96 protein-coding genes and 7 pseudogenes (2 of these 103 running past the window's edge) are annotated in these 115,343 nt (G+C 57.2%); 71 read left to right on the forward strand and 32 right to left on the reverse strand.

All coding sequences use genetic code 11. From position 1 onward, the window contains the following. From tssC to ACA071_RS15760, 4 genes are all read right to left on the reverse strand, one after another. Positions 1-1,066: the 5' portion of a type VI secretion system contractile sheath large subunit gene (gene tssC, locus ACA071_RS15745; RefSeq protein ID WP_059404744.1), read on the reverse strand. It extends 437 nt beyond the left edge of the window; the window shows 1,066 of its 1,503 coding nt (coding positions 1-1,066); it begins with the start codon at positions 1,064-1,066; its stop codon lies off the left edge, out of view. 10 nt (positions 1,067-1,076) lie between these two features. Beyond that, positions 1,077-1,610 carry a type VI secretion system contractile sheath small subunit gene (gene tssB, locus ACA071_RS15750; RefSeq protein WP_497645199.1) on the reverse strand — a complete coding sequence of 178 codons (534 nt, stop codon included), beginning with the start codon at positions 1,608-1,610 and terminating at the stop codon, positions 1,077-1,079. A 67-nt stretch (positions 1,611-1,677) separates the two neighbouring features. Then, positions 1,678-2,427 (reverse strand): hypothetical protein, encoded by a 750-nt coding sequence (locus ACA071_RS15755; RefSeq protein ID WP_497645200.1) that lies wholly within the window; start codon positions 2,425-2,427, stop codon positions 1,678-1,680. Between the two features lie 683 nt (positions 2,428-3,110). Continuing rightward, the gene (locus tag ACA071_RS15760; protein WP_497645201.1) at positions 3,111-3,305 is read right to left on the reverse strand and encodes a hypothetical protein; all 195 of its coding nucleotides are present in this window, start codon (positions 3,303-3,305) and stop codon (positions 3,111-3,113) included. Between ACA071_RS15760 and ACA071_RS15765 the strand changes: the two are divergent. Next, positions 3,283-3,662, forward strand: a pseudogene (locus tag ACA071_RS15765) (M48 family metallopeptidase); the annotation flags it as partial. The gene ACA071_RS15760 and the pseudogene ACA071_RS15765 sit on opposite strands and share 23 nt — an antisense overlap. 52 nt (positions 3,663-3,714) lie before the next feature. On the opposite strand, the gene ACA071_RS15770 reads toward ACA071_RS15765, so the two are convergent. From ACA071_RS15770 to ACA071_RS15800, 7 genes are all read right to left on the reverse strand, one after another. Further along, positions 3,715-3,894, reverse strand: a complete 180-nt coding sequence (locus ACA071_RS15770; RefSeq protein ID WP_497645202.1) for a DUF7957 family protein — start codon at positions 3,892-3,894, stop codon at positions 3,715-3,717. Positions 3,895-3,961: 67 nt separating this feature from the next. Beyond that, positions 3,962-4,870: an immunity protein Tsi6 family protein gene (locus tag ACA071_RS15775; RefSeq protein WP_497645203.1), complete on the reverse strand. Its 909-nt coding sequence runs from the start codon at positions 4,868-4,870 to the stop codon at positions 3,962-3,964. A gap of 61 nt (positions 4,871-4,931) precedes the next feature. Further along, a complete protein-coding gene (locus tag ACA071_RS15780; protein WP_497645204.1) occupies positions 4,932-5,195 on the reverse strand; it encodes a hypothetical protein in 264 nt (87 codons plus the stop codon). 103 nt (positions 5,196-5,298) lie between these two features. After that, positions 5,299-6,414, reverse strand: coding sequence for an ADP-ribosylarginine hydrolase Tri1 (gene tri1 / locus ACA071_RS15785; protein ID WP_497645205.1), 1,116 nt, complete (start codon positions 6,412-6,414; stop codon positions 5,299-5,301). A 505-nt stretch (positions 6,415-6,919) separates the two neighbouring features. Next, a complete protein-coding gene (locus tag ACA071_RS15790) occupies positions 6,920-7,234 on the reverse strand; it encodes a hypothetical protein (protein ID WP_497645206.1) in 315 nt (104 codons plus the stop codon). 224 nt (positions 7,235-7,458) lie between these two features. Beyond that, positions 7,459-7,788 carry a hypothetical protein gene (locus tag ACA071_RS15795; RefSeq protein ID WP_497645207.1) on the reverse strand — a complete coding sequence of 110 codons (330 nt, stop codon included), beginning with the start codon at positions 7,786-7,788 and terminating at the stop codon, positions 7,459-7,461. A gap of 8 nt (positions 7,789-7,796) precedes the next feature. Next, entirely contained in the window at positions 7,797-9,257 is a 1,461-nt protein-coding gene (locus ACA071_RS15800) for a DUF6861 domain-containing protein (RefSeq protein WP_497645208.1), read from the reverse strand. A 702-nt stretch (positions 9,258-9,959) separates the two neighbouring features. On the opposite strand from ACA071_RS15800, the gene ACA071_RS15805 reads away from it, so the two are divergent. The 19 genes and pseudogenes from ACA071_RS15805 to ACA071_RS15895 all read left to right on the forward strand — a co-directional run bounded on the left by ACA071_RS15805 (position 9,960) and on the right by ACA071_RS15895 (position 33,180). Continuing rightward, the gene (locus tag ACA071_RS15805) at positions 9,960-11,810 is read left to right on the forward strand and encodes a type VI secretion system Vgr family protein (protein ID WP_497645209.1); all 1,851 of its coding nucleotides are present in this window, start codon (positions 9,960-9,962) and stop codon (positions 11,808-11,810) included. 11 nt (positions 11,811-11,821) lie between these two features. Then, a complete protein-coding gene (locus ACA071_RS15810) occupies positions 11,822-12,406 on the forward strand; it encodes a hypothetical protein (protein WP_169374132.1) in 585 nt (194 codons plus the stop codon). Positions 12,407-12,443: 37 nt separating this feature from the next. Then, a complete protein-coding gene (locus ACA071_RS15815) occupies positions 12,444-12,905 on the forward strand; it encodes a DcrB-related protein (RefSeq protein WP_169374133.1) in 462 nt (153 codons plus the stop codon). A gap of 3 nt (positions 12,906-12,908) precedes the next feature. Then, a complete protein-coding gene (locus ACA071_RS15820; protein ID WP_497645210.1) occupies positions 12,909-17,111 on the forward strand; it encodes an RHS repeat-associated core domain-containing protein in 4,203 nt (1,400 codons plus the stop codon). Then, on the forward strand, positions 17,104-17,664 hold the full coding sequence (locus ACA071_RS15825) for an imm11 family protein (protein ID WP_497645211.1): 561 nt from the start codon (positions 17,104-17,106) through the stop codon (positions 17,662-17,664). The genes ACA071_RS15820 and ACA071_RS15825 overlap by 8 nt, the downstream gene beginning before the upstream one ends. A 288-nt stretch (positions 17,665-17,952) precedes the next feature. Further along, a pseudogene (locus ACA071_RS15830) lies at positions 17,953-20,427 on the forward strand (RHS repeat-associated core domain-containing protein); the annotation flags it as partial. A 17-nt stretch (positions 20,428-20,444) separates the two neighbouring features. Further along, complete coding sequence (locus ACA071_RS15835) at positions 20,445-21,068, forward strand: hypothetical protein (protein ID WP_497645212.1); 624 nt, start codon at positions 20,445-20,447, stop codon at positions 21,066-21,068. A 743-nt stretch (positions 21,069-21,811) separates the two neighbouring features. Further along, positions 21,812-23,253: pseudogene (locus tag ACA071_RS15840) on the forward strand (RHS repeat-associated core domain-containing protein). 7 nt (positions 23,254-23,260) lie between these two features. Next, complete coding sequence (locus ACA071_RS15845) at positions 23,261-23,872, forward strand: hypothetical protein (RefSeq protein WP_497645213.1); 612 nt, start codon at positions 23,261-23,263, stop codon at positions 23,870-23,872. 270 nt (positions 23,873-24,142) lie between these two features. Continuing rightward, positions 24,143-26,086: pseudogene (locus ACA071_RS15850) on the forward strand (RHS repeat-associated core domain-containing protein); the annotation flags it as partial. Positions 26,087-26,501: 415 nt separating this feature from the next. Then, entirely contained in the window at positions 26,502-26,774 is a 273-nt protein-coding gene (locus ACA071_RS15855; RefSeq protein ID WP_497645214.1) for a hypothetical protein, read from the forward strand. Positions 26,775-27,089: 315 nt separating this feature from the next. Beyond that, positions 27,090-27,518, forward strand: coding sequence for a hypothetical protein (locus tag ACA071_RS15860; protein ID WP_497645215.1), 429 nt, complete (start codon positions 27,090-27,092; stop codon positions 27,516-27,518). 148 nt (positions 27,519-27,666) lie between these two features. Then, positions 27,667-28,593 (forward strand): annotated as a pseudogene (locus ACA071_RS15865) (RHS repeat domain-containing protein); the annotation flags it as partial. Between the two features lie 12 nt (positions 28,594-28,605). Beyond that, entirely contained in the window at positions 28,606-28,956 is a 351-nt protein-coding gene (locus tag ACA071_RS15870; protein WP_497645216.1) for a hypothetical protein, read from the forward strand. 139 nt (positions 28,957-29,095) lie between these two features. Then, a pseudogene (locus tag ACA071_RS15875) lies at positions 29,096-30,454 on the forward strand (RHS repeat domain-containing protein); the annotation flags it as partial. Continuing rightward, positions 30,431-30,784, forward strand: a complete 354-nt coding sequence (locus ACA071_RS15880) for an AHH domain-containing protein (protein WP_497645318.1) — start codon at positions 30,431-30,433, stop codon at positions 30,782-30,784. The pseudogene ACA071_RS15875 and the gene ACA071_RS15880, both read left to right, overlap by 24 nt. Beyond that, positions 30,781-31,320 carry an imm11 family protein gene (locus ACA071_RS15885; RefSeq protein WP_497645217.1) on the forward strand — a complete coding sequence of 180 codons (540 nt, stop codon included), beginning with the start codon at positions 30,781-30,783 and terminating at the stop codon, positions 31,318-31,320. The genes ACA071_RS15880 and ACA071_RS15885 overlap by 4 nt, the downstream gene beginning before the upstream one ends. A gap of 197 nt (positions 31,321-31,517) precedes the next feature. After that, positions 31,518-31,823: a hypothetical protein gene (locus ACA071_RS15890; protein ID WP_497645218.1), complete on the forward strand. Its 306-nt coding sequence runs from the start codon at positions 31,518-31,520 to the stop codon at positions 31,821-31,823. A gap of 469 nt (positions 31,824-32,292) precedes the next feature. Further along, a complete protein-coding gene (locus ACA071_RS15895) occupies positions 32,293-33,180 on the forward strand; it encodes a hypothetical protein (protein WP_497645219.1) in 888 nt (295 codons plus the stop codon). Between the two features lie 289 nt (positions 33,181-33,469). Here ACA071_RS15895 and ACA071_RS15900 read toward each other — a convergent pair whose 3' ends face one another. Both ACA071_RS15900 and ACA071_RS15905 read right to left on the reverse strand, forming a co-directional pair. Continuing rightward, the gene (locus tag ACA071_RS15900; RefSeq protein ID WP_497645220.1) at positions 33,470-33,979 is read right to left on the reverse strand and encodes a cupin domain-containing protein; all 510 of its coding nucleotides are present in this window, start codon (positions 33,977-33,979) and stop codon (positions 33,470-33,472) included. Between the two features lie 292 nt (positions 33,980-34,271). Then, on the reverse strand, positions 34,272-35,249 hold the full coding sequence (locus tag ACA071_RS15905) for an NAD-dependent epimerase/dehydratase family protein (RefSeq protein WP_497645221.1): 978 nt from the start codon (positions 35,247-35,249) through the stop codon (positions 34,272-34,274). A gap of 604 nt (positions 35,250-35,853) precedes the next feature. On the opposite strand from ACA071_RS15905, the gene rfaH reads away from it, so the two are divergent. From rfaH to ACA071_RS15980, 15 genes are all read left to right on the forward strand, one after another. Then, on the forward strand, positions 35,854-36,393 hold the full coding sequence (gene rfaH / locus ACA071_RS15910) for a transcription/translation regulatory transformer protein RfaH (protein WP_497645222.1): 540 nt from the start codon (positions 35,854-35,856) through the stop codon (positions 36,391-36,393). 34 nt (positions 36,394-36,427) lie between these two features. Continuing rightward, on the forward strand, positions 36,428-37,588 hold the full coding sequence (locus ACA071_RS15915) for an outer membrane beta-barrel protein (RefSeq protein WP_497645223.1): 1,161 nt from the start codon (positions 36,428-36,430) through the stop codon (positions 37,586-37,588). Between the two features lie 12 nt (positions 37,589-37,600). Continuing rightward, complete coding sequence (locus ACA071_RS15920; RefSeq protein WP_497645224.1) at positions 37,601-38,134, forward strand: polysaccharide biosynthesis/export family protein; 534 nt, start codon at positions 37,601-37,603, stop codon at positions 38,132-38,134. Positions 38,135-38,136: 2 nt separating this feature from the next. Further along, on the forward strand, positions 38,137-40,449 hold the full coding sequence (locus tag ACA071_RS15925; RefSeq protein WP_497645225.1) for a GumC family protein: 2,313 nt from the start codon (positions 38,137-38,139) through the stop codon (positions 40,447-40,449). Between the two features lie 147 nt (positions 40,450-40,596). Next, positions 40,597-41,988: an undecaprenyl-phosphate glucose phosphotransferase gene (locus ACA071_RS15930; protein WP_497645226.1), complete on the forward strand. Its 1,392-nt coding sequence runs from the start codon at positions 40,597-40,599 to the stop codon at positions 41,986-41,988. A 69-nt stretch (positions 41,989-42,057) separates the two neighbouring features. Beyond that, complete coding sequence (locus tag ACA071_RS15935) at positions 42,058-43,398, forward strand: UDP-glucose dehydrogenase family protein (RefSeq protein WP_497645227.1); 1,341 nt, start codon at positions 42,058-42,060, stop codon at positions 43,396-43,398. A 13-nt stretch (positions 43,399-43,411) separates the two neighbouring features. Continuing rightward, positions 43,412-44,116: a WecB/TagA/CpsF family glycosyltransferase gene (locus ACA071_RS15940; protein WP_497645228.1), complete on the forward strand. Its 705-nt coding sequence runs from the start codon at positions 43,412-43,414 to the stop codon at positions 44,114-44,116. Between the two features lie 2 nt (positions 44,117-44,118). After that, entirely contained in the window at positions 44,119-45,198 is a 1,080-nt protein-coding gene (locus ACA071_RS15945) for a glycosyltransferase (protein WP_497645229.1), read from the forward strand. Continuing rightward, positions 45,195-46,307: a glycosyltransferase gene (locus tag ACA071_RS15950; protein WP_497645230.1), complete on the forward strand. Its 1,113-nt coding sequence runs from the start codon at positions 45,195-45,197 to the stop codon at positions 46,305-46,307. The genes ACA071_RS15945 and ACA071_RS15950 overlap by 4 nt, the downstream gene beginning before the upstream one ends. Then, positions 46,304-47,617 (forward strand): O-antigen ligase family protein, encoded by a 1,314-nt coding sequence (locus tag ACA071_RS15955; protein ID WP_497645231.1) that lies wholly within the window; start codon positions 46,304-46,306, stop codon positions 47,615-47,617. The genes ACA071_RS15950 and ACA071_RS15955 overlap by 4 nt, the downstream gene beginning before the upstream one ends. A gap of 17 nt (positions 47,618-47,634) precedes the next feature. Next, positions 47,635-48,588 carry a glycosyltransferase family 2 protein gene (locus tag ACA071_RS15960; protein ID WP_497645232.1) on the forward strand — a complete coding sequence of 318 codons (954 nt, stop codon included), beginning with the start codon at positions 47,635-47,637 and terminating at the stop codon, positions 48,586-48,588. A 13-nt stretch (positions 48,589-48,601) separates the two neighbouring features. Then, a complete protein-coding gene (locus ACA071_RS15965) occupies positions 48,602-50,020 on the forward strand; it encodes an oligosaccharide flippase family protein (RefSeq protein ID WP_497645233.1) in 1,419 nt (472 codons plus the stop codon). A 30-nt stretch (positions 50,021-50,050) separates the two neighbouring features. Next, positions 50,051-51,106, forward strand: a complete 1,056-nt coding sequence (galE, locus tag ACA071_RS15970; RefSeq protein ID WP_497645234.1) for a UDP-glucose 4-epimerase GalE — start codon at positions 50,051-50,053, stop codon at positions 51,104-51,106. Further along, positions 51,106-52,596 carry a family 16 glycosylhydrolase gene (locus ACA071_RS15975; protein ID WP_497645235.1) on the forward strand — a complete coding sequence of 497 codons (1,491 nt, stop codon included), beginning with the start codon at positions 51,106-51,108 and terminating at the stop codon, positions 52,594-52,596. The genes galE and ACA071_RS15975 overlap by 1 nt, the downstream gene beginning before the upstream one ends. 497 nt (positions 52,597-53,093) lie before the next feature. Beyond that, complete coding sequence (locus ACA071_RS15980; RefSeq protein ID WP_497645236.1) at positions 53,094-54,140, forward strand: acyltransferase family protein; 1,047 nt, start codon at positions 53,094-53,096, stop codon at positions 54,138-54,140. Between the two features lie 90 nt (positions 54,141-54,230). Here the strand turns inward: ACA071_RS15980 and ACA071_RS15985 are convergent, their stop codons facing one another. The 3 genes from ACA071_RS15985 to ACA071_RS15995 all read right to left on the reverse strand — a co-directional run bounded on the left by ACA071_RS15985 (position 54,231) and on the right by ACA071_RS15995 (position 57,624). Beyond that, positions 54,231-55,274 (reverse strand): alpha-xenorhabdolysin family binary toxin subunit B, encoded by a 1,044-nt coding sequence (locus ACA071_RS15985; RefSeq protein ID WP_497645237.1) that lies wholly within the window; start codon positions 55,272-55,274, stop codon positions 54,231-54,233. A 27-nt stretch (positions 55,275-55,301) separates the two neighbouring features. Beyond that, positions 55,302-56,501, reverse strand: coding sequence for an alpha-xenorhabdolysin family binary toxin subunit A (locus ACA071_RS15990; RefSeq protein WP_497645238.1), 1,200 nt, complete (start codon positions 56,499-56,501; stop codon positions 55,302-55,304). Positions 56,502-56,715: 214 nt separating this feature from the next. Then, positions 56,716-57,624 (reverse strand): helix-turn-helix domain-containing protein, encoded by a 909-nt coding sequence (locus tag ACA071_RS15995; RefSeq protein ID WP_497645239.1) that lies wholly within the window; start codon positions 57,622-57,624, stop codon positions 56,716-56,718. A 161-nt stretch (positions 57,625-57,785) separates the two neighbouring features. On the opposite strand from ACA071_RS15995, the gene ACA071_RS16000 reads away from it, so the two are divergent. From ACA071_RS16000 to ACA071_RS16045, 10 genes and pseudogenes are all read left to right on the forward strand, one after another. Next, on the forward strand, positions 57,786-59,144 hold the full coding sequence (locus ACA071_RS16000; RefSeq protein ID WP_497645240.1) for a glutamine synthetase family protein: 1,359 nt from the start codon (positions 57,786-57,788) through the stop codon (positions 59,142-59,144). A gap of 143 nt (positions 59,145-59,287) precedes the next feature. Next, positions 59,288-60,376: a polyamine ABC transporter substrate-binding protein gene (locus ACA071_RS16005; RefSeq protein WP_497645241.1), complete on the forward strand. Its 1,089-nt coding sequence runs from the start codon at positions 59,288-59,290 to the stop codon at positions 60,374-60,376. Beyond that, positions 60,373-61,674, forward strand: a complete 1,302-nt coding sequence (locus tag ACA071_RS16010) for an NAD(P)/FAD-dependent oxidoreductase (protein WP_497645242.1) — start codon at positions 60,373-60,375, stop codon at positions 61,672-61,674. The genes ACA071_RS16005 and ACA071_RS16010 overlap by 4 nt, the downstream gene beginning before the upstream one ends. A gap of 202 nt (positions 61,675-61,876) precedes the next feature. Then, positions 61,877-62,473 carry a paraquat-inducible protein A gene (locus ACA071_RS16015; RefSeq protein ID WP_497645243.1) on the forward strand — a complete coding sequence of 199 codons (597 nt, stop codon included), beginning with the start codon at positions 61,877-61,879 and terminating at the stop codon, positions 62,471-62,473. Then, entirely contained in the window at positions 62,470-63,117 is a 648-nt protein-coding gene (locus ACA071_RS16020; protein ID WP_497645244.1) for a paraquat-inducible protein A, read from the forward strand. Before ACA071_RS16015 ends, ACA071_RS16020 begins: the two co-directional genes overlap by 4 nt. Further along, on the forward strand, positions 63,098-64,753 hold the full coding sequence (locus ACA071_RS16025; RefSeq protein WP_497645245.1) for a PqiB family protein: 1,656 nt from the start codon (positions 63,098-63,100) through the stop codon (positions 64,751-64,753). Before ACA071_RS16020 ends, ACA071_RS16025 begins: the two co-directional genes overlap by 20 nt. Positions 64,754-64,769: 16 nt before the next feature. After that, positions 64,770-65,318, forward strand: coding sequence for a PqiC family protein (locus ACA071_RS16030; protein WP_497645246.1), 549 nt, complete (start codon positions 64,770-64,772; stop codon positions 65,316-65,318). Positions 65,319-65,692: 374 nt separating this feature from the next. Then, positions 65,693-66,370, forward strand: a complete 678-nt coding sequence (gene pmrG / locus ACA071_RS16035) for a lipopolysaccharide core heptose(II)-phosphate phosphatase PmrG (protein ID WP_497645247.1) — start codon at positions 65,693-65,695, stop codon at positions 66,368-66,370. Between the two features lie 159 nt (positions 66,371-66,529). Further along, positions 66,530-68,254 (forward strand): annotated as a pseudogene (arnT, locus tag ACA071_RS16040) (lipid IV(A) 4-amino-4-deoxy-L-arabinosyltransferase). Between the two features lie 77 nt (positions 68,255-68,331). After that, positions 68,332-69,834: an ArnT family glycosyltransferase gene (locus ACA071_RS16045; RefSeq protein WP_497640045.1), complete on the forward strand. Its 1,503-nt coding sequence runs from the start codon at positions 68,332-68,334 to the stop codon at positions 69,832-69,834. Positions 69,835-69,870: 36 nt separating this feature from the next. On the opposite strand, the gene ACA071_RS16050 is transcribed toward ACA071_RS16045, so the two are convergent. Then, entirely contained in the window at positions 69,871-70,716 is an 846-nt protein-coding gene (locus ACA071_RS16050) for a site-specific integrase (RefSeq protein WP_497645319.1), read from the reverse strand. Between the two features lie 467 nt (positions 70,717-71,183). On the opposite strand from ACA071_RS16050, the gene arnB reads away from it, so the two are divergent. The 9 genes from arnB to ACA071_RS16095 are packed head-to-tail and all read left to right on the forward strand — an operon-like array spanning position 71,184 to position 81,582. Next, positions 71,184-72,332 (forward strand): UDP-4-amino-4-deoxy-L-arabinose aminotransferase, encoded by a 1,149-nt coding sequence (gene arnB / locus ACA071_RS16055; protein ID WP_497640047.1) that lies wholly within the window; start codon positions 71,184-71,186, stop codon positions 72,330-72,332. Next, positions 72,329-73,348: an undecaprenyl-phosphate 4-deoxy-4-formamido-L-arabinose transferase gene (gene arnC, locus ACA071_RS16060; RefSeq protein ID WP_497640048.1), complete on the forward strand. Its 1,020-nt coding sequence runs from the start codon at positions 72,329-72,331 to the stop codon at positions 73,346-73,348. Before arnB ends, arnC begins: the two co-directional genes overlap by 4 nt. Continuing rightward, positions 73,345-75,336, forward strand: coding sequence for a bifunctional UDP-4-amino-4-deoxy-L-arabinose formyltransferase/UDP-glucuronic acid oxidase ArnA (gene arnA, locus ACA071_RS16065; RefSeq protein ID WP_497640049.1), 1,992 nt, complete (start codon positions 73,345-73,347; stop codon positions 75,334-75,336). The genes arnC and arnA overlap by 4 nt, the downstream gene beginning before the upstream one ends. Next, the gene (gene arnD / locus ACA071_RS16070) at positions 75,336-76,220 is read left to right on the forward strand and encodes a 4-deoxy-4-formamido-L-arabinose-phosphoundecaprenol deformylase (protein WP_497640050.1); all 885 of its coding nucleotides are present in this window, start codon (positions 75,336-75,338) and stop codon (positions 76,218-76,220) included. Before arnA ends, arnD begins: the two co-directional genes overlap by 1 nt. Next, entirely contained in the window at positions 76,217-77,866 is a 1,650-nt protein-coding gene (gene arnT / locus ACA071_RS16075) for a lipid IV(A) 4-amino-4-deoxy-L-arabinosyltransferase (RefSeq protein ID WP_497640051.1), read from the forward strand. The genes arnD and arnT (ACA071_RS16075) overlap by 4 nt, the downstream gene beginning before the upstream one ends. Beyond that, positions 77,863-78,207: a 4-amino-4-deoxy-L-arabinose-phosphoundecaprenol flippase subunit ArnE gene (gene arnE, locus ACA071_RS16080; RefSeq protein ID WP_497640052.1), complete on the forward strand. Its 345-nt coding sequence runs from the start codon at positions 77,863-77,865 to the stop codon at positions 78,205-78,207. Before arnT (ACA071_RS16075) ends, arnE begins: the two co-directional genes overlap by 4 nt. Then, on the forward strand, positions 78,204-78,617 hold the full coding sequence (gene arnF, locus ACA071_RS16085; RefSeq protein WP_497640054.1) for a 4-amino-4-deoxy-L-arabinose-phosphoundecaprenol flippase subunit ArnF: 414 nt from the start codon (positions 78,204-78,206) through the stop codon (positions 78,615-78,617). The genes arnE and arnF overlap by 4 nt, the downstream gene beginning before the upstream one ends. Further along, positions 78,614-79,993 (forward strand): UDP-glucose dehydrogenase family protein, encoded by a 1,380-nt coding sequence (locus tag ACA071_RS16090; RefSeq protein WP_497640055.1) that lies wholly within the window; start codon positions 78,614-78,616, stop codon positions 79,991-79,993. Before arnF ends, ACA071_RS16090 begins: the two co-directional genes overlap by 4 nt. Further along, on the forward strand, positions 79,966-81,582 hold the full coding sequence (locus tag ACA071_RS16095; protein ID WP_497640056.1) for an ArnT family glycosyltransferase: 1,617 nt from the start codon (positions 79,966-79,968) through the stop codon (positions 81,580-81,582). The genes ACA071_RS16090 and ACA071_RS16095 overlap by 28 nt, the downstream gene beginning before the upstream one ends. A gap of 147 nt (positions 81,583-81,729) precedes the next feature. Here the strand turns inward: ACA071_RS16095 and ACA071_RS16100 are convergent, their stop codons facing one another. Continuing rightward, a complete protein-coding gene (locus ACA071_RS16100; protein ID WP_497640058.1) occupies positions 81,730-82,695 on the reverse strand; it encodes a LysR family transcriptional regulator in 966 nt (321 codons plus the stop codon). Between the two features lie 296 nt (positions 82,696-82,991). Here ACA071_RS16100 and argH point away from each other — a divergent pair, with 296 nt between their 5' ends. The 9 genes from argH (at position 82,992) to ACA071_RS16145 (ending at position 92,532) form a co-directional block, all read left to right on the forward strand. Continuing rightward, positions 82,992-84,419 carry an argininosuccinate lyase gene (gene argH / locus ACA071_RS16105; protein WP_497640060.1) on the forward strand — a complete coding sequence of 476 codons (1,428 nt, stop codon included), beginning with the start codon at positions 82,992-82,994 and terminating at the stop codon, positions 84,417-84,419. Positions 84,420-84,556: 137 nt separating this feature from the next. Continuing rightward, the gene (locus tag ACA071_RS16110; protein ID WP_123408153.1) at positions 84,557-85,435 is read left to right on the forward strand and encodes an amino acid ABC transporter permease; all 879 of its coding nucleotides are present in this window, start codon (positions 84,557-84,559) and stop codon (positions 85,433-85,435) included. Between the two features lie 10 nt (positions 85,436-85,445). Further along, a complete protein-coding gene (locus tag ACA071_RS16115) occupies positions 85,446-86,210 on the forward strand; it encodes an amino acid ABC transporter ATP-binding protein (protein WP_149662007.1) in 765 nt (254 codons plus the stop codon). Positions 86,211-86,249: 39 nt separating this feature from the next. Then, positions 86,250-87,074 carry an ABC transporter substrate-binding protein gene (locus tag ACA071_RS16120; RefSeq protein WP_213939667.1) on the forward strand — a complete coding sequence of 275 codons (825 nt, stop codon included), beginning with the start codon at positions 86,250-86,252 and terminating at the stop codon, positions 87,072-87,074. A 196-nt stretch (positions 87,075-87,270) separates the two neighbouring features. Further along, positions 87,271-88,119: a polysaccharide deacetylase family protein gene (locus tag ACA071_RS16125; protein WP_497640063.1), complete on the forward strand. Its 849-nt coding sequence runs from the start codon at positions 87,271-87,273 to the stop codon at positions 88,117-88,119. After that, positions 88,112-88,999: a polysaccharide deacetylase family protein gene (locus ACA071_RS16130; protein ID WP_497640065.1), complete on the forward strand. Its 888-nt coding sequence runs from the start codon at positions 88,112-88,114 to the stop codon at positions 88,997-88,999. The genes ACA071_RS16125 and ACA071_RS16130 overlap by 8 nt, the downstream gene beginning before the upstream one ends. A 38-nt stretch (positions 89,000-89,037) precedes the next feature. After that, a complete protein-coding gene (locus ACA071_RS16135; protein WP_497645320.1) occupies positions 89,038-90,393 on the forward strand; it encodes an MmgE/PrpD family protein in 1,356 nt (451 codons plus the stop codon). 105 nt (positions 90,394-90,498) lie between these two features. Then, the gene (locus tag ACA071_RS16140) at positions 90,499-91,677 is read left to right on the forward strand and encodes an MFS transporter (RefSeq protein WP_497640066.1); all 1,179 of its coding nucleotides are present in this window, start codon (positions 90,499-90,501) and stop codon (positions 91,675-91,677) included. A 159-nt stretch (positions 91,678-91,836) separates the two neighbouring features. Beyond that, on the forward strand, positions 91,837-92,532 hold the full coding sequence (locus ACA071_RS16145) for an HPP family protein (RefSeq protein WP_497640068.1): 696 nt from the start codon (positions 91,837-91,839) through the stop codon (positions 92,530-92,532). 80 nt (positions 92,533-92,612) lie between these two features. Here the strand turns inward: ACA071_RS16145 and astA are convergent, their stop codons facing one another. The 7 genes from astA to ACA071_RS16180 all read right to left on the reverse strand — a co-directional run bounded on the left by astA (position 92,613) and on the right by ACA071_RS16180 (position 98,420). After that, positions 92,613-93,647 (reverse strand): arginine N-succinyltransferase, encoded by a 1,035-nt coding sequence (astA, locus tag ACA071_RS16150; protein WP_497640070.1) that lies wholly within the window; start codon positions 93,645-93,647, stop codon positions 92,613-92,615. Continuing rightward, positions 93,644-94,582: a citrulline utilization hydrolase CtlX gene (gene ctlX, locus ACA071_RS16155; protein ID WP_497640072.1), complete on the reverse strand. Its 939-nt coding sequence runs from the start codon at positions 94,580-94,582 to the stop codon at positions 93,644-93,646. Before ctlX ends, astA begins: the two co-directional genes overlap by 4 nt. 288 nt (positions 94,583-94,870) lie before the next feature. Continuing rightward, complete coding sequence (locus ACA071_RS16160; RefSeq protein WP_123332960.1) at positions 94,871-95,350, reverse strand: Lrp/AsnC family transcriptional regulator; 480 nt, start codon at positions 95,348-95,350, stop codon at positions 94,871-94,873. 9 nt (positions 95,351-95,359) lie between these two features. Next, on the reverse strand, positions 95,360-96,121 hold the full coding sequence (locus ACA071_RS16165) for an ABC transporter ATP-binding protein (protein WP_497640074.1): 762 nt from the start codon (positions 96,119-96,121) through the stop codon (positions 95,360-95,362). A gap of 10 nt (positions 96,122-96,131) precedes the next feature. Continuing rightward, positions 96,132-96,842, reverse strand: coding sequence for an ABC transporter permease (locus tag ACA071_RS16170; RefSeq protein ID WP_497640076.1), 711 nt, complete (start codon positions 96,840-96,842; stop codon positions 96,132-96,134). After that, positions 96,839-97,564 (reverse strand): ABC transporter permease, encoded by a 726-nt coding sequence (locus tag ACA071_RS16175; protein ID WP_497640078.1) that lies wholly within the window; start codon positions 97,562-97,564, stop codon positions 96,839-96,841. Before ACA071_RS16175 ends, ACA071_RS16170 begins: the two co-directional genes overlap by 4 nt. A 76-nt stretch (positions 97,565-97,640) precedes the next feature. Then, entirely contained in the window at positions 97,641-98,420 is a 780-nt protein-coding gene (locus ACA071_RS16180) for a transporter substrate-binding domain-containing protein (RefSeq protein WP_497640079.1), read from the reverse strand. Positions 98,421-98,868: 448 nt separating this feature from the next. Here ACA071_RS16180 and ACA071_RS16185 point away from each other — a divergent pair, with 448 nt between their 5' ends. Together ACA071_RS16185 and ACA071_RS16190 are read left to right on the forward strand one after the other, a co-directional pair. Continuing rightward, on the forward strand, positions 98,869-99,975 hold the full coding sequence (locus tag ACA071_RS16185) for an enoyl-CoA hydratase/isomerase family protein (RefSeq protein ID WP_497640081.1): 1,107 nt from the start codon (positions 98,869-98,871) through the stop codon (positions 99,973-99,975). A gap of 3 nt (positions 99,976-99,978) precedes the next feature. Continuing rightward, the gene (locus tag ACA071_RS16190) at positions 99,979-101,130 is read left to right on the forward strand and encodes an acyl-CoA dehydrogenase family protein (protein WP_497640083.1); all 1,152 of its coding nucleotides are present in this window, start codon (positions 99,979-99,981) and stop codon (positions 101,128-101,130) included. 131 nt (positions 101,131-101,261) lie between these two features. Here ACA071_RS16190 and ACA071_RS16195 read toward each other — a convergent pair whose 3' ends face one another. The 6 genes from ACA071_RS16195 to ACA071_RS16220 all read right to left on the reverse strand — a co-directional run bounded on the left by ACA071_RS16195 (position 101,262) and on the right by ACA071_RS16220 (position 108,257). Continuing rightward, entirely contained in the window at positions 101,262-102,035 is a 774-nt protein-coding gene (locus ACA071_RS16195) for an enoyl-CoA hydratase (RefSeq protein ID WP_497640085.1), read from the reverse strand. A 14-nt stretch (positions 102,036-102,049) separates the two neighbouring features. After that, positions 102,050-103,177: an acyl-CoA dehydrogenase gene (locus tag ACA071_RS16200; protein WP_429529006.1), complete on the reverse strand. Its 1,128-nt coding sequence runs from the start codon at positions 103,175-103,177 to the stop codon at positions 102,050-102,052. Between the two features lie 147 nt (positions 103,178-103,324). Further along, on the reverse strand, positions 103,325-104,518 hold the full coding sequence (locus ACA071_RS16205; protein WP_497640087.1) for an acetyl-CoA C-acyltransferase: 1,194 nt from the start codon (positions 104,516-104,518) through the stop codon (positions 103,325-103,327). 12 nt (positions 104,519-104,530) lie between these two features. Then, entirely contained in the window at positions 104,531-105,292 is a 762-nt protein-coding gene (locus ACA071_RS16210; protein ID WP_497640089.1) for an SDR family NAD(P)-dependent oxidoreductase, read from the reverse strand. A gap of 16 nt (positions 105,293-105,308) precedes the next feature. Continuing rightward, on the reverse strand, positions 105,309-106,973 hold the full coding sequence (locus ACA071_RS16215) for an AMP-binding protein (protein WP_497640090.1): 1,665 nt from the start codon (positions 106,971-106,973) through the stop codon (positions 105,309-105,311). A 267-nt stretch (positions 106,974-107,240) separates the two neighbouring features. After that, entirely contained in the window at positions 107,241-108,257 is a 1,017-nt protein-coding gene (locus ACA071_RS16220) for an AraC family transcriptional regulator (RefSeq protein ID WP_497645321.1), read from the reverse strand. Between the two features lie 278 nt (positions 108,258-108,535). Here ACA071_RS16220 and efeU point away from each other — a divergent pair, with 278 nt between their 5' ends. From efeU to efeO (ACA071_RS16240), 4 genes are read left to right on the forward strand one after another with little or no spacing between them, the layout of a single operon-like run. Beyond that, the gene (gene efeU, locus ACA071_RS16225) at positions 108,536-109,375 is read left to right on the forward strand and encodes an iron uptake transporter permease EfeU (RefSeq protein ID WP_497640092.1); all 840 of its coding nucleotides are present in this window, start codon (positions 108,536-108,538) and stop codon (positions 109,373-109,375) included. A gap of 8 nt (positions 109,376-109,383) precedes the next feature. Next, positions 109,384-110,583: an iron uptake system protein EfeO gene (gene efeO, locus ACA071_RS16230; protein WP_497640093.1), complete on the forward strand. Its 1,200-nt coding sequence runs from the start codon at positions 109,384-109,386 to the stop codon at positions 110,581-110,583. Positions 110,584-110,601: 18 nt separating this feature from the next. Further along, positions 110,602-111,897, forward strand: a complete 1,296-nt coding sequence (gene efeB / locus ACA071_RS16235; protein ID WP_497640094.1) for an iron uptake transporter deferrochelatase/peroxidase subunit — start codon at positions 110,602-110,604, stop codon at positions 111,895-111,897. 35 nt (positions 111,898-111,932) lie between these two features. Next, positions 111,933-112,757: an iron uptake system protein EfeO gene (gene efeO / locus ACA071_RS16240; protein ID WP_497640095.1), complete on the forward strand. Its 825-nt coding sequence runs from the start codon at positions 111,933-111,935 to the stop codon at positions 112,755-112,757. A 107-nt stretch (positions 112,758-112,864) separates the two neighbouring features. Here efeO (ACA071_RS16240) and pssA read toward each other — a convergent pair whose 3' ends face one another. Continuing rightward, positions 112,865-114,208, reverse strand: a complete 1,344-nt coding sequence (gene pssA / locus ACA071_RS16245; RefSeq protein WP_497640096.1) for a CDP-diacylglycerol--serine O-phosphatidyltransferase — start codon at positions 114,206-114,208, stop codon at positions 112,865-112,867. A gap of 214 nt (positions 114,209-114,422) precedes the next feature. Between pssA and ACA071_RS16250 the strand changes: the two genes are divergently transcribed. Beyond that, complete coding sequence (locus tag ACA071_RS16250) at positions 114,423-114,986, forward strand: TetR/AcrR family transcriptional regulator (RefSeq protein ID WP_497645322.1); 564 nt, start codon at positions 114,423-114,425, stop codon at positions 114,984-114,986. Between the two features lie 56 nt (positions 114,987-115,042). Then, positions 115,043-115,343, forward strand: partial view of a nuclear transport factor 2 family protein gene (locus ACA071_RS16255; RefSeq protein WP_497640097.1) — the 5' portion only. The gene runs 179 nt beyond the window's last position; the window shows 301 of its 480 coding nt (coding positions 1-301); its start codon is at positions 115,043-115,045; its stop codon lies beyond the right edge, outside the window.

A 115,343-nucleotide genomic window follows, 5' to 3' on the forward strand; every position in this document is an offset into this window, starting at 1 on the left:
GCGGAATGAAGCCAAGGTCCGACAGCTCTTTTTCACGACGGTCGGTGATGGCGATTTCGGTCGGGCACTTGAGGGCGATTTCGCCGTCATCGGTTTTGAACGTGTGCGTCGGCAGGCCTTCCACCAGACCGCCACCCTCGACACCGCGAATCGCCACGCACCAGCCGTAACGCGAGAACGCGTCGGTGACCCGAGTGCCCAGCGCGTAGGCGGCGTTCATCCACAGGTACTTGTTGTGGTCGCGGCCATCGACGCTTTCCACGAAGTTGAATTCTTCAACTGGCGTGGTATCCGGGCCATAAGGCAGGCGACCCAGCACGTGCGGCAACGTCAGACCGACATAACGCGAGTCTTCGGAGGCGCGGAACGACTTCCACTTGGCGTATTCGACGGTGTCGAAGATCTTCGCCAGGTCCCGTGGGCCGGACATGTCGGTAAACGAATCCCAGCCGAACAGCTCAGGCGAAGCCGCCGAGATAAACGGTGCATGGGCCGCGGCGGCGACATGGGAAATCTCTTCGAGCAGGTACATGTCTTCGGGGCTGCGATTGAACTCGTAATCACCCAGCAACATGCCGAACGGTGCACCACCGAAGGTGCCGTATTCTTCTTCGTAGATCTTTTTGAACAGCGCGCTCTGGTCGAATTCGGAGGCGGACTTGAGGTCGCGCACCAGGTCTTTCTTCGACGCATTGAGCAGGTGAATCTTCAGCGTGGTGCTGGTTTCGGTCTGGTCCACCTGATACTTCAGGCCACGCCACGACGCTTCCAGTTGCTGGAACTCGCGAGCATGCATGATTTCGTTCATCTGCTCGGAGAGCATCGCGTCGATTTCGGCGATGCGCGCATCGAGCACGGCAATCAGGTCCTTGCTCGGCGTCATTTCGCCTTCGAGCACCTGGCTGACCAGTTCGCCGATCAAATCACGTGTGCGGGTGCGCTCAGTCTCGGAGCGCGCCACACGGCTTTGCGAAATGATGCTGTCGAGCAGCGAGGATTGCGGGGCGAAGTTTTCCACTTCAACCAGATCGCCGTCCTGTTGAGTCACGGTTTGCTTATCGTTCATCTTCAGGCTCCTACTCTTTGCCATCGGTGGCTGGAACAGCGGCTTCACGGCCGAATTCCTTGCCCAGCGTTTTCAACTTTTCGGTGTTCTGCAACACGTCCATGAGCAGCTCTTCGAGCTTGTCGTTGCCGCCCATTTTGTTGCGCAGATCAGCCAGCTTGTTGCGCACTTCCAGCAGCTTGCGCAGCGGCTCGACCTGCTTCACCACATTCTGCGGCTCGAAGTCTTCGAGGGCGTTGAAGTTGAGCTCGACGCCCAACTGCGTGCCGTTCCTGACCAGCGTGTTGTCGACCCGATAACTCAGGCGCGGCTTGATGCCCTTGAGCACGCCGTTGAAGTTGTCGCGGTCGATGAAAATGAACTTGCGGTCTTTGAGCTTCGGCAGCGGCTCCAGCGGGTTGCCGGAGAAATCGCCCAGCACACCGACGACAAAGGGCAGCTCTTTCTTTTCCTGAGCGTCACCGATATCCACGTCGTAGGTGATATGGACCCGAGGCGCGCGAACGCGGTCGAGTTTGTGCTGGGTACTTTCCTTCTTCGCCATCGTGATCTCCTGTGCGAACAATTCGCTGCAAGTCGTTTGCGTTCCGGCCAACGGGTGGCCGGGCGCGTTACATTCCTTCGATCGTCAGCAGAAGGCGCTGACGGATTTCATCGTTCATTTCAATAATGTTTTCGTGCCCCACCAACTCTTCGAAGCTGGTATTGCCGGCGATCTGCGTGCTGCTGCGGATAACCGATTCGTCCGGCAATTGGGAGCGCACCGGTGAGCCGATGACGCAAAAGGGCAGGTCGCCAAAGTCTTTGAGGCGTTCGAAACTGAGGGGGAAGCGCAGGCCGCCAAACAGTCGACCCAAACCGGGTGACTGGCTCAAGCAGTAGAACAACACCAGGTAGTGCACGACGAAGCGGTACAGCTCGGCGCTGCTGCGATTGGGGTCTTTGATGACTGTGCGAAAGCGCGCCAGGTCGAAAGAGTTGAAGCCCACCACCCAGCGCACGGGGCTGGTGATGCGAATGGTCTGGCCGCTTTGCGAGAGCACCTTGTCGTACTCCAGCGGAAACAATTCCGGTGTCGTACCGATCAGGTTGAGAGGCACTTCCAGTTCATTGACCAGCTGAAAGGGCGCTGCCGACCCGATGCGGTCATAGAGTTCCTTGAACTCCTTGAAGTGGTGCTGGGTTTCGCGGCCGCTGCTGCGTTGCGCGCCTTGCAGGTATTCACCGAAAAACGTCTGCGGACGGATCAGCAATGCGAGGGTCGACAGATAGTCCGAAGCCTGCGCCTTGAGCGCATCGGAAATCGCCCGGGTCTGGCTTCGCAGTTTGATCAGTGCTTCAACGTCAAACGTCTGAGTCATTTGTACATCGTCCTTGAGCACTTCCCGATTACTTGCCGTCAATTGGCAGGCAATGAAGAGCGACTGATTTCTCGATTGGACACCTGATCTCAGAGCGCTTTTGCTGATGTGTTTTCATCGCAAATGCACTTTGACAGGATTGTCTGAAAGCACGGTACTGGCATAAAGATATTGAGTAGCCAGCAGTGACGTATATGGCAACGCGTACGGTAGGAAAGTTCCTACAAGAAAGGATTTTTTCTCGTTTTTGATACATGCCGCAATGATGTCTGCTTGCCATTAGACGATGGATCTGACTGACAGAAACCTCTGAAACCCAGCAGGTTCAATGGCTTGAGAAGGATTATGGATCCAATTTTTCAATAAAATTAAATTGAAAAAAGGTGAACCGGTTCACCAAATACAGGTTTATTTAGCGCTGGTAAAAATCTGAACGGAGGGAAGTGAGGCTTATTGCGCGTGGAAGTGATGGCAACGCGGAGTATTTGGAATAAGGAAAGGTTTATCTCGCCGTTCTGTTTGTAGGACGGCTTTGTGGGGTTACATAGGGCTGGCATCGCTGCATAACGCGTTCTGTGCAATGACGTCCCAAGGAACTTTCGCGGCGGCTGTGCAAATGCGCAAAAGCCTCGGGCGTCTGTTAATTGGATTTTGCTCTCGCTAAGGACAGTAGAGCGACGCATTTATTGGGCCTGTGCCTCATGAAAAGTTTGAAACTCATTGCCGTCCTCATTCTCCTGCCGCTTTGCCTTGGTTTGTTCGGGATCCGGGAACTGGAACTCAGCAATGAGGCCGGCCTGGAATTCGTCCGGACCAGCGCCGAGCTGGTCGATCTTCGTCCCCGGCTCGAAGCGCTTGTTGCCGTTCTCGTTGCGCATGCTCATGCGAGCGAGCAAGACCGCATTGCTGCTGACCCCCGATCACTTCGTTTTCGCCAACCTCAAGCAGCCGCTGCCGATCCAGCACGTCGCCGATTTCGGCCTGCGAGTGGGGCAGGGGTGCATTTGAACCTGTTGCTTGGAGACGACGTGCCCATGCCAGAACTGGCCTCGCGCTCGTTCTTTGCCCCTGATGTGAAGCTCGACAAGAAAAAACGCTGGGTCCAGTTGCAGCTGATGCAGTTCTGTCGCGACGACAAAAAACTCAAGGAGAAGGAGTTGGCGGAACTGATTGGTACGTACCTGAACGCAGGGACGGCGCGGTATTTGTTGCAGCAGCGGTTTGAGCAGGCGTAACGGAGGGGCGCTGGCAGGCGCTGAGGTTGTCAGCCATCGAGTGAGCGGCGTTCTATTTTTCGAAAGCAGTAACGCTGACAGTGCCATTGTGCAAATCGACCGAGTAGCTGAGGCCATTCCAGTTACCAGCCATCAACGCCCCATTTTTGCCGCAGTAGGGATTCATGTAGGGCTTGTCGACTTCCGTGTCATGGGGGCTTTCTTCGATTTGCCAGAGCAGTTCACCGTGCATCGACAGTGCGATGCCACATTTCGGTCATCGCTTTACCTCTAGCGTTATCAGTGAAGTCGCAATAATGCTATGTACGAGGAAGACTTTCTGGCGGCAGCCCATTAGGCAGCTGAATCTTTAAGCCCTGTGCAATCTGATCGCCAATGTAGAAGGCAATTCCCAGTGCATTGGCAAGCTCAGGGTCGTCGGCTTCAAACTCTTTGCTGGCCCAGGCACCGATAGTCAATTGGTGCAGCCTCGCTTTGTCTTTTTCAATGCCCTGCAACACGTTTTTGATGAATTGCAATTGGATTAACGAGCTTGAGTAGATCTGGAATTCTGGGCACCCGTTGTATCTCAGGGCGGTGATTGCTATCGCATTGTCGATGTAATCCAGGGCAGTTATTGGTGTTTTCAGAAGGTGGTCCCTTCCGGCTCCAGCGGTTTGATAGCTACGTGACGGCACGTAATAATCAAACATTTGAACCTGCTCTCTGGTCAAGTCATCGTCCCGATAATAATCAACGTATTTTCTATCGCTAAGGAATTGTTCCGATTGTGGTCCATGAGTCAGTAGCGAAATAATGGCTACGCATTGCATGAGCCAATAGATTTCAAACGAGGATTCAGTGCCTCGACAATAACCAAGATTTTCCCCTTGCTTGTACAAGTCAGCAGCCAGTTGGCTGGCTGTATCGCGGTTTATCGTCGTCTCTGATGTCAAACCGGCCGGTTCATTCGCTATGACGAATACCCGATAGCGCTGCAATAGGAGGGCATCCACAAGCGTCAGGTCCGGGCAGGCGGGGGGTATTAGCGTGACAAATATCTCCGCTTCACGATTGATCGGTAGCCAAGACAAGTTTCTCTCCACTTGGGAAGGTGCCTTGGCCAACTCGGTCAAGGGGGCTTCATCAACAAACTGCTCGGTGGGGGTGGGAGGAAAACCAGTCTTTTGCCTGAAAACAGCTTTCAAATGATGCAGTAGTTTTGACATGGGAAAGCCTTCAGCGGTCCAATCAACGTTATTTATCCATATACCTGCCTCTATCTACATATTAAATAGCCGACCCTCTGTTAGTTCCAGGTTTCTCAATTAGCAACTCGTCCAGTTCTCTGCGGCGGCATTTCATAGCGAAATCCACTGCGACATCGATGTCTTTTTGAAAAAGCTCGAAGCTTGCGCGATCTATTTCGTAATATTCCTCGTAGTCAACCATGCCGTTGCTAACCGGAATCGACACGTAAAAGCGGCCTGTAGTCTCTTCGACTCCCAAGGAGAACATGTGTTTACGGCTTGTGAAAGCGTCACTGAATTTCATCGTATTCTTGATTCCGATTTCCTAGCCGGCTTTTCTCGCGACAGCAGAGCTGCCGTTTTCAGGACGATCGTGTCCACCTTGTTTTCTGATTTTCAGTGTCGCTTCATCGATTTCCATAAATCACTTCGTCCATGTCGTCATGGAGTGGGGCGCTTTCGAATAACTGTTGCGCCAGGTTTTGTATATGTTCTGACCACGCTATCGTTTTGACCCATTCTTCGGGCATTCCCGTCACCCCGTACAGCGCCCCGGCTATCTGGCCGGCCGTAGCTGCCACGCTGTCGGCATCATCCGCCAGATTGGCAGCCAGCAGGATCGCATCCTTGAAGTTGTCCGTGTTCCAGACTGCCCACAGAGCTGCTTCCAGCGTATCGATGACGTAACCGGAGGAACGTATTTGATCGCGGGTTTTTTGTTTGTATTCGCCAGCGTTGATAATCAAGGGGCGGGGATACAAAGCACGAACCATTGGCGACAAGGTTTCTTCTTTGTCCGCCCCATTGAGGGCCAAGTGCAGTTGAGCGCCCAGCAGTTCGCAGCAATTTACCGCCTCTACAGCCCGGTGAGTGCAACGGCTTTGCGCCGCGCTTTCTCGCCAAGTGCCGGACAAAGAGTGGCGGCGGAAGATGGCGGTGGGTGCCAGTCTGATGATTGTTCCATTGCCAGCTGTGGAGGGGTGATCGTTGCCGTACCAGTCAACACCATGGGCCAGTAGTCCTTCCAGTGCGGTGCGAGTGGCATTGCCAATGTCAAAACATTTTCCGTTATGGCTGTTTTCGCCATTTTTATACCAGCGACAAAGCCGTTGTGTGTAATCGAGGAAATCGAAATTATTGTTTGCTACGTAAGTGTCTGCGAGGGCCAGCGCCATGCTTGTATCGTCAGTCCATTCTCCCGGTTTTAGCTTGAAGGGGCCACCTCCGACCATGTCATTAACATGCTCTCGATCACGGGGCAGAAACTCCAGCGTTGTACCCACGGCATCGCCGATCGCTAGCCCTAATAGGCAACCCTTTGCTCGGTCCAGCGCCTGTTCTTCAGTGAGGGTGCAAGGCTTGGAAGAGAGCCAGCCAGGCTTCTTGTTTGCCAACTTGGGGGCGTCCGGCTGCAACATGAAATCCATGCGTTGACGCAGTTGAGGGGATGGAGGTGGGAGGAGATGGTCGTAGCGCTCAGTGTATTTGGAGAGCGCTTCGTTTGAGCTTCTTAAATCGATCATGGGCTCTCTCCCGTTTGGTGTGCTCTCAAAGATACTTTCATTCTGGGCAACTTGGGCGTCTTCGTGAAGATTTCAGCTTCGATCAAACGTATCCCATAACACCTTTCGAATTGCGTCCAGCCGCGCGTTATCTACGACTCGTTGCTCAACGGTATCCCTATCAATATAGACGTCAGAGAATCCTGATTTGGTTCCTGCCATTGTTCTATACATGGATGTTGCTTCGCGCCACTCGTTACTGTCCGACAAAGAATCTTCAGAAAGAATTCGAATTATTGCATTTATACCAGAATCAAAATTTCTACAGCGTTCTTTGTGAAAGATTTCTTTGAGCTCAATCAGCAGTGTTATGCAATGTGAGTTTGTCATGATTTTCTATTCGCCCAAAGAGTGCTGACTTCACTTCATGTTTACTCATTTTTTCTTTGAAGAGTTTATAGGCTTCCCATGCCGTCTACCTGAATACGCACTTTCTGATTGCCGATCATTTTCCAAGGCCCGCTATTTACGGTCTGACTTTCTTCATGATTTCTTCTATCATTTTAAGCGTGTCCGAGCCACGGCCGTCGATAAGTTCAACATAAAAGTTGCTGTAAGCATCCGAAAGCTCCCGATACTTCCGAAGGTTTGACTCATCCATGATGCGATGGCCTGGTATATCCCTTGCTTCAATTTGGGTGTTGATTTCACCGCGCTCAGCTGCGGATATCAAATATTGCATTTGTTCGTACAAAGTCAGCGCTGCCGGTTCTTTTTCTTTATACGAATCAAGTTGTTTTCGCAATTCCATTGCGGTCTGTTTCAACGCTAGCATATCCATGCTAATTCCTGGTTTTCGATTTCGCCGATGAGGTTTGCTGCAGACCACTCTTGCCGATTAGGCACTAGATACTGAGCCGTCTCTCCTGTTCTCGTGATACTACCCCCGCCATGGCGGAAACAGGATTGCTTCAAACCGATCTCTCCCTGATGTGTGATTGCGGCTGCAAATTTGGCGGCCGCTAATGCTGACTGATCATCCGTGAGTGCGCGTTCGCGCTGTTGTCAGTCAGGCTTCAAACCGCTGTTCTTCTTCTCTTCCATCTGCGCCTTGAGTCGGCGCAGCGTCGGCGATTCTCCGCCGGTCAGTTCGATTTTGAACTCGGCAAATGCATGCTCGAGCTCGGCGTACTGCTGCAGCCCTTCTTCGGTGAGCAGGTAACGTCCTGGGATATCCCTCCACTCCATTGGAGCCCGAATCTGGCCACGTTCCGCCAGGATCAGCAACGGTTCCAGCTCCACGGCCAGTTTTGCGGCGGCAGGGTCTTTTGCTTTGAGCGCGTCAATGGCTGCCCGTAGCTTCTGTGTCTTTTCTTTCAGTAGTTCAATATTCATACGGGGCTCTAGTTGGAGGTCGTGCCGATCAATTTTGGCACTCCCCACTCGGCACGGTTAGGTGTCAGGTATTGGAAGGCTTCGCCAGTGCGCTGGATCGCGCCGCTCAATTCTGTCGTAGGGGCGACTTTACTGACAAATACTTCGGTTGGCTTCAAAGGCGCCATCTCGAAGATGGAATAGCGGGGTGCCTCGCTGCCCAAAGGCAAGCCGAACGAGTCGGCCAGCGTTCGCCCGGAACTGGTGGCTGCCTGCAGTTCCTCGTGGGTTGTGAAGAAAGGCGAGTAGGGGGAAACGCTCTGGCCTTCAGGCACAATCTTGATCAGGGGCGAATTGATCAACCGGACTTCTGGAATCGTCGAGCCTGATGCCACCTGGTCAAACGCTCGGGAGTAAATGGTGGTGGCGTCGGCATCCGGCGCCGCGGCTTGCAGCTTGCCCAACAGTTTCTCCCCGTCCGTAGTGTTCAGGAAGCTTTCGATTTGCTCGTTCGACAAGCCCTTGGTCTTGAAGGTCTGGACCTTCTTGATCTGGTCTTCCACGGACACGAAATCGGGATCCTGCTTGGCGTAGTACTCGCGCATAGTCTCCGGTTCAGCCTTCGCCAGTGGCGTCGGCTCCTTCACCTGCAACTCAGGCTGAGCCAGCAACTTCTGCTCATTGCGCGCCAGCCAGCCTGCCAACTGCTTGTTCGATATCTCGGCTTGCAGCTTCGCGCTGCGCGTCGCGATGCTTTCCATGCTGCCCGCGACGCCCGCTTTTATCTGGCCCCGAGTCAGGTAGGTGACGATGGCAGTGAGCAGCAACAGCACCAGTTGTTCTTGCCCGCGAGCCAGTTGTCGCGCTGCGCGTTCGATACGTTCCTGTACCAATGCGGCAGAACCACCAGTAGGGTCCAGGCCGGCAGGTTTGACGCCTTCTTCCGAATGCCAGGCTGTGGCGATGCCTTCTTGCAATGTAGACAGGCAGGCGGGTAGACCCTGGTAAAAATATTCGGCAATGGCCGACAAACCCAGGCCCATGAGAATCAGGTTGCCCACTTGCAAGCCGATACCGGCCCCGGCGGCAGCTCCGGGTGCGGCACCGATACCAAATGCGAAAGCACCCGCAGCGCCCCCGGCGATGGTGCCGACCGCGACGCTACCGCCGAGAATCATCGAAACTTCTTTGACCAGTTGCAGCAGCACAGGGAGGATCTGCTCGATTTCGATCGAGGCCCACTTGCGCTTGAGGTCCATCTGAATGATCGGGTAGGAGAGCGTCATGGCGCGAGTCACCGCATCGATCCGGTGCCCGCCCATGTAGCCATAGACTTGACTCGAACCGTTACTGACGCGCCGGGTAAAGCCGTTCCAGTTGTCGTGAGCGCTTTGCAAGCCCTCATTGACGCCCTGGTTCAGCTCGCTGAATTTCTGATCGAGATTTCGTTCGACGTCGGCCCAGCTGGGCACATTCGCTAAAAGATCCATTTACACATCACTGCCCTTGGGTGGAAGAAGCTTCCCTGTCGCTACGTTTTAAGTGTCGGATATTCGACTCTATGCGTGAGCCGCAGTACTGGCCATTAGCCGCAGTCTAGACCGCACTACGGATAATAAAATTCAATGTGGATCCCATTTTTATTATTCACGTTACGCTCGGCAATGATGTCAATGAGGCACTAGTTGCTTTTTTAATGGCACCTAATTCCCGTTGCTCGTTGATATACAGGCGTTTCTGCCGCGCTGAATGGGCTCATAAATATTTTTTAAACTTTCCTGATGGACGAGTTCGCGTCTGGAGATCGCTGTGCAAGGCCGGTTCCGGGTTGACACGGTGCAGGGTGAAGGTGTTTCCTTTGCCGCTTTCGAAGTGCCGTTATGCCGCTGAGACTGTGACCGTTCTCTCAATTTTGCGTGGTTAGTGGCACTTTCGCACTGCTCCGCGGTCGCAGTACCAGACTTTGAATCCCGTTTTCAGAAATCTTCTACGGTCTCAATAGCATGACGGGTAAAAGTTTGTAGGCAGTTTCATACAAAGTTTCGGGTGTTTAGGTCTGCCATCTCACAAGGCGGCGGGTTGTTTCCCTGATCCATGATGTTGCAATCGGGTTTTGACCCTCTTGTCAGATTCGTTATGCGCAGTGGCTGGCGAGGACGGTAGCGTTCTCCACTGCTTTCAAGGAGATACACATGTTGATGGACCTTGCCGCGATGCTTTCGCCGCAGAATCGGCGCCTGTTCAAATTCACGAACCTTGCCAATCCCGACCAGCAATTATTGCTTGAGTCCTTCAAGGGAACTGAAGGTCTGTCACGTGCCTATAACTTCGAATTGCTGCTGGTGTGCCAGGATTCGGAGGTTGAGCTCAAGTCGATGATGGGCCAGCACGTGGTGCTGGAGATCGAGCTGGCCGAGGCGGGCCCACGGTATCTGTCGGGTTACCTGACACGCTTCGCCAGTATCGGCAGCGACGGCGGCATGGCCCGCTACACCGCGACGCTGAACCCCTGGTTCTCGATGCTGAAAAACCGTTTCGACACCCGCATCTTCCAGGGCTGCACCGTCGAAGACGTAGTGACTCAGGTGTTCGCCTTATGCACCGCGTTTTCCCGACATGAATTCCGCCTGAGCAAGCCGCTCAAAAAGTACACCTACATCACCCAATACCGCGAAACCGACTTCAACTTCGTCCAGCGCCTGCTGGAAGAAGAGGGGATGTTCTACTACTTCGAGCACACTGCCGAAGGCCACGTCATGATCATCTGCGACGACTCCACCACGCTGGTGCCGTTGCCCGAGCAGCCACAGATTCGCTATCACACCGCTTCGGTCACCGAGACCGCGGACTCCATTACCCAATGGAGCGGCAACCGCCAATTGCAGTCCGGAAAGATCGCTGTCCAGACCTTCGATTACCGCCAGCCGACCAATCGCTTGCCGGTCACCATGAAGAGCCTGAACAAGCAGGGCGATGTCGAAGACTTCGAGATCTACGACTTCCCCGGCCAGTACACCCACGGCACTTACGACGAAGGCGAGGCGCTGGTCCGGTTGCGCGTTGAAGCGCTGGAGCTGAAAGGCAAAAGCTTTCAAGGCGCGAGCAACTGCCGCGCGATGAAACCCGGCTACACCTTCGAACTGCTGCAGCATTACGACCACGATCAAGGCTCGGCCGATGATCGCCAGTTTCTGCTGATGAGCGTCGAAAGCGAAGGCCACAACAACTACCTCAACGGGTACCCGGCGAGTTACTACAACACCTTCTCCTGCGTGCGCAAAAAGATCGTGTTCCGCCCTCAACTGACCACACCGCGCCCGACCATTTCCGGCCCGCAGACCGCCATCGTTGTCGGCCCGCCGGGCGAGGAAATCTTCACCGACGAACTCGGCCGCGTGAAAGTGCAGTTCCACTGGGACCGCAAAGGCGAGCACAACGACAAGAGTTCGTGCTGGGTCCGCGTGGCCCAATCCGGAGCCAGCGGCGGCTTCGGCAGCATTCTCATTCCCCGGGTCGGCGATGAAGTTGTCGTGGTCTTTCTGGACGGCAACCCTGATCGTCCGTTGATCATGGGCAGCCTCTACAACAGCCAGAACACGCCGCCGTGGTCGCTGCCGGCGAACAAGACGCAGAGCGGGTTTTTGACGCGGTCGATGAAGGGCGATGGCGGTACGGCGAACTTTTTCCGCTTTGAAGACAAGGCGGGGGCCGAGCAGGTCATCGTGCATGCCGAGCGCAACATGGACACCGAGATCGAGGTCGATGAGATCCACAGCGTCGGCAGCAATCGCACGATCACCGTCGGCGGCACGCACACCGAAACGATCAAGAAAGACACGGTGATGAATGTCCAGGAAGGCTCGTTGACGATTCAGGTCGACAACCAGTTCATTCAGGTCAATGCCAAGCGGCACATCATTCTTCAGGTGGGCAGTAGCAGTATCAAACTGACACCCGACGGAATCGAAATAAAGGGTGATGCCATCGATATTCTTGGCAAGAAGACCTATGTCCACGGTGATCGTGTCGATATCAACAAGTGAGAAACCAGACCATGGTCAGGACGAGTATTTACGACCGTATTTCCGAAAAGCGACTCGCGGCCGAGGCGCTCGCGCGCCTGCAGTTGCAGGAAGCAGTCGACGCTCCGCCCGCTGTCATCGAGCCAGAGCCGGTAGAGGTTGTCTCACTTCAGCTTGCCCGGAATGAATTGACAGTTGCAGGACTGAATCTGGTAATGCCGCAGGGGCTCAACTTCCGCGACATCAACACCACGCTGGAAAAGCATGGCCATCCCGTCACGTTCAGCGTGAAGCGTCGTCCTGCGCCTGAGGGGCTGACGCTGCAACGCTCGGTTGAGTTGTATGTGGAGAACCTGCGCAAAAACCATTCCGACGTCACTATCGTGCGCCAGAGCAATCGCCTGTTAGCGGGTAGCCCGGCGATTGCATTGGATTATGTATTTACTGCCGGGCAAGAACGTCGTCACGGCAGAGCGACCAGTGCGGTTATCAATTCGGTCGATGGAAACGAACGCCAGTGGTTCAGCATCTCGACGATGATCAATCCCGCTCACGCAGAGCTTGCCGATTGGCTGATCGATTTCGACGCCATGCTCGACGCTATTGCTGGCAACTGAACATTTCCCTTTTACGTATTTACGGAACACACCTCCGATGGACTATCAGCTTCAGGAAGGATCTATTGTACTGCCGGAAGGTTTTCAGGACCGCACGGTCAATATGTTTGTGCTCGGCAACAGCATTCCGGCTCCGCTGAACATCACGATCTCGCGCGACAACATGCTGCCGGCCGAGGATCTGAAAACGTACATCGAGCGTCAGGTGAAACTCATTGCCGCCAAACTGCGCGGTTACACCTTGCTCAGCAAGAAGGCTGCCACGTTATCCAGCGAGCATCCGCGCTCTGGCATCCAGGTGGATGCTTACTACATGAACGACGGTAGTCCGGTGTATCAACGTCAGGCGGCTTTCGAGATCGAGCAGGGTCGCATTCTCGTGTTTTCAACGACGAGCCAGGCTGATTTCAGCGCCACTCAAAATGAGAACTGGCTGCAACTGCTGACAAGCTTCCAACCACGCCAGGACACCGCGCCCACTGACATCGAACAGGAGTAACCCATGTTCGAAGCAGCGCGTTGGGGCGACGAAATTGAACACACCAGTGCTCTTGGCGGATTTCTCGCGGGCGCAGTGATTGGGCTTGCGATTGCGACCGCTGCCGCTTTCATGATTTGTACCGCGGGGCTCGGCGGCATTCTGTTGGGTGTTGCCATAGGTCTGGGTGCCAGCTTCCTCCCGATGATTGGCGAGAGCATGGGGTCTGCACGAAGTTCGCCTGCCGGAGGGATAAAGCTGGAAGGTTGCTCTACGGACGTGTTCATCAACAGCCGTAATGCGGCCCATGCGACTTTGAGTCAAGGCACGTGTGATAAACACCCGGCGCCGGTGATAGTTGCCGAAGGTTCTTCCAACGTATTCATCAACAACGTGGCGGCTTCGCGCAAGGGCGACAAACTGACTTGTGGGTCGAAGATATCGAGTGGCTCGAATAACGTGTTCATTGGTGGCGGGACAGAGCGCTATCTCGACGTAGACGAAGAGATACCGGGCTGGCTTCGCGTCACTGTCGATGTGCTGATGATCGTCGCGTCGATGGGCCGTGCGATAGGTCCGATTTTGAAGCTTGGGCTGGCACAGGGACTAAAAGCAGCCGGTCCTTGCGCATTGAAGTTTGGGGCAACCGTTGCAGGCAGCTATCTGGCCGGTCGATTTGTAATCGGGCCAGCGGTCGAGCGCGCAATCGGCGGTTTAAGCGGAAACCCAGTGGATCTTACAACCGGGCGCAAACTGTTGCTCGAATCGGGTGAAACCGACTTCAGCCTCCCGGGCCTGATGCCCATCGAATGGTCACGTTTCTATGCCAGCGACCTGACCGTCGACAGCGTGCTCGGCAGGGGTTGGGTCTTGCCTTGGGAACAAAGCCTGCGCAGAAGTGGCAGCTTCGTCTACCTCACCGATAACCAGGGGCGCAGTGTGCCCTTTGTTGATGTCGAGCCAGGCGATCGCATCTACAACCCTTATGAACAACTGCATCTGGTTCGCACCGAGGGCGGTCACTACCTGCTGCAAACCCTCGACAACATCTTCTTCTACTTCGGCGAAGTACCGGACGACAACGTCCCCGTACCGCTGCAACGCATCGAAAACGCCCTCGGCCATTTCCTGCATTTCACCCATACGGTCGAAGGCACGCTCACCGACATCAGCGCCACCGGCGGCGTACGTGTTCACCTGCACTACGACAACCCGTTGGGTCGCCTGACCGAAGTCAAACGCGTCGTCGACAACCAGGCCGTCGAAACCCTGGTGCAGTATCGTTACGACGATAATGGCCAGCTCATCGAGGTGATCAATCGCAATAACGATTCGGTCCGCCGCTTCAGCTACGCCGACGGCGTCATGGCCAGCCACAGTAATGCCCTGGGTCTGAGCTGCCATTACCGCTGGCAAACCATTGATGACCAACCCCGTGTGGTGGAGCACTGGACCAGCGACGGCGAACACTATCACTTGCGCTACGACTTCAAGCAGCGCACTTCCTGGGCCACTGACGCGCTGGGACGTGAGCTGGAAATTCACTACAACGAAGATCGTCGCGTCATCGCCAGTCGTGATGTCGGCGGTGAACGCTACGGCATCGACCTTGATGAGGCTGGCAACATGACCGGCCTGACGCTGCCCGACGGCAATCAGTTGGCGTTCAAGTACGATGACTTTTCCCGTTTGATCGAAGAAACCGACCCGCTGGGCCGCAAGATCAAATACAAGTACCACCTCAGCACCACGCTGGTCACCGAGACCACCTTCCTCGACGGCAGCACCTGGAAAGCCCGCTACGACGCCAAGGGCAACCTCATCACCGAAGTCGACGCGCTGGGCAACAAAACCGAATACCTCAACAGCGACGACGGTCTGCCGCACACCATCATCGACGCCACGCACAAGTCAAAATACCTGTGGTGGAACACCCTGGCCCAGGTCGAACGTTTCCAGGATTGCTCGGGTAAAAACACCTACTACCGTTTCGACGAACGCCATCACCTGATCGCCGTCACCGATGCCCTGAACCAGACCACCACCCTGGAACGCAAACCCGACGGCGAAGTGCTGCGCATCCAGCACCCGGACGGCAGCGCCGAGTCGTTTACCTACAACGCCCTCGGCCAGGTGCTGACGCACACCGACGGCAAAGGCCAGACCACGCGCCTGCTGCGCACCGCCCGAGGTCTGCCAAGCAGCCGCCAGGACGCCAAAGGCCAGCGCATCCGCTATGAATACGACCAGGCCATTCGCCTGACCGCGCTGGTCAACGAAAACAACGCGGCCTACCAGTTTGCTTACGATGCGTCCGATCGCCTGATCGAAGAAAAACGCATCGACAACCTGACCCGTCGATTCAGCTACAACATCGGCGGGCACCTGACGCGTGTCGACGAAATCGGCTACGGCGAACGCGCCGAACGGCCACAACGTCAGACCGAATTCGAACGCGATTCCATCGGCCGACTGCTGGCCAAACTCAACGCCGATGCCCGTCAGGATTACACCTACGACGACGCGGACCGTTTGCTGTCCATCGAACGCCTGCCCACCGCCCACGGCAAGAAGCTCGGCGTCAGCGAAGAGAAACTCGATTTCTCCTACGACCTGCTGGGCCGCCTGATCAAAGAGACCACACCGCAAGGCGCCTTGTCCTACGACTACGATCCGCTGAGCAACCTGACCACGCTGACCCTGCCCACCGGTCAACACCTGAACCACCTGTACTACGGCAGCGGCCACCTGCACCAACTCAACCTCGACGGCCAGCTCATCAGCGACCTGGAACGCGACGACCTGCACCGCGAAGTCCTGCGCACCCAAGGCCAGCTCACCAGCTGCTTCGGCTACGACGCCATGGGCCGCAAGGCCTGGCAGTTCGCCTCGACCCTGCCGGCGGAAAAACTCTCGCAACTCCACAACCCCGGCATCCAGCCCGAGCTGCTGGTGGAGCACGCCTACAACCCGATCCACCGCCGTCACCAATACGACCCCGCCGGCGAACTCACCCGTACCCTCGACAAGCTGCGTGGTGAGATCAAGTACGAGTACGAGGCCAACGGTCAGCTGCACAGCCGTGACACCGGCAAGTTGGTGGACAGTGAAGAGTTCAGGTACGACGCGGCGGCGAACCGGTTGAACTTCAACACCAGCCAGTTTGATCATGTGAGGGACAACCGGATCAAGCAGTGGCGGGATCAGGAATATACCTACGATGCGTGGGGCAACCTGATTGAAAAACGCAGTGGGATGAGCCGGCTGCAGACGTTCAGTTATGACGGTGAGAATCGGCTGGTCAAGGCCGAGACGCTGGTGAATGGCAAGCTGGAAAGCAGCGGTGCCTATCGCTATGACAGTTTGGGACGGCGTGTGGCCAAGGTGTCAGTGGTCAACGGGGTCACCGAGCAGAAGCATTTTCTGTGGCAAGGCTTGCGTATGTTGCGCGAGGAAACGCCGGGGCAAAGCAGCCTGTACCTCTACGAGCCGGGCAGTTATGCGCCGTTGGCGCGGGTGGACCAGGCGGAGGGCGGGGAGCAGAAACTCTACTACTTCCACACCGACCAGATTGGTACGCCGCTGGAGATGACGGACCGCGAGGGGCGGATTGTCTGGCAGGCGACGTACAAGGCGTGGGGCTCGGTAGAAAAACTGGAAGTGAACGAGGTCGAACAGAATCTGCGGTTTCAGGGGCAGTATTTCGACGACGAGACGGGGCTGCACTACAATACGTTTCGGTATTACGATCCGGGTGTGGGGCGGTTTGTCACTCAGGATCCTATTGGGCTTGATGGGGGATTTAATCTCTATAAATATGCTCCCAACCCATTAGGTTGGTTAGACCCATTGGGATTGCTGACTTATAACACCATGCCGGGCATATCAGGCTTTCAAAAGCATCACATTATTCCACAGCAGTTAGCAGATCATGGGGCTCTGAAGGCAGCGGGAATGAATATCCATAAAACATCAAACATTATATATCTCCCAACGCAAGCCGAATACCACCCTACGAGGACCATTCATAAAGGGTCGCATGCTCAATACTCCGCCGCAGTTGAACAAAAACTTGATCTGCTTCACGACTATGGGCAGAAAAACGGATGGTCTAAGGCTGATTATAATAAGGCTGTTAATAGTGTTATTGCTGATGAACGTAAAGGCCTGCGCACTGGCAAGACAATACTCAACAAAAATTCTGTAAGAGGGGCGGCATGTGGATAAAATTTTTATAGTAAAAATTTCTGAATCTTATCCGGAAAGTTATTGGTTCAAGTGTAAGGTAATAACTGGTCAAGACCCAATTATCTTAAAAAAAGGTGAGGAGGTTGAGGGTGAGTGGAAGGTTGAGTTTCATTTGAATAAGAGACTGAGTATCGAAAAAATCATCAATTACGATTTCTTTTTTAGTGATGGGCCTAATTTTATCAGTCCCAGGCTTCACGAGCTCATGGTTGGGGCTGAGGTGTCAGGTGTTCAATATATTGATGCGGATTTATATATCAACGGAAAGAAGTATGAAGGATACAAAGTCATCAACTTCACAAAGCGAATTCCAGCGTTTGACGAAAAAAAATCTAAAAGCGAGCCGCTTTTGAGCTATATTCCTGAAGGTCCACAAAAATATACTGAAATCGTGTTGCGAACCGATTTGGTTGTGGAATTTGATATGTTTCGTGCGGCGGAAGATTTTACAACTATGCTGGCGATAAATCGGATCAAGATATTGTTTGAGTCAAATAATGTAGTCGGGCTGCAGTTTAATGATCATGTTTAGATGCTTTTTATAGGCTGATGATTAGCAGGTTTTACAAAAGGTTCTTTAGTATTTTGTGTTCGGAGTGGTTGCGGTTTTTTCCTTAATCACTTCTTGTTCAATTTTTCTGGCTCATTAATTTAAGCTGAAACATCAAGTTGTCAGCGAGAATGCTTATTATGTTGTACAGGAGGCAGCCAAAACTTCCAATGCTCCCTCGACAACATCTTCTACTTCGGCGAACTACCGGACGACAACACCGTTGTCCCGCTGCAGCGCATTGAAAATGCTCTCGAAACCATTTTCCTCGACGGCAGCACCTGGAAAGCCCGCTACGACGCCAAGGGCAACCTCATCGCGGAAGTCGACGCCCTGGGCAACAAGACCGAATACCTCAACAGCGATGACGGCTTGCCGCACACCATCATCGACGCCACGCACAAGTCCAAATACCTGTGGTGGAACACCCTGGCCCAGGTCGAGCGCTTCCAGGATTGCTCGGGTAAAAACACCCATTACCGCTTCGACGAGCGCCACCACCTGATCGCCGTCACCGACGCCCTGAACCAGACCACCACCCTGGAACTCAAACCCGACGGCGAAGTGCTGCGCATCCAGCACCCGGACGGCAGCGCCGAGTCCTTCACCTACAACGCCGTCGGTCAGGTGCTGACGCACACCGACGGCAAAGGCCAGACCACGCGCCTGCTGCGCACCGCCCGCGGCCTGCCGAGCAGCCGTCAGGACGCCAAAGGCCAACGCATCCGCTACGAATACGACCAGGCCATCCGCCTGACCGCGCTGGTCAACGAAAACAACGCGGCCTACCAGTTTGCCTACGACGCGTCCGACCGCCTGGTTGAAGAAAAACGCATCGACAACCTGACCCGCCAGTTCAGCTACAACCTGGGCGGGCACCTGACACGGGTGGACGAAATCGGCTACGGCGAGCGGGGCGAACGGCCACAACGGCATACCGAATTCGAGCGCGACCCCATCGGCCGGCTGCTGGCTAAACTCAACGCCGATGCGCGGCAGGATTACACCTACGACGAGGCTGATCGACTGCTCAGTATAGAGCGCCTGCCCACCGCCAACGGCAAGAAACTCGGCGTCAGCGAAGAGAAACTCGATTTTGCCTACGACCTGCTCGGCCGCCTGATCAAGGAGACCACGCCGCAAGGCGCCTTGTCCTACGACTACGACCCGCTGAGCAACCTGACCACGCTGACCCTTCCCAGCGGCCAACAGCTGAACCACCTGTACTACGGCAGCGGCCACCTGCACCAGCTCAACCTCGATGGCCAGCTGATCAGCGATATGGAGCGCGACGACCTGCACCGCGAGGTGCTGCGCACCCAGGGCCAGCTCACCAGTTGCTTCGGCTACGACGCCATGGGCCGCAAGGCCTGGCAGTTCGCCTCGACCCTGCCGGCGGAAAAGCTCTCGCAAATCCACAACCCCGGCATCCAGCCGCAACTGCTGGTGGAGCACGCCTACAACCCGATCCACCGCCGTCACCAGTACGACCCGGCCGGCGAACTGACCCGCACCCTCGACAAACTGCGCGGCGAGATCACGTACGACTACGAAGCCAACGGCCAACTGCACAGCCGCGACACCGGCAAGCTGGTGGACAGCGAGGAGTTCCGCTACGACGCGGCGGCGAATCGACTGAACTTCAACACCAGCCAGTTTGATCACGTGAAGGACAACCGGATCAAGCAGTGGCGGGATCAGGAATATGCCTACGATGCGTGGGGTAACCTGATTGAAAAGCGCAGTGGCTTGAGCCGGCTGCAGACGTTCAGTTATGACGGTGAGAATCGGCTGGTCAAGGCCGAGACGCTGGTGAATGGCAAGCTGGAAAGCAGCGGTGCCTATCGCTATGACAGCCTGGGACGGCGGGTGGCCAAGGTGTCAGCGGTCAACGGGGTCACCGAGCAGAAGCATTTCCTGTGGCAAGGCTTGCGCCTGTTGCGCGAGGAAACGCCGGGGCAGAGCAGCCTGTACCTCTACGAGCCGGGCAGTTATGCACCCTTGGCGCGGGTGGATCAGGCGGAAGGCGAGGCGCAGACGCTCTACTACTTCCACACCGACCAGATTGGTACGCCGCTGGAGATGACGGACCGTGAGGGACGGATCGTCTGGCAGGCGACGTACAAGGCGTGGGGCTCGGTAGAAAAACTGGAAGTGAACGAGGTCGAACAGAATCTGCGGTTTCAGGGGCAGTATTTTGACGATGAGACGGGGCTGCACTACAACACGTTTCGGTATTACGATCCGGAGGTGGGGCGGTTTGTTACGCAGGATCCGATTGGTTTACTAGGTGGAGGAAACCTCTACCACTACGTATCTAACTCGATGGGTTGGATTGATCCTCAAGGATTGTCGAGTGCCGATTTACGTGTTGATTTGGGCATGCGCACTGGAGACATGCATGCTGCTCACCATATCATTCCCGAAGAGGTCATGAAAAAGTATCCGCAGATGTTCGACAAAGCGAAAACGATCGGGTTTATGCCCAATGGAGCCTCTAATGGTATTGAGCTACCTCGAACAAAAGAATTGGCTAAAACACTTGATGTTCCTGGTCATTGGAGTAATCACGTAGATTACACTGCTTTAGTTGAGAGCGATGTGAGTAAACTCAATACAGCATTCAGGGCGGGGCGACTGACAGACATGGATTTAGCATTAGGGCTGAAGTCCATTCAGAACAAATGGCGATCAAATATTCTTGCTAAGAATGTGCCAATTAACGCTAAAGGTCGACTTTGCTAGGTTTTAGGGAGAAAGTTATGTATGTGATTGGTTATAAAGGCGGCGAGCGCGGTTGTCCCGAAACGAGTATTTACGGTGAGTTGGTTGGTTATGATTGGAATTCAAATGACTTTGCGGATAAGAAGTTTCCTGCTGAAGGTGCAGTTTTAGATTTTTACGCGCAGCATAAAATTGTAGATACAGACTTCTTTTATTTTGGTAGTGAGTTCGTCTGCTCTGGGTCTCTACTTGGGTTGATAAGAAATCATAATTGTGGAGGTGTAGATGTTAGGGAGGTTCGAATGCACCAAGAGAGTAAAGCGTCTCCGCTGGCTGAAAAAAAATATTATTTGGTGCGAAGTAGGGAGATTCACAAGATTTTAGATATGGAGAAGTCTAAATATGAGTTGCGGCTCGACCCGGTAACTGGGAGTCCAGAAGAGGATGCTTACCATCCTGGTAGAGTTATATTTGATTTGATATGCGAGTTTGGGTTAAAGGAAAAAATTTGTGGGTTGGATTTTTTTGTTTCATCGGAAATGCTTAAGGAAGAGTATGTTTTTTCATCCGTGCTGGGCCGGAAAATCATAGATCATGGTTTTAAGGGCGTGAAGTTAACCTCTCTGTCGGAATTCATTTATGATGCGAAGTTGGAGTTTTAAAGTGGTTTTAGGCTATTAAAACCTCGTAAAAGTTGACATGGCTGCCAATTATTATGCGGCGCACTATGCCGCTGATATTGTAGGTTTGGTTTGAACGCTCCGAATGTTTATTTCATTTAGATGGGGGCTCGCCGAACTTTATTGGCTGGCTGGCTGGTAGTGCCTGTCGATAATACGAGGATGTTATGAAGGTATATAAAGGTTTTGCTGATCTGTTGGCCAATATTGATCGTTTGCCCAATGTTGGATAGCTGTTCGTCGATTCTACATAGATAGAGCGTCAGAGGAGTCTGTAAGCTCTGCAGCTTTTTATGTTGCGGAAGATGATGCATAGGAGATTCTTTTTGAAAAATCTAAGCGTACATTTGTTGAGTGTTCGACTATGCTAGATATCAAAGCTATCGCTGACAAGCGAGTATTTAAGCCAGACTTAGAAGCGTATTTGGAAACGGTATTGTACTAACTTGAGAATGATGATTCTAAAGGTTAATTGAGCCCTGAGTCGGTGGAAGTATGTCTTTCGTGGAAGTTAATTGAGCTCTTTAAAATGTGAATTTTTTAGAGTGGTTGCTTGCCTGAGCCACTCATCTATACGCTTTTATTGCGTTCAATTTTTATGATGCTGCATTGACTGAGTGACCCAGCCGCGCTTACTTAACCCATTAACTGGCACCTTTAATCACCTGTATTACGGCAGCGGCCACCTGCACCAACTCAACCTCGACGGCCAGCTCATCAGCGATATGGAACGCGATGAACTGCACCGCGAAGTCCTGCGCACCCAAGGCCACCTCACCAGCTGTTTTGGCTATGACGCGATGGGCCGCAAGGCCTGGCAGTTCGCCTCGAGCCTGCCGGCGGAAAAGCTCTCGCAACTGCACAACCCCGGCATCCAGCCCGAGCTGCTGGTGGAGCACGCCTACAACCCGATCCACCGCCGCCATCAATACGACCCCGCCGGCGAACTCACCCGCACCCTCGACAAGTTGCGCGGCGAGATCAAGTACGACTACGAAGCCAACGGCCAACTGCACAGCCGCGATACCGGCAAGTTGGTGGACAGTGAAGAGTTCCGCTACGACGCGGCGGCGAACCGGTTGAACTTCAACACCAGTCAGTTTGATCATGTGAAGGACAACCGGATCAAGCAGTGGCGGGATCAGGAGTACACCTACGATGCGTGGGGGCAACCTGATTGAAAAGCGCAGTGGCATGAGCAAGCTGCAGACGTTCAGTTATGACTGTGAGAATCGGTTGGTTAAGGCTGAGACGTTGGTCAACGGCAAGTAGCGGCGCTTATCGTTACGACAGCCTGGGGCGTCGCGTGGCCAAGGTGTCAGCGGTCAACGGCGTCACCGAACAGAAGAATTTCCTGTGGCAAGGTTTGCGCCTGTTGCGCGAGGAAAGTCCGGGGCAGAGCAGCCTGTACATTTACGAGCCGGGGAGCTATGCACCTTTAGCCAGAGTCGATCAGAGCGAAGGAGAAGAACAGAAGCTCTACTACTTTCATACCGACCAGATTGGTACGCCGCTGGAGATGACTGACCGGGAAGGGCAGATCGTCTGGCAAGCGACGTACAAGGCGTGGGGCTCGCTGGAGCGATTGGACGTCAACGACGTCGAACAGAATCTGCGGTTTCAGGGGCAGTATTTCGACGACGAGACGGGGCTGCACTACAATACGTTTCGGTATTACGATCCGGAGGTGGGGCGGTTTATAACGCAGGATCCGATTGGGTTGGACGGGGGGGTAAATATTTATCAATACGCTTTGAATCCGACTCAATGGTTGGATCCTTTGGGCCTTTCTTGCTCTTCAGACTCAAGAAAACTAGCGCAAAACCTAGGTCCAAAACCGTCCGGCGGCGGTCAGTATGATGCTCATCACATCGTAATGTCCAATTCAAAAGATGTTAGGATGATAGCGTTAAGAGAAAAAATGGAAACTCTTGGTGTTGATGTAAACAGTAGAAGAAACGGTATTTGGTTACCTAACACTGAGAAAGTTAGAGTTCCGGGAACTGTCACCACTCCGCACAAGGGTGCTGGCATACACAGTAATGCCTATAAACAGTATGTGTACGACAATCTAATTGTTTCTAAAACCAAATCCGATTTCCTCCAGGGGTTGAGTGATATTCAACAGTCCCTTGCAGGTGGTAAAAACTTCCCAACTTACAGGTAATGTTTTGATGGCTATCGGCGCTGACTACGAAATGATTTTAGCTGAGATGCGACTGCGGCTGAAATCAGGACACGTTTTGTCTGAGTTCTTAGAACTAAATAACAACCTTGAGCCATCCTCGGAAAAGTGGGCGAATTCAATTGCATGGAATTTCATTCCGTTCTATTCGGAGTTAACTGGCTACGGTTTAAATAGTTTTTTGATTGGGAGTCCAAAAAATAAAAAGAAGAAAATTCAATACATATTTTCGAATGATGCCATTGTTGAAATCAATACCTTTAACTCCCAAGGGGGGGCGGCTGATCGTAGTTTTATCAGATATGATGAATCGACGTCAGAAATGCTTACTGTAGATGAGGATAATATTCCTTATCGCTTGTCGCGAACATTAAAAAAAGAAAATCTTATAGTTAGTTCGTTCATAGTGCAGGATGATGGGCAGTATTGGGTTTACGAGTATCTCTGGGAGCTTGGGGTGATAATTGGTATTAGAGATTTCTCCTTAAACAGCGCGAAGCCCTTTGTCGATCTTACTGTTGCATATAACGAGAATGGGGAGGTTGATAGGATTTCGTATCTCTTCAATGATGAACAAGTTTTTGTTTACGAAAAAAAATGATGAAGGGTGATGAGGCTGCTAATTGGTCGGCTGACGTTTTGACAGGCTAGGTAGATGCTTTTTTGTAAGGCGCGTACTCACTGGGACGAATCTCCTTGATATGCTATTTTAAAAATTGATCTGGGGCTTGGCTGCCAACTTTGCTTCGCACACCTAGACCATCTAGCGAGGCGCACTTACTGAGCTGCCTGTCTTCGTCGAGCATTACGACGACTATTCCCGCTGCTTCGATAGAACGACGCACTCGGCCACAAAACGGAATTCCTGTAGTGGAACACCCTGGCCCAGGTCGAACGCATTCAGGACTGCTCGGGCAAAAACACCCGGTACCGCTTCGACGAACGCCATCACCTCGTCGCCGTCACCGATGCCCTGAACCAGACCACCACCCTGGAACGCAAACCCGACGGCGAAGTGCTGCGCATCTAGCACCCGGACGGCAGCGCCGAGTCCTTCACCTACAACGCCCTCGGCCAGGTCCTGACGCACACCGACGGTAAAGGCCAGACCACGCGCTTGCTACGTACCGCCCGAGGTCTGCCAAGCAGCCGCCAGGACGCCAAGGGCCAGCGCATCCGTTACGAGTACGACCAGGCCATTCGCCTGACCGCGCTGGTCAACGAAAACAACGCGGCTTACCAGTTCGCCTACGACGCGTCCGATCGTCTGATCGAAGAAAAACGCATCGACAACCTGACCCGCCAGTTCAGCTACAACCTCGGCGGGCACCTGACACGGGTCAACGAAATCGGCTACGGCGAACGCGCCGAACGTCCGCAGCGCAGTACCGAATTCGAGCGCGACCCCATCGGCCGACTGTTGGCCAAGCTCAACTCCGATGCGCGTCAGGATTACACCTACGACGACGCGGACCGTTTGCTGTCCATCGAACGCCTGCCCACCGCCAACGGCAAGAAGCTCGGCGTCAGCGAAGAGAAACTCGATTTTTCCTACGACCTGTTGGGCCGCCTGATCAAAGAGACCACGCCGCAAGGCGCCTTGTCCTACGACTACGATCCGCTGAGCAACCTGACCACGCTGACCCTGCCCACCGGTCAACACCTGAACCACCTGTACTACGGCAGCGGCCACCTGCACCAACTCAACCTTGACGGCCAGCTCATCAGCGATATGGAACGCGATGAACTGCACCGCGAGGTGTTACGCACCCAGGGCACGCTCACCAGTTGTTTTGGCTATGACGCGATGGGCCGCAAAGCCTGGCAATTCGCCTCGACGTTGCCGGCAGAGAAACTCTCGCAGATTCTCAATCCCGGCATCCAGCCTGAGCTGTTGGTAGAACACGCCTACAACCCGATTCACCGCCGTCACCAATACGATCCTGCCGGCGAACTCATCCGCACCCTCGACAAACTGCGCGGCGAGATCAAGTACGAGTACGAAGCCAACGGCCAGTTGCACAGCCGTGATACCGGCAAGTTGGTGGACAGTGAAGAGTTCCGCTACGACGCGGCGGCGAACCGGTTGAACTTCAACACCAATCAGTTCGATCACGTGAAGGACAATCGGCTCAAGCAGTGGCGGGATCAGGAATATACCTACGATGCGTGGGGCAACCTGATTGAAAAGCGTAGCGGCATGAGCCGGCTGCAGACGTTCACGTATGACTGTGAGAATCGGCTGGTCAAAGCCGAGACGTTGGTGAACGGCAAGCTGGAAAGTAGCGGCGCTTATCGTTATGACAGCCTGGGGCGTCGTGTGGCCAAGTTGTCAGCGGTCAACGGCGTCACCGAACAGAAGAATTTTCTGTGGCAAGGTTTGCGCCTGTTGCGCGAGGAAAGTCCGGGGCAGAGCAGCCTGTACATTTACGAGCCGGGGAGCTATGCACCTTTAGCCAGAGTCGATCAGAGCGAAGGAGAAGAACAGACGCTTTACTACTTCCATACCGATCAGATTGGTACGCCGCTGGAGATGACGGACCGGGAAGGGGAGATCGTCTGGCAGGCGACGTACAAGGCGTGGGGCTCGCTGGAGCGATTGGACGTCAGCGAAGTCGAACAGAATCTGCGGTTTCAGGGGCAGTATTTTGACGATGAGACGGGGCTGCACTACAACACGTTTCGGTATTACGATCCGGAGGTGGGGCGGTTTGTTACGCAGGATCCGATTGGGCTTGGTGGTGGCATAAACCTTTATAAATATGCCCGAAATCCTATCGATTGGATTGATCCTCTAGGGTTAAGCTGCGAAAGCCTTAAAGGCAATTATACTGAGGCGGACAAAGCAAAACTTCCAAGCTGGGTAGCTGAATCGTTTAGTAATGGTGAATACAAGACAATAGTAACGACTAAAGATATTTACGCTTACCGGGTTTTTGGTGGGAATGCTAAGGCGGGCGGTGGTTTTGTCTCTACCACACCAGCATCTAGCAGAATACAAGCGAAATTAGATGCTGCACTTTTAGCGGAGTGGAAAAACACAAGGCAGTTTGAAGCGAAGATACTTGTTCCTAAAGGTACTACACTCAACGTGGGCTCGGTAGCACCACAAACGACCAAGTCAGGTACAGTTTTCAAAGGCGGCGCAGATCAAATTTTAATGCCGCAAAATTGGCCTGAGAGCTGGATTGTTGGTGTCAGAAACTTAAGTTCTATATAAAGGTAAATGTATGAGTAAAGATAGCCTGCTGGATTTGCTGCGAGATATATTGGGTGAGCTAAAAAATCTAGAAAACGAGCGTGCAGAAGATTATCTTCACTCAATTATAATTAGTTATGAGAAGGTGATAGATATGTTGGTAATGGATGAGTTTCCTGAAAATTTAATTAAAAGCTCGCCAAGAGAGTATTTAGAAATTTATAGTGATTATGAAAACCCACTACTTGATAAGATGGATTTTGCACAAAAACAACTCAGCTTGTTTGTTGGTGGGCGGCCTTGATCGTCAAGATGCTCCACGGGTCGTTAAAAATGGAGAAGCGGGATTTATTCGAATGTCGGAGCAGATGAACAAAAGGCTAACTAGTTGATATATTCAAACAGTGCTTGAAAAGTTTCGTTGGGCTGCGACACCTGAGTTCAAGGGGGATTATTATGTTGAATGATTGCTTAAACCCACAATACGGTTAGCTCCATTTTGTAATGTGCTCAAGTCACCTCTCTATCTTGTAAAATTCAGGTGCTTAATTATCCGGATAGAGCAAAATCAAGTCGGTGGGGAACTGAGATCATACATTCAAGTGGTTGTGGAGGTTAAATGAGTTGTATCCAGGATTTTACAGTAATCGACAATCTCGGGTCGTATGATCGCGACGCCAATCCTCAGGGGTTAAGTGTCTGGGAATTGCTTTCAACGGGAGTTTCATGGTCGTTTTTGGGGCGCCCGTATAAAGTTGAAAGTTTAGATAAGCTCATCCCAGAACTATTGCTGGGGAGCGTTGGTATCGCTGTGGTTATTTCTCCATTTAATCTTAAAGAAAACAAGGCGCTGATTGTTAAACCTGACGGAGATGTAATGTGGAATGTCGGGACTATCGCTAAATCCATCTTTGGTGGAGGAATTTATTCTGATGTTTATTATGTGTCAGGGCAGCTGTGTTTTTTTGTTAATATAAACAATCAGGACTTTAGATTTTCGTTTGATGTGGTATCGGGAGCGATTGGAAAGTTAATTCCTTCCTATTAAATGTAAACTATATTTATATTGTGGGTGATGTTTAAGGGGTCTGTACGCAATATACTCCTCATGCTGATATTGGTCGCGATATGCCAATAGTTACAAGTTAGGTCTGCAATCTAAGTGCATCAATATTGGGGTGGAAACTAATAGAGAGCTCTCAGCGGCTGAGACGCTCGTCAACGGCAAGCTGGAAAGTACCGGCGCTTATCGTTACGACAGCCTGGGACGTCGTGTGGCCAAGGTATCAGCGGTCAACGGCGTCACCGAACAGAAGAGTTTCCTGTGGCAAGGCTTGCGCCTGTTGCGCGAGGAAAGTCCGGGGCAGAGCAGCCTGTACATTTACGAGCCGGGTAGTTATGCGCCGTTGGCGCGGGTGGATCAGGCCGAGGGTGGGGAGCAGAAGCTCTATTATTTCCATACCGATCAGATTGGTACGCCGCTGGAGATGACTGACCGGGAAGGGCAGATTGTCTGGCAGGCGACGTACAAGGCGTGGGGCTCGGTCGAAAAACTGGAAGTGAACGAGGTCGAGCAGAACCTGCGGTTTCAGGGGCAGTATTTCGACGACGAGACGGGGCTGCACTACAACACGTTTCGGTATTACGATCCGGAGGTGGGGCGGTTTGTTACGCAGGATCCGATTGGATTATTCGGAGGGGATAATCTTTACCAGTACGTACCTAATCCAAATGCTTGGATCGACTCATTGGGGCTTGCGTGTGATAAATGGGATGTAAACTCGCATCAAGGTAATAAAAGTGCTGTAAAGGGTAAAAATCTCGGATTAGACTCTCACCACGTCGGGCAAAAAAACCTGATGAAAGATTTAGTTGAAGGTTACGACCCGGCAACAGCGCCTGCAATGCTAGTTCCACGCGTGGGGCATACTGTTTCTAAAGAGGGTGTAGGTATATTGTCTAGAAGTGGCGTCAATGGGAAGACAGGGTTGCCTTTTTCTAATGCGAGCGATGTTGTCGCTCGCGACATAAGAGAGCTTAGACGTGTTTATCCAGATGTACCAAATGCTAAGCTTCAAGAGTTGATATCGCTCAATAAATCAATGTATCCAGAAATACGTTAATGAGGAATTTTTATGAAGACGGATCAAAAATTTGTAACCGCCATATTTAATGAGTTGTTTGACAAGAATCTTGAGCAGTATGTAGAGTCGATAAGTAAGCCTGTTAATAATGATAGTGATCCTTATGCAAAAGCAAGGAATGCTTTGGCTATATTGAGCGATGATGCCAAGGCTGATGTGTTCGCTTTTTTTAAAGTCGTTATCGCGGACAGTGCTTCTGTGGTATTAGGTGCGCTAGATGGGGTGCATTTTCCTGATGATATAGATGGGGATTTTGTCGTCGCTTATGACGGAGAAGAAATTCAAGGTGATCTCATGGATATTTTTATTGAAAAGGCTCAAGAGAATAATATTTATGGGTAGCTATGAAATGTAAGTGCTTAATCTTTTGTTAAAATGTTTTTGACTTGCTCTGCAGGTCAAATTTCACGTTAGTTGGCTTTGCCGACCGTCCCTCGCTCTTTTATAACTCCCCGAAAAATAAGGTGGTTGCCAACATTAACGTTTGCCCACCGCCAACGGCAAAAAAATCGGCGTCAGCGAAGAGAAACTCGATTTCTCCTACGACCTGCTGGGCCGCCTGATCAAAGAGACCACGCCGCAAGGCGCCTTGTCCTACGACTACGATCCGCTGAGCAACCTGACCACGCTGACCCTGCCGACCGGTCAGCATTTGAACCACCTGTATTACGGCAGCGGCCACCTGCACCAGCTCAACCTCGACGGCCAGCTCATCAGCGACCTGGAACGCGATGACCTGCACCGCGAAGTCCTGCGCACCCAAGGCCACCTCACCAGCTGCTTCGGCTACGACGCCATGGGCCGCAAGGCCTGGCAGTTCGCCTCGACCTTGCCGGCGGAAAAGCTCTCGCAACTGCACAACCCCGGCATCCAGCCCGAACTGCTTGTAGAACACGCCTACAACCCGATCCACCGCCGTCATCAATACGACCCCGCCGGCGAACTCATCCGCACCCTCGACAAACTGCGCGGCGAAATCAAGTACGACTACGAAGCCAACGGCCAATTGCACAGCCGTGACACCGGCAAGTTGGTGGACAGTGAGGAGTTCAGGTACGACGCGGCGGCGAACCGGTTGAACTTCAACACCAGCCAGTTTGATCACGTGAAGGACAACCGGCTCAAGCAGTGGCGGGATCAGGAATATACTTACGATGCGTGGGGCAACCTGATTGAAAAGCGCAGTGGTTTGAGCCGGCTGCAGACGTTCAGCTATGACGGTGAGAATCGGCTGGTTAAGGCTGAGACGTTGGTGAACGGCAAGCTGGTAAGTACCGGCACTTATCGTTACGACAGCCTGGGGCGCCGTGTGGCCAAGGTGTCAGAGGTCAATGGCGTCTCCGAACAGAAGCATTTCTTGTGGCAAGGCTTGCGCATGTTGCGCGAGGAAACACCAGGGCAGAGCAGCCTCTACATTTACGAGCCGGGTAGTTATGCGCCGTTGGCGCGGGTGGATCACGCGGAAGGTTAGGAGCAGAAACTCTACTATTTCCACACCGACCAGATTGGTACGCCACTGGAGATGACGGACCGGGAAGGGCGGATCGTCTGGCAGGCGACGTACAAGGCGTGGGGCTCGGTAGAAAAGCTTGAAGTCAACGCAGTCGAGCAGAATCTGCGGTTTCAGGGGCAGTATTTCGACGACGAGACGGGGCTGCACTACAACACGTTTCGGTATTACGATCCGGAGGTGGGGCGGTTTGTTACGCAGGATCCGATTGGGTTGGACGGCGGTAACAACCTCTATAAATATGCACCGAGCGCAGTCGGATGGGTCGATCCGTTAGGGCTTTGTTCCAAAGCGTTAAGTAACAATATGACTAAAGGTGGAACTCCGCGACCAAACTCCGCCGCTCATCATATTGTTGGCGATACCGCTAAGCTAGTAGCACCTGCGAGAGCGGTATTGGCAAAGCATGATATTCATGTAGATGATGCGGTTAATGGTGTATTTTTGCCTAACCGTAACAATGTTGACGCCAGCGTTTCAGGGATTTTGCATAATGGTAAGCATCCAAATTCTTACTTTGAGAGTGTCAATCAGCTCATTATTAGTCCAGATAAGGCCGGTGGTAAGCCGATGGTATTGAAACCATTGATAGAATTCGTAATACATTACTTGCGAGTCCGCGCGATGCGCAGTGGTCCGGATTATTTGGGTGATTTATGAAGTTTTATTCGATAACGCAAAATGACAAATACAAAACTCTGATTGATGCGGATCAAGTCGAAGGTCTGCAGGACTTCGCTACAAAGCTAGCGTACGGTGAGACCAGCTTGGAGTCTGATAATCAAGAGTATCGCATCGTATATAACAGCGATGGTAAAAAAAAAGCAGCTCTTTCTGATTTTTATACCTTTTTCAGACCTGTCCTAGTAGTCTCGAAAAAAGCATATGCAGAGCTTGGCTTTTTGCGGGATCTCCCTCGCGTTAAGATATCCGGCCCACGTGTTGATGACGTCGCATTATATATTACCGAATTGCTTTCAAATGTATTTGATTTTGAAAAATCCGATTATGATAAAGGAGAGGGCGGTTACGTGGTTTATAAAACTGTCTTAAAAATGCCAGAAATTTACAAGAGTGAAATATTCCGCATTTCTGAAAACCCGCAAGTATTATATGTCAGCCAAGTGTTCAAGGATGCTGTTGAATCAAATGGTCTTAAAGGACTTAATTTTAGAGAGGTTGAACGGAGTGACTGAAGAAGGTGCATAAGTAATATTTTGTAACGTTGGCAGATTTTCTGCGGATCAAAGTTTTCTTAGTAAATTAAGCGCACTATCCAAGGAATAGCCATCTCATATGTCTATGGCCTAGGCGGCTAAAAGCCGCTAGTGCGAGTCGCCGAACCTGATGGGCGAAAAGTAGTGGTACTGCCTGTCGATAATACGAGGATGTTATGAAGTTATATAAAGGTTTTGCTGATCTGTTGGCCAACATTGATTGTTTGCCCAATGTTGGATGGCTGTTCGTCGATTCTACAATAGATAGATTGTCAAAGGAGTCTGTAAGTTCTGCAGCTTTTTATGTTGCTGAAGATGATGCAGAGGAGATTCTTTTTGAAAAATCTAAGCGTACATTTGTTGAGTGTCCGACTATGCTGGATATCAAAGCTATCGCTGACAAGCGAGTAGTTAAGCCGGACTTAGAAGCATATTTGGAAGCAGCATTGTACTATCTTGAGAATGATGACTTTAAAGATTAAATGAGCCCTGATTCGGTGGGATTATGGCTTTTCGTGCAAATTATTTGAGCTCTCTAAAATGTGAATTTTTTTAGTGTGGTTGCTTGCCTCAGCCACTCATCTATACGCTTTTATTGCGTTAAATTTTTATGATGCTACATTGACTGAGTGACCCCGCCGCGCTTACTCAACCCATACCACGAATGCATCGGCACGAGCATGGGCACGTCTGCCATCATGGGCTTCGCGATGATGGGCATGCAATTTCCAGCCTCTATCGAAAGAGGCCTTGGTATAGGTGTTTCGATTTGGTATGGCACCAGCGTCAATTATGCGTACTACCTAAAAGAAGTGAAGGGGTACAACGGCTGAAATCCTTTCAAATACTGAAGGTGCAATGCGTTGTCGTTTTTACGCTTTTCATCAGCGGCGCTCGTCTCGATTGCCGTGTGTTTAAAATCAAAATCAATTTCTAGGGAAGTAATCATTTATGCAGCAATCACCCACGCTCGCTCCAATGGTGACAGGGAAGCTGATCAATACCTTCCGCCATGGCAAAGGTTTTCTGGTCTTCACGCTCTTATTCGGAATTGTCATGCTGTGCCTGGCGGGATTTGTGTTGTACCTGAGTACCATACTGCCGGTGAGTAGTCCCGGGACGAATGCAAACCATGGCTCCAGTCCGAAGTTGCTGATCTATTCTGTCAGTGGCTTGCTGGTAATCATTTCGGCAGTCCTGATTGGGATTCATTTATGGCAGAAGAAGTTACGCGGGACCCATTATGAGATTTACGAGCACGGCATTGCTGCTTTCAGCGGAGCGGATCAACAATATATGGCGTTTGCTGAAATAGAAGACCTTTATCTATTCGGCTCAGGGCAAGCTGCATTTACCGGCCTGATCACTAATTTGGCGTACCGTCGTAATGACAGTGAGTCATTTCATCGAGTGATCGAGTCGCTCAAAGGCTTTCAGGAGTTTCAGCAACTAGTGCGCGAGTTGCACGTTCGCGAGCGTCTGCCGGTTGTGATGGACAGGCTTGTGTCTGGTGGTGCGGTGACTTTCAGGTTTGTGACTACAGGGCAGGTCTGGCACAAACGGCTCTCGGGGGACTTCCTCAATGTCACCACTCAGACAATCATTGTGACAAGTGAGTTTCTTGAAGTGGAGGGACGTAAAGTCCCAATGTCGACCCTATCCTCAATCGATTTAAATACATGGAGTGAGAGGGTCACCATTAAAGATGAGGCAGGGAATCAGATACTATCAACAGTGTGCACGGGCATCCTGAGTCATGACCTGTTCCTCACGACTCTGGATGTATTGCTGGATGCCCAACGTGCAAGCAGCGGTGAGACTGTCCAAAGTCTGGCTTGAGGATCTAGAGGCGCCGACCGGCGTGTCATGCCAAAGACGACTGTTCACACCAAGAAAAACCCGGCTGATCAGGCCGGGTTTTTTGTGGGTGTTGCAGTGTAGCGATGTATTTAGGCGACGCGGTTCTGGATCAGACGATCCGAGCCATAGAGTAATACCTGATTTAACATAATATACATTACACGTAACAATATGTTTCAGGAACAGCCTGATTTCCCACCGATTGCGACGGACAACGACTGGCCTGGCACCTGCTTTAACGATTTCTGATTCAAGCTGATCTACATCATCAAGCCTGGGTCATTTTTTCTATTAGCGCCGAATGCTTGGGAAACTCATTCTTGAGTTTCTGCTCGCTACCCATTTCCATATCTGCCAAATCAAATCCGGGTGAAACGGCTTCGCTGATCAGGCCGTAACCCGTTGCGCCATCGATAAGCTGAGATGCCTTCCAGATACCTCCTGGCACCTGCAGCTGCAAACACTGACCCGCAATGATGTCGCTGCCCATCACCACAGTTTTCAACGTGCCGTCCGGGAATATCAGGCTGTACTCGATCGCATCACCCAAATGGTAGTAATGCATGATGTCGGACTGGTTCAGATGAAAGTGTCCGATGGGCGAATCCTTGGTCAGCAGGTAATAAATAGAAGTCATCCAATAACGCGGACCATCGTTAGTCTTCACCATGGCGCGGTGATCTGGTTGAAAGGTTCTGCGGAAATAACCGCCTTCCACATGTCGCTCCAGTTCAAGTGTGGCAATTAGTTCTTGGGCGTTGGGTTGGTTATGCGTCATCCTGTGTCCTCCTGTTTGGTATAAATCACAGTACCTTTTTAATAACTAAACTAAACATCTATTTAGTTGAGCTATTGTTCTGCATGGCACAAAATCTATGTTGTAATCTCCTGTTAAGTTTAATTCATGGTGTTTTTGGCGGCACTTTAAAGTTGTATTCTGACATATTCGACGCGATGCAATAGTCAGTTTAAATGTACCGAACTGTCGCCCTCCCCGCGCACGCCGACCTCCGACAGTTCGAACAACTGGAGCCACGGAACGCTCTCTAGAACGGTATCAACCGTAAGACTCATACCTGATAAAAGTGGCGATACCACCGCACAAATTGCGTCACACCGGCCTCAACCTCCACTTGCGCAGAAAAGCCGACCCAGTCTGCCAGCGCCGAAACATCAGCCCACGTCTTGATGACATCGCCAGCTTGCATGGGCACAAAGTTGCGCTGAGCTTTTATGCCCAATGCCGCTTCCAGGCAATCGACAAAATCCAGCAGCGCGACCGGCATGCCGCGCCCTATGTTGAAAATCCGGCTGGCGCCCTCGGCCTCTTTGTCCGGTACCGGCGGCTTTGGACACAGTCGGACAATACTTTCGACAATGTCGTCGACGTAAGTGAAGTCCCGCGCCATCTGACCATGATTGTAAATTTCAATCGGCCTGCCCTGGAGGATTGCCTCGGTGAACTTGAACAGTGCCATGTCCGGCCGGCCCCACGGCCCGTAAACGGTAAAAAAACGCAGCCCGCTGGCCTTCAAGCCGTAGAGATGGCAGTAGCTGTAGGCAAGCAATTCATTGGCGCGCTTAGTGGCGGCGTAAAGGGAAACCGGGTGCTCGACCGCATCATCGACACTGAATGGCAGCTTGCTGTTGGCGCCGTACACCGAACTGCTCGACGCGTAGATCAGATGCGCAGGCCGATAGTGTCGGCAGGCTTCCAGCACATTCAGAAACCCCACCAGATTCGATTGCGCATAGACATCCGGGTTATCCAGTGAGTAGCGAACACCCGCCTGAGCGGCCAGGTGTACGACTTCGGTGAAACCCTGGTTTTCGAACAGCGCCATCAAGGCCGGTTTATCGACAATATCCATCGTTTGAAAACGGAAACCTCGCAGTTCGCTCAACTGCTTGAGCCGCGCCTGTTTGAGATCCACGCTGTAGTAATCGTTGAGGTTGTCGAGGCCTGTTACTTCATGGCCTTCCAGGCACAATCGTTTGACTGTGTGATACCCGATGAAGCCCGCAGCACCAGTCACGAGAACGGTCATAGTCCCTGCTCCATCAATCCAATGGGTGATTAGTTATAGCGTTGGTCGACACACGCGGTCCAGGCTTTATAACAATGCCCAACTATGGGGATTGGTTGCTGACTTGCCAAGTCACCACGACTATAAAGAGCGTGAAAAGTTTCGACTCATCCGACGAAATGGAAATTATCTATAAAAACAATTACTTGAGTGTTCGCAAACTCACTATTGGATAAATGGCGTATTTTTTGACTGGGAACGTTTGACAGGTCGCAAAGACTGGTCGATAACTACCGAGGTCACGTTGAACAAGGCACGAGCGTTCATTTATTCGTCGCCTGTCGTTTTAGAGACAACTACTTAGTTGCCTATCGTTAAAGGTCCAATGCGCAGACCGTGCGGTAGCTTTGTCTTTAGCAAAGATAACCTGTGACTTATTCCAAATACGCTGCACTCTATAGCGTCAGGTCATAGTGTTGCGCACTCTCATGAAGCACGTTGTGATTCATTATTGATACAGCCTTGCGTTCATATAATAAAAACCAAATGTCTGCTGCTTGACACCTCATCGCCCTCATTAGAGCCCTGCCTGCATAAACTTTCGCTAATTACAGAGTTTACCAGCATGTCAGCAATCAGCTCCGAACGGCCAAATTGGTACCTTTTGCAATGCAAGCCACGCCAGGATGAGCGTGCCCACCTCAACCTGCTTCAACAGGACTACGTGATCTTCCATCCCCAGCTTGTGAGTGAACGCGTCATTCGCGGGAAACGACAGCGGGTGCTGGAATCTCTCTTCCCCGGGTATTTGTTTATCCATCTCAGCCGTAACGACAATTGGGCGCCCTTACGCTCTACCCGCGGCGTCAGTCGTATTGTCGAATTCAATCATGGTCCTGCGAGGGTGGCAGAGCACGTCATCGAGCATCTGCGTGCTCGTTGTTCTTCCGACCCATCGGAATCGAGCGCGGACGAGGCCCTGAAACCCGGCGAACATCTGCAGATCATCAGCGGCCCACTGTCGCCACTGGAGGGGGTGTTCCTTGCCTCGCAGGGCGCCGAGCGCGTGATGATCCTGCTGCAGTTTCTTAATCGGGAACAATCGGTTTGCGTGCCATTAAACGTTCTTGAACGTCAACAACCTGCCTTTCAAACACATCACTAACTACTCGCCTATGCCTTTCCTCAGGAGCTCTAACATGGCCTTGAAGTCACGTTGCCCTGTTGCACTGATTTTGGCCTCTTTCTATCCTGGAATGGCCTGGAGCATTGATCCGCAAGCGATTGATGTTTACGGGTTCGATTTCACTCCGAGCTTTCTGTTTTCCGAAAGTTATGACGATAACTTTCGCGAGTTGGAAGACAACAAGCAATCTTCCATGATCACCAAGTTGGCGCCCACTTTCGAACTCAAGGCCGAAGATCGTAATAGCGCCACACGGCTGATCTGGCAGCCGACCCGCTACATTTACCACGATGAGTCGGATGCTTCGAACACGGCACAACGCTTTCGTGCGGACAGCGTCATGGAGTTCACCGACCGACATCGCCTGAAACTCGAAGCCGAATATCGGAAATACGAACGCACGGAATCGACGGCGGTAGAAGGCGTCAATGACAAGCTCAACAACAAACGGGTGGGTGGTCTCTACACCTTTGGCGCTAAAAGCGCTGACAATCAAATCGATTTCGGTGCCAATTACGCCGAGCTTCGCTATGACAATGCCGATGGCGTCAACGACGACAAGGAACGCAATACCACCGCAGTCACCAGCACTTGGTACCACCGCATCGGCAGTAACACCCGCGGCCTGCTGGAATATGACCACACCAACTTTGATTACCTGCAAGCCAACAGCCCGCGCAGCAGTAAATCCGACGCCGTACTTGCCGGTGCCGTATGGGATTTAACGGCACGCACGACGGGCAAAGTCCGCCTCGGTTATGAGCGAAAAAACTTTGATAACAGCGAATCCAAAGACCTCAACAACCCCACCTGGCAAGTCGATTTGCAATGGAAGCCGCGAACTTACTCGACGTTTACTTTTGTCGCTCGCCAGGCGCTCGCCGAGGGCGACGATGGCGCTGATGCCGTGAAGTCGACGTTCACCCAGGTCGGTTGGCGTCATGGCTGGACCGAACGGATCACCACGGTGGCACAAGCCGGGATCGGGCGTTATGTCTACGAAGGTCAAAGCCGCACCGACGATTATCAGGACTACAACCTGGCGGTGGTGTACGCGATGCGCCGATGGCTGGATATCGAACTCGGCTATCGATATCGCGACAACGATTCTGATGCCGACAACGAAAGCTTCACCCGCAACGTGTTTCAGATCAGCTTCAACGTCAGCCTTTAAGAGGGTCTCGACATGAACACACGCACTCTTGTCTTGTTGTTCGCGCTGGTTTTTCTACCCCATACCTATGCAGCAGACCCTGGCACTCAATACAAACTGGCCGCTGGCGATGTCTTGCGCATCATCGTGTTCGGTGAGCCGGAGTTGAGCCTGAAAAAGATCCGTCTCAGCGATGCCGGCACATTTTCCTACCCTTTTCTGGGAGAGATTTCCGCCAAAGGACTCACCCCCAACCAAGTCGAAAAAATCATCGTCGACGGGCTTAAACAGGGTTACCTGATCGACCCGAAAGTCAGCCTGAGTCAGATTGAATACCGCTCTTTCTACATCAATGGCGAAGTGCAAAAGCCCGGCAGCTATCCGTTCGTGCCCGGCCTGACACTGGAGAAAGCCATCGCATTGGGCGGTGGCTTGACCGAGCGCGCCTCAATTAAACGCGTGACCATCATGCGCGGCGATGGTGGCGCGACCCTCACCGATAACGTTACGCGAAACACCACGATTGCCCCCGGCGACACCATTTCCATTGCACAAGGCTTTTTCTAATCATGGACAACAGCCCTAGCACCTACGTCGAACGTCCTCTGCAAACGCATCTGCATCAGCAGTACAGCGAAGACAAGGACACCATTGATCTTCTAAAGCTCTGGCGGGTGATCTGGCGCGCCAAATGGAGCATCGGATGGCTGGTCCTGCTGAGCAGCGTGGTAGCGGCCGTTGTGGTCTCGACCATCACCCCGCAATACATCGGCAGCACCACCCTGCTGTTCAACGATAAAACACCACCGCTGATGTCCTTCCAGCAAGTCAAGGATTCAGGCAGCAACGCCACGGATTACTTGCAGACACAGCAAGCGCTCCTGCAATCGCGGGACCTTGCCGAACGAGCGGTGAAAAAACTCGACCTTACGACCAACCCGGTTACCGACCCGCGCCAGCAGCCGACGCCTTGGTTCACACCGCGCAAATGGCTGGCCGATCTTGACCTTGATCAATGGATTCCAGGACTGGGCCTATTGATGCCGCTGAAGGATGCGCCAGATGAAGAAGACGTCTTCAATCAGGTCACGCAGAACCTCATGCTGCACACCAGCGTCAAGTTCGTCGGCAAGAGTCAATTGCTCGAAATCGAGGTCGAACTCCCGGACCCTGTTCTGGCCGCAGCGACGGCCAACGCACTGGCCCAGGGCTTTACCGACAGCCAGCTCGACACCAGCGAGAAATCCTCGCAGACCACTACTGCCTGGATGAACACACGCCTGGTCGAGTTGCGCAACAACTTGCGCGCTGCCGAGAAAAAGCTTCAGGGCTACCGGGAAGAGCAAGGTCTGGTCGATGTTGGAGGGGTTGCCACCATCAGCGCCAACGAACTGGAAATGACCGGTAATCGCATGGTTGACGCCCGTCGCAACCGCGCTGAAGCCGAGAGCGAGTACCGGCAGGCGAAGTCCCTGAGCAACGGCGATCTGAGTCGGCTCTCCAGCGTGCCTGCGGTCTTGAGTAACCCATTGGTCCAGAAATTCCAGGCGGACCGAGCCACGGCCCAAGCCAAGGTTGAGGAACTGGCGGGGCGCTATGGCCCAAAACATCCAAGCCTGATTTCCGCGCAGTCCGAATTACGCACCGCCACCACCAGCCTGCAACTGCAGGTGCAGCAGGTGGTGGCCGGTATTGAACGGCAATACCAGCTCGCCACGGCCAGTGAAGCCTCACTGCGCCAATCCTTCAACAGCAACAAGGCGCAAATCCAGGACATTGCTCGCAAAGAGTTCCAGTTGCGCGAGTTCCAGCGTGAGGTCGACAGCACCCGCGCGCTGTATGAAACCTTCGTCACCCGTTTGAAAGAAACCACGGCCACCGCCGACATGGACTCGACAAAAGTGCGCATCGTCGACCCGGCCATTGTCCCAGTCGACGCGAGCAAACCCCGTAAAACATTGATTGTCGGGATCGTCGCGTTAATCGCCGCGGTGATCGGCGTAGCGTTGGCGCTGCTCTTCGACAGTCTGAGTAATACCTTCAAATCCGACGAAACGATCGAAAGCGCGCTTAATATTCCTCTGCTCAGTGTCGTGCCGTTGGTGATGAAGAAAAGTCGCCGGCAACTGGCGCGCTTGTTCGAAGACAACGACAACCCGCGTTTTTCCGAGACCATTCGCAATCTGCGCACCTGGCTGATGTTGCAAAGCAGCGAAATGCCATCGCAGGTAGTGCTGGTGACGTCGACCGTTGCCGGTGAGGGTAAAAGCACCATTGCCAACAACCTGGCCAGTTCGCTCACTTCGCTGGAGCGTGTGCTGTTGATCGATGCTGACATGCGTAAGCCAACCCTTTCGCTGAACTTCGATTTTCCACCTGACAGCCCGGGACTGGCGAATGTCATTGCAGGCACTGCCAGGCTCGAAGACTGCATCGTTTCGGTGGGCAATCTGGACATGTTGCCGGCCGGAAAAGTCATGCCCCCTTCGATGGACCTGTTCGCCGCGCCGCGCCTGCCTTCCCCCGCCGACGCGCTTAACCCGTCACGCCAGCCTCCGCCGCAGGATCTGCTCAGTTCGCCGCGCATGGCGCGCATGCTTGAGGCGCTGAGGTCGCGTTACCGCCATATCATTATCGACTCACCACCTGCGGAGATGATCAGCGACGCGCTGTTGCTGGCCAAGCATTCGGATGCGGTGATCTATGTGGTCAAGGCCGACAGCACGCCGATCAGCCAAGTGCAGAGGGGCATTGCCATGTTGCAACAGAGCCAGGTGTCGGTATTTGGCACCGTGCTCAACCAGGTGGACCTGCGCAAGGCGCGCAAGTACGGCTACCACCATTCCCGAGCGTTCTATAACTACGACTTCGCGCCCAGGTAACACCGGGCGACCAAGTCTGCCGCTACGCCCCTTTCTGCCATCACACAACCTGCTTCACCTCTGCCGAGCTACGGAAAAGCCAGCGGGAGAGACGCCGTGTCTGCTCCATCAGCGCTGATGCATTAATTCTGCCTTGAGGTTAAGCCCATGACACCGCTCTATACCGCTCACATGGCACACCGTCGAGGCCTGACGTTCTGGGGCCAGTGGCTGTGTGCGCTGACGCTGGTCACCTCACTGCTGATGCTGCTCGTGTATTGGCGCGTCGGCAGTCTGACCAGCGAATACCGCATTCTGATTATTCTGACTGTGCTCGGTTCAGTGCCGATTTACAGCGTGATGCAGGTCTACCACAAACGTCATGGCCTGTTGGTCGGGCTCGGCAGATTGCTGGCCGGTTGGTTGATCCTGCTGGCCGTGCTGGCGGCTATTGCCTTCATCACCCAGACCAGTGCGATTTATTCGCGCCAGGTGATTATGGTCTGGGCGGTATTGGGCTTCGTGGTCCAGGCCGCGAGTTTTCTGCCCCTGCATTACTTCGCCCGACTGCACTCGCGAATGGTCTGCAACGAGCGTCGTTCGGTGATCATCGGCACCTGCCCGACCGCCCATGAGCTGGCGAAAAAACTCTCCAGACCGAACCGCGCGCTGGTACTGGGCTTCATCGCCGCCGCCGATAACAGCGGCCCGGCTCCGAGCATTTTGCCGCTGCTCGGCCACGTTCACGCGATCCGCGAGATCATCACCCGCCTGGAGGTGCGCCGCGTCTATATCGTTCTGACAATGGCCCATGCCGCGACCATCGAAGCGCTCTACATCGACCTGCTGGACATGAATGTAGACGTGGTGTGGATCCCGGATTTCGGCAGCATGGTGTTGCTCAACCATTCGATCTCGGAAATCGAGCGAATGCCGGCCATCTACCTCAATGAAAGCCTGATCAGCTCGCATCCCGCCAGCCTGTTTTGCAAGGACCTGTTCGAACGCAGCCTGGCCACGCTGGCCATTATTCTGCTCAGCCCATTGCTGTTGGTGGTGGCGGCCGCCGTCAAGCTGACCTCCGCAGGCCCTGTGCTGTTCAAGCAAAACCGCCACGGTTGCAACGGTGAAGTGATCAAGGTCTGGAAGTTTCGTTCGATGCGCGTCCACGACGACCGCGAAGTCCGCCAGGCCACCCGTGACGATGACCGCATCACGCCGCTCGGACGCTTCCTGCGCCGCAGCTCCATCGACGAATTGCCCCAGCTGTTCAATGTCTTGTTTGGCCAAATGGCCCTGGTCGGCCCGCGCCCGCATGCCGTCACCCACAATATTTATTACACCGGCAAAGTGCGCGCCTACATGGCCCGGCATCGCCTCAAACCGGGCATCACCGGGTTGGCCCAGATCACGGGGCATCGCGGGGAAACCGAGACGGTGGAAAAGATGCAGCTGCGCGTCGCTCAGGACCTCAACTACATCAACCAATGGTCGCTGTGGCTCGACATCAAAATCCTCATCAAGACCCCCTTCACCCTGTTCTCGAAAAACATCTACTGACCCCTGCCCCACCTCTGCTGCCCCCCTGCCCCACCGTTGATAACCGTCTCGACGACCTGAGGTTTGACCATGAATGTGAGCGTATTCGGTATTGGTTACGTGGGCCTTGTCCAGGGCGCCGCACTGGCACAGGTCGGGCACAACGTGCTCTGCGTCGATGTCGACGCCGCCAGGGTAGAAGCGCTGAAGGAAGGGTCGCTGCCCATCTACGAGCCGGGCCTGAAAAGCCTGGTGCGCGACAATTACCAAAGTGGCCGACTGCAATTCGGCACAGACCTGGCCGACGCAGTTCACCATGGCGATGTGCTGTTGATCGCCGTCGGTACGCCGCCCGACGAAGACGGTTCGGCAGATCTCAAATACGTGCTGAGCGTGGCGCAAACCATCGCGCTGAACATGAACCGGCACCACATCATCGTCGACAAATCCACCGTGCCGGTCGGCACGGGCGACCTGGTGCGTGCGCGCATCGAGCAAGTGCTGGCCGATAACGATCGCGGCGATCTGACGTTCGACGTGGTCTCCAACCCGGAATTTCTCAAGGAAGGCTGTGCGGTGGAAGACTGCATGCGCCCGGACCGGATCATCATCGGCACCGACAGCCCGCGTGCCGAAGCGGTGATGCGCGAGCTGTACGAACCGTTCAATCGGAACCGCGAAAAAATCATCGTCATGGACGTTCGCAGCGCCGAACTGACCAAGTACGCCGCCAACTGCATGCTGGCGACCAAGATCAGCTTCATGAACGAAATGGCCAACCTCGCCGAAAAACTGGGCGCCGACATCGAGATGGTGCGCCACGGCATCGGTTCCGACCCACGCATCGGCTATCAGTTTATCTACCCCGGCCTCGGCTACGGCGGCTCGTGTTTTCCCAAAGACGTGAAGGCGCTGATCCATGCCGCCAACAGTGTCGACATTGACGCTCGGGTGCTCAAGGCCGTAGAGGCGCGCAACCAGGAACAGAAAACCAGTCTCTACAGCAAGATTTTCAATCACTACGACGGCAACCTTCGCGGCAAGACCTTTGCCCTGTGGGGGTTGAGCTTCAAACCCAACACCGACGACATGCGCGAAGCCCCCAGCCGCGTATTGATGGAGGCGTTGTGGCGGGCCGGTGCCAGCGTCCAGGCGTACGACCCCAAAGCCATGGAAGAGGCCCAGCGCATTTATGGCTCGCGCGATGACCTGACCTTGGCGGGCACCAAGGAAGCGGCGCTGAAAAATGCCGACGCGTTGATCATCGTCACCGAGTGGCAATCGTTTCGGGCGCCGGACTTCGACCTGCTCAGTCAGCGGCTCAAGCAATCGTTGATTTTCGACGGACGCAACCTGTTCGATCCGCAGCGTTTGAGTAAACGCGGCTTCACCTACGTATCCGTGGGGCGGCAAACCCCCTCAGTCATCTGAAAGGAGCCGCGCCATGTTCAAGCTGGAATTAGTCGGGCATTACTCACCCAAGTTACTGGAGGCCAACCAGGCCTATTCCTTCATTAACTTTGCGTCCATCGGCAGCCTTTTCGAACAGACCCCGAGCACCGTCACCTATTTTTGCGACGGCATGCTGATGTCGACATTTATGTCTCGCGTGACCGGCAGGACGATCGGCCGGGTCAGCTTTGACTTCACATCTATTGCCGACCTTGTACTCAGCAGCGCTGAGCAACTGGGTAAGCGCGTGTATTTCGTTGGCGCCCGGCAAGCTGAACTGGACCTGTTCATCAGCAAGATCAAGACCCTTTATCCGCGGCTGACCATCGCCGGTTATCACAACGGTTATTTCAACGCGTCCCAGGCCGATGGCATTCGGGCCGACATTTGTCGCAGCGAAGCGAACATCTTGATCGTTGGCCTGGGCGCCGGACTGCAAGAGCAGTTCGAACAGGATGCGCTGCGTGCGGGCTTTCGCGGTGTCGCCTTCACCTGTGGCGGGTTCATTCGCCAGGAAGCCCTGGCCACGCGGCAATACTACCCAGCGCTGATCAATCGCCTGCATATGCGCGCGTTTTATCGAATGTATCGCGAGCCCCACACGATCAAACGCTACCTCATCGATTACCCCAGCAACTTTTTGCACCTGTTGACGATGCTCGCTCGGCACAAAGTCGCCATCAGCGTTGGGGAATGACCATGCACATCCTGTTTATCCTCAAGGATTTCAAGTTGGGTGGCGGCGTCGAGCGCGTTCAACAACGGTTGTCCGAGCAGTTTCTCAAGGACGGCCAGCGTGTGAGTTTTTTCGTCATGAACGCAGACATGCCCGACACGCAAGGTATTCAAAGCCTCAATGGCGGCGGCAGCGGCATCGTCGGCCTGCTCAAGTCCATCGTCCTGTTGCGCCGGCTCATTCGCCGTGACGGCGTCACCCACCTCATCGCCGCCAAGGAGCAGGCCAACCTCTGCACTTGGTTCGCCACCTTGGGCAGTGCCTGCAAAGTCATCTATAGCCGCCACGCGACACTTGATTGCACTGAACAGAAAACCGGTCCCTCAAGCCTGCGCCTGCTCTACACCTTGTACCTCTGTGGCAGCGGCCAGGTGGTGACGGTCTCCACGGCCCTGCGCCAGGCCCTCGTCGATCTAATGCCATGGGGTCAGCAGCGGATCCGTTATTGCCCCAACGCCGTCGTCACCGAACAACTGCTTCAAGCCTCACAGGCACCGCTGCTCGCCGGATTGCCCCGCGACTACTGGTTGAGCCTGGGCCGTTTGGTAGAACCCAAAGGTTTTCACCTGTTGCTCGATGCCTACGCCTTGGCTTTGCACAGCGAAGCGCTGCCGGATCTTGTGATCGTCGGCGACGGCCCTTTGCTCGAGGCACTGACCACTCAGGCAAATCGCCTGGGCATCGCCCATCGGGTGCACTTCACCGGTTTCCTGAGCAACCCCTATCCACTGCTCAGGCATGCACGCCTGTTCATTCTGAGTTCCGTGCAAGAAGGCATGCCGACCGTACTGATCGAGGCGCTGGCGCTGGGAACGCCGGTGCTGGCGTGCGACTGCGAGACCGGGCCCAGAGAACTGCTGGACAACGGCCGGCTTGGCCAACTGGTCAACGTCAACGACATACCGGCGTTGGCCGATGGAATGCTGCGAAGCCTGACCTCACGAGATCACATTGCACCCAGCGAAAAAATGGTCACTGACGCCATCCGCCAGTACACCAGCCAGTACGCGGCGCAGGCGTATTACCAGGTATGGAACCAATGAAAAAATTGCTGATTATCCTGCATGACCTCAGCGCCGGCGGGGCTGAAAAAATGATGACGCGCCTGGCCGGAGCGCTGGTGGACGCGGGCAATGACGTGACGTTGCTGATGCTGACCGGCGGCGGAATTAACGCAGCGTACCTCGACCCGCGGGTCAAAAAGGTTGAATTGCGCAGCTCACGCAGTGCCCGTGCGGTGCCAGCACTCGCGCGATTTCTTCGTGCCAATCGCTTCGACGCGCAACTGGCGGCCCTCACTCACGTCAACGTGGTGGCGATCGCCGCTGCCGCGCTGTCCGGCACGCTGGCACGGCTGCACGTCAGCGAGCGCAATGCCTTTTCCCATGATAAGCACGTTAACCCCGACTTTATGGTGCGGGTCGCGTACCTGGTGGCGCCGCTGCTGTATCGGCTCATTCCCAACCCGGTGATTTGCGTATCGCGCGGTGTCGCTCAGGACCTGGTCGATACCACCATTGCGCGCCGCCAGGACGTGACCATTGCCGACAACCCGGTGCTCGACAACGATTTCCGCGAGAAGACGCCGGGGTTGCCCAGCCACCGTTGGCTACTGGAAAAGTCCAGCGCGGTGATTGTCGCCGTGGGTCGCCTGGCGCCGCAAAAAGGCTTCGACACCTTGATTACAGCGTTCGCCGCATTGCCGGATTCCGGCGCCCGTTTGATCATTTTTGGCGAAGGCGCGCTCAGGGAGCAGTTGCTTGACCAGGCCCGCACGTTGGGCGTTGCGGATCGCTTCGACCTGCCGGGTTACACCCGTGATCCTCTGGCAGAAGTGGCCGCGGCCGATTGCTTTGTGCTGTCGTCGCGCTTCGAAGGCAGCCCCAATGCGCTGGTAGAGGCCTTGTCCACGGGCACGCCGGTGGTGGCGACCCGCTGCCCCCATGGCCCTCAGGACATCCTCATCGGCGGCCTCGTCGCACCGCTAGTCGCCGTCGACGACCCGTTCGCACTGGCACAGGCAATTGCCCTGCAACTCTCCACACCGCGAGATTTGCAGCGTCATTCCCGCCTGGATGCAGCCACCCGATTCATGAATGCCAGCGCGGTGCAGACCTACCTCACCGCGTTGCTCGGGAGCCCATCATCATGAAAACACTGGAGATTAGATATTCGACGTTACGCGATGGCTTCACCTTGTTCGGCGTGCTGTTCTACATCCAGGTGATTACGTTTGTTCTCGGTCTGGGTGGCGCATCCAGCTTCGGCGACATCAATAAAGACCTCGAAGGTAACGTCGCCAACCAGGTCTGCGGCCTCATCACATTGTTGGTGCCATTATTCTTCTTCATCCGCAACAAGGTGTTTCTCAGCAAAACCTTTTACCGCAGCAACTTCTTTCTGCTGGTGTTCATGCTCTGTGTCGTTGCATCGATCGGCTGGTCCCACGACCCGATGCTGAGCCTCAAGCGGTTTATCGCAATGCTCAGCATGGTGTTTTTTGCCGGTTTCATTGCCTATAACTACCCCCTTGAAAAAATCACCTTCATGCTCGGCTGTGCCATCGGCGTGGCGGCGTTGATCGGGTTAATACTCGCCGTGGTCATGCCTGGCGTCGCGTTCTTGTCCGGTGGTATTCGCGACGGCGCCTTCAAGGGGATTTTTGCCGAAAAGAACGCCGGCGCCCGGCTCAACGCGATCGCCATCCTGCTGTTGCTACCGATGATTCGTCAGCGCAATCACTGGGCGCTCTTCTGTTCGTTTTGCTCGCTGGTCGCCATCTTGCTCGCCCAGTCGGCAACAGGGGTGGTGCTGATTATTTCCGGCACGATCAGCTATTGGTACTTCCTCACATTGATCCGCTTGCGCATCAACCGCTCGCAGCTGATGTTCCTGGGATGCACCCTCCTCTACCTGCTGGTTTGCCTGTTTCTGTACAGCAACTTTGCGGTACTGCTGGAAATGGCCGGTCGTGACCCGTCACTGACCGACCGTACATTGATCTGGGAGCTGCTCGAGCCCTACATCGACGGACAGTTTCTCAAGGGTTACGGCTTCGGCGCCTTTTGGTCCAGCCCTGATGCCGATGCTTTCATTATCCGCTGGGGCTATATCGGCAACGCTCACAGCGGCTACATGGAGACCCTGCTCAACGGCGGTGCCATCCAACTGGCTGCGCTGGCGCTTTTGCTTGGCGAAGCGCTGCTCAAACAATACCGGGCCGTGACGGCAAACCAGTCGGCACAGTTTCGCGCCAGCGCTCTGGTGATCATCGGCTTGTTCGCCGTCACCAATTATGTGGCGTACGTGATTCCCAACTACCGCTCCGCCGAGTTTTTGGTGTTCTGCACCCTGGCCCTGTCCTTTCGGCATCACCACGCGACCTACCCCGAGTTTTCACCGGCAACCCTGCGTCAGCGTCCGTCTGGCAGGGCATTACCGCACGATTCAGCCAAGGCGTAATAAAAGGAGAAACACCCGTGCCAAACCAAGCCCCCCCTTTGCCGCATTCAGTGTGCGTCGTGATCCCGATGTACAACGGCGCCGACAGCATTGAGCAAACACTGGCGTCCCTGGTCGGGCAAACCCGGCTGCCCGATCACGTCATCGTCATCGACGATGGTTCCACCGATGACGGGCCACAACGGGTCAAAAACTTCGCGGCGCCGTTTCGCCTGACGCTGTTGCAGCAAGCCAACGAAGGCCAGGCCAGCGCCCGCAACCACGGGTTGCGGCACTCTGAAGAGACTTTTGTGGCGATGCTCGATGCCGATGACCAATGGCGTGCGCAAAAGCTGGAACTACAACTGGCCCTGTATGACGAACTCAGTCGTCAGGGACGGCCAGTGGGGCTGATCGACTGCTACGCGCAGGTCAATTACAGCGACGGTAGGCGGCAACTGGACAATCAGCGCAAGAACGGCAGGCATTTCTACGATTTCATCCACGCCAACGTGGTCAATGGTGTGTCCACCGCGCTGGTCAAGCGCGACGTGATCATGCAACTCGGAGGCTTCGACGCCAGCCTGCGTTACTCCGAAGACCGCTTCATGTGGACCCGGATCGCCGAACACTGGGAGGTCCACACGGTGCCGCAGGTGCTGCTGGAGCGCACGGTCAATGGCGGCAACATGACCGCGCAACCAAAAAAGTACTACCAGAACAAGATCAGGTTCATCGAGGTGTACCTCGCCCGCTATGGCGCGCAGCTAAGCAAGCAGCAACGGATCGATTTCGTGCTGGGCAACCACACCGACTTTCTCAATGCCTTTTCCCGTAAAGGCGAGTATGCCGACGTGATCGGCGTCTACCGGCGGATGCTGGACTATTCCTGGCAAACGCTGATCTTCGATAACGGCAAACCGACCTTGCGCTACCTCAATGCTTGCGCCCGATCATGGCGCAAGGCAACGGCGTCAACCACCGCTCATTGAACCGGTATCCGCCATGGCCAATCACCGTCTGGTTACATTGATCTGGATCTTCACCGAGAAATTCGGCCTGATTTTCCTGTCGATGATTACCTTCGTCGCGTATGCCAGGCTGCTGTCGCCCGCAGAGTTGGGTGTGGGCACGGTCATCATTGCCATCGTCGAGTTGATCGGCCTGGTGTATTCATCGGTTCTGGAGGACCCGCTGGTACGACTCGAACGGCTGGAGGACAAACACATCACTACAGCCTTCTGGGCTGCGGTACTCGTCAGCCTGGTGTCGATCATCGTCATCTCGGGCGCGGCGTTTCTGTACACACCCGACCCGGTGCTGCAATGGATGACGGCGGTGGCCTCGGTGAAAATCCTGTTCACCATGATGGCGCGGGTCTACGTGGCGCAAATGCGCCGCAGCGGTAACTTCAGGATGCTGGCGTCGCGCACGTTACTGGGCAAGGTGTGTGGCGGCGTCGGCGGCATCGCTGTTGCGCTTTGGGGATTGGGAGCCTGGGCGGTCATTGCCCAGGCACTGATCATGGAGTTCGTGTCCATCATTGTATTGATGCGCGCAGACCCGCGACGCATGGCCTTTTATATTGATGGCCCGTTCTTGCGTGAACTGTTGAGGGCCGGCGCACCAGTTGCCATCAACGCGCTGAGTTCGCAAACGCTACAGCGCGGGGTCAACGTGGTCTTGGGCATGACAGCCGGCGTGAACGCGGTCGGCATGTTCAATATGGCGATGCGCATCATCGAGCTGCCACGCACCGCGATTTATAACGGCCTGCTGAGCTACGCGCTGCCGGTGTTCGCCCGGCGCAGCGCAGAGCCGTTGCGACTGCTCGGGATCATTGGCGACTCGACTGCCGTGAGCGGCTTTCTGTTGACGCCCCTGTTCATTGGCATCGCGCTCACGGCAAACGACCTCATCCTGTTGATATTCGGCGCCACGTGGGCCGAAGCGATTCCCCTGCTGCAAGTGCTGGCCTGCACGGCGGCCATCGGCAACACCGCCATGTACGCCACCACCGCACTGGTGGCAGTCAACCGCAGCCACCTCACGATCAAGGCTGAAGTGGCAACCACGGTGCTGGCGCTGGTGCTGGTCTACGGCTTCGGCAACGTTTATGGCGGCATGGCCGCAGCCCTGGCGCTGCTGGCGCGAATGCTGATTATCACGCCGCTGCAAATCCGTGGCCTTAACACAGCCATCGGTTACAGCTGGCGGCGGTACCTCGACGCTAATTACCGCAGCGTGATCGCTTCACTGGTCATGGCCGCAACCGTCCTGTTTGTGTCACCTCAGCTGGGTTTTCAAGGCTACCTGCACTTGATCTGCAGCATCGTGGTTGGCGTGCTGAGTTATGCCGTGGCCTATAGCGTCATGCACCCGCGCTGGCCGCAAGAATTCAAATCGGTATTCACCGCCCGCTGAATTCAGTCCCTGAGACAGGAAGACCTCACCATGCGCAAAACTACGTTGATTACTGGCGGGGCCGGCTACATTGGTTCTCATACCGCCCTCGCGCTCATTAACGCCGGACACGATGTGCTGGTGCTCGACAACCTGTGCAACAGCTGTCGAGAGTGCATCGCGCGCCTTGAGCAACTGACCCAGACCCGGGTCGATTTCATCAATGGCGATATTCGCGACTCGATCCTGCTCGACGATATCTTCAGCCGCTACGACATTGACGCTGTGGTGCATTTCGCCAGCCTCAAATCCGTTGAAGAAAGCGTGCGCAAGCCGCTGGACTACTACGCCAACAACGTCGCCGGCACGCTTGACCTGTGCCGGGCAATGGCTCGCAATAACGTGTTCAAACTGGTGTTCAGCTCATCGGCCACGGTGTACGGAGAGCCCACACGAACACCGATTGCCGAAGATTTCGGCACCGGCAAACCGGTCAACCCCTACGGCCGCACCAAGCTCATGATCGAAGAGTTGCTCACCGATCTGTGCGACTCCGACCCACGCTGGAGCATCGGGTTATTGCGCTACTTCAACCCGATTGGCGCTCACGAAAGCGGGATGATCGGCGAAGATCCCAGGGGCCGCCCCAACAACCTGTTGCCGTGCCTGACGCAGGTCGCGATTGGCCGGATTCCCGAACTCACGGTTTACGGCTGCGACTATCCCACCGTGGATGGGACCTGCGTACGCGACTACATTCATGTGGTCGACCTTGCCAACGGTCATCTCAAAGCGTTGCAGGTGTTGCAGCACCACAGCGGCATCAATTTCTGGAACCTCGGCACCGGCATCGGCTACAGCGTGCTGCAGATCATCCACAGTTTCGAGGACATCACCGGCATCACCATTCCCTACCACTTCGCTCCGCGCCGCCTCGGTGACATCGCCAAATGCTGGGCCGACCCGAGCAAGGCAGGACGCGAACTGGGTTGGAGCGCGCAACGCGGCCTGGAGCAAATGATCATCGATACCTGGCGGTGGCAGTCGTGTAATCCGCAGGGGTATCAGTCTTCATTCGAAATTCCGGCGCCGATTGCGGTGAAGTGATGCCGATGTTTAAAGAATGTCTGCTGGCACTCCTGCTGTCGGTTTCGCTGGTTTGCAGCGCCGCGCCAGCGCCAGCGCCTTCCCGTCCGCCAGCCGCCGGGCTGGCGCTGTGGCTGGACGCGGCCGATGCGTCGACCATGAGTATCGATACGCAGGGCCGCCTCCAGCGCTGGAACGACAAGTCCGGCAAGACCAACCACGCCACGGTAGACGATGCAATTGCGTCCTCGCGTCCGCAGCGCGTGGCCAACGCAATGCACGGCAACGCGGTGGTGCGCTTCAATGGCGTTTCGGCGTTTCTGGGCAAAACAATCCGCGCCGGCAAAGGCTCGGTGACCCTCCTGATCGTCTCCCGTCGGTTGCCCGAGCAGAGCCCGGCAGACCCTTGGCAGCGGCTGTTCAGCTCGCGTCCAAAAAGCGCCGATAACGACAACGTGCTGCCGAACTTCGCCATCAGCCTGCGACAGGCAGACACCTACGCGCCGACCTTTTCCGTCCTCGAACTTCACGACGTGCCGATTGGTCCCTACGCGGTCGGGCGCAACGTGGTCGGCAATTCCGACAATTTCAAAGGCGATATCGCGGAAGTGCTGGTGTACGACCGCCCGTTTGCCTCCCTTGCGCAGCAACAAGAGGCGTATCAATACCTGGCGAACAAGTGGTCGGTTGCCGTTCCCCGGGAGGCCGATACCTGGACCCGGGTCGGACCGCTGGGCACTTTGCCGACACTCGGCGACGCCGGCTTGCCCCTGTCCGACCAGGCCAATGCCGGCAACTGGATATTCGATAGCAAACTGTCCGATGACTTCAATGGCGACGTTCTCGACTCCGTGCGCTGGCACGTCAACAATGCCCAGGGGAATGAATCCTTGGGTCGCAAACCGGCGCTGTTCAGGCCGGCCAATGCGTTCCTGGCCAACGGCAACCTGAACATCGTCTTTCGCAAGGAAACCTTGCCGCAAAAGTACGTCCAACTCGGTTTCAAGGACTACACCTCAGCCATGGTTCGTACCTTTGAACGCGGCTTCTACGGCTATTACGAAGCACGGGGCAAACCCATGAACTCCGCGGCCTCCAGCGCCTTCTGGCTGGCGTGGACGGGCATGGCTGACAACGCCACCGAAATCGACATCTTCGAAATCGGCGGCAAGACCAAAGACGCTGCCTCAGATCGTTCTTACAACATGAACGCCCACCTGTGGGCCACGCCGCAAAGCACCGAACATATCGCCAACGGCAGCACCTGGATAAGCCCCTGGCGCCTGGCAAGTGACTTTCATGTCTACGGCTTCGACTGGCAGCCCGACACCCTGCGCTGGTACGTCGATGGCGTGCTGGTCAGGGAGTCGAAGAACACACACTTCTTCTTCCCCATGCAGATCGTCTTTGACAGTGAGGCCATGTGGAAATGGTTCGGCGTGGTCGACGATGCTGACCTGCCCTCCACCTTCGAAGTCGACTACGTCAAGGTGTGGCAACGGAGTCGATAGACGTCATGACGTCAGGTTGGGTGGTAGATACGACCTGCTTGTCCTGAAAGCGTCAACGCCCTGAACTTTCGTTCGATCATTCAGGTCGACAAAGTTCCAGCCTCATCAGCGTGCCGGATGATTCCCGTGCGTGGCGTCTCAACCGGCTCATGGCGGCGGTTAAAAAAACAAGAATGGGTAATAACGATGAATTGTCTTATTTGTGTCGGCGTGGCGGAACGCATTCAGTGTAACGGCCCTTGGGAGGAGAGGAATTGTCCGGATTGCGGGCGCTATCGGGTTTCCGATGAGCTCCTTTTGACCTTGATGGACCAGGGCCAGATCTTCGATATAAACAAAACCAGAAACTGGCTCGATAGCCGACGCAAAGAAGGTATTACACCTTCAATTGAAATCCATGAGGCGCTACTGCTGCTATAGCGTACGCCCTGGGTCAAATTTCAATCGGCAGGGTGGTCAGTTTTCAATCAGCGCGAACACGTCTGGAGCGCATATGCATGATCAACCGCCGGCTGAAAGAACTGGACTTGCTGCGTTTCCTTGCGGCTGTCGCAGTCGTGTTTTTTCACTACGCTTTTCGCGGGTATGCAAAGGGCGACATGTCGGCAATGCCCTACCCGCTATTGGCTGAGCCTGCCAAATACGGTTATTTAGGCGTCGAACTGTTTTTCATGATCAGCGGATTCGTCATTCTGATGACCGCCTCCAGCAATAATCTCAAAGTATTTTTCATCTCCCGCGTCGTTCGCCTCTGCCCTGCTTTTTGGGTGTGCTGCACCCTCACTTTTCTAATCACTCTTGCCATCGGACAGCCAAGATTTACCGCTGATCTTTATCAATACATGATTAACATGACCTTCCTTGGCGACTTGATGGGTGTCACGCCGATAGACGGCGTTTACTGGTCACTGTTTGTAGAAATAAAATTTTACCTGATGATTTCCATTCTGTTGGGCTTCAAGAAAATAGAAAAAATAGAGACCTACCTCGTATTCTGGCTACTGATCTCTGCCACCGCAGAAGTACTCGCTTTTGAAAAGATGCGCACGATATTAATTACCGATTACGCTGCCTATTTCATAGCGGGTGCAACGTTCTACATGATATGGGCCAAGGGATTCACAAAAATACGAGCTCTGCTATTGGCGGGTGCATTGGCATTAGCCAGCTATACCGCAATCGTATGGGCCGAATTGCTCGAAACCAAATATCCAACCGAATTCAGTCCTCTGATCGTTTGCAGCATGATTACCCTGTTTTTCATGACGTTTCTCCTGATCGCCACGAACAAAACGGCAGCCATAGGGGCATTGAACTGGACTGCATTAGGCGCGCTGACCTACCCGCTTTACCTATTACATCAAATGATCGGTTTTATGATCTTTAACATTGCCTATCCGGCTGTGAATCCGCACTTACTGCTATGGGGCACCATCGCCTTGATGATAGGTGCGTCCCATATCATCCACAAAAAAATAGAAACCCCCATCGCCAGGCTAATGAAAAAATCCCTTTCATTCTCCTTCAGCCGTGTCAGAGGCTGATTAGTTCTAACGTAGGCGCTCTCCCACTTCGCCCCCAGGCCGATGCCAGTCGACCTGGGGGCGAACTCGTTTGAATCGCTGGCAGATTTCCTAGTGGATCATGATGCTGTTGTAGTCAGCCGTCAGTTTCTCCAGATGCGTGTTGTATCGATTCAGAAACCTGGATAACTCGGCCTGGGTGTAATCCATGCTTTTCAGTGTATCGAGGCTCATCGAAAACCCCAGCCACACACTCGCCACTGCAATGATTTCCTCACCGACTACTCGGCGTTGGCGGTCTATTTCCACGACAGCAGTGATATCGGATAAAGCATCCTCAGCGGTCTGTAGCTCCCTGTTCAGTCCCTCTATCGATTGAGTGAGCGCTTGGATTTCTTTGTCTAGGTTGTTCCGTGAGGTCGCAAGTTCGCTGTATTTGATGCCGTCAGAAACCACCCCCAGCACCGTTCTGACCAGTTCGATGCCCTGCTTCACCGCCTCTTTTTTCGGGTTCGCCATGTCCAGACTGTCAAGCGCTTCACCGTCGGGGATGTAGTTTTTATACATGTCCGCCAGGTTGAATTCGCGAATCACGTCCTGTGCCTTGATCAGCGTGTCTCGCTGCTGCTCACATTTCGCTTTGCTCAGACTCTGATCATTCAACGCCACCAGGATTCTGGCTTTGCGCGCCCTGGCCACCTTCAGCGGTTCATCCGCCCGCTCATCTATTTCGACTTTGTAGAGGCTGCGCACTTCGTTCTCGAGAAACCGGGAACGGTCGGTAAACTTTGCCTCGACACCTTCCAGCATCGCCTCGATGTTGCGCTTGATGTTCAAGACCTCCTCGCTGACCATTTCCCGATCTTGCGCCGTCAGATCGTTCCTGGCCAAGGCGTCGTTCAACTCGGCAAGGGCATCAAAGTAGCTCTGTCCGGAGGCGCCGTTCAATGCAGTCAGCAATACGGGAAAGGATTCGCGCATGGTTTTATCGATATTGTTCAAGTACGCGGCAACCCGCTGCGCCCTTTCCTGCAGCACGTCAGCCCGGTCCTGTCTGAAACTGGCCAGCCTCGAAACGTCGCGAATGGTTTGAATGATTTTCTTAACGTCGATGTCGGGAATAAGTTGGGTATCGATCGGTGTCACATTGTTCATGGCAGTCATCCTTTGGTCGCCAAGCAATTAATTAAAATTATTTTTGTATTCTTCCAGGGCTTCATTAAAGGTGGCCACCAGTTCACCCGCGGTGTTCTTAACGTCGCGCCACGGGTCAATCACCAGGGCGAACTCCGCGACAAATGAAGTCAGGCGCAAGGCATTGTTGATACGCCCAAACTGTTCAACCGACGCATCAATCTTGCTCAGGATGGTTTGCCACATCGTATTCAGGATATTGAGTGCCGCCTCAGCGCCGGCCATGCGAATGCCGAGATCACCAAAGCTCGACAGCGAACTTTCCATCGCGGTCTGCAAACTTTCCTTGCCACTGACGGACAACTCCAAGGCATCAACCTCTGACTTCAGTGCATTGCGCTCTTTGCGCGCAGTCTCGGCTTTGGGGCCAAATATCGAGCCTGAAATAGGCCAGAAGATCGGCAACCCGCCGGAGAACGACATACCGACGTAATAGTCGTAGTCCTTGTCCAGCTGGGTGATCCGGTCTTTTTTTGTACGAATGGTTTCTTTGGAGCTGGCGATGGATTCGAGCAAGTTGTTTCGCTCCATCAAGTCATATTTGCCCTTGACCTCGGATTGCAGTCCAAAGACGCGCTTGCCCGTCGACAGTTCGCCGCCAGCCAGCTCGATCTTGAAATTGGAAATACGGTCTTTGAGCTCTTTCGTTGCGCTTTGCTGACGTTTGATATCGACCTTCATCAGCTCGATGATTTCAGTCACGGCAGACGCCACCTCGCCATCGTCAGAGGTGTATTTGAGGCCCTCAAGATCGTTGTTGCTCAGGCCACCCAATGTGGTTCTGACCCGTTCCATAATGGGCATTTCCTTAATGACGGAAATAATTTCCCCGCCGCTGCTGACGATGTTTTTCGCCGCAGAGCTCAAGTCGATACTTTGCTGGACAATCTTGTTTTCCACCCCATCCCAACTGGCGGCATGAATCCGGATTTTCTTGAATAACACCTGAATGTCGCTTGGCTCAAGCCCGGCGATATCCACTTTGGTGTATTTCAGGTAAGACTCAACTTCCGGCAATTCGCTTGGCAGCGAAAGCCCCTTCTTCACATACTGTTTGATTTTGATGACATCTTCTTTGGTAAATACCCCAGCGCTACGCGCAACCCCCGGGTACTCCCCTGAAATCAGATGAAGTACCGCTTTGGGAAGGTCGTTACTACTTTCTGAATCTTTCAGCACAACAGCCATATCGTTTAGCCTCGGTTCATTTAGTTCGATACACCGGTTGTATCGACGAACAGAAGCTAGATGACCTGGATGCTGCGTCAAATCACCTGAATGATTGCAAAAACCCTTAGGTGCTTGATTGAGAACGGAATCTTTCTAAAGATCAAACATTCTCGAAACATTGAGCTACATATGCAGGACGCGTCCTACAGCCAAGTATTAATAGTTGTATTAGTTACACTCTGTTTCCACGCTTGAGCGTTTCACTCGGCAACTCTTTGAACAACGCATGGTAACTGCTGGAAAATCGCCCCAAATGCCAAAACGACCAGTGCATCGCCACTTCGGCAACCGTGGTCTCATTCGTTGTGCGGCTGAGTAGTTCGCGGTGTGCGCTGTTGAGCCGACGCAAGCGCAACCAATGGGTCGGTGTCATACCGGTAAAGGCCTTGAACGCATGTTGCAACTGACGCAATGACACTCCCGCGACCTGGGAAAGCTCCAGCAGGTTGAGGGTTTCCTCCGGCGCATCGGCGGCCCATTCGCCGACACGCTTCATGACCGTTCGCTCCTCGGTCCGCCGTTGCAGCCCCCCTTGATCCAGGCGCACGCACGCGTTGTCGAGGATATACAGGCAGTCTTCCAGCAGTTGCAGGGTCAATGCTTCCCGACTGGGCGGGTCCAGCGTCTGCGCCAGGCGGGTCAATGTGCCGCTTAACCAGCGACTGAACAGCGCGTTCTGCTGGCAATTGAGCGGTGACATGAACAAGCCTTCCAGCCGCGCCACATTCAAACCGTGCCTTTGGACGAACTCCGGACCAAACACCACGGCGATCTCCTGGTAGTTCTCCGGGGTGATCCAGATGTTGCGACTTTCACCATTCAACACGTACAGCGCGTTGTCACTGCGATCAAAACAGAACGCCAGCGAACCCTGCGGCGCACTGAAATTCTGCTCGACCCGGGTGTTCATGTGTTCTTCGTAAATCTCCACACCTTGCAGGTCCAGATAGCGCACCAAACCCGCGAAATGCCCGGGCGACATCTGCTGGTAATGCTGCACCCAACCCGGTGTGGCGCGGATTTGCTCGGCGACATCGGCGGTGTTGAACGCTTGGACTTGTAACGGATTGCACGCTGTCATGGGTGACCTTACGCACTCGTTTGGTGCGTTTTGGTGCTGCTTAAAGTGGATAGATGGAACCGCAAGGCTCGCCCAAGATAGTCGTCAACGCGCTTCAGGGGAAGTGTCTGTCGGATGCGACCGCCCTCCCCGGCGTTACTAAAACCAATAACGAGGTCTTTATGAATGTCCCTTTCGATCAGCTGTTCACGTGGCTGAAAGATCACAAGATTACTGAGGTCGAGTGTGTGGTCAGCGACTTGACCGGCATCGCTCGCGGCAAGATTGCACCCACCAACAAGTTCCTGCATGAGCGAGGCATGCGCCTGCCGGAAAGTGTGCTTTTGCAAACAGTAACCGGGGACTTTGTCGACGACGACGTCTACTACGACCTGCTCGACCCGGCCGATATCGACATGATTTGCAAACCCGTGGCCGACGCCGTTTATGTGATTCCATGGGCGATCGAGCCGACCGCCATCGTGATTCACGACACCTTCGACAAGTTCGGCAACCCGATCGAACTGTCGCCGCGCAACGTGTTGAAGAAAGTCCTGCAGCTGTACACCGACAAAGGCTGGAAGCCGATTGTCGCGCCGGAAATGGAGTTCTACCTGACCCAGCGTTGCGAAGACCCGGACTTGCCGCTCAAGGCGCCGCTGGGTCGTTCCGGTCGGGCGGAAAGTGGCCGGCAGTCGTTCTCCATCGACGCCGCCAACGAATTCGACCCGCTGTTCGAAGACGTCTACGACTGGTGCGAACTCCAAGGCCTGGACCTCGACACACTGATTCACGAAGACGGCCCCGCGCAGATGGAAATCAACTTCCGTCACGGCGATGCGCTGGACCTGGCGGACCAGATCACCGTGTTCAAACGCACCCTGCGCGAAGCGGCGCTCAAGCACAACGTCACCGCGACCTTCATGGCCAAGCCGATCGGCGACGAGCCAGGCAGCGCGATGCATTTGCACCAGAGCGTGGTGGATATCGCTACGGGCCAGCCGATCTTCGCCGATGCCGACGGCAAGATGAGCGAGCTGTTCCTGCATCACATCGGCGGCCTGCAAAAGTACATCCCGAAAGTGCTGCCGATGTTCGCGCCTAACGTGAACTCGTTCCGCCGCTTCCTGCCGGACACCTCGGCGCCGGTAAACGTCGAATGGGGCGAAGAAAACCGCACCGTCGGCCTGCGTGTGCCGACCTCCACTCCCGATGCCATGCGCGTGGAAAACCGTTTGCCCGGCGCCGACGCCAACCCGTATCTGGCGATTGCCGCGAGCCTGTTGTGCGGTTATCTCGGCATGGTTGAGAAGATCGAGCCGAGCGCTGCGGTGCAGGGCCGCGCCTACGAACGTCGCAATCTGCGCCTGCCGATCACCATCGAAGACGCCTTGAGCCAGATGGAAGAATGCGAAACCGTCGGGCGTTACCTGGGCAGCAAATTTGTGCGCGGGTATGTCGCGGTGAAACGCGCCGAGCATGAAAACTTCAAGCGCGTGATCAGTTCCTGGGAGCGTGAATTCCTGTTGCTCAGCGTCTGATAGTGATCGTAATGATCGTTCCCACGCTCCGCGTGGGAATGCAGCCCGGGACGCAGAGCGTCCCACTGGAACGCAGAGCGTTCCTTGAGGCATTCCCACGCAGAGCGTGGGAACGATCATCCAACTACAAAAAGAGGTGTCTAATGCGTCTATTGAAATCCGTGGTTCCGGTCGCGCTGGCGATTATGTTTAGTGCTGGTGCCCAGGCTCAGCCACAGGTCAGCGTCTACAACTGGACCGATTACATCGGCGAGACCACCCTCGCCGACTTCCAGGGCAAAACCGGGATCAAGGTGATCTACGACGTATTCGATTCCAACGAAACCCTGGAAGGCAAATTGCTCGCCGGCCGCACCGGGTATGACGTAGTGGTGCCGTCCAACCACTTCCTCGCTCGCCAGGTGAAGGCCGGGGCGTTCCTCAAACTGGACCGCTCGCAACTGCCCAACTTCAAGAACCTCGACCCGAAACTGCTCACTCTGTTGGAGAAAAACGATCCGGAGAACGCCCATTCGGTGCCGTACCTGTGGGGCACCAACGGCATCGGTTACAACGTCGACAAGGTCAAGCAAGTGCTGGGCATCGACCATATCGACTCCTGGGCCGTGCTGTTCGAACCGGAGAACATCAAGAAACTCAGCCAATGCGGCGTGTCGATGATGGATTCTGCGGACGAAGTGTTCCCGGCCGTGCTCAACTACATGGGCATGGACCCACGCAGCGAAAACCCCGAGGACTTCAAAAAGGCTGAAGCGAAGCTGATGAGCATTCGGCCATACATCACCTATTTCCACTCGTCGAAGTACGTGTCGGACCTGGCCAACGGCGACATCTGCGTGGCCTTCGGTTACTCCGGTGACGTGTTCCAGGCCGCCAATCGGGCCAAGGAAGCGAAGAACGGCGTGAACATCGCCTATGCCATCCCGAAGGAAGGCAGCAACCTGTGGTTTGACCTGTTGGCGATTCCCGCCGACGCCAGCAACCCGAAAGAAGCCCACACCTTCATCAATTACCTGCTGGACCCGCAAGTGATCGCCAAGGTCAGTGCCTCGGTGGGTTACGCCAACCCGAACCCGGCCGCCAAGCAATACATGGATGAGGCATTGGTGAACAATCCTGAGGTCTACCCTTCCCAGGCCGTCCTCGACAAACTCTACATTTCTACCACCCCGCCCCAGGCGATCATGCGTTTGATGACCCGTTCCTGGAGCAAAGTGAAGTCCAACAAATGAATCAGTACAGCAACGAACACGCCCATTCCTATTACGCCGCCACGGTGAAGAGCCTGGCGCCCTACCCCACGCTGGCCTCGGACCTTGACGCCGATGTCTGCGTGATCGGTGGCGGGTTCACGGGCGTCAATACCGCCATCGAACTGGCGCAGCGCGGACTGTCGGTGATCTTGCTGGAGGCCCGGCGCATTGGCTGGGGCGCCAGCGGGCGCAACGGTGGGCAGTTGATTCGTGGCATCGGCCATGACGTCAGCGGTTTTGCCCGCTATGTCGGTGAAGAAGGCGTGCGTTACATGGAGCGCGCCGGGGTCGAATCCGTGGCGTTGGTGGGCAATCGAATCCAGGAAAACGGCATCGACTGCGACCTGCGCTGGGGCTTTTGTGAACTGGCGAACACGGCGGCGCAGTTTGCAGCGTTCAAAGTGGAGCAAGAAGGCCTCGTCGCCCAGGGTTACGCCCATGAGACCCGGCTGATCGGGCCAGAGCAGATTCGTCAGCACGTGGTGAATTCCGGTGTCTATGCCGGTGGCTTGATCGACATGGGTTCAGGGCATCTGCACCCGCTCAACCTGGTACTGGGCGAAGCGCGGCTGGCCGAATCCCTCGGCGTGCGGATCTTCGAACAAAGTCCGGTGCTGGAGTTGATCCACGGCAGTACCGTGCAGGTTCGTTGCACCGGCGGCACGATCCGCGCCGGCAGCGTGGTGCTGGGTTGCAATGCGCATCTCGAAGAACTGGAACCGAAGCTCAGCGGTAAGGTGCTCCCAGCCGGCAGTTACATCATCGCCACCGAAGCGCTGTCGCCTGAGGTCGCCGCGCAGTTAATCCCGCAGAATCTGGCGCTGTGCGACCAGAAAGTCGGCCTGGATTACTACCGGCTCTCGGCGGACCGGCGCTTGCTGTTTGGCGGTGCCTGCCACTACTCCGGGCGCGATCCTTCGGACATTGCGGCTTATATGCGCCCGGCCATGCTCAAGGTGTTCCCGCAACTGGCGAACGTGCGCATCGACTATCAATGGGGCGGCAAGATCGGCATCTCGGCCAATCGTTTTCCGCAGGTCGGCCGCTTGAGCCAACATCCGAATGTGTTCTACGCCCAGGGTTATTCCGGCCATGGGCTGAACGTGACTCACTGGTGCGCCAAACTGCTGGGTGAAGCGATCCATGCCGGGCACAGCAAAGGCTTCGATGTCTTCAGCGCCGTGCCACACATGACTTTTCCCGGTGGCCGCGCCTTGCGTTCGCCGCTGCTGGCGCTGGGCATGTTCTGGTATCGCCTGCGCGAGATGTTCGGCTAATCCCCTCCCCCGATGACAACGCCATACTTGTAGGAGCAAGGCTTGCCCGCGATAACGATCTCAGGGACGCCATCGCGGGCAAGCCTTGCTCCTACATGAGGACAGTCCATCCCTTTGAACCGCCTTTTAATTTGCTCTATCGCAAGGCACTTCTATATTGAGAAGGTGCTCTGACTTTCCTGCCTCCTTGCGAATGCGACCCATGGCCACGACTGACCAGTTGATCATCTGCGAGCACTGCGACTGCGTGTATGAGAAAGTCACGCTCGCCAAACATCAAAAAACCCTGTGTACCCGCTGCGGCGGCGTGCTCCAGCGGTATAACGGCCTGACGCTGGAGCAGCGCCTGGCGCTGACCTTCACCGCGTTAGTGTTGTGGATTTTTGCCAATTTTTTCCCGGTCATGAGCATCAGCCTCAAAGGCCTGAAAAACAGCGCCACACTCTGGGATTCGGTGTTGGCCCTGAGCCTGGGGCCGATCACCTTCATCGCCATGGTGGCGGCGATTTCGATGATCATCGCGCCGATTATCCAACTGGTCCTGTTGATCTGGGTCCTGAGCTTCGCCCTCGCCCGTCAGCGCTCCCCCGGTTTCCGCTTCTGCATGCGCTGGCTGGAAACCCTGCGACCCTGGAGCATGCTGGAAGTCTGCCTGCTGGGGGCGATGGTCGCGGTCATCAAGCTCGCCGGGTTGCTGGATGTGCTGCCCGGTATCGGCCTGTTTGCCCTGGCCATTCTCAGTCTGATGATGATTCGCATTGCCGGGCGCGATATCCGCGAACTGTGGGATGTCCTATGACAACGCCTCCGGTCGCCAGCGAACTGGGCCTGTGCCTGTGTCACACCTGCGGATTGGCTTGTGACACGACCAACGATCCTCACGAATGCGAACGCTGTGGCGCCCCGCTGCACCGGCGCAAGGTCAACTCACTGGCCCGGACCTGGGCCTACCTGTTCGCCGCGCTGGCGTTCTATGTCCCAGCCAATCTGCTGCCGGTGATGAACACCAAAATGGTCGGCAACGGCGCCGACAGTACGATCATGAGCGGCGTGCTGGAGTTTTGGGAGCACGGTGCCTGGGACATTGCCCTGATCATTTTTATCGCCAGCATCGCGGTGCCGGGTATCAAGTTCGTCGCCCTGACGTTGCTGCTGGTGACCGTCCAGCGTGACAGCCTGTGGGCGCGCAAGGAGCGCTCAAAGTTGTTCCGCTTCGTCGAGGTTATCGGCTATTGGTCAATGCTCGACGTGATCGTGGTCGCCCTGGTCGCTTCGCTGGTGAAGTTCCAGGCCCTGGCCGATATCGAACCCCGTGCGGGCATTCTGTTTTTCGGCCTGGTGGTGGTGTTCACCATGCTCTCGGCGATGAGCTTCGATCCCCGATTGATCTGGGATAAAGAACTGAACAATGAGGAGGTCGCGGATGAAGTCGCAAGCCACTGACGGGCCGCAAGCCCCGGGACAGGCCAGTATCAAGACCCGCCGTTTCAGCGTTTCGCTGGTGTGGATCGTGCCGATCGTGGCCGTGCTGGTGGGGATTTCGCTGGTGGTGCACAGCGTCATGCAGGAAGGCCCGACGATTGTCGTGACCTTCAAGACCGGCAATGGCCTGACCGCCAACAAAACCGAGGTCAAGTACCGCAACGTGGTGATCGGGCATGTCTCGGACGTGGAGTTGAGCCACGACCAGAAAAGTGTCGATGCCACGATCAAACTCGCCAAACAGGCGGAAACCTTCACCCGCGAAGACTCGCAGTTCTGGGTGGTGCGCCCGCGTATCGGCGCAGGTGGGGTCTCGGGGATCGATACCCTGCTGTCCGGCGACTACATCGGCGCCGATATCGGTCACGCCAACAGTCGTGCGAAAAATTTTACCGGCCTGGAGAATCCGCCGCCCATTACCTACGGCGAACCGGGCAAGCGCTTCACCCTGCACTCCCAGGACCTCGGCTCGCTGGATATCGGCTCACCGGTCTACTACCGCAAGATTCCGGTCGGCCAGGTGGTGGCGTATGCGCTGGACGCCGATGGCAAAGGGGTAAACCTCGAACTGTTCATCCATGCGCCGAATGACGCCTACGTCACCGAAAACACCCGGTTCTGGAACGCCAGCGGCATTGATCTGAATATCGGCGCCAACGGATTCGCGGTGAAAACCGAATCGCTGTCCTCGCTGTTGGTGGGCGGCATCGCCTTTCTCGCCCCGCAGTACAGCCCCAACGATCAACCCGCCGCCGAAGAAAAGAGTTTTGAGCTGTTCGACGACCAGACCACCGCCCTTGCCCCGCCCAATGGCAAGGCGCAGTACCTGAGCTTGCGTTTCGACCAGGCCCTGCGCGGGCTCAAGGTCGATGCGCCGGTGGAATTCCTCGGCATGGAAATCGGCAAGGTGGTGGCGATCAATCTGGACTTCGACGAGAAGAAACGCAGCTTCCCGGTCAACGTCGGCATCGTGATCTACCCGCAACGATTGGGTCAGGCACACACCAAAATGGTCAAGGCGCTGATGCATGATCCCAATGACGAAGCGGCTGGCGTACGCCTGATGGGCACGTTTATCGAAAACGGTCTGCGCGCCCAGGCCCGCAGCGGCAACCTGCTGACCGGTCAGTTGTACATCTCGCTGGATTTCTATCCTAAAGCGGAGAAAGTCACGTTCGATCCAAGCGCGCGGCCGGTCAGCATCCCGACCATCCCCGGCAGCCTCGAACAATTGCAGGAAAAACTCGAGGCCATGGTCAACAAGATCAATCAACTGCCGGTGGAACGGATTGCCAGCAACCTCGACAGCAACCTCGTTGAGCTGCGCAAAGGCCTGGCGCAATTCAACGCCAAGACCCTGCCCGGCGTGCAGACCACGCTGGCGGACGTGAGCAAGACCCTGAATTCGGCCAGTTCGACCCTCGCCGAAGACTCGCCGCAACGCGAACAACTGACCCAGACCCTGGACGAACTCAAACGCATGTCGCGTTCCCTGCGTGAACTCTCGGATTACCTGGGGCGGCACCCGGAATCGCTGATTCGCGGGCGCCCCGACAATGCAGCGCCGGCCGACCTGCAAGGGCCACCGCGTAACTGACCACAGGAGCAACACCATGGCTTTTTCGCCGAAGATCACCCTGGTCGCCGCGTTGCTGCTGCTCGCGGCGTGTCGTAGCGACCCGATTCACTTTCACACCCTGACCCCGGCGCAACTGGCTCGGAGCAACGGCGACGAGATCAGGATCGAAGGCCTCAGCGTGCCGCCGCAGGTCGATCGGCCACAGATCGTCATTCGCCAGGGCAACAGTGGCCTGTCGATTCTCGAAACCGATTGGTGGGGAGCGAGCCTGTCGGATGAGTTGCGCAGTGCGCTGGAGGATCAACTGTCCAACGCCAACCCCCAGCGCAAAGTGTCATTGCGCGTGGATGTGCAGCGCTTCGACTCGATTCCCGGCCAATACGGCTTGATCGACGTCAAATGGCGCCTGCGGCCGCTGGGTGCCGGTGATAATGCGCTGGTGACTTGCCGCAGTACGTTGCAGACGCCTTCCGGGCCGTCTATCGAAGACTTGGTCACCGCTCAGCAAAACAACGTCAAACGCCTGGCCGCGGTGATCAGCCAAGCGGCCGCTACACAACGGGCTTGCCCGGCTTCACCTTGAAAAACGAGGCAACCCTCCCTGCCTCAGCCCAACGGCGTCAATACTGCCGTTGGATTTTTATTGACCATAATGAGCGCCGGAATCAGTTAGAAATAACATGACTCATGTATTTGATATTAGTTTTCAAATAGCCCTCCTCATACCTGCTTAGTCAACTACGCTCTGCCCACTGAAACTAAAAGGAAGCAGTTTCGTGAGCAACAGAGCACTTCTCTGCAAATTTTTCACATCCGTTTCACCGAGCTCACACGCATCGCCCCTTAGTGTATTGAGCATCGTAGAAACTTTGACTAATCAACTTAAAAAGCCGTCGACCCTATCCCGGGTCAGGCGGTGTTTTGCGCAATTTTCGAGTTATCCAAAGGGGCAAGTCCGTGTTCGAATCAGTGTCATCTGCCAGGCCATCCAGACGATGGATACCGTCCCGACTCACCAGGATTGTCAGCGTGTCAGTCTTGGTTCTGGTGGCGGCATTGGTCACGGGGTTCGTCATCTGGCATCGATCCCCCGTCAACCTCGGCAGTGCCGACCGCCAGGCTCGTGCCGAACTGATCCAGCGCTGGCACGCAGGCGAATTGGTAGTGTTGGTGCGTCACGCCGAGCGCTGCGACCGCTCAAGCAACCCATGCCTGGGGCCGGCGGACGGCATCACCCAACTCGGCAGTCAGTCGGCCACCGCCGTGGGCCAAGGCTTTATGCGCCTGGGCATGGCACAGACCGATGTCTTCACCAGCCCGGTTACTCGCACGGAGCAAACCGCGCACTACATGTTTGGCCAGGAAGCGGTAACCCAGGAATGGCTGGCCAGCTGTGGCCAAACGCTGCGCGACGATGTGATCGCGCACAAGGTTGCCCATCGCAACACGGTGCTGGTTACTCACAGCGGTTGCATCAGCGATTTCGAAGTCCAGACGGGTTTCAAGCATGCGAATACCAGCGAATACAGCAGTTCATTGTTTGCGAGCATTGGCAGCGATGGACAACTTAAAGTACTGGGCATACTGAATGACGCTGATTGGCATTCGCTGTTGAGCGATAAAACGCTGAAGTAATACTCCCCACCGCTAGAGGCCTAAAGCTCAATCACTTAGTTCACCGCTTTATGGCGCACCTATAAGAAACTTATCTGGTTTAAATTCCTTCAGGAACTGTTCAGTCAGGAAGGTTGATAGTTCTCTGGATCCACAGTGTTCCTGCGTTAAGGTCGAGTGATGACGTCACACAACAACGTGTTGCAACACCCGGCGGTAAAGATGTCACGCCGTCCCGCGCCTGCCCCGACTGCCGTTGAACGCTGGATAGTTCCCGGTCTGTTCCTGGCCTTTGTGCTGTTCTATTTGCTGCCGCTGGTGAGCCACGGTTTGTGGATCCCCGACGAAGCGCGCTACGCCCAGATCAGCCAGGAAATGCGCCTGAGCGGTGACTGGATTGCCCCGCATTTCATGGGCATTCGCTATTTCGAAAAACCCATTGCCGGCTACTGGATGATCGCCATCGGCCAGGCCGTGTTCGACGACAACCTCTTCGGCGTGCGGATCGCCTCGGCGCTGAGCACTGGACTGAGCGTGTGGCTGACGTATCTGATCGCCCGTCGCCTGTGGAATGACCCGCGTAAAAGTGGCGCCTGTGCGTTGCTCTATATGAGTTTCGGACTGATTGCCGGGCAGGCTGGTTATGCAAATCTCGATCCGCAGTTCACGTTCTGGGTCAATTTGAGCCTGGTGTCGTTGTGGTTTGCCATCGACAGCCCCTCGGGTAAACGGCGACTCGGTGCCTGGGCCGTGTTAGGTGCGGCTTGCGGCATGGGCTTCATGACCAAGGGGTTCCTCGCCTGGCTGTTACCGGTGCTGATCGCCCTGCCCTACATGTTGTGGCAACGACGTTTGGGTGAACTGCTGCGCTATGGGCCGATGGCCGTGGTAGTCGCGGCGGTGGTCTGCCTGCCGTGGGTGCTTGCCATTCACCATCAGGAACCGGACTTCTGGCGGTTTTTCTTCTGGAATGAGCATATTCGCCGGTTCGCCGCCGACGATGCGCAACACGCGCGGCCGTGGTGGTTCTATCTGCCGTTGCTGGTGGCTTCGAGCATGCCGTGGGCGGCGTTGTTGCCATCGACCTTTATCCAGGCATGGAAAAAAAGGCGTGTGCCGGCCATGGGTTTCCTGCTGTTCTGGTTGCTGTTGCCCCTGGCCTTTTTCAGCCTGAGCAGCGGCAAGTTGCCGACCTACATCATGCCGTGTCTGCTGCCGCTGTCGTTGCTGATGGGGCATGCCGTGACGGGCCTGATGGACCGGGCGCAGGACCGGGCCATTCGTTTCAACGGTGCGTTCAATGTGGTGTTGGGCAGCGTTAGCCTGATCGCCTTGATTTACATCCAGGCGACCAAGGAAATCTTCGAAAACACCGAGATGTTCAGCCTGTCCCTGGCCTACATCGTGCTGGCCGGCTGGATCATCGCCAATGCGCTGCAAGTCTCGCGGCCCTTGCAGTTCTGGGCCACGCCGGCGCTGGGGAGCTGGTTGCTCGTGGCGCTGCTGCCCGCGGCGATGCCGGCGACGATCGTCAACAGCAAGATGCCTGACCAGTTCATTGCCGAACACCAGGACGCGTTGAGCCAAACGACCACGTTGCTGAGCAATGATTTGGGCGCAGCATCGGCCTTGTCCTGGCGATTGAAGCGCCCGTAGGTTGATCTGTTCAACACCATCGGCGAGCTGAAATATGGCCTCGAAGATCCTGCAATGGCCTCGCGCAAAGTCACCAAGGACAGTGTCGGCCAATGGATGACCGACGCGCGCAAGAAAGGCTCGGTTGGCGTGGTGATGCGGGTCAACAGTGTGCAAGAGGTCGAGGAAGTGGCGTTGTTGCCGGTGGATGGCAAGCGCTATGAGCGTGGCAATCTGGAGATTTTGATCTTCCCCCAAAGCAAACCCTGAACACCGAACCCTGTGGGAGCGGGCTCGCTCGCTCCCACAGGGGCTCGCGGTGCTACTAAAAATTCGGGAAACCCTCCATGAAGTTCCACGCAAGTGACAGGGCCGCGCTGTGGCTCCTGCTGGGCGCCACTGCCCTGATGTTGTTGTTGGGTTTGGGCTCGCGGGAGTTATGGGGCGCGGAAACCCGCTGGGCCAACATTGCCCTGCAGATGCTTCAGAGCGGTGACTATTTCGATCCGTACCTCAAGGGCGGGCCGTATTACGACAAACCGCTGCCGTCCTATTGGCTGATCACCGCCACGGCGTGGTTGACCGGTGGCCTGGGAAACGGGTCGCTACGCCTGTCCTCGGTGATTGCCGCGTGGCTGAGCGTCTGGCTGGTGTACCTGCTCGGCGAGCAATTGTTTCGCAAAGGCACCGGGCTGATTGCCGGCTGGATGCTGGCGACCACTTTCTATTTCGTGTTTTGGGCGCGGGTGGCCACCGCCGATATCCTGACGGTCTGCGGTGTGCTCGCGGCGGTGTGGTGGTACTGGCGCGGGCCGGACGACACACGCCTGGGTCGCTACCTGGTGTTTTTCCTGTTGCTGTCGCTGACCTCGCTGTTCAAAGGCCTGATCGGCTTCATTCTGCCGGGCCTGTTGCTCTTGCCCCATCTGGTGCAGGACGGTCGCTGGAAACGCCATCTCAACCTGCGCCTGTGCCTGGCGCTGATGATGGCCGGCGCGTTTTACATGGCACCGTTTGTCCTGTCGCACTTCTACGGTGCGCCGACCTATGGCGAGAGTGGCCTGGGCCTGGTGCTGCGGGAAAACGTCGTGCGGTTTTTCCAGCCGTTCGACAACATCGGGCCAATTTACACCTACCTGATTTACCTGCCGGTCTACACCCTGCCCTGGGCGCCGTGCTGGTTGATTGCGTTGTGGGGAGCCATACGCCATTGGCGCAGTGCCGAACCCAATACCCGCTGGCTGATCTGGGGCCTGGGGTTGTTGTTGCTGTTTTTCACCGCCAGTGGCAGTCGGCGCAGTTACTACGTGTTGCCCTTGGTGCCATTTGCGCAATTGCTCGGGGCCTGGTGGATCACCCAGCGCAACCCAGTGAGTCGTGGCTGGAAGATCGGTTTCGGTGCGGCCACCGTGTTGTTGCTCGCAGTACTGGGCGTGCTCTATCCGTGGACCAACAGTGGTGGCGGTGTGGTTCAGTTCGGTGAGACGGTCAAGCTTGAGGCGGGCAAGCGTGCGCCTCTAAAGGAATGGCGCATGGTGATGATCGAAGTCGATAACAAAGTGCCGATGTACCTGCAAACCGGCGGTGCGCCCTTCTATTACGTGCAGGAAAACCAGAACTTCCCGCGCACGGGCGACAGCGCCGCCTTGATGACCTGGCTTAACACTACCAGCGGCCAACACTGGGACCCGCAGCGCACCATCATCGTGGCGCAATACCGCCATGGCGATGCGCTGCCGCTGAACTACCTGAGCGTCGACCACAAGATCATCACCACCACACCCACCAATGGCGAACGGATGTTCCATGGCCGGGTAGACCAGAGCGTGGCGTTTATTCCCCGGTCCTGACCAACACAGGTAAATCCCTGTGGGTCTTTGTCAGGTTTAGAGATCGAAACGATCCACCGCCCTACGCCGTTCGTTGTCATCACGCACGTCATAGTTGGCGGTGGTCTGGATGTTGCTGTGGTGCGCCAGTTTCTGGGCAATCGACAAATCGTGCTCTTCAATCACCCGAGTGATGAACGAGCGGCGGAAATCGTGGGGCATGATTTTCACCCCGACCTGGGCGCCGCGCTGTCGGGCAATGTAATAGATGGCATGTTTGGTGATGCGCTCGCGGGTAATGTGGCTGCCGCGACGGATACGGTTGAACAGGAACGGGTCGTCCTCCAGCCCCTCCCCCAGTTGCGAACGACGCAACTCCAGCCACGCCTCCAGCTTGGCGAAGGCCCACGCCGGTGCGTATTTGATCAACTGCTTGTTGCCCTTGGCCGTAACCCGCAGGCTGCGCTCGTTGAAATCGACCTGGTTCAGGTCGAGGTTCACCGACTCCGACTTGCGCATGCCCGAACCGTACAGCACCGCGATAATCGCCGCGTCCCGCAGGCCTTGCGGTCGCGGGTCGGCGGCGCAGACTTCCATCAATTCCTGAATCAGCGTGCGCTTGAGGTTGCGCCCCTGGGACAGCCGCGTGCCGGCGATGCCTTTGACCGAGCGCATCTTCAGCAAGTGTTCCTGGCTGATCAGGCTCATGCGCCAGGCTTCGTTCATGACGCCCCGTACAGCGTTCACGTACAGCGAAGAAGTATTCGGCGCGTAACCGTCGGTCCGTAAGGCGGCCACTAAGGCGATGACATCTTCAGGCTGGAGTTCGTACCAGGGAATCTCCTCGATGTTCATGTCTTCGAAGCCCAAGCGATCCGCCGCGTCTTGCAATATGTAGCGCATGGTCAGTTGGCTGGACGGCGCCAGTCGCGCCAGATACAGGGTCAACGGGTTGGCTTTTGCAGCCTTGGATTCAATAGCGGATAAGTCAATCAAACGAAAAAGCCTTGAATGAAAACGGTTCAACACAACAACTAAAAAGTTCATCTACTTACTGTAAGGAGCAGCAAACGCCGGATAAACGCGATAAGCGGTAGAAGTCTGAACTTGAGCTGTCTGAACTTCAGATAAACGATTCGCCGACCGGTTTTTCATGTCCCTTTCACATTTTCGCGCCTACTCTAATTCAAACAGGCCGCCGGTGATCAGTCAGCACAACCTGACGAGGCCGCCGCCAAAAGTCAACCTAAGTACTTCGTCATATTTATGTAGCAACTTATTGATGCGAAATGTTTTTTTGCGTCTACGCCTAGGTGTGGATCCAATCCGTTCGGCCAGAATTTTGTTGATGTGCCAGCCCAGAGGTCCTTATGAGTCAGGCTTTTCTCCCCTTTTCACGCCCCAGTATCGGCGATGAAGAAATTGCCGCCGTAGAGCAAGTATTGCGCTCAGGCTGGATCACCACCGGGCCAAAAAACCAGGCATTGGAAGAGCACTTCGCCAACTACGCCGGTTGCAAGCATGCCGTGGCATTGTCCTCGGCTACCGGGGGCATGCACATCACCTTGCTGGCGTTGGGTATCGGCCCCGGAGATGAAGTGATTACCCCGTCCCAGACCTGGGTGTCCACCGCCAACATGATCTGCCTGCTCGGGGCTACGCCGGTGTTTGTCGATGTCGATCGCGACACCCTGATGACAGACCTGGGCAGCATCGAAGCGGCCATCACACCTAGGACCAAGGCGATCATCCCGGTGCATTACGCCGGTGCGGCGTTCGACCTCGACCCGCTCTATGCCCTGGCCGACAAACACGGAATAGCCGTCATCGAAGACGCGGCCCACGCCGCCGGCACCCTCTACAAAGGTCGGCACGTCGGCGCCCGGGGCACGGCGATCTTCTCGTTCCATGCGATCAAGAACATGACCTGCGCCGAAGGCGCGATGTTTGTCAGCGACGATGAAGCCCTGGCCACTCGCGTGCGCATGCTCAAGTTTCATGGGTTGGGCGTTGACGCCTACGACCGCCTGACCGGTGGCCGCAAACCCCAGGCCCAGGTGATCGAGCCCGGTTTCAAATACAACCTGGCCGACATCAACGCCGCCATTGCCCTGGTGCAACTGGAGCGTCTGGACGAAATCAACGCCAAGCGCACGCAACTGGCCCAAACCTACCTGCAACGGCTCGAAGGCCTGCCGGTGCAACCGCTGGCGGTCCCAATGCATCCGCAGCAGCACGCCTGGCACCTGTTCATTCTGCGCATCGACGCCGAACGTTGTGGCCTCGACCGCGAAGCGTTCATGAAGGCCTTGCAAGAGCAGAACATCGGCACCGGCATTCACTTCATCGCCACTCACCTACACACCTACTACCGCCAGCGTTTCCCGGACATTTACCTGCCCAATACCGAATGGAACTCGGCCCGGCTGTGTTCGATCCCGTTGTTCCCCGACATGACCACTGACGACGTTGAACGTGTCGTCGGTGCCATCGAAAACATTATGGACGCCCGCCTGTGAAACCTTATCCGATCCGTTGCGTATCGATCGTCATCCCGGTCTATAACGAGCAAGACAGCCTTCCCGAGTTGCTCAGGCGCACCGAAGCTGCCTGCCAGCAACTACACCACGACTACGAAATCGTATTGGTGGACGACGGCAGCCGCGACAACTCGGCGCAAATCCTGGAAGAAGCCGCCAGCCGCGAGTGCAGCCCGGTGGTGGCGGTCATTCTCAACCGCAATTACGGTCAGCACGCGGCGATCATGGCCGGTTTCGAACAGTGCAAGGGCGATGTGGTGATCACCCTCGACGCCGACCTGCAAAACCCGCCGGAAGAAATTCCACGGTTAGTAGCCCAGGCCGAACTCGGATACGACGTGGTCGCCACGGTGCGCAATAACCGTCAAGACTCCGCCCTGCGCCGCTGGCCCTCGAAACTGATCAACCTGGCCGTGCAACGCTCCACCGGCGTGGCCATGAGCGACTACGGCTGCATGCTGCGCGCCTACCGTCGCAGCATCGTCGACGCGATGCTCGCCTGCCGCGAACGCAGCACGTTCATCCCGATTTTGGCCAACAGCTTCGCCCGCCACACCACGGAAATCCTGGTGACCCACGCCGAGCGCGAGCACGGCGAGTCCAAGTACAGCCCGATGCGCCTGGTCAACTTGATGTTCGACCTGATCACCTGCATGACCACCACCCCGCTGCGCCTGCTGAGCATCGTCGGCTTCTGTATGGCCGGTCTTGGCGTGCTGTTCGCCATTGCGCTGATCGTCCTGCGCCTGGCCTTCGGCGCTGGCTGGGCAGGCGGCGGTACGTTCGTGCTGTTCGCCGTGCTGTTCGTCTTTACCGGCGGGCAATTCATCGGCATGGGCCTGCTGGGTGAATACCTGGGCCGCATGTACAGCGATGTCCGCGCCCGCCCTCGGTTCTTTATCGAAAAAGTCTTGCGTAGCCAACCCGCCTCCCCTGCTCCCGTTGTCACTGTCGACGGCCTCACATCCACTTCTTCAGATCAGGTTCTCTCATGAGCAAAAAAGCTGTTGTCTTCGCCTATCACGATATCGGCTGTGCCGGCATCGATGCCCTGCTTGGCGCAGGTTTTGAGATTGCGGCCGTGTTCACCCACGCCGATGACCCGAAGGAAAACGCTTTCTATGGCTCAGTTGCGCAACTGTGTGCCAATAAAGGCATCCCTGTGCACGCCCCGGAAGATGCCAACCATCCGCTGTGGATCGAGCGCATCGCCAAGCTCAATCCGGACTACATTTTCTCGTTCTACTACCGCCATCTGCTGAGCGAGCCACTGCTGGCCACCGCGAGCCAAGGTGCATTCAACCTGCACGGTTCGATGCTGCCGCGCTACCGTGGTCGCGCCCCGGCCAATTGGGTACTGGTCAACGGCGAAACCGAAACCGGCGTGACCCTGCACCGCATGGTCAAGCGTGCCGATGCCGGCGCCATCCTCACCCAGCAAAGGGTCGGAATCGAGCGCAGCGACACTGCGCTGACCCTGCATGGCAAGCTGCGCGAGGCCGCCACTTCGCTGCTGCGTGACACCCTGCCGGCGCTGCTGCAAGGCACCGTCAGCGAAACCCCGCAGGACGAATCCAAAGCCACGGTATTCGGCCGTCGCACCCCGGCAGACGGCAAGCTGGTGTGGAAAAAACCGGCCGAAGAACTGTTCAACCTGGTTCGCGCTGTAACCCAACCGTACCCCGGCGCTTTCTGCGACGTCGGCGAACACAAGTTGATTGTCTGGAGCGCACAAGTCGCCAAGGGCAATGCAGGTCTGGCCCCCGGTCGGGTGATCAGCGTCGACCCACTACGCATTGCCTGCGGCGAAGATTCGCTGGTGATCACCGCCGGCCAGCGCAACGACAACGGCCTGTACCTGAGCGGTCCGCAACTGGCCAATGAGCTGGGCCTGGTTGATGGTTCGGTGCTGCGTGGCGCCGAATCCGGTCGTGCGCCGCGGCGTACCCGAGTGCTGATCCTCGGCGTCAACGGCTTCATCGGCAACCACTTGTCCGAGCGCCTGCTGCGTGACGACCGCTATGAAGTCTATGGCCTGGACATCGGTTCCGACGCCATCGACCGCCTGCGCAGCCATCCGAATTTCCACTTCGTCGAAGGCGACATCAGCATTCACTCGGAGTGGATCGAGTACCACATCAAGAAGTGCGACGTGGTCCTGCCGCTGGTGGCCATCGCCACGCCAATCGAATACACCCGCAACCCGCTGCGCGTCTTTGAACTCGACTTCGAAGAAAACCTGAAACTGGTGCGCTACTGCGTCAAGTACAACAAGCGCGTGATCTTCCCGTCGACGTCGGAAGTCTATGGCATGTGTCAGGACGCGCGTTTCGACGAAGACACCTCGAACCTGGTGCTCGGCCCGATCAACAAACAGCGCTGGATCTACTCGGTCTCCAAGCAGTTGCTCGACCGTGTGATCTGGGCCTACGGCCAGAAAGGCCTGAATTTCACGCTGTTCCGTCCTTTCAACTGGATGGGCCCGCGCCTGGATCGTCTGGATTCGGCGCGGATCGGCAGCTCCCGGGCGATCACCCAGTTGATCCTCAACCTGGTGGAAGGCACGCCAATTAGGCTGTTCGACGGCGGCGAGCAGAAACGCTGCTTTACTGACATCGCTGACGGCGTCGAAGCACTGGCGCGGATCATCGACAACGACAATGACGGGTGCAACGGCCAGATCATCAACATCGGCAACCCGGACAACGAAGCCAGCATCCGTCAGTTGGGCGAAGAGCTGCTGCGTCAGTTCGAAGCGCACCCGCTGCGCAGCAACTTCCCGCCGTTCGCCGGTTTCCGCGACGTGGAAAGCAAGGCGTTCTACGGCACCGGCTATCAGGACGTGTCCCACCGCAAACCAAGCATCGACAACGCCAAGCGCCTGCTGGACTGGACGCCAACGGTGGAGATGAGCGAGACCATCGGCAACACGCTGGACTTCTTCCTGCGTGAAGCCATGCTCGAAATCGCGGACAAACGCTGATGCAGGCAGGCCTACGAATCGATGTCGACACCTACCGAGGCACCCGCGAAGGGGTGCCCCGGTTGCTGGAAATCCTCGATGAGGCCCAGGTTAAGGCGACGTTTTTCTTCAGCGTCGGGCCGGACAACATGGGGCGCCACTTGTGGCGCCTGATCCGCCCGCAGTTCCTCTGGAAAATGCTGCGCTCCAACGCAGCCGGCCTGTATGGCTGGGACATTTTGCTGGCCGGGACTGCCTGGCCGGGCAAACCCATTGGTCGCGACCTCGGGCACCTGATGCGTCAGGCCCGGGACGCCGGTCATGAAGTCGGCTTGCACGCCTGGGATCACCATGGCTGGCAAGCGAATGCCGGGCGCTGGAGCGAAGCGCAATTGATCGAGCAGATTCGCCGCGGCGTCGACAGTCTCAGCGACATTCTCGGGGAAAAAGTCGATTGCTCGGCGTCTGCCGGTTGGCGCGCGGACGAGCGTGTGATCGAAGCCAAGCAAGCGTTCGGCTTTCGCTACAACAGCGATTGCCGAGGTCAAAGCCTGTTCCGGCCGACCTTGGCCAATGGCCTGCTGGGCGCGCCGCAAATCCCGGTAGACTTGCCGACGTTCGACGAGGTGGTCGGGCCGAGCGTATCCACCAGGGATTTCAGCGCTTTCATTCTGCAGCGCTTCACTCCCGAAAGACTCAACGTCTACACGATCCACGCCGAAGTAGAAGGGATTCTGATGGCCAACGATTTTCGTCAACTGCTGGCCGATGCGCGCCAGCGTGACATCCGTTTTCAACCCTTGGGCGACCTGTTGCCCGAGTCATTCGCCAGCCTGCCGGCCGGGCGCGTAGTGCGTGGTGCTCTCGAAGGCCGTGAAGGCTGGCTGGGAGTGCAAGGCGCATGACTAAACGCTGGGCCTTGCCAGTTTTGCTGGCGATCATGCTGCTGGCGTACCTGTTGCCGTTGGGCACCCATGGCTTATGGATCCCCGACGAAACCCGCTATGCGCAGATCAGCCAGGACATGCTCCTGAGCGGTAACTGGGTGTCGCCGCACTTTATGGGTTTGCGCTATTTCGAGAAACCAGTGGCCGGCTACTGGATGATCGCCCTCGGCCAGGCGCTGTTTGGCGAAAACCTGTTTGGCGTGCGTTTCGCTTCGGCCCTGAGCACCGGGCTGAGTGTGTTGCTGTGCTTCTTGATCGCTCGCCGCTTGTGGAATGACCCGCGCAAAAGTTTTGCCTGCGCCTTGCTGTACATGAGTTTCACCGTGGTTGCTGGTCAGGCCGGATACGCCAACCTCGATCCGCAATTCACCTTCTGGGTCAATTTGAGTCTGGTGGCCCTGTGGTTTGCGCTGGACAGCAAAAGCGCTGGTCCGCGGCTGTTGAGCTGGGCCATGTTGGGGCTGGCCTGCGGCATGGGCTTCATGACCAAGGGTTTTCTCGCCTGGCTGCTGCCAGTGCTGATCGCACTGCCGTGGATGCTCTGGCAGAAACGCTGGCGTGAACTGCTGCTCTACGGCCCGCTCGCGATAATCGTCGCCATCGCAGTCAGCCTGCCGTGGGCCTTGGCCGTGCACGCCCAGGAGCCCGACTACTGGCGGTTCTTCTTCTGGCACGAACACATTCGGCGCTTCGCCGGCGACGATGCCCAGCACGACGCGCCGTGGTGGTTTTACCTGCCGCTGCTGGTGGCGTTCAGTCTGCCGTGGGCGGTGTTGCTGCCGCCGGCGCTGAAACAGGCCTGGCAGACCCGACGCCAGGCGAATATCGGCTTCCTGTTGCTGTGGCTGATCATGCCGCTGGTTTTCTTCAGCCTGAGCAACGGCAAATTGCCGACCTATATCCTGCCGTGCCTGTTGCCCTTGGCGCTGTTGCTGGGCCATACGCTGGCCGACCGCTTGCAACTTGAGCAAGGCTGGGCGCTGGGGCTCAACGGCTTGCTGAACCTGCTGCTGGGCCTGACGGTCCTGTTGGCCCTGGTTTACCTGCAACTGAAAAAGCCGCTGTACGAACTCGAACTGCACAACCTGGTGCTGGTATTTATCGCGCTGATCGGCTGGATCATGGCCAATCTGCTGCAAGCCTTTCGGCCCCTGCAATGCTGGGCGGCACCGGCGTTCGGTAGCTTGCTGTTCATCGGGTTGATCCCGGCCGGGTTGCCCAACTCGGTGGTGTCGAACAAGACCCCTGACCAATTCATCCTCGAACACGCCCGAGAGCTCAGCCAGACCAGCCAATTGATGAGCAACGATCCGGGCGCGGCATCGGCGCTGGCCTGGCGCCTGCAACGCCCGCAAGTGGCGTTGTACAACACGGTCGGTGAGCTGAAATACGGTCTTAATTATCCCGAATCGGCGGATCGGCGGATCACTGTCGACAAAGTGCAACAGTGGATGCGCGATGCTCGCAAGCAGGGTTCGGTGGGCGTGGTCATGCGGGTCAAGGGTGACGACGAACTGCAGGAAGTGGAACTGCTGCCTAAAGAGGGCAAGCGTTATGAGCAAGGCAACCTGGTGATTCTGATTATCCCCAAGGACGCGGCATGAGCCTGCTTCTGTTGCTCACGGCGTGCCTGCTGACATGCCTGGGTCAGATTGCCCAGAAGTACGCCGTCGAGAGCTGGCGCGGCAAAGTGTCGGGTTGGGGCGAGAAACTGCGCTCGCCTTGGCTGTGGCTGGCGCTGTTCTCCCTCGGCATGGGGCTGCTGGTCTGGCTGCTGGTGTTGCAGCGCCTGGAAGTCGGCGTCGCTTATCCGATGCTGAGCCTCAATTTCGTGCTGATCACGTTGGTCGCCCGCTTCGTCTTTCACGAACCCATCGACCGACGCCATTGGCTCGGTGTGGCGCTGGTGATCGGCGGCGTGGTTTTGCTGGGGCAACACACATGAGCCTGCGCCGTGGAATCACTTTCGCCCTGGGCAGCGTAATGCTTGCTAGCGCTGCGCAGTTGGGCATGCGCTGGAGCATGAGTCGGCTGCCGCAACCGGATCAATGGCTGACAGCCCTGGGCAATGGCAGCGTCGATTCGGTCGCTGCCGGCGTGGTGCTGGCGGCAATCCTCGCCTATGGGCTGTCGATGCTCAGCTGGCTGATGGCCCTGCGCGATGTACCGCTGGGGCGGGCCTATTCGCTGCTGAGCATCAGCTATGTGCTGGTGTACCTGCTGGCCGCCAGCCTGCCGGCATTCAACGAACATTTCAGTCTTGCAAAAAGCCTTGGGGTGGCCTTGGTCGTCCTGGGTGTCATCACCATCAATTCTCGACCTGCTCGCGTCCCCGTTCTCAGGAATGACCCATGAAAATCAGTGTATTTGGTAGTGGTTACGTTGGCCTGGTACAGGCTGCCGTTCTGGCTGAAGTCGGCCACGATGTGATCTGCATGGACATCGATGCCAAAAAGGTTGAATTGCTCCAGCAAGGGCACGTCAGCATTTTCGAGCCGGGGCTGGCCAGTCTGGTCAGGGAGAGCCTGGAGGCCAAGCGTCTGCAGTTCACCACTGACGAAAAGCTTGCCGTGCAGCATGGCGAGGTGTTGTTCATTGCGGTCGGTACGCCGTCCAGCGAAGACGGCTCGGCCGATCTGAAATACGTGCTGTCGGTGGGTGATGCCGTGGCCCGTCATCGTGAGCAACCGGTGATCCTGGTGGAGAAATCCACCGTGCCGGTCGGTACTGGCGACACCCTGCGTGCGCACATCGAGCGCAGACTTCAGGAGGCTAATCGACTGTTGCAGTTCGATATCGTCTCCAACCCCGAGTTTCTCAAGGAAGGTTCGGCGGTGGCTGACTGCCGGCGCCCGGACCGCATCATCATCGGCTGCGAACGTGACGAAGTGCGCGACGTCATGCGCGAGCTCTATGCGCCGTTCAACCGCAACCACGACCGCATCATGTTCATGGACCTGCGCAGCGCCGAGCTGACCAAGTACGCCGCCAACTGCATGCTGGCGACCAAGATCAGCTTCATCAACCAGATTGCCGAGCTGGCCGAACACCTGGGCGCAGACATCGAATCCGTGCGCCTGGGCATCGGCGCGGATTCGCGCATTGGCTACCACTTCATCTATCCGGGCTGCGGTTATGGCGGTTCGTGCTTTCCCAAGGACATGCGCGCGCTGATCCACAGCGCCGAACAGGCCCACTGCTCCAGCGACTTGCTGCAAGCGGTGGAAGCCATCAATCAGCGGCAGAAACACAAGTTATTCGAGCGGGTGAATGCCTTCTACAAGGGCAACCTGGCCGGCAAAACCTTTGCCGTGTGGGGCCTGGCGTTCAAACCCAATACCGATGACATGCGCGATGCGCCGAGCCGGGTGCTGCTGGAATCGTTGTGGGCGGCCGGGGCCAACGTGCGGGCGTTCGACCCGGAAGCGATGCAGGAAACCCAGCATTTGTACCCGGACGAATCGAAGCTGATGCTGATGGGCACGCCGGAGTCGGTACTGGCCGGCGCCGATGCGCTGATCATCTGCACCGAGTGGCAGCAGTTCAAGGCGCCGGATTTCGATCTGATTCGCCAGCGCCTGACTGCACCGGTGATTTTTGACGGGCGCAACCTGTATGACGCCGAGCGTCTGTCCCGCGCCGGATTCCTGTACTTCCCGATGGGCCGTGGCGAGTCGCGCAACCTGCCGATTCCGTATCAGCAATGGTCTGCCATCTCGTCGGTTGCCTGACGGTGAATGACACCATCCGTCGACAGTCTTTTGGCCTGGGGCTGTTGGCGCTGCTGTTGTTCATGGCCGGGGTTTATCAGCAGGCGGCGATCGGCTTCGATTCGCGGTTTGTGTTGTTCGCCCAGGAAATGCTGCGCCACGGGCCGACGGTGTTCCCGACCACCTATGGTCAGCCCTATGCCGACTATTCAGCGCTGAGCACGCTGTTTATCTGGCTGCTGTCGCTGCCATTCGGCCAGGTGAATGCCTTTAGTGCCTGGCTCCCGAGTGGGGTGGCCGCTGCGGTCATCGTCACGTTGATGTACCGGCTGCTGGCGCCCTACTCCACGCGCTGGGCATTGCTGAGCATTGCGCTGCTGTTGCTGACCAACACTTTCGTCACCGAAACCCGCGCCGTGTCCCTGGACCTGATGCTCGCGGCGGTGGCGTTTTCGGTGTTTTATCTGGGCTATGCCGCCGACCATTTCGATGCACCCCGTCGCTGGCTGCTGATCTTCGCCCTGTTATTGCTGGGTTTCGGAATTCGTGGGCCGATTGGCCTCGTTGTACCGACCGGCATGTTGTGCAGCTATTTCCTGCTCAATCGGCAGTGGCAACGGCTGCTGGCCTTCGGACTGCTCGCCGCGATGCTGCTGTTGGTCTGCGTCGGCGTGCTGTTGTTGCTCGCCAAGCTCAGCGGTGGCCCGGCGTTTATGCAGGACGTGATTCGCATGCAATTCATGGGGCGCATGGACGGCAGTGAAGGCGTCAGCGGTTCGCTGTATTACTTCACCAGTTCCATGGGCAACTATGCGCTGGCGTATCCATTGGGGTTGTTGGCGCTGGCGGCGATCGTTCTGACCCATCCACGTGAAGCCGGGCCGTCATTGCGTCTGGTGCAGTACTGCGCGGCGGCCGGGTTGATCGTGATGGTCGGGCTGTCGATCCCCCAGGCAAAAAAAGCCCGTTACCTGCTGCCGATGTTGCCGATGGCGGCGATCATTGCGGCGTATCCGTTTCAGGTGATGCAAGGCCGGTTGTTCACTGTGTTGCGGGGCGTGATGCAAGGGTTGTGGTTGGTGATTCCGGGGTTGTTGATCGTGGCCTTGATGGTCGGCCAGCGGCGCTTCCCTGGGGTGTTGACCTCCCTGACGCCGATGTTGATCGTGCTTGGCTTGTTGCAAGTGATCGCTTTAGCCGCGGTTTTCAGGCCGTCCCGTCGAGCGCCGATATTGGCGTTTTGTGCGGTGCTGGGATTGTGGTCGGTTTACATCCTGATGTTTGAACCGGTGGAACGCCAACTCTACGATTCGCGCACCTTCAGCCGTGCGGCCTTCGCCCTGGTGCAACAAGAACCCGCACCGCTGGTGCTGTTCGGCATGGGCAAGGACGCGAAGGCGATCAAGTTCATGGTCAATATCGAGCAGGACCTGCAACCGGTGTTTACTGAGTCGGTTCAGGAACTGGAAACCCTCAAGGCACCGGTTTGGGTAATGATGGATCAGAGTGACTACAAAGCCATGAAAGGCACTTCGCTGGGTTCGCTGGAACCCGCGTTGACCGGTCGTTTCGATAAAAACGATTACGTCTTGCTGCATCTCAAGCCTTAGCGCGCAACCCATGTAGGAGCTGCCGAAGGCTACGATCTTTTGACTTTGCTTTTTTAAGATCAAAAGATCGCAGCCTTCGGCAGCTCCTACATGTTCGTGCGTATTTCCAAGGTCGTAACTTGCTGTTAGCAATACAGCGAACTTACATCACACCGGCGCCTTCAAATCCACTCCCAACGCCAGGGCAAACGCCTTGACCAGCGGACTGCGCACGGTGTTGTGCCGCAGGATCAGATTGAACGGCGTGACGATGTAAATCAGGTCCGGGCGCACCGCGCGAAATTGCCCCTGAGCCACCAGGTTGGCGGCGTAATGTTGCGGCAGGAAGCCCACAAAACGGCCGGTCTTGATCAGTAACGCCACGGCTTCGACCTGAGTTGCCGAGGCGGAAAAGCTGTCGTAGCGGGCAAAATTCAGTTTGTCCCGATGAATCGCGTAGCGGTGGTTGATGCACTCGTAGTCCTTGAGCACGTTGCTGCCGATTTGCGCCTCAGGCACCTCGAACAACGGATGGCCGACTGCGCAATAAACCTCTGAGCGTTCCTCGTACAGCGCGTAGTAATCGAACTCTTCGCGTTTTTGATAAACCGGGACGATTCCGGCCACTAATCGTCCCTCTACAACGCCACGCTCTACTTCATCCAACTGTGAGGCCTGAAGTTGAAACCTGACCTTCGGTGATTCTTCATTGATTGTTCTGAGCGCTGCAACTAACGGCGAATTAGGATCGGAGATCGTGTTATCAATAATTCCCACACCCAGATCACCGATAAGTTCATTCTGCGCTGAACTAAGCCGATCACGAAAGTTGTCGACCGAGGCAAACAAGTCAATCGACGCCTGATACACCAGGCGCCCTTCTTCGGTCAGGTGAAACCCCTCGCGCCCACGGGTGCACAGGCGCATGCCGATGCGGATTTCCAGGTCGGAGATCTGTTTGCTGATGGCCGCCAAGCCCACATTCAGTTCGTTCTGCGCGGCGCTGAAACCGCCGGCTTCGACCACTGCCTTGAACACTTTGAGCAGTTTGAAGTCCAGGCCGCTAAGCGCCAACGGAGCCCGCTGAGTCGGTTTTGGCGCCGGGTTTCCGGAATTGGAAAGTGGGGTTTCCATAATGCTTATTTACCTCTGACGCCCTATTCAACACTCTGTGTCCAACAACAAAAATAACGCTGGCTAATAATAATGAACACAGAAAACAAGGCTTGGCAACCGCTAATAAATTCCGTACCTGAGTGCCAACTCACTGATTTCGCACTATTAAAAGCTGACACTTCGATCAGCTCTCGCCACTTCGTAACTGCCCTTTTGAAAACTGCTTTGGCCTAACCACGCCCCATTGATTTGCGGCGGGCGTTTCGGGCCCTGCACACCGATTTCAATTCGCTTTACCGACGAGGAAAACAACAATGTCTCAAACCACCGACCGTCTCTGGGGTGCACGCTTTAAAAGCGGTCCATCCGAAGCCCTGGCGGCCCTGTCCCGTTGCCCTGAGCGCTATTTTCGCCTCACCCCGTACGACCTCGCCGGTTCCAAGGCCCATGCCGGGGAGCTGCAACGTGCAGGTCTTTTGAGCGAGGAAGAAACCCGGACCATGCTCGGTGCGCTGGATCAGATCGGCGTTGATTTTCGCGCTGGCAGCATCGCCCCGACCCTGGACGACGAAGACGTCCACACCTTTATCGAACGCCTGCTGACCGAACGCCTCGGCGCGCTCGGCGGCAAGCTGCGCGCCGGCCGTTCGCGTAACGACCAGACCGCCAACGATCTGCGCCTGTTCCTGCGTGATCACGTGCGCACCCTCGCTGTTGAAGTCCTCGCCTTGCAACAAGCGCTGGTGGATCAGGCCGAACAACACATCGAAAGCATTTGCCCAGGCTTCACCCACTTGCAGCAAGCCCAGCCGATCGTCTTCGCCCACCACTTGCTGGCCCACGCCCAGTCGATGCTGCGTGACGTGCAACGCCTGGTGGATTGGGACGTGCGCACCTCGCTGTCGCCACTCGGCGCCGCGGCCATGGCCGGTTCCGCCATCGCTCGCCTGCCCCAGCAGTCGGCCAAGGAAATGGGCTACAGCGGCGTGTGTGAAAACTCCATCGACGCCGTAGCCAGCCGCGACCACGTTGCCGAGTTCCTGTTTATCGCCAGCATGCTCGGGATCAACATTTCCCGCCTCGCTGAAGAATTTTGCCTGTGGTCGTCGCGGCAATTTCGCTGGGTCGCGCTGGACGATGCCTACGCCACCGGCAGCTCGATCATGCCGCAGAAGAAGAACCCGGACATCGCCGAACTGGCGCGGGGCAAGGCGGGTCGCCTGATTGGTAACCTGACCGGTCTGCTCTCCACCCTCAAATCCCTGCCGCTGTCCTACAACCGCGACTTGAGCGAAGACAAAAACGGCGTGCTCGACAGTGTCGACACCCTGCTGCTGGTGCTGCCGGCCATGGCCGGGATGGTCGCGACCATGAAGGTCAACGTCGAAGAGCTGCGGCGTCAGGCGCCACTGGGCTTCACCTTGGCCACTGAAGTTGCGGATTGGCTGGCGATGCGCGGCGTGCCGTTCAAAGAAGCCCATGAAATCACCGGTGCATTGGTCCAGGCCTGTGAGAAACACGATATCGAGTTGTGGGAAGCCTCTCCGGCGTTGCTGGCCGAGATCGATCCACGCCTGACTCCCGAAGTACGCGACAGCCTGACGCTGGAAGCCGCCATCGCTGCCCGCAGCGGCTGGGGTGGCACCGCGCCGCAACAGGTGCGCGAGCAGATCGGCCGGTTGAAAACCGCCCTCGCCGCGCAGCATGAGTGGACCGAGAACTATCAGGGCTTCCGCCTCTGAACAAGGCACAAAACCCGTAGGAGCAAAGCTTGTTCGCGATAGCGGCGGGTCAGCTGGCATCAGCGATGACTGACACACCGCCATCGCGAGCAAGCTTTGCGCCCACAGGGATTAATACCAGTTTACGGAGAACCAACATGAGCCAGACTCAGGCAGAACGTCTCCAGTCGGAGCGCAAACTGGCGGAAAACCAGTTCGATATCACCCAGTACCACCATGTGCCACGGCGTTATTACGGGCGGATTTTCTTCGCCACCGTGATCGTCATCGCCATTCTCGGCCTGGTCCGTGCGTTCGCCGAAGGCAAGATCGAATGGTCTTACATCGGCCAGTTCGTGACATCGCAGGCGATTCTGTGGGGCTTGTTCAACACCATCGTCATGGCGGTGTTGGCGATGGCGTTGGGCATTGTGTTCGGGGTGATCACGGCGATCATGCGCATGTCGGCCAACCCGATCCTGCGCTACGTGGCGGTGACTTACACCTGGCTGTTCCGGGGGACGCCGCTGATCCTGCAACTGCTGTTGTGGTTCAACCTGGCGCTGATTTTCCCCACCATCGGCATCCCCGGACTGTTCGAAATGGACACCGTGAGCCTGATGACGCCGTTCGTGGCCGCACTGCTCGGCTTGAGCATCAACCAGGGCGCCTACACCGCCGAAGTGGTGCGCGCCGGCCTCTTGTCGGTGGACACCGGCCAGTATGAAGCCGCCAAGTCGATCGGCATGCCGCGCCTGCAAGCGCTGCGCCGGATCATCCTGCCGCAAGCCATGCGGATCATCATTCCGCCAGTCGGCAACGAATTCATCGGCATGGTGAAAATGACTTCGCTGGCGAGCGTTATCCAGTACTCGGAACTGCTCTACAACGCCCAGAACATCTACTACGCCAACGCCCGGGTCATGGAATTGCTGATCGTCGCCGGTATCTGGTACCTGGTCGCCGTCACCGTTCTGTCCTTTGGTCAAAGCCGACTGGAGCGTCGTTTCGCTCGCGGCGCCGGCAAGCGTTCTTGAGGAGTCCGACATGAGAAACATCGTCAAGGCCGTGAGCCTGAACAAATATTACGACCAGTACCACGCACTCAAGGACATCAACATCGAGGTCGAGCAAGGCGAAGTGCTGTGCATCATCGGCCCGTCCGGCTCGGGCAAGAGCACTTTGCTGCGCTGCGTCAATCAGCTGGAAAAAATCGACAAGGGCGGCCTCTGGGTCGACGGCGAATTGGTCGGTTACCGCGTCGTCGGCAACAAACTGCACGAACTCAACGAGTCGCAGATCGCCCGGCAACGCCTGTCCACCGGCATGGTGTTCCAACGTTTCAACCTGTTTCCGCACATGACTGTGCTGCAAAACATCATCGAAGGTCCGTGCCAGGTGCTCAAGCGTTCGCCCAAAGAGGCGCACGAAGAAGCCGTGGAATTGTTGGCCCGGGTCGGCCTGGCCGACAAACGCAACAGCTACCCGATTGAACTGTCGGGCGGCCAGCAACAACGGGTGGCGATTGCCCGCGCGTTGGCGATGCGACCGAAGCTGATGCTGTTCGATGAACCCACTTCGGCACTCGACCCGGAACTGGTCGGTGAGGTGCTGTCGGTGATGCGCGATCTGGCGCAAACCGGCATGACCATGATCGTCGTCACCCATGAACTGGGCTTCGCTCGCGAAGTGTCCAACCGCATGGTGTTCATGGACGGCGGGCAGATCGTGGAGGCTGGAAGCCCCGAAGAAATACTAATAAGTCCGCAAAACCCGCGCACCCAAAGCTTCATTTCTGCCGTTCGAACCTAGGTGCCGCTTGGCGCTCACAACATTCATAAGAGAACGACCATGAAGAATTTCGTAATTCCAGCAGTACTCGCCGGCCTGATGGCTTCCAGCGTCAGCTTCGCCGCCGAATTGCCGGCCAGCATCAAGGCCAAGGGCGAGATCGTTGTCGCGATCATGCCGAACTACCCGCCGATGGATTTCAAGGACCCGGCGACCAACACCCTCACCGGCCTCGACTATGACCTGGGCAACGCCCTGGCCGAGCGCCTGGGCGTGAAGATCAAATGGCAGGAAACCGGCTTCGAGCAAATGATCAACGCGCTGACCACCGACCGTGTGGACATGGTGCTGTCCGGCATGACCGACACCGCCGAGCGCCAAGCCAGCGTGACCTTCGTCGATTACTTCACCAGCGGTCCGCAGTTCTACACGTTGCAGAAGAACAAGGACTTCAACGAAATCACCGACCTGTGCGGCAAGAAAGTCGGCACCAGCCGTCGCACGACTTTCCCGGCGGAAATTGCCGAGTACAGCAAGGCCAACTGCGAAGCGGCCGGCAAACCGGCGATCGTGGTGATTGGCACCGAAGGTTCGGCAGACGCCCGTGCGCAACTGCGCCAGAGCCGGATCGATGCGGCGATGCAGGGCAGCGAGACGTTGTCGTACCTGAAGACTCAGGAAAAGGACATGTACAAAACCGTTGGCCAGCCAATTTCCGTGCAGTTCTCCGGGATGGGGCTGAGCAAGAAAAAGCCTGAGCTGAGTGAAGCGGTGAAGGTCGCATTGCAAAGCATGATCGATGACGGCAGCTACCAGACCATCCTCAAGAAGTGGGACCTGGAACTGGGCGCGATCAAGACTGTAACGATTAACGCCGGGAAATAAGCCTGCCGCGATTACGCTCTGTGTAGCAGCAGGCGAAGCCTGCGTTCGGCTGCGAAGCAGTCGTGAAATCAGACAACGCGATGTGTCAGAAACACCTCGCGTGCAGGGTTTTACGACGACTTCGTCGCCGAACGCAGCCTCGCGCTGCTCGGCAGCTGCTACGGGTGTTTCAACAATAAATTAGCGGAGCGCAACGATGTCCTCCTCACCCCAACCCACCTGGCCCGGCAAGCACAAAGCCTGCCTCGCCCTGGCCTTCGACCTCGACGGCCCGACCGGCGATGCGATGCTCAACGGCTCGATCTGGCAAAGGCCCGAGTACTTCGGCTTCGGCGGGTACGGCCCTTATCGTGCCCTGCCGCGCCTCCTCGATCTGCTCGACGCCTTCCAGATCCCGACGACGTTCTTCGTCCCGGCCTGGGTCGTGGAGAACTGGCCAAAACAGTGCCAGGCGATTGTCGAGCGCGGGCATGAGGTGGCGTACCACGGCTACAAACACGAATCCTTTTACGCCCTGACGCTGGACCAGCAAAAGGACGTGATGAAGAAATCCCGCGAGGTGTTCTGGAAGCACTTGAACATCCGCGCCGAAGGCTTTCGCACGCCGTCCGGTGACTGGCGCGCCGAAACCCCGGCGATGTTGGTGGAAGCCGGCGTGACCTATTCCAGCAGCATGCGCGGCGATGACCGACCGTACCTGGTCAACGTCCCCGGCTTCGACACCCCGCTGGTGGAAATCCCCGGCCGCTGGGAAATGGACGACTACGCCTCCCTGGCCTACACCCGCGCCCCGGACTTCCCCTCGGGGCTGGACCGCACCGCCAGTTACAAGCTGACCCTGGACAACTGGTGCCGCGAATACGACGGCGCCATGGATGAAGGCTTGTGCCTGACCACCCTGTTCCACCCCAAGATCACCGGCAAACCGGGACGCATCCTGTTGCTGGAAAAACTCTTCGACCACATGCGCCAGCGCGATGACGTGTGGTTCGCCACTTGCCGCGATGTCGCCCAGTGGTGGCTGAAGGAGCATCACCATGGCTGATTCCACTGTCTGGCCGAACGGCCATCGCTGCGCGGTGGTACTGACCGTCGATTACAACGACATCCACGGCATTCTGACCCAGGCCCCGGAAGTCGCCGGGCGCGACAAGACGCTGTCGGTCTGGCGTTACGGCAGCCAGCGCGGCGTAGATCGGCTGCTTGGTTTGTTCGAAGAGCTGGGCGTTTCCAGTAGCTGGTGCATTCCCGGCATTGTCGCCGAGGAAAACCCCAAGCACATAAAGGCGATCCTGGCCGGCGGGCACGAAATTACCTGCGCCGGGTATCGCCACCAGAACTACGACAGCCTGACGCTCGCCGAACAGAGCGCCGACATCGCCAAAGGTTGCGCAGCCTTGACCGTGCTGACCGGCGTGCGTCCGACCGGGTTTCGCATCCCGGCCGGCAACGGTGCGCCGGGCTTCATCGAAGCATTGCGGGACCAAGGCATTCGCTGGTCTTCGTCGTGGCGCGGCGATGATTTGCCGTTTGCTCACCCGACGGCGCCCGAGGTGATCGAGTTGCCATTGCACTACGAACTGGAAGACGAGCCCTACTTCGCCTTCAACCTCAGCCCGGCGGTGCCGCCGGCGCAATCGCGAATTGCCTCGTACAGCCACACCCTGGGCAACCTGCAAATGGACTTCGCCGGGTTCTACCGGTTTGGCCTGTGTTACATGCTGCGCCTGCACCCGGAAATCATCGCCACACCGGGGCGGATTGGCGTGTTACGCGAGTTGCTTCAGGGGATTCAGCAGCATCAGGACGTGTGGATCGCCACCGCTGGTGAGGTCGCGCAATGGTGGGCTGATTCGACGGTACGCGTGACTGAGGATCATCCGGCGGCAGTTTATGAGCGGCATTATCGGGATTACGGGGTATGAACGAGCAGGATCATCAGAACAGCGCCTACAAAGGTGTGATGCGCATGGAGCGCCTGGCACAGTTTTGCGTTGATACGCGGTTTGAGGATTTGCCACTGGCGCTGGTTGAGCAAGCCAAGCGGCACATTCTCGACACCTTCGGCGCGACCCTGGCCGGGGCTGGCAGTGAGGTGGCGAAACAGGCGCGCCAGGTGTTCGAAGGCGAAACCGGCAACACGCCGGTCTGGGGCACCGATTGGCAAGTCGGTGCTGCGCAAGCCGCGATGCTCAATGGCATCGCTGCCCATGCCCTGGAGCAGGACGATACCGGTGGCTGCGATCATTCCGGCGCGGTAGTGCTGCCGGCGGTCATGGCGGCGATCTCGATGGCGGACAAACCGGTCAATGGCCGGGAGTTCATCACGGCTGTGGTCATTGGCTACGAAATCGGCCGTCGGGTGCTTGAAGCCTGCGGCAGCTATTCGGCGCATAACGGCGCCGGTTGGCACTCCACGGCAACCTGCGGCGTGTTCGGCGCAGCGGCGGCCAGTGCGCGGATCCTGGGCCTGGAGGCGGCGCAAACCCTGTCGGCCCTGGGCATTGCCGGTAGCTTCAGCGGTGGGCTTTGGGCCTTCATCCATGACGGTTCCCAAAGCAAAAAACTCCACAGCGGTCGCGCCGCCGAAGGTGGCTTGTTGGCCGCGCGGTTTGCCCAGCGCGGCATCACCGGGCCGACGAAGTTGTTTGAGGATGTCTGGGGCGGTTTTCTCAAGACCCTCGCTGGCGATGCCGCCGTGCCCGAGGCGCTGGATGCGGATCTGGGGCGGGTGTGGAAACTTGCCCGCTGCTCGATCAAGCCTTACGCGGCGTGCCGTGGGACGCATTCGGCAATTGATGCGCTCGGTCTGTTGCTGGCGCAGTTGCAGGTCAGTGCCGATCAGGTCGAGGACATTCAGGTGTCGCTGTGCGGGTTCTTGCAGGACATGTGCGGCGGACAGGACGTTGCCAGTCTGGCAGCGGCGCAAATGAGCCTGCGCTACGCCCTCGCTGCAAGGCTGGTGCTGGGGCATTGCCGTTTGGAAGCCTATGACGATGCCCGGCGCAGTGACCCGCGCCTGGCGCAGTGGATGTCGCGTATCCGGCTTGAGGTGGACCCGCAACTGTCCGAGGATGGCGAGCCCATCGTGAGCGTGCGGACCGTGGACGGTCGGCAGGCGAGCCTGTGCGTTGAGGTGCCGCTGGGGGCGCCGGGTAATCCGCTGAGTGATGAGGCGCTGGAGGCAAAGTTTTTCAGTTTGGCCGGGCGGGTTTTGGCACGGCGGCAGGCGGGGGAATTGCTTGAGCGGTTGTGGCAACTCGAAGAATTGGAATCTATTGAGACATCGATCGTTCCCACGCTCCGCGTGGGAATGTAGCCCGGGACGCTCCAGGTTCCAGATGCGGACGCAAAGCGTCCGATGAGGTATTCCCACGCAGAGCGTGGGAACGATCATCATTAAAACAAGGACATTTGCACCACCGTGGCCACTTACTCGCTCGTTATTCGCCGGTTGATGATTTGCTCGCTGACCATTGTCGTCAGCCGCGCCATCACCAGTCCGTTGCTCACGCTGTTCCTGAGCAACAAACTCGGCCTCAACCAACAGGACGTCGGCCTGCTGCTGGGCATCGCGGTGTTTATCGCCACCCTGCTCGCGCTCTACGGCGGTTACATCATCGATCGCCTGGAGAAGCGCCGGCTGTTGATCCTGGCCATGCTCTCCAGCGCCATCGGCTTCGTGCTGCTGACCTTCGCCCAGAACCTCTACCTGACCACCGCCACCCTGGTGATCACCGAAACCGCCTCGGCGCTGTTCCTGATCGGTTCAAAAGCGATCCTCAGCGAAAACCTGCCCATGGGCCAACGGGCCAAGGCGTTTTCCCTGCGCTACACCTTGACCAACATCGGTTATGCCACCGGCCCCATGCTCGGCGTAGTGATCGCCGGGGTGTATCCGATTGCGCCGTTCCTGATTGCCGGTGGTATCGCGTTCTTCAGCATTTTCTTGATGAGCGGCATTCCGAAAGATGCCGCCCAAGTGCCCGCCATCGGCCAGCCGCAAAGCTTTCTCAAGACCCTGACCACGCTCAAGAATGACCGCACGCTGATCATGTTCACCTGCGGCTGTCTGTTTAGCACCGTGGTCCACGGCCGTTTCACCTTGTACCTGTCGCAATACCTGCTGGTGACCCACGATTCCAAGCGTGCCCTGGAAACCATGGCCGCCCTGCTCGCCTGCAACGCCATCAGCGTGATCCTGCTGCAATACCAGATCGGCCGCTTCCTCAAGCGCGAACAACTGCGCTACTGGATTGCCGGTGGCACCAGCCTGTTCATTGTGGGGTTGATCGGTTTCAGCCTGGCAGACAGCTTGGTGAGTTGGTGCGTGGCGATGTTCATTTTCACCCTCGGTGAAATGATCATCTACCCGGCGGAATTCCTGTTCGTCGACACCCTGGCTCCGGAAGAACTGCGCGGCAGTTACTACGGCGCGCAAAACCTGGCAGCGTTGGGTGGCGCGTTGAGTCCGGTGATTTGTGGCTTCCTGCTGATGCACACCCCGGCGCCGACGATGTTCTATGCCCTCTGCGCGTTGACGGCCATGGGTGGATCGCTGTGTTTCATGGCCGGCCGGCGAGTCGCTTTACTGCAAAAATAATGCACTGAAGCTGCATTAATATGAATTTGTCAGCACATCGAATGCGCGGCACACTGTGCCCCGTTCCTCCCCCAATAGTTGGAACAACCTTCAAGGGCTTTCTGGGTTTCCCAGCTAAGCCTTTTTTTTGCTTCGGTTTTTTGTCAACGGATCAACGTCATGCTCGCTCGCTGGTTACCCGCCGCCATCAACACCCGCCCCTCGGAATGGAGCCGCGCGGCCGTCGGAATGTCCTTGGGCACGCTGTTCAGCGTCTGGCTGTGCAGCCAAGTGTTCGGCATCGAAGTGGCGCAGCACTTGGTCGGTCCGCTGGGTGCGTCGGCGGTGCTGCTGTTTGCGGTGTCCTCCGGCGCTCTCGCCCAGCCGTGGTCGATCCTCGGTGGTTATTTGAGCGCCGGGGTGGTTTCGCTGCTGGTGGCGCACGTGCTCGGCCGAACCTTGGGCAGCGCTTGTCTGGCGGCGGGCATGGCGCTGATGTTGATGTGCTGGCTGCGTTGCCTGCACCCGCCGGCCGGGGCATTGGCGCTACTGTTAGTGTTGGCCGACCCGGCGACCATCGCCCTGGACTGGAAAGCCCTCGGCCCGGTAATGCTCAGCGCCTCGGCGATGCTGCTCAGTGCACTGGCGTATAACAACCTGACGCGAATTCGCTATCCCAAGCGTCCTGCAGAACCTGTGCCGGTCATGCCGTCGGCGGACAGTCAGGCCATCACTGCCGAGGATTTGAAACTGGCGTTAGCGGATATGGAGGCCTTCATCGACGTCACGCCGCAAGACCTGGAGCAGCTGATTCATGCCAGTGAGTTGCATGCGAAGCGGCGCAGCATTGGTGATGTGTTTGCCCGTCAGGGGTGACCGCAGCCTTCGGCGGCTTCTACATTGACCGCGTGCATACCCGACATTGTAGGAGCCGCCGAAGGCTGCGATCTTTTGATCTAGGCTGCTGATTGCTGCCGTACCGGCACCGCCAGACTGACCGCCCGCACCGATGACCCCACACTCAACCCCAACGCCTTCGCCGTTTGCGCCTCCACAATCAACGTGCCCGCCGCCACCCGCGCCGGCGCTGCGGTAATCCGGCAATCAGCAAACTGGCGGTTATGAATCAGATACGTCGCCGCTTGCTCCCCGACTGTCCCGATGCTCAGTTGCAATACTTCACTGTCACGCACCGCCCGAATATCCCCCGTGGCACATTCAATCAATGGCCCGCCGTCGAAGATGTCGATGTAATCCCGATGTTCAAACCCCTCGGCCTTGAGCATGCCCAGCGCCGGTTCGGTGTTGGGATGCACCCGGCCGATCACCGAGCGCGCCGCTTCTGGCAACAAGCAAGTTGGCAGTGGGAACTTGGGCATCAGCTCGGCGATGAAGGTCTTGTTACCGAGCCCGGTAAGGTAGTCGGCGTCGGCAAAATCCATCTTGAAAAAGTGCCGGCCCAGGCCTTCCCAGAACGGTGAAACGCCTTCGTCGTCAGAGTAGCCACGCATCTCGGCAATCACCTTGTCGCCAAATTGCTCACGAAACTCCGCCAGAAACAGGAACCGCGCCTTGGACAACAAACGCCCATTGAGGCCGCTGCGATGATCGGCGTGCAGGAATAGCGAGCACAGCTCCGAATGTCCGGTCATGTCGTTGCCGAGGAACAGCGTCGGCAGTTGCTGATTGATCCCGAGGTTTTTCGAGGCAGCGACAAATAAGCCCAGTCGATAGTTGTACCAAGGCTCGCGCAGACCAACGGCACCGGCCAGGGCGCAGATACCGATGGCTTCCTGGGCGTCGTTTTCCAGCACGAACAGGTAATCGGCGTCGCCGCGCTCGGCCTCGCCGGCAAAGGTTTTCGCGGCCCATTCCAGGCGCTGGCGCAAACGTGCGGCATCGGCGGGCAAGGTGGTCAAACCGGTACCGGCGCTGTGAGCCAGGGCCAGCAGAGCCAGCAAATCGGCGGGTGTGGCAGGACGGACGATCATCGCTGTTGCTCCTTGAGTGCTCGATGTTTGGGCAGGAAAACCTCTGCCAACATGCAACGCGCACTGCCGCCGCCGATGCGTTCGATGGTGTCGATGTTCACCGGCAGCGGCGTAGCGTAGGTTTCGATCAAACGCTGCTGGGCGCTATCCAGCGACCGCCAGGCTGTGCGCGACATTACCAGTACGGGTTCGCCTGCCGCGTTGTGCACTTCCAGCATGTTGCCGGCAAAGGATTCCAACTGGTTCCAGTCCAGCGCGATGACCTGTTTTCCGCTGGCTTCCAGCCGTGAGCGCAGGGCCAGGCGTTCACCAGGCTCGGTGACCGCCGCCAGGCAGGCGATGGCCAGCCGCGTGCCGACACTCATCATCACGTTGGTGTGGTAAATCGCGATGCCCTGACGGTCCATCGCATTGAACGCGCACAACTCGTAACCCAGATGACTGACCACCTGATCGAGTGCCTTGACGTGGGTGCGGGTGGAGTAACCGGCGTAGCAAATTCGCTGCTGACGATCCAGCACCATGCTGCCGGTGCCTTCGAGGAACACGTTCTGCTGTTCCAGGCTGGACAGGTCGAGGAACTGCTCGACCCGGTATTCGTTCCGCAGCCAGTCAAGCACGCCTTTGTCCCGTTCCAGGCGCCGGTTGTGGCCCTGCATCGGGTACAGCACTAGCGTGCCGTCGGGGTGGCTGCTCCACCAGTTGTTGGGGAAGATCGAATCTGGCGTGTGCGGCGCTTCGGCATCGTTATGCACCAGCACTTCCACGCCATGCCCGCGCAGGGCGGCGACGTAACCATCGAACTCTTGCAGGGCTTTGAGCTGAACGTCTTCGGATACCAGCGCCGGACGCTGGAAACGGTTGTTCGCCGCCGTGTCCTGATTGAAGGAGAAACGTGTCGGGCGAATCATCAAAACGGTATTGGTGGTTTGCATGGGCACAGATTCAATGAGGGTTGAGAGAGGCTCATTGTCTGTTTCGGGGATGGAAAAACCCGGTTGATAAGGGCTTGGGGGGTGATGGAAACGGCTGAAGATTTTGGCCCGTTCAGCCGATTCGGTGTAGCAGCTGCCGAGCCCCGCGAGGCTGCGTTCGGCGGCGAAGCCGTCGTGAAATCAGGCACCGCGGTGTATCAGGAAAACCTTGCGTGCAGGGTTTACGACGGCTTCGCCACCGAACGCAGCCTCGCGGGGCTCGGCAGCTGCTACGGACCGGGGGGTGGTCTACTCCATCGTGGTCTTGACCATCGCCAGTTCCGGATGGCTGACCAACTTGTCGATATGCAAATCCGGGTCATCAAACCAGACCTCGGTCAGCACCCGGTAATGCTCCATGTCCCGGCAACGCATGCGCAGGCTGTAATCAAACGCGCCGCTGATCAACCGACATTCCAGCACTTGCGGGCAACCCCGCACCTTGGCCTCAAACGCCTTTTGCGCCGCCCGCCCGCTCTGGTTCGACAACGCCACCAACACCAGCAACGACAAGCCCGGCGTCAGTTTCTTTTCATCGAGAATCGCCCCGTACCCGCGAATAACCCCGAGCTGTTCCAGTTTGCGTACCCGTTCCAGGCACGGCCTGGGGGTCAGGTGCACCCGCTCGGACAGCTTTTGATAGGTGATGCGCCCTTCGTGGCGCAGCACTTCAATGATGGCTTGATCGATTCGATCAAGCACAATCGACAGATCGCGGATATCCGCCATGTACGTCTCTCACTTCAAACGGCCTGATAAAAATTGCTGCAAACGTTCACTGTTGGGCTGATCGAGGATAGTCGCATCACCCTGCTCTTCAACCCGCCCCTGGTGCAAGAACAACACCTGGGTGGAAACCTGCCGGGCGAAACCCATTTCGTGGGTCACCATCAGCATGGTCCGGCCTTCTTCGGCCAGTGCCTGGATCACCTTCAATACTTCACCCACCAGTTCCGGATCGAGTGCCGAGGTCGGCTCGTCGAACAACAGAATCTCCGGTTCCACCGCCAGCGCCCGGGCAATCGCTACCCGTTGTTGCTGTCCACCGGACAGGAACGCCGGGTATTGATCGGCGACCCGCTGCGGCAAGCCGACCTTGTCCAGATAGGCTCGGGCACTTTCCTCTGCGGCTTTGCGGCTGACGCCGAGCACCCGGCACGGCGCCATGATGATGTTCTCCAGCACGGTCAGGTGGCTCCACAAATTGAAATGCTGGAACACCATCGCCAGTCGCGTGCGCAAGCGCTGTAACTGTGCCGGATTGGCGACGCGCATGCCACCGACGCCTGGACGGGTAACGATGCGCTCGCCGTCCAGCTCGATGGCACCCTCGTCTGCCCGTTCCAAAAAATTGATGCAGCGCAGCATGGTGCTTTTGCCCGAACCACTGGCGCCAATCATGCTCACCACGTCCCCAGCCTTGGCGTTCAACGAGACGCCCTTGAGCACTTCATTGTCACCGAAGCGTTTAAACAGATTTTCGACCGTCAATTTGTTCATGCAAACCTCTTTAATGAGCAGGACCGAGGAAGTTCAGCCAGCGCTTCTCCGCCAGGCGAAACGCCCCGACCAGGCCAAACGACAGCGCCAGATACAACAACCCGGCGATACCGAACGCCTGGAAGGTCATGAAGGTGGCGGCGTTGGCGTCCCGGGCGACTTTGAGAATGTCGGGGATGGTCGCGGTGAAGGCCACCGACGTGGCGTGCAGCATCAGGATCACTTCGTTGCTGTAATACGGCAGCGCCCGGCGCAGCGCCGAAGGCAGGATCAGCCGCAGATACAGGCGCCAACCGCTCAAGCCATAGGCATGGGCGGCCTCGATTTCACCGTAGGGAATGCTGCGAATCGCCCCGGCGAAAATCTCCACGGTGTAGGCGCAGGTGTTGAGAGTGAACGCGAGCAAGGTGCAATTCATCGCGTCGCGAAAGAACGCTTCGAGCAACGGTTGCGAACGCACCACTGCGATGCCGTAGATCCCGCTGTAGCAAATCAGCAACTGGATATACAGCGGCGTGCCGCGAAACACATAGGTGAATAGCTGAACCGGCCAGCGCAACAGGCCCCAGCGCGAAGTGCGCAGGATCGCCAATGGCAGCGACAGGAAAAAACCCATCACGATGCTTGCCACCAGCAGCCACAAGGTCATGGCCAACCCGGTCAGGCTGTAGCCGTCGCTGAACAGAAAGGGTTTCCAGTATTCGGCAATCAACTCGATCATCGCGCCATCCCCCGCACGCCCTGGTTATAGCGGCGCTCCAGCACGCGCAAGACGTAGTTCGAGGCGCTGGTGATCAGCAAATACAGCGCCGCTGCCAGCAGCAGGAAATCGAGCATGTTGAAGGTGCTCTTTCCCGCCTCCTGCGCGACTTTGACCAGGTCCGACAAACCGATAATCGACACCAGCGCCGTGGCCTTGAGCAACACCAGCCAGTTGTTACCCAGACTCGGCAAGGCGAAGCGCATCATTTGCGGGAACACTACGAAGCGAAAGCGCTGCCAGCGGTTCAAACCGAAACACGCTGCGGCTTCCTGCTGGCCACGGGGCACGCTGAGGATCGCGCCACGAAAGGTTTCGGTGAAATACGCGCCGTAGATAAAACCGAGGGTGAGGATTCCGGCCACGAACGGGTCGATTTCCATGTACGGCCAACCCATCGCTTCGGTCAGGCTGCTCAGCCAGCCTTGCAGGCTGTAGAAAATCAGCAGCATCAGCACCAGGTCCGGCACGCCGCGGATCAGTGTCGTGTAGAACGTCGCCGGCAGATTCAACACTTTCAGCGGCGACAACTTGGCTGCCGCGCCAAGCAGGCCCAGCGCCATGCTCACCAGCAAGGACAGCGCGGACAATTTGAGGGTGACCCAGGTGCCGTGCAGCAACAATGGGCCATAGCCTTGCAGGGCCGAAACATCGAGCCCGATCAGATTCAGGAAGGAATTCACGCCAGTCACCTGTCTTGGGGCGCCCACGTTGAAGCACTGTGCCGGTTAACGCGGCACAGCGCTCGGGGCGCGGGGATCAGTTGTTGTAGAGGTCCAGATCGCCGAAGTGCTTCTGCTGGATCTGTGCGTAGATGCCCTTGTCGTGCAGGGCCTTGATGGCGGCATTGAGCATGCCTTTGAGTTCTTCGTTGTCCTTGCGGATGCCGATGGCAATGTCCGACGGCACCAAGGGGTCGCTGATGCCTTCGCTGTTTTTGAAGTCAGCGCCTTGCGGCGAGGTCAGGAAGCTCATTTGCGCTTGCATCTTGTCCTGGATCGAGGCGTCGAGACGTCCGAACACCAGGTCGGCGTAGACCTGATCCTGATTCTGATAAGCCCGCAACTTCACACCGCCCGGCCCCAGTTTGGCCCGGGCGTAGGTTTCCTGGATGGTGCCCTGCATGTAGCCGATGGTCTTGCCGCGCAGTGATTCAGCGGTCGGCAACAAGCCGGAATCCTTGCGGGTGACGATGGCGGTCGGCCCGGCGTACAAGCGATCGGTGAAGTCGATTTGCTTCTTGCGTGCGTCGGTGACGGTCATCGACGATTCGATGGCGTCGAACTTGCCGGCCTTCAGTGCCGGGATCAGCCCGTCGAAGTCATTGCTGACCCACACGCACTTGAGTTTCAGTTCGGCGCAGATCGCATTGCCCAGGTCCACGCCAAAGCCTTGCACGCCGCCATCAGCGGTGGTCGATTCAAAGGGTGGGTAGCTTGGGTTGACGCCAAAGCGCAGTTCTTTCCACTCTTTGGCACTGGCGCCGGTGGTGCAGCACAGCAAAGCCAATACCGATAAGGTCAGCCATCCAGTCTTCATCTTCTTGAGTCCCGATTTATTTGGAGTTATCGCAGCCTGGCAAACCCGGCTACCTTTATGGGCAGGAACAGAGAGTCGATGCGGTTTGCACCGCAACAGCGTTCTTATTGTTTTGCACGAGGTGCCCGACATGCCGGCACCCGGCCTGAAACCCTCGGCACAGACGGCTTCAAACCCGGGCCCAGAATGCCAACAGACGATCGGGCGCTGGTGTCGTAAGGGCCGGTGCAGACACCCCGCTTGCGCTGTTTGGGCTGCCCGCACAGCCGATTCGGTCGTGAGGGCCTGCGGCGGGCGTCTTGTGGGTGGCGCAGGTCGCCTGTATTGCAAAAATGCAGACGACACCTGCATCTATCCCGGTTGTACAGGGCAAATTTGCACTGTTACGATCCAGCATCGCTCGCGCGCGAGCTTCTCTATAAAGAACAATAAAAGCAGGGAGTTATCGATGACTGCTCAGGTTTCATCCCAGGAGATCAAGCCCATGGATGCCAAGCAAAACGAAGTACTGGCCGAGGTTCGCAACCGCATCGGTCACCTGACCCTCAATCGCCCCGCTGGCCTCAACGCCCTCACCCTCGACATGGTCCGCCGGCTGCAACGCCAGCTCGACGCCTGGGCCGAAGATTCGCAAGTCAACGCCGTGGTGTTGCGCGGCGCTGGCGAAAAAGCCTTCTGTGCCGGCGGCGATATCCGTTCGCTGTACGACAGCTACAAAAACGGCGAGACCCTGCACGAAGATTTTTTCGTCGAGGAATACGCCCTCGACCTCGCTATCCACAACTACTGCAAACCGGTCCTCGCCTTGATGGACGGCTTTGTCCTGGGCGGCGGCATGGGCCTGGTGCAAGGCGCCGATCTGCGGGTAGTGACCGAGCGCAGTCGCCTGGCGATGCCGGAAGTGGCCATCGGTTACTTTCCGGACGTCGGTGGCAGCCACTTCCTGCCGCGGGTGCCCGGTGAACTGGGGATTTACCTGGGTGTGAGCGGCGCGCAGATCCGCGCCGCCGACGCGCTGTATTGCGGCCTGGCCGATTGGTATCTGGAAAGCGACAAGCTGGGCACGCTGGACGAAAAACTCGATCACCTTGAATGGCACGAAACACCGCTCAAGGACCTGCAAGGCGTGCTGGCCAAACTCGCCGCGCAACAACTGCCCGACGCACCGTTGATTGCACTGCGCCCGGCCATCGACCACTTCTTCGCCCTGCCAGACGTGGCGAGTATGGTGGAGCAACTGCGCGAAGTGACCGTCGCCGACAGCCACGAGTGGGCAAAAACCACCGCCGACCTGCTGGAAAGCCGTTCGCCACTGGCCATGGGCGTGACCCTGGAAATGCTCCGGCGCGGACGCAAGTTGAGCCTGGAACAATGCTTCGCCCTTGAGCTGCACCTGGACCGTCAGTGGTTCGAACGCGGCGACCTGATCGAAGGCGTGCGCGCCTTGCTGATCGACAAAGACAAGAAACCGCGCTGGAACCCGCCGACCCTGCAGGCGCTGCACGCCGAGCACGTCGAGAGTTTCTTCACGGGTTTTGAGCAGAGCGGGAGCTGAGTCATGCACGATATCGAATTGAGCGAAGAGCAAGTGATGATCCGCGACATGGCCCGGGACTTTGCCCGTGGCGAAATCGCGCCCCATGCGCAAGCCTGGGAAAAGGCTGGCTGGATCGACGACGGTCTGGTGGCGAAGATGGGTGAATTGGGCCTGCTGGGCATGGTCGTACCGGAGGAATGGGGCGGAACCTATGTCGATTACGTCGCCTATGCCCTGGCGGTGGAAGAGATTTCCGCTGGTGATGGTGCCACCGGTGCGTTGATGAGCATCCACAACTCCGTGGGTTGCGGGCCGGTGCTCAATTACGGCACCGAAGAACAGAAAAAAACCTGGTTGCCGGACCTGGCCAGCGGTCAGGCCATCGGCTGCTTCTGCCTGACCGAACCGCAAGCCGGTTCCGAAGCCCATAACCTGCGCACCCGCGCCGAACTGCGGGACGGCCAGTGGGTGCTCAATGGCGCCAAGCAATTCGTCAGCAACGGCAAACGGGCGAAACTGGCGATTGTGTTTGCCGTGACCGATCCGGACCTGGGCAAACGCGGTATTTCGGCATTCCTGGTGCCTACCGATACAGCGGGTTTCATCGTTGATCGTACCGAACACAAGATGGGCATTCGCGCGTCCGATACCTGCGCGGTGACCCTGAGCAATTGCACGATTCCCGAAGCCAACCTGCTGGGTGATCGCGGCAAAGGCCTGGCCATCGCCCTGTCCAACCTCGAAGGTGGGCGCATCGGTATCGCCGCGCAGGCATTGGGTATCGCGCGGGCGGCGTTTGAAGCGGCGCTGACTTATTCCCGGGAGCGGGTGCAGTTCGGCAAGACGATCAACGAGCACCAGAGCATTGCGAATATGCTGGCGGACATGCACACGCGGTTGAACGCTGCGCGGTTGCTGATCCTGCACGCCGCGCGCTTGCGCAGTGCCGGCAAGCCATGTCTGTCGGAGGCGTCACAGGCGAAGTTGTTTGCGTCGGAAATGGCCGAGAAGGTGTGTTCTTCGGCGATGCAGATTCATGGCGGGTATGGGTATCTGGAAGATTACCCGGTGGAGCGTTATTACCGGGATGCGCGGATTACACAGATTTATGAAGGGTCGAGCGAGATACAGCGGATGGTGATTGCCCGGGAACTCAAGAACTACCAGATCTAAATGATCGTTCCCACGCTCCGCGTGGGAATGCATCCTGTGACGCTCTGCGTCACGCTTGCGAAGGAACGCAGAGCGTCCCTGGCGGCATTCCCACGCGGAGCGTGGGAACGATCGGTGGCTGTCGGTGAGGGTTACTTACCCTTGAACTCCGCCTCACGCTTGGCAATAAACGCCGCCATCCCTTCCTTCTGATCCTGCGTCGCAAACGCCGCGTGGAACACCCGGCGCTCAAAGCGCACGCCTTCGGACAGGCTGACTTCAAACGCCCGGTTCACGCTTTCCTTGACCATCATCGCAATCGGCAAGGACTTCTTGGCAATCAACGCCGCGACTTTCAGCGCTTCGTCCAGCAACTCATCCGCCGGGACGATCCGCGCGACAATCCCGCAACGCTCCGCTTCCACCGCATCGATCAGGCGACCGCTAAGGCACATTTCCATGGCCTTGGCCTTGCCCACGGCGCGGGTCAGGCGCTGGGTGCCGCCCATGCCCGGCAGCACGCCGAGGTTGATTTCCGGCTGACCGAATTTGGCGTTGTCGCCGGCCAGGATGAAGTCGCACATCAACGCCAGTTCACAGCCACCGCCGAGGGCGAAACCGTTGACGGCGGCAATGATCGGTTTGCGGCGGTTGGCCACGCGATCGCTGTCGCTGAACAGGTCATCGAGGTAGATCTGCGGGTAGGTCAGCTCGGCCATTTCCTTGATGTCGGCGCCGGCGGCGAAGGCTTTTTTCGAGCCGGTCAGCACGATGCAACCAATGTTCGAATCGGCTTCCAGGCCATCGAGGGCGTGGTTCAGTTCGCTGACGATCTGCGCGTTCAACGCGTTCAGCGCTTGCGGACGGTTGAGGGTGATCAGGCCAACGCGCCCCTGAATTTCCAGCAAAATCGTTTCGTAGTTCACAAGTACATTCCTTCTCAAAGATTGCGCGAAATAACCATGCGCTGAATATCGCTGGTGCCTTCGTAGATCTGGCACACCCGCACGTCGCGGTAGATCCGCTCCAGCGGGAAGTCGTTCAAGTATCCGTAACCGCCGAGGGTTTGCAGTGCGGCGGAGCATACCTTCTCGGCCATTTCCGAGGCGAACAGCTTGGCCATCGAGGCTTCGACCAGGGCCGGTTTTCCGCTGTCACGCAGTGCGGCGGCGTAATGCACCATCTGCCGGGCGACCGCAATCTGAGTCGCCATATCGGCCAGACGGAACGCAACGGCCTGGTGTTCGATGATCGGTTTGCCGAAGCTCTCGCGTTCACGGGCGTAGTCGCGGGCCGCTTCAAACGCGGCGCGGGCCATGCCTACCGATTGCGAGGCGATGCCGACTCGCCCGCCCTCAAGGTTGGCCAGGGCGATTCGGTAACCTTCACCCTCTTCGCCCAAGCGGTTGGCCACCGGCACCTTCACGTCTTCGAACAGAATCTGGCAAGTGTCGGAGGCGTGCTGGCCGAGTTTGTCCTCGACCCGCGCGACTTTGTAGCCCGGCGAATCGGTGGGCACGATCAGCGCGGTAATCCCGCGTTTGCCGGCGCTCGGATCGGTCACGGCAAACACAATCACCACCCCGGCATTCTGCCCGGAAGTGATGAACTGTTTGCAGCCGTTGAGCACGTAGTGATCGCCGTTCAACTTAGCGCGGGTTTTCAGGCCGCTGGCGTCGGAGCCAGCCTGGGGTTCGGTCAGGGCAAAGGCCCCGAGCATCGAACCGCTGGCCAGTGGCTTGAGGAAACGTTCTTTCTGCTCGTCGGTGCCGTACTTGAGGATTGGCACGCAACCGACCGAGTTGTGCACGCTCATGATCGTCGAGCAGGCGCCATCACCGGCAGCGATTTCTTCCAGGGCCATGGCGTAGGCCAGGTAACCCGTGTCGCAACCGCCCCACTCTTCCGGCACCAACATGCCGAAGAAGCCCAGCTCGGCCATCTCGCCGATGGCTTCTTTCGGGAAGCGATGCTCGCGGTCCCATTCGGCGGCGAAGGGTTTCAGCCGTTCCTGGGCGAATTGCCGGGCGGCTTCGCTGATCTGAAGTTGTTCGTCATTGGGAATCATGGCAAATCCTTAAATATGTCATTGCACCCGTAGGAGCTGCCGGAGGCTGCGATCTTTTGATCTTGATCTTAAAAAACAAGATCAAAAGATCGCAGCCTCGTTTCACTCGACAGCTCCTACACAGCTCCTACAGAGACCGAGCAGGCGTTAATACAGGCATTCCACGGCCATGGCGGTGGCTTCACCGCCGCCAATACAGATCGCTGCAACGCCGCGTTTCAGGCCTTTCTGGCGCAGGGCCGAGAGCAATGTCACGAGGATCCGCGCGCCGGACGCACCGATCGGGTGGCCCAAGGCGCAAGCGCCGCCGTGGATGTTGACCTTTTCATGGGGGATTTCCAGCTTGGTCATGGTTACCAGGCTGACCACAGCGAAGGCTTCGTTGATTTCGAACAACTCGACTTCATCCAGCGACCAGCCGGTTTTTTTCATCAACTTCTTGATCGCACCAACCGGCGCCACCGGGAACAGGCCTGGCGTATCGGCAAACGCCGCGTGGCCGTGAATCACTGCCAATGGCTTGAGCCCGCGTTTCTCGGCTTCGGAGCGGCGCATCAACACCAATGCCGCCGCACCGTCGGAGATCGAGCTGGAGTTGGCCGCCGTCACCGTGCCGCCCTCGCGGAAAGCGGGTTTCAGCGAGGTGATCTTGTCCAGCTTGGCTTTCGGTGGCTGTTCGTCGTGGCTGATCAGCACCTGTTCTTTGCCGACGGTCACGGTGACCGGCACGATTTCGGCCTTGAAGCTACCGTCCTTGATCGCCTGCTGGGCGCGGGTGGTCGAGGCGATGGCAAACGCATCCTGGGCTTCACGGGTGAAGCCGTTGGTCTCGGCGCAATCTTCGGCGAAGGTGCCCATCAGGCGGCCCTTGTCGTAGGCGTCTTCGAGGCCATCAAGGAACATCGAATCCAGCACCCGGCCATGCCCCATGCGGTAACCGCTACGGGCGCGGTCCAGCAGGTATGGCGAGTTGGACATGCTTTCCATGCCACCGGAGACCACCACCTCGGCACTGCCGGCGACCAGCATATCGTGGGCGAGGATGGTGGTTTCCATGCCGGAACCGCACATTTTGTTCACCGTGGTGCAACGGGTCGATTTATCCAGCCCGGCGCCCAGTGCGGCCTGACGAGCAGGCGCCTGGCCGAGACCGGCGGGCAACACACAACCGAACAGGACTTCATCGACCGCGTCGGAGCCGACACCGGCCCGTTCGACAGCCGCTTTAATCGCGGCAGCGCCGAGTTGCGGCGCAGTCAGGCTTTTCAGTTCGCCCTGGAAACCGCCCATCGGGGTGCGGACGGCGCTGACAATAACAATCGGATCGTTGGAAAGGGTCATGACAAATCCTCCTTACTTGGCGGCCATACGCAAGGCGCCGTCGAGACGGATCACCTCGCCGTTGAGCATGCTGTTTTCAATGATATGCCTGACCAGCGCGGCATACTCGCCCGGTTTTCCCAGGCGCGGCGGGAACGGTACGCCAGCGGCCAGTGAGGCACGGACTTCGTCGGTCATGCCGGCCATCATCGGCGTTTCGAAAATGCCCGGGGCGATGCTCATCACACGGATGCCGAAGCGCGCCAGTTCACGGGCGGCGGGCAAGGTCAGGCTGACAATCGCGCCTTTGGATGCGGCGTAGGCAGCCTGGCCGATCTGGCCGTCATAAGCAGCGGCCGAGGCGGTATTGATGATCACACCGCGTTCGCCGTCGGCATCCGCTTCGGTTTCAGCGATGGCCGCCGCAGCGAGGCGCAGCATGTTGAAGCTGCCGATCAGGTTGACGTTGATCACCTGGCTGAAACTGGCCAGCGCGTGCGGGCCGGTCTTGCCGAGGATCTTCTCGCCACGGACGATGCCGGCGCAGTTCACCAGGCCGTGCAGCCCACCGAAGGCTTTCACCGTCGCCGCAACGGCGGCTTCGGCAGCGGCTTCGTTGCTGATATCAGCCACGACACTTTGTGCGCCGAGACGTTGAGCCTGGGCCGCAACGGCTTCGGCATTCATGTCCACCAGCATTACTTTGGCGCCGGCAGCCACCAGCATTTCAGCAGTGGCGGCACCCAGGCCAGACGCACCGCCGGTGACGAGAAAAACCTTGTTTTCGATCTGCATCATTGTTTCCTTCGATTCAAGCAGAAGCTTTGTGAGCCGCGGCCTCTTGAGCCTTGGCGATTTCCTGGTTGCGCAAGATAAAGCGCTGCAATTTGCCGCTTGGGGTCTTCGGCAATTCGCTGACAAATTCGATTTCACGGGGGTACGAGTGCGCGGCCAGACGCTTGCGCACGTGTTGGCGCAGTTCTTCGGCCAGCTCTGGGGTGGCGCGGTATTGCTCACAGATCACGACAAAGGCTTTCACCAGTTCGGTGCGCTCCGGGTCGGGCTTGCCAACCACCGCCGCCTCGATGACTGCCGGGTGTTCGATCAATGCGCTTTCGACGTCGAATGGGCCGACCCGGTAGCCGGAGGTGGTGATGACGTCATCGCTACGGCCGACGAAGCTGATGCTGCCGTCCGGGTTCCACTCCACGGTGTCGCCGCTCAGGTAATAGTTGCCGACGAAAGCCTTGGTCGGCGCGCCTTCGTAGCCGTTGAACCAGCACATCGGCGATTGGGTGCGGTCGATGGCCAGAATGCCGGGCTGGCCGACGCCAAGTTCCTTGTACTCGTCGTCGAGCACCACAATGCGATGACCCGGCGAGGCGAAACCGGCAGCGCCCATGTGGATCGGGTGCTCCAGGCCATGATGGTTGCACAGGACCATGCCGAGCTCGGTCTGGCCGTAGTGGTCGTGAATCACCACGCCAAGGTTGTCGGCGAACCAGCGGATCACTTCCGGGTTCAGCGGCTCGCCGGCGCTGCTGACGATGCGCAGCTTGCCCTTGATCGACTTGGCGAATTCGTCGCCACCGGCAATCAGCAAACGGTAAGCCGTCGGCGAGCCGGTCAGGTTGGTGATGTTGTATTTGTTGATCACCCGGCAGGTGCTTTCGAGGGTGAACGGGCCATCGTAGAAGGTGATCGGATGCCCCATCGACATCGGGCCAGTGACGCCGAAATAGATGCCGTAGGCCCAGCCCGGATCGGCGACGTTCCAGAACGCGTCTTCCGGGCGCAAGTCCACGGCGTCGCGGGTGTAACTCTGGAAGGCGACGATGGCCTTGAGCGGCACCGACAGCGCTTTCGACGGACCGGTGGTGCCCGAGGTGAACATCAGCAGGAACGGGTCTTCGCCGCTCAGCAGCACCGGTTCGCACTTGGGGGAATAATTGGGCAGTTCGGCCCAGAAACTGTAGTCGCCACGGACGATGCCCTGCCCTTTGGCACCGCCAACGGTGACGATGGTCGGGCAGTCGGCGACTTCCGCGAGTTTCGGCCGATTGACCGCGTCGGTGACCACCACTTTGGCGCCGGAGCTGCTCAAACGGTGTTCGATGGCTTTCGGGCCAAACGCGGTAAACAGCGGCTGATAGACCGCGCCAATGCGCCAGGTGGCGAACACGGTGATCAGCAATTCGATGTTGCGTGGCAGCAGACCGGCGACCTTGTCACCCTTTTGCACGCCCTGGGCCAGAAGGAAATTGGCTAAACGCGCGGCTTTGTCCTGCAAATCGCTGAAGGTGTAGGTCGCGCTGGTGCCGTCGCGGCCTTCCCAGAACAGCGCGATGCGACCTGGCAACGCGTGGCGGTCGCAGCATTCGACGCAGGCGTTCAACGCCGCCAAATCGCCAGCGAGTGCGGCGTTAACGGTGTGCTGGTAATCGAACTTCGATGTGGCAGACAAGTAATCGCGCATTGCCAGAATCCCTCTGTATTTTTATTAGGTTGGGGGAACCGTAATTAACAGAGGAATACTCGCGCTGCGCGGCAGGTGGGGCAATGGTCAAAGCTATCAAGTTGTGTGACTGGTTTGGCCAAGGCTTGGGCGACCGACCGATCCCGCGCAGAGCACCGATCGTTCCCACGCTCCGCGTGGGAATACCTCAAGGGACGCTCCGCGTTCCACTGGGACGCGGAGCGTCCCGGGCTGCATTCCCACGCAGAGCGTGGGAACGATCAGTGTCTAACTGGCTTCGTTGAGGATCAGGCTGCGGTAATGCCCCGGATTAGTCCCCGACCACTTGCGAAACGCCTTGTAGAACGAACTCGCATCGGCAAACCCCAATCGAGCCGCAATTTCGGCAAAGCTGATCGCCGGCTCCGCCAGCCAGACAATCGCCAATTCCTTGCGCACGCTGTCTTTCAACCCCTGCCAGGTCTGCCCTTCCTCGGCCAGCCTGCGGCGTAACGTTGAGGCCGACATGCACAATTGCTGCGCCAACGCCTCGGTTTCCGGCCATTGCTCGGCGGGCAGTTGCCGCAGGTCGTGTTTGATCCGACTGGCCAGGCTCTCCGGGTCGCGGTATTTGACCAGGATATTGGCCGGCGCATGGGCCAGGAAGCGCTTGAGTTCTTCCGGGCTGCGCTTGATCGGCAGGTCAAGGCAATCGGCGGCGAAAATCATCCGCGTGCGCGGCCGGTCGAAGCGCAGGTTTTCGGAAAACATCACCTGGTAGTCATCGCAAAAATCCGGCGCCGGGCAGCGCAGTTCGATGGCCAGGATCGGAATCCGCCGCCCCGCCAGCCAACAGGCGACGCCGTGGACGATCATCCAGTAGGTGAAATAGGTGAAGGCCCGGCGCGGGTCCTGGTCGTCTTCCAGCAACACGATTTCCGCCAGGCTTTGCTGGCGCACCAGTTGCGCGGGCAGGTGTTCGAGCATCAACGACAGAAAGCTCAGGCCCGAGGTGAGGCCCGCGGCAAGGTTCGGCTGGACCATGGCGCAGCGGCATAAAAACTCCAGGCTGCCGGATTTGAGCTGGCGCGGGTCCATGCCGAAAAACTCATCGTCGCCGCGCCGGGCCAGCAACCGCCACAAACGGGCGTACGCGGTGGCCGGAACCCGGGTGTCGGGGCTCAACAGCAGCGCCGGATCGATGCCGACCTTGTGCAACACCTCTTCGGTGGCGGCGCCGGGGGCGCAACTTTGCAGCAGCGCTTCACGCACCAGTTGAATGGCGATGGTGTCTTTTTCCGACATTGAGCGGGGTGAGCCTTGTTCTTGTTTGGTGGCGGGCATATTAGCTGAATCCACTCTCGTTCCCATGCTCTGCGTGGGAATGCCTCACCGGATGCTCTGCGTCCGCTCTTGGGACGCGGAGCGTCCCGGGCTGCTCCCACGCGGAGCGTGGGAACGATCGGGTGGAGTGATCTTTCGGGTCGTTCAGCTTAGGTTCAGCTAAAGTCAATCGGCGGCATGTGAGAATGAGTGTCATTATGTTACAAATTAGCAACCCCAATTACTCGACACGGTGCTGAATGCTCGTTCCCTTTCTGATCATGCTGCGCGAAGGTATTGAAGCGGCGTTGATCGTCGGCATTATCGCCAGTTACCTCAAGCAAACTGGCCGTGGCCAGTGGATGCCCGCCGTGTGGATTGGTGTGTTCCTCGCTGCGGCACTGGCCCTGTTGGTCGGCGGTGGCCTGGAGTTGATGAGCGCCGAGTTCCCGCAGAAACAACAGGAACTGTTCGAAGGCATTGTCGGTTTAGTCGCCGTCGGCATTCTCAGTTCGATGGTGTTCTGGATGCGCAAAGTGGCGCGTTCGATCAAGCATTCCCTGCACGTTTCCCTCGATCACGCGCTGGCCGGTTCCAAACACCAGGTCACGGCGCTGATCGCCATGGTGTTTTTCGCCGTGGCCCGGGAAGGTCTGGAAACGGTGTTCTTCCTGCTGGCGGTGTTCCAGCAAAGCGAAGGACCGGAGGCACCGATCGGCGCCCTGCTCGGCCTGATCCTGGCGATTATCGTCGGCTTCCTGATCTACACCGGCAGCATGCGCCTGAACCTCGGCGCGTTCTTCCGCTGGACCGGTCTGTTCATCCTGGTGGTGGCTGCCGGCATCCTCTCCAATTCAGTGCAGGCCCTGCATGAAGCCGGCGTCTGGAATCACCTGCAAACCGTGCTCTTCGACTTCAGCGCCACGCTGCCGATGGATGGCCCCTTGGGCTCGGTGCTGGCCGGCATGTTTGGTTACCAGGACGCACCGACCGTCAGCACCCTCGGGGCGTATCTGATTTATCTGGTGGTGGCACTGGTGATGTTCTTCCTCCCGGCCGCCGCGCCCCTCAAGCAGTCTTCTTCCGTTTCCAGCCAGTAAGGGCTTTCATGTCAACGCCTAATCCTCCCGTGGCTTCACCTCCCCGCGCGTTGCGCTGGGCGGTGGCCGGTTCGGTGATCGTGATGATCGCGGCCGGTGGCCTGTTCTACTACGCCTCGAAAATGGCCGCCGAAAAGCGCCAGACCAACCATGACGAAGTGGTGGTGAATATTCACCCTAAAAGTTGCGAACCGAATGCACTGACGGTCCCGGCCGGCCGCGCCAGTTTTCGCATCGTCAACCGCTCGGATCGGGCTGTTGAGTGGGAAATTCTCGACGGTGTGCTGGTGGTCGAAGAACGGGAAAACATCGCCCCCGGCTTGAGCCAGGTGATCAACGCCAACCTGGTGCCCGGCGACTACGCGATCACCTGCGGTTTGCTCAGCAACCCGCGCGGCACCTTGCACGTGACCCCGACGGCGGCGTCCGATGCGGCGGCCAAGGCCCGGCCATCAATGGTCGCGTTCATTGGTCCGTTGTCGGAATTTCGCGTGTACCTGAGCAGCCAGAGCAACGCGCTGATCAAAGCCGTGACGGCGCTCAAGCAAGCCATCGAAGCCGGTGACTTGAGCCAGGCCCAGGCGCTTTACGTGCCGGCCCGCGCCGCGTATCAACGGATCGCTCCCGCCGCGCAGCGTCTGGCCGAGCTGGACAATGCCGTCAACGCCCGTGCCGATTACTTCGAAAAACGCGAGCAGGATCCAGGCTTCACCGGCTTCCACCGCCTCGAGTACGCGCTGTTCCAGCAACGCAAACTCGAAGCGCTGGCGCCGGTGGCCATGCAATTGATCATCGACATCACCACGCTCAAACAGCAATTGCTCGCCCAGTCACTGCCGCCCGAGCAACTGGTGAGCATCGTGGTGCGCAACCTCAACAGCATCGCCGACGTGCGCGCCAGCAGCGGTGAAGAAGAACGCTACAGCCACACCGACCTGAACGGCTTCGCCGCCAACCTGGACGCGGCGCGCAAAGTGGTCGACCTGTTGCGGCCGTTGCTGGCCAAGTCCGCCACCGAGCTGTTGCCGAAGATCGACAGCGCCATCGGCGCATTCGATGCCGAACTCAACGGCTTCAAGGTCAAGGACGGCTACGCCAGCTACGACACGGTCAGTGCCGAGCAGCGCAAACACATCGCCGACAAGGCCAAGGCCCTGGCCGCCGTACTCGACGAAATCGATCCCGCCCTTGGCCTTTCCGGCCTGTAAGTAGAAGACGACTTTTAGATGAAAGACTTAGAACAGTTTTCCGCCCAGCGTCGCCGTGTATTGATGGGCATGGGCGCCGCCGGTGTCGCGTTGGCCGGCAGCGCGCTGAGCTGCCCGGCGATGGCCGCTTCCAGCCAGGTGACCGAGGCGCCGAGCAGCGAAAAGACCGAAGACCGCCACGCCTTTTTTGGCAAGCACCAGAGCGGCATCGTCACCCCGCGCCCGGCGTCGGGCATGTTGGTGTCTTTCGATGTGTTGGCCAGTGACCGTGACGACCTGGAGCGCCTATTCCGCACGCTCAACGAGCGCATCGCGTTCCTGATGAAGGGCGGCGCAGTGGCACAGGTCGATCCGAAGTTGCCGCCAATGGACTCGGGGATCCTCGGCCCGGTCGTGACGCCGGACAACCTGACCATCACCGTGTCGGTCGGCGAGTCGCTGTTCGACGAGCGCTTCGGCCTGGCCAGTGCCAAACCCAAGCGGCTGATCCGCATGGTCGGCTTCCCCAACGATGCCCTGGAAGCCGATTGCTGCCACGGTGACTTGAGTTTGCAGTTCTGCTCCAACACCACCGACACCAACATTCACGCCCTGCGCGATATCGTGAAAAACCTGCCGGACCTGCTGCTGGTGCGCTGGAAACAGGAAGGCAGTGTGCCGCCACAGGCCCCGGCCAAACCCGGTGTGCCGGCGCAAAGTGCGCGTAACTTTTTGGGTTTCCGCGACGGCTCGGCCAACCCGGATTCCAACGATGCCAAGACCATGGACGGCATCGTCTGGGTCCAGCCCGGCAGCGATGAGCCAGCCTGGGCCGCGAATGGCAGCTACCAGGCAGTGCGGATCATCCGCAACTTCGTCGAACGCTGGGACCGCACACCGCTGCAGGAACAGGAAAGCATCCTCGGTCGGGTCAAGAGCACCGGCGCACCGATGGGCGGCGAACACGAAACCCAAGTCCCGGACTACGCCAAGGACCCGGAAGGCAAGCTGACCAAGCTCGATGCGCACATTCGCCTGGCCAACCCGCGCACCGCGCAAACCCAGGCCAACCTGATCCTGCGCCGACCGTTCAACTATTCCAACGGCGTGAACAAGAACGGCCAGCTCGAAATGGGCCTGCTGTTCATCTGCTACCAGGCCGACCTGGAAAAAGGCTTCATCGCCGTACAAACCCGACTCAACGGCGAACCGCTGGAGGAATACCTCAAGCCGGTGGGCGGTGGGTACTTCTTCACCTTGCCGGGTGTCACGGGCGACAAGGACTTCATCGGGCGCTCGCTGCTGAACGCTGCACAACCCACAACCAACGCATAACGACGCTATAACAACCCCCAACACGGAACCGTCCCATGAAAAAGTCGCCACTCGCGTTAATGCTGACCCTTGGCTTGCTCAACACCCCTTTTTCGGCTTTCGCGGCGACGGCGCCGCTGGATCTGGTGGGACCGGTCTCGGACTACAAGATCTACGTCACTGAACAACTGGACCAACTGGGCGAGCACACCCAACAGTTCACCGACGCCGTGAAAAAAGGCGACCTGGCCACCGCGCAAAAGCTCTATGCACCGACCCGCGTCTTTTATGAGTCGATCGAGCCGATTGCCGAGCTGTTCAGTGACCTGGATGCGTCCATCGATTCGCGGGTCGACGACCACGAAAAAGGCGTGAAAGCCGAAGACTTCACCGGTTTCCACCGCATCGAATACACCCTGTTCTCGGAAAAGAGCACCAAAGGCCTGGACGAACTGGCTGACGGCCTGAACAAGGACGTCAAGGATCTGCAAGCCCGCGTCGCCGGCCTGACCTTCCCGCCTGAGAAAGTCGTGGGTGGTGCCGCTGCACTGCTCGAAGAAGTTGCAGCGACCAAGATCTCCGGTGAAGAAGACCGCTACAGCCACACCGACCTCTATGACTTCCAGGGCAACATCGACGGCGCGAAGAAAATCGTCGACCTGTTCCACCCGCAGATCGAGAAACAGGACAAAGCCTTCATTGCCAAGGTCGACAAGAACTTCGCAACCGTGGACAAGATCCTGGCCAAGTACAAAACCAAGGATGGCGGTTTCGAAACTTACGACAAAGTGAAAGAAGCTGACCGAAAGGCGCTCGTTGGGCCGGTGAATACCTTGGCGGAAGATTTGTCGACGTTGCGTGGGAAGCTTGGTCTGAACTAAATATCGGCGTTGTTTGTAAAAAGATCGCAGCCTTCGGCAGCGCCTACAGGGTGTACGTCATCCCAATGTAGGCGCTGCCAGAGGCTGCGATCTTTTGCTTTTAAGCCTTACAACATCCGATAGAGCAACCGCTCAATCCGCACCCGACTCACCCGTTTGAGAAACTTGGCCACCGCCGCCGGGTATTCCGGCAGGGTTTCCAGGTCCAGGTAACGCTCGACGCGCCGGGTGTTCTCGAAAATCTCCGCCAGCTCTTTACGGCGCGGCTCCATCAACTCGCTTTTCGGGTCGTCGATCAGCAACGCGTTTTCCAGATCGAGACGGAACGCCCGCGGGTTGAGGTTGTTGCCGGTCAGCAAGGTGTAGCGTTGATCGACCCACAAGCCCTTGAGGTGATAGGTGTTGTCGCCATCACGCCACAAGTGCAGGTTCAACTGGCCGCTGTCGATGTTGCGCTGATGGCGCTTGGCGAAACGACGCAGGCTGATCTCGTAGAGGTACGGCAGCGCCGCGATCACCTTGAACGGCTCGCTTGGCGGGATGTAGAAGTCGTTGGCGGTCTTGTCGCCGACGATGATGTCGATCTTCACCCCACGGGCCAGGGCCCGGTTGATTTCCCGGGTCACTTGCAGCGGCAGGTTGAAGTACGGTGTACAAATGGTCAGCTGATGCTGGGCGCTGGCGATCAACTCGCAGATCACCCGGCTCAGCGGGTTGTTCTTGCCCACGCCGAGCAACGGACTGACCGACAGGCCACCTTTGGCGGTGCTGCCCAATGTGGTGTCGTACGTCGCGTGCTTGAGACGGCTGCGCAGATCGCCGATGTCGTTGCGCAGACTGCGGGTGGTCGGCAGGTTCGGCAGGTCGAGGCGGTGCACCGCTTTGGAGGCGATCAAACCGTGCTGGATCAGGTGCTGCATGGAATCGGCCAGCGCGCTGTTCTGCAGCAGGTGATAACGGTCGTAGCGGTACTTGTCGAATTTGTGCAGGTAGACGTTATTCAGGCTCGCGCCGCTGTAGATCACGCAATCGTCGATCACGAAACCCTTCAAGTGCAACACGCCGAACAGTTCGCGGGTCTGCACCGGCACGCCGTACACCGGCACTTCACTGGCGTGGGTGCGGGTCATTTCCTGATACCAGGCCGAGTTGCCCGGCTGCTTGCCCGCGCCGATCAAGCCGCGCTGAGCGCGCAACCAGTCGACGACCACCACCACGTCCAGTTCCGGACGCGCCAGTTTGGCCGCGTGCAAGGCATCGAGGATTTCCTGGCCGGCTTCGTCCTGTTGCAGGTACAGCGCGACGATATAGATGCGCTGAGTCGCCTCGGCGATCTTCTCTAGCAGGCAACGACGGTATTCGGCGGCGCCGGAAAGAATGGTGACGGCATCGGCGGTCAGCGGAAAACTGCGCAGTTTGGGCAGCAGAGAGCGTTTGAAAAGCGACGGCATAGGGCTCGCAAAAAGGTCGAATCCGAAGAACCCGAGAGCTTACACCATGGATCCGTTTGGGTCTTCCTACCACACCGATCATTCCATGCTCCGAGTGGGAATGCCTGTTAAAGCTGTGACGCGGAGCGTCACGGGATGCATTCCCACGCGGAGCATGGGAACGATCTTTAAAAACTGGTTGACCAAGGAGAACGATCGTTCTACTGTTCGCCACATGAACGAAATCACCAGCAACGACACACGCGACATCATTCTGGATGTCACCGAAAAGTTGATCTATAAAAGTGGCATCGCTGCCACCGGCATGGATCTTCTGGTGAAAACCGCCGGCGTCTCCAGAAAGAGTATCTACCGCTACTTCGCCAATAAGGAGGAGCTGACCGTCGCCGCTTTGCAACGGCGCGATGTGCGCTGGATGCAGTGGTTCAGGACCGAAGTCGACAAGGCCCCGACGCCGGCAGACCGGCTACTCAACCTGTTTACCGTGCTCCGGGCCTGGTTTGACTCCGAAGGCTTTCGCGGCTGCGCTTTCATCAATACCAGCGGCGAAACCGGCGACCCGCAAGACCCGGTCCGGCTGGTCGCCAAGGACCACAAACAGAAACTGCTCGACTACGTGGTCGAGCTCTGCACCGAACATGGCGCCACCGACCCGCAGGCACTGGCCAAACAGCTGCTGATCTTGATCGATGGGGCCATTACCGTAGCGCTTGTGATGGGCGATCACAGTGCCGCCGATAATGCGCAATGCATGGCGCGAAAGTTATTGGACCTGTAACGCTTAATCAAGCTCGACACTGTGTTTTAACTTTACTTTGATCAGGAGACATTCAAATGTCATCTATTGCCGAAGTTCGTCCGCCATTGCCGCCATTCACCCGTGAATCGGCCATCGAAAAAGTTCGCCTGGCCGAAGATGGCTGGAACTCCCGCGACCCGGAGCGCGTGTCCCTGGCGTACACCCTGGACACCCAGTGGCGTAACCGCGCCGAATTCGCCTACAACCGCGAAGAAGCCAAGGGCTTCCTGACCCGCAAATGGGCCAAGGAACTGGACTACCGGCTGATCAAGGAACTCTGGGCCTTCACCGGCAACCGCATCGCCGTGCGCTACGCCTACGAATGGCACGACGACT

Source organism: Pseudomonas sp. LBUM1646, assembly GCF_059716165.1.

What these genes read in the sequence shown, in the direction of transcription:
- tssB (WP_497645199.1), bottom strand. Translation starts at nt 1,610, where the DNA reads ATGGCGAAGAAGGAAAGTACCCAGCACAAACTCGACCGCGTTCGCGCG.
- ACA071_RS15755 (WP_497645200.1), bottom strand. Translation starts at nt 2,427, where the DNA reads ATGACTCAGACGTTTGACGTTGAAGCACTGATCAAACTGCGAAGCCAG.
- ACA071_RS15760 (WP_497645201.1), bottom strand. Translation starts at nt 3,305, where the DNA reads ATGCGCAACGAGAACGGCAACAAGCGCTTCGAGCCGGGGACGAAGATC.
- ACA071_RS15770 (WP_497645202.1), bottom strand. Translation starts at nt 3,894, where the DNA reads ATGCACGGTGAACTGCTCTGGCAAATCGAAGAAAGCCCCCATGACACG.
- ACA071_RS15775 (WP_497645203.1), bottom strand. Translation starts at nt 4,870, where the DNA reads ATGTCAAAACTACTGCATCATTTGAAAGCTGTTTTCAGGCAAAAGACT.
- ACA071_RS15780 (WP_497645204.1), bottom strand. Translation starts at nt 5,195, where the DNA reads ATGAAATTCAGTGACGCTTTCACAAGCCGTAAACACATGTTCTCCTTG.
- tri1 (WP_497645205.1), bottom strand. Translation starts at nt 6,414, where the DNA reads ATGATCGATTTAAGAAGCTCAAACGAAGCGCTCTCCAAATACACTGAG.
- ACA071_RS15790 (WP_497645206.1), bottom strand. Translation starts at nt 7,234, where the DNA reads ATGGATATGCTAGCGTTGAAACAGACCGCAATGGAATTGCGAAAACAA.
- ACA071_RS15795 (WP_497645207.1), bottom strand. Translation starts at nt 7,788, where the DNA reads ATGAATATTGAACTACTGAAAGAAAAGACACAGAAGCTACGGGCAGCC.
- ACA071_RS15800 (WP_497645208.1), bottom strand. Translation starts at nt 9,257, where the DNA reads ATGGATCTTTTAGCGAATGTGCCCAGCTGGGCCGACGTCGAACGAAAT.
- ACA071_RS15805 (WP_497645209.1), top strand. Translation starts at nt 9,960, where the DNA reads ATGTTGATGGACCTTGCCGCGATGCTTTCGCCGCAGAATCGGCGCCTG.
- ACA071_RS15810 (WP_169374132.1), top strand. Translation starts at nt 11,822, where the DNA reads ATGGTCAGGACGAGTATTTACGACCGTATTTCCGAAAAGCGACTCGCG.
- ACA071_RS15815 (WP_169374133.1), top strand. Translation starts at nt 12,444, where the DNA reads ATGGACTATCAGCTTCAGGAAGGATCTATTGTACTGCCGGAAGGTTTT.
- ACA071_RS15820 (WP_497645210.1), top strand. Translation starts at nt 12,909, where the DNA reads ATGTTCGAAGCAGCGCGTTGGGGCGACGAAATTGAACACACCAGTGCT.
- ACA071_RS15835 (WP_497645212.1), top strand. Translation starts at nt 20,445, where the DNA reads ATGTATGTGATTGGTTATAAAGGCGGCGAGCGCGGTTGTCCCGAAACG.
- ACA071_RS15845 (WP_497645213.1), top strand. Translation starts at nt 23,261, where the DNA reads ATGGCTATCGGCGCTGACTACGAAATGATTTTAGCTGAGATGCGACTG.
- ACA071_RS15855 (WP_497645214.1), top strand. Translation starts at nt 26,502, where the DNA reads ATGAGTAAAGATAGCCTGCTGGATTTGCTGCGAGATATATTGGGTGAG.
- ACA071_RS15860 (WP_497645215.1), top strand. Translation starts at nt 27,090, where the DNA reads ATGAGTTGTATCCAGGATTTTACAGTAATCGACAATCTCGGGTCGTAT.
- ACA071_RS15870 (WP_497645216.1), top strand. Translation starts at nt 28,606, where the DNA reads ATGAAGACGGATCAAAAATTTGTAACCGCCATATTTAATGAGTTGTTT.
- ACA071_RS15880 (WP_497645318.1), top strand. Translation starts at nt 30,431, where the DNA reads ATGACTAAAGGTGGAACTCCGCGACCAAACTCCGCCGCTCATCATATT.
- ACA071_RS15885 (WP_497645217.1), top strand. Translation starts at nt 30,781, where the DNA reads ATGAAGTTTTATTCGATAACGCAAAATGACAAATACAAAACTCTGATT.
- ACA071_RS15890 (WP_497645218.1), top strand. Translation starts at nt 31,518, where the DNA reads ATGAAGTTATATAAAGGTTTTGCTGATCTGTTGGCCAACATTGATTGT.
- ACA071_RS15895 (WP_497645219.1), top strand. Translation starts at nt 32,293, where the DNA reads ATGCAGCAATCACCCACGCTCGCTCCAATGGTGACAGGGAAGCTGATC.
- ACA071_RS15900 (WP_497645220.1), bottom strand. Translation starts at nt 33,979, where the DNA reads ATGACGCATAACCAACCCAACGCCCAAGAACTAATTGCCACACTTGAA.
- ACA071_RS15905 (WP_497645221.1), bottom strand. Translation starts at nt 35,249, where the DNA reads ATGACCGTTCTCGTGACTGGTGCTGCGGGCTTCATCGGGTATCACACA.
- rfaH (WP_497645222.1), top strand. Translation starts at nt 35,854, where the DNA reads ATGTCAGCAATCAGCTCCGAACGGCCAAATTGGTACCTTTTGCAATGC.
- ACA071_RS15915 (WP_497645223.1), top strand. Translation starts at nt 36,428, where the DNA reads ATGGCCTTGAAGTCACGTTGCCCTGTTGCACTGATTTTGGCCTCTTTC.
- ACA071_RS15920 (WP_497645224.1), top strand. Translation starts at nt 37,601, where the DNA reads ATGAACACACGCACTCTTGTCTTGTTGTTCGCGCTGGTTTTTCTACCC.
- ACA071_RS15925 (WP_497645225.1), top strand. Translation starts at nt 38,137, where the DNA reads ATGGACAACAGCCCTAGCACCTACGTCGAACGTCCTCTGCAAACGCAT.
- ACA071_RS15930 (WP_497645226.1), top strand. Translation starts at nt 40,597, where the DNA reads ATGACACCGCTCTATACCGCTCACATGGCACACCGTCGAGGCCTGACG.
- ACA071_RS15935 (WP_497645227.1), top strand. Translation starts at nt 42,058, where the DNA reads ATGAATGTGAGCGTATTCGGTATTGGTTACGTGGGCCTTGTCCAGGGC.
- ACA071_RS15940 (WP_497645228.1), top strand. Translation starts at nt 43,412, where the DNA reads ATGTTCAAGCTGGAATTAGTCGGGCATTACTCACCCAAGTTACTGGAG.
- ACA071_RS15945 (WP_497645229.1), top strand. Translation starts at nt 44,119, where the DNA reads ATGCACATCCTGTTTATCCTCAAGGATTTCAAGTTGGGTGGCGGCGTC.
- ACA071_RS15950 (WP_497645230.1), top strand. Translation starts at nt 45,195, where the DNA reads ATGAAAAAATTGCTGATTATCCTGCATGACCTCAGCGCCGGCGGGGCT.
- ACA071_RS15955 (WP_497645231.1), top strand. Translation starts at nt 46,304, where the DNA reads ATGAAAACACTGGAGATTAGATATTCGACGTTACGCGATGGCTTCACC.
- ACA071_RS15965 (WP_497645233.1), top strand. Translation starts at nt 48,602, where the DNA reads ATGGCCAATCACCGTCTGGTTACATTGATCTGGATCTTCACCGAGAAA.
- galE (WP_497645234.1), top strand. Translation starts at nt 50,051, where the DNA reads ATGCGCAAAACTACGTTGATTACTGGCGGGGCCGGCTACATTGGTTCT.
- ACA071_RS15975 (WP_497645235.1), top strand. Translation starts at nt 51,106, where the DNA reads ATGCCGATGTTTAAAGAATGTCTGCTGGCACTCCTGCTGTCGGTTTCG.
- ACA071_RS15980 (WP_497645236.1), top strand. Translation starts at nt 53,094, where the DNA reads ATGATCAACCGCCGGCTGAAAGAACTGGACTTGCTGCGTTTCCTTGCG.
- ACA071_RS15985 (WP_497645237.1), bottom strand. Translation starts at nt 55,274, where the DNA reads ATGAACAATGTGACACCGATCGATACCCAACTTATTCCCGACATCGAC.
- ACA071_RS15990 (WP_497645238.1), bottom strand. Translation starts at nt 56,501, where the DNA reads ATGGCTGTTGTGCTGAAAGATTCAGAAAGTAGTAACGACCTTCCCAAA.
- ACA071_RS15995 (WP_497645239.1), bottom strand. Translation starts at nt 57,624, where the DNA reads ATGACAGCGTGCAATCCGTTACAAGTCCAAGCGTTCAACACCGCCGAT.
- ACA071_RS16000 (WP_497645240.1), top strand. Translation starts at nt 57,786, where the DNA reads ATGAATGTCCCTTTCGATCAGCTGTTCACGTGGCTGAAAGATCACAAG.
- ACA071_RS16005 (WP_497645241.1), top strand. Translation starts at nt 59,288, where the DNA reads ATGCGTCTATTGAAATCCGTGGTTCCGGTCGCGCTGGCGATTATGTTT.
- ACA071_RS16010 (WP_497645242.1), top strand. Translation starts at nt 60,373, where the DNA reads ATGAATCAGTACAGCAACGAACACGCCCATTCCTATTACGCCGCCACG.
- ACA071_RS16015 (WP_497645243.1), top strand. Translation starts at nt 61,877, where the DNA reads ATGGCCACGACTGACCAGTTGATCATCTGCGAGCACTGCGACTGCGTG.
- ACA071_RS16020 (WP_497645244.1), top strand. Translation starts at nt 62,470, where the DNA reads ATGACAACGCCTCCGGTCGCCAGCGAACTGGGCCTGTGCCTGTGTCAC.
- ACA071_RS16025 (WP_497645245.1), top strand. Translation starts at nt 63,098, where the DNA reads ATGAAGTCGCAAGCCACTGACGGGCCGCAAGCCCCGGGACAGGCCAGT.
- ACA071_RS16030 (WP_497645246.1), top strand. Translation starts at nt 64,770, where the DNA reads ATGGCTTTTTCGCCGAAGATCACCCTGGTCGCCGCGTTGCTGCTGCTC.
- ACA071_RS16045 (WP_497640045.1), top strand. Translation starts at nt 68,332, where the DNA reads ATGAAGTTCCACGCAAGTGACAGGGCCGCGCTGTGGCTCCTGCTGGGC.
- ACA071_RS16050 (WP_497645319.1), bottom strand. Translation starts at nt 70,716, where the DNA reads ATGCGCTACATATTGCAAGACGCGGCGGATCGCTTGGGCTTCGAAGAC.
- arnB (WP_497640047.1), top strand. Translation starts at nt 71,184, where the DNA reads ATGAGTCAGGCTTTTCTCCCCTTTTCACGCCCCAGTATCGGCGATGAA.
- arnA (WP_497640049.1), top strand. Translation starts at nt 73,345, where the DNA reads ATGAGCAAAAAAGCTGTTGTCTTCGCCTATCACGATATCGGCTGTGCC.
- arnD (WP_497640050.1), top strand. Translation starts at nt 75,336, where the DNA reads ATGCAGGCAGGCCTACGAATCGATGTCGACACCTACCGAGGCACCCGC.
- arnT (WP_497640051.1), top strand. Translation starts at nt 76,217, where the DNA reads ATGACTAAACGCTGGGCCTTGCCAGTTTTGCTGGCGATCATGCTGCTG.
- arnE (WP_497640052.1), top strand. Translation starts at nt 77,863, where the DNA reads ATGAGCCTGCTTCTGTTGCTCACGGCGTGCCTGCTGACATGCCTGGGT.
- arnF (WP_497640054.1), top strand. Translation starts at nt 78,204, where the DNA reads ATGAGCCTGCGCCGTGGAATCACTTTCGCCCTGGGCAGCGTAATGCTT.
- ACA071_RS16090 (WP_497640055.1), top strand. Translation starts at nt 78,614, where the DNA reads ATGAAAATCAGTGTATTTGGTAGTGGTTACGTTGGCCTGGTACAGGCT.
- ACA071_RS16095 (WP_497640056.1), top strand. Translation starts at nt 79,966, where the DNA reads ATGGTCTGCCATCTCGTCGGTTGCCTGACGGTGAATGACACCATCCGT.
- ACA071_RS16100 (WP_497640058.1), bottom strand. Translation starts at nt 82,695, where the DNA reads ATGGAAACCCCACTTTCCAATTCCGGAAACCCGGCGCCAAAACCGACT.
- argH (WP_497640060.1), top strand. Translation starts at nt 82,992, where the DNA reads ATGTCTCAAACCACCGACCGTCTCTGGGGTGCACGCTTTAAAAGCGGT.
- ACA071_RS16110 (WP_123408153.1), top strand. Translation starts at nt 84,557, where the DNA reads ATGAGCCAGACTCAGGCAGAACGTCTCCAGTCGGAGCGCAAACTGGCG.
- ACA071_RS16115 (WP_149662007.1), top strand. Translation starts at nt 85,446, where the DNA reads ATGAGAAACATCGTCAAGGCCGTGAGCCTGAACAAATATTACGACCAG.
- ACA071_RS16120 (WP_213939667.1), top strand. Translation starts at nt 86,250, where the DNA reads ATGAAGAATTTCGTAATTCCAGCAGTACTCGCCGGCCTGATGGCTTCC.
- ACA071_RS16125 (WP_497640063.1), top strand. Translation starts at nt 87,271, where the DNA reads ATGTCCTCCTCACCCCAACCCACCTGGCCCGGCAAGCACAAAGCCTGC.
- ACA071_RS16130 (WP_497640065.1), top strand. Translation starts at nt 88,112, where the DNA reads ATGGCTGATTCCACTGTCTGGCCGAACGGCCATCGCTGCGCGGTGGTA.
- ACA071_RS16135 (WP_497645320.1), top strand. Translation starts at nt 89,038, where the DNA reads ATGCGCATGGAGCGCCTGGCACAGTTTTGCGTTGATACGCGGTTTGAG.
- ACA071_RS16145 (WP_497640068.1), top strand. Translation starts at nt 91,837, where the DNA reads ATGCTCGCTCGCTGGTTACCCGCCGCCATCAACACCCGCCCCTCGGAA.
- astA (WP_497640070.1), bottom strand. Translation starts at nt 93,647, where the DNA reads ATGATCGTCCGTCCTGCCACACCCGCCGATTTGCTGGCTCTGCTGGCC.
- ctlX (WP_497640072.1), bottom strand. Translation starts at nt 94,582, where the DNA reads ATGCAAACCACCAATACCGTTTTGATGATTCGCCCGACACGTTTCTCC.
- ACA071_RS16160 (WP_123332960.1), bottom strand. Translation starts at nt 95,350, where the DNA reads ATGGCGGATATCCGCGATCTGTCGATTGTGCTTGATCGAATCGATCAA.
- ACA071_RS16165 (WP_497640074.1), bottom strand. Translation starts at nt 96,121, where the DNA reads ATGAACAAATTGACGGTCGAAAATCTGTTTAAACGCTTCGGTGACAAT.
- ACA071_RS16170 (WP_497640076.1), bottom strand. Translation starts at nt 96,842, where the DNA reads ATGATCGAGTTGATTGCCGAATACTGGAAACCCTTTCTGTTCAGCGAC.
- ACA071_RS16180 (WP_497640079.1), bottom strand. Translation starts at nt 98,420, where the DNA reads ATGAAGACTGGATGGCTGACCTTATCGGTATTGGCTTTGCTGTGCTGC.
- ACA071_RS16185 (WP_497640081.1), top strand. Translation starts at nt 98,869, where the DNA reads ATGACTGCTCAGGTTTCATCCCAGGAGATCAAGCCCATGGATGCCAAG.
- ACA071_RS16190 (WP_497640083.1), top strand. Translation starts at nt 99,979, where the DNA reads ATGCACGATATCGAATTGAGCGAAGAGCAAGTGATGATCCGCGACATG.
- ACA071_RS16200 (WP_429529006.1), bottom strand. Translation starts at nt 103,177, where the DNA reads ATGATTCCCAATGACGAACAACTTCAGATCAGCGAAGCCGCCCGGCAA.
- ACA071_RS16205 (WP_497640087.1), bottom strand. Translation starts at nt 104,518, where the DNA reads ATGACCCTTTCCAACGATCCGATTGTTATTGTCAGCGCCGTCCGCACC.
- ACA071_RS16210 (WP_497640089.1), bottom strand. Translation starts at nt 105,292, where the DNA reads ATGCAGATCGAAAACAAGGTTTTTCTCGTCACCGGCGGTGCGTCTGGC.
- ACA071_RS16215 (WP_497640090.1), bottom strand. Translation starts at nt 106,973, where the DNA reads ATGCGCGATTACTTGTCTGCCACATCGAAGTTCGATTACCAGCACACC.
- ACA071_RS16220 (WP_497645321.1), bottom strand. Translation starts at nt 108,257, where the DNA reads ATGTCGGAAAAAGACACCATCGCCATTCAACTGGTGCGTGAAGCGCTG.
- efeU (WP_497640092.1), top strand. Translation starts at nt 108,536, where the DNA reads ATGCTCGTTCCCTTTCTGATCATGCTGCGCGAAGGTATTGAAGCGGCG.
- efeO (WP_497640093.1), top strand. Translation starts at nt 109,384, where the DNA reads ATGTCAACGCCTAATCCTCCCGTGGCTTCACCTCCCCGCGCGTTGCGC.
- efeB (WP_497640094.1), top strand. Translation starts at nt 110,602, where the DNA reads ATGAAAGACTTAGAACAGTTTTCCGCCCAGCGTCGCCGTGTATTGATG.
- efeO (WP_497640095.1), top strand. Translation starts at nt 111,933, where the DNA reads ATGAAAAAGTCGCCACTCGCGTTAATGCTGACCCTTGGCTTGCTCAAC.
- pssA (WP_497640096.1), bottom strand. Translation starts at nt 114,208, where the DNA reads ATGCCGTCGCTTTTCAAACGCTCTCTGCTGCCCAAACTGCGCAGTTTT.
- ACA071_RS16250 (WP_497645322.1), top strand. Translation starts at nt 114,423, where the DNA reads ATGAACGAAATCACCAGCAACGACACACGCGACATCATTCTGGATGTC.